The organism is Pseudomonas ogarae, from assembly GCF_014268695.2.
In the GTDB taxonomy this organism is placed as follows: Bacteria; Pseudomonadota; Gammaproteobacteria; order Pseudomonadales; family Pseudomonadaceae; genus Aquipseudomonas; species Aquipseudomonas kilonensis.
Map to the genome: position 1 here is coordinate 4,383,235 of NZ_CP077086.1, position 115,343 is coordinate 4,498,577.

The 115,343-nt window shown below is 59.8% G+C and carries 102 protein-coding genes, 1 tRNA gene and 3 pseudogenes (1 of these 106 running past the window's edge); 50 read left to right on the forward strand and 56 right to left on the reverse strand.

Annotated features, from left to right (window positions below; genetic code table 11):
- The first annotated feature begins 87 nt into the window (after positions 1-87).
- The 4 genes from HU749_RS19090 to HU749_RS19105 all read left to right on the forward strand — a co-directional run bounded on the left by HU749_RS19090 (position 88) and on the right by HU749_RS19105 (position 2,483).
- Positions 88-360: a CopG family ribbon-helix-helix protein gene (locus tag HU749_RS19090; RefSeq protein WP_014337668.1), complete on the forward strand. Its 273-nt coding sequence runs from the start codon at positions 88-90 to the stop codon at positions 358-360.
- Positions 360-635 (forward strand): type II toxin-antitoxin system RelE/ParE family toxin, encoded by a 276-nt coding sequence (locus tag HU749_RS19095; RefSeq protein WP_014337667.1) that lies wholly within the window; start codon positions 360-362, stop codon positions 633-635. The genes HU749_RS19090 and HU749_RS19095 overlap by 1 nt, the downstream gene beginning before the upstream one ends.
- 63 nt (positions 636-698) lie before the next feature.
- The gene (locus HU749_RS19100; protein ID WP_186649780.1) at positions 699-1,808 is read left to right on the forward strand and encodes an NAD(P)/FAD-dependent oxidoreductase; all 1,110 of its coding nucleotides are present in this window, start codon (positions 699-701) and stop codon (positions 1,806-1,808) included.
- 198 nt (positions 1,809-2,006) lie between these two features.
- Entirely contained in the window at positions 2,007-2,483 is a 477-nt protein-coding gene (locus HU749_RS19105; RefSeq protein WP_003203396.1) for a PA2171 family ribosome-binding persister protein, read from the forward strand.
- Between the two features lie 55 nt (positions 2,484-2,538).
- Here HU749_RS19105 and HU749_RS19110 read toward each other — a convergent pair whose 3' ends face one another.
- The 7 genes from HU749_RS19110 to HU749_RS19140 all read right to left on the reverse strand — a co-directional run bounded on the left by HU749_RS19110 (position 2,539) and on the right by HU749_RS19140 (position 9,333).
- Positions 2,539-3,417, reverse strand: coding sequence for a LysR family transcriptional regulator (locus HU749_RS19110; protein ID WP_079302265.1), 879 nt, complete (start codon positions 3,415-3,417; stop codon positions 2,539-2,541).
- 241 nt (positions 3,418-3,658) lie between these two features.
- Positions 3,659-4,288: an isochorismate family cysteine hydrolase YcaC gene (gene ycaC / locus HU749_RS19115; RefSeq protein WP_014337664.1), complete on the reverse strand. Its 630-nt coding sequence runs from the start codon at positions 4,286-4,288 to the stop codon at positions 3,659-3,661.
- A 147-nt stretch (positions 4,289-4,435) separates the two neighbouring features.
- The gene (locus tag HU749_RS19120) at positions 4,436-6,274 is read right to left on the reverse strand and encodes an amidohydrolase (RefSeq protein ID WP_046064946.1); all 1,839 of its coding nucleotides are present in this window, start codon (positions 6,272-6,274) and stop codon (positions 4,436-4,438) included.
- 118 nt (positions 6,275-6,392) lie between these two features.
- Positions 6,393-7,031 (reverse strand): antibiotic biosynthesis monooxygenase, encoded by a 639-nt coding sequence (locus tag HU749_RS19125; protein WP_186649779.1) that lies wholly within the window; start codon positions 7,029-7,031, stop codon positions 6,393-6,395.
- On the reverse strand, positions 7,024-7,437 hold the full coding sequence (locus HU749_RS19130; protein ID WP_003203404.1) for a DoxX family protein: 414 nt from the start codon (positions 7,435-7,437) through the stop codon (positions 7,024-7,026). The genes HU749_RS19125 and HU749_RS19130 overlap by 8 nt, the downstream gene beginning before the upstream one ends.
- Positions 7,434-8,381 (reverse strand): LysR substrate-binding domain-containing protein, encoded by a 948-nt coding sequence (locus HU749_RS19135; protein WP_014337660.1) that lies wholly within the window; start codon positions 8,379-8,381, stop codon positions 7,434-7,436. Before HU749_RS19135 ends, HU749_RS19130 begins: the two co-directional genes overlap by 4 nt.
- A gap of 130 nt (positions 8,382-8,511) precedes the next feature.
- Entirely contained in the window at positions 8,512-9,333 is an 822-nt protein-coding gene (locus tag HU749_RS19140; RefSeq protein ID WP_003203408.1) for an alpha/beta fold hydrolase, read from the reverse strand.
- A gap of 357 nt (positions 9,334-9,690) precedes the next feature.
- On the opposite strand from HU749_RS19140, the gene HU749_RS19145 reads away from it, so the two are divergent.
- Positions 9,691-12,480: an ATP-binding protein gene (locus HU749_RS19145; protein ID WP_186649777.1), complete on the forward strand. Its 2,790-nt coding sequence runs from the start codon at positions 9,691-9,693 to the stop codon at positions 12,478-12,480.
- On the opposite strand, the gene HU749_RS19150 is transcribed toward HU749_RS19145, so the two are convergent.
- Positions 12,442-13,932 carry an ATP-binding protein gene (locus HU749_RS19150; RefSeq protein WP_095962326.1) on the reverse strand — a complete coding sequence of 497 codons (1,491 nt, stop codon included), beginning with the start codon at positions 13,930-13,932 and terminating at the stop codon, positions 12,442-12,444. The genes HU749_RS19145 and HU749_RS19150 overlap by 39 nt on opposite strands.
- Positions 13,933-14,114: 182 nt before the next feature.
- Positions 14,115-15,065, reverse strand: coding sequence for a GlxA family transcriptional regulator (locus tag HU749_RS19155; RefSeq protein WP_186649775.1), 951 nt, complete (start codon positions 15,063-15,065; stop codon positions 14,115-14,117).
- Positions 15,066-15,385: 320 nt separating this feature from the next.
- Here HU749_RS19155 and HU749_RS19160 point away from each other — a divergent pair, with 320 nt between their 5' ends.
- Entirely contained in the window at positions 15,386-16,108 is a 723-nt protein-coding gene (locus tag HU749_RS19160) for a pirin family protein (RefSeq protein ID WP_186649773.1), read from the forward strand.
- A 464-nt stretch (positions 16,109-16,572) separates the two neighbouring features.
- Positions 16,573-16,974 carry a hypothetical protein gene (locus HU749_RS19165; protein ID WP_079302272.1) on the forward strand — a complete coding sequence of 134 codons (402 nt, stop codon included), beginning with the start codon at positions 16,573-16,575 and terminating at the stop codon, positions 16,972-16,974.
- Positions 16,975-17,450: 476 nt separating this feature from the next.
- Here HU749_RS19165 and HU749_RS19170 read toward each other — a convergent pair whose 3' ends face one another.
- Entirely contained in the window at positions 17,451-18,494 is a 1,044-nt protein-coding gene (locus HU749_RS19170; protein ID WP_079302273.1) for a GlxA family transcriptional regulator, read from the reverse strand.
- A gap of 293 nt (positions 18,495-18,787) precedes the next feature.
- Here HU749_RS19170 and HU749_RS29685 point away from each other — a divergent pair.
- Both HU749_RS29685 and HU749_RS29690 read left to right on the forward strand, forming a co-directional pair.
- Positions 18,788-19,870: pseudogene (locus HU749_RS29685) on the forward strand (HAMP domain-containing protein); the annotation flags it as partial.
- Positions 19,871-19,963: 93 nt separating this feature from the next.
- On the forward strand, positions 19,964-20,731 hold the full coding sequence (locus HU749_RS29690; protein WP_371914652.1) for a methyl-accepting chemotaxis protein: 768 nt from the start codon (positions 19,964-19,966) through the stop codon (positions 20,729-20,731).
- A gap of 125 nt (positions 20,732-20,856) precedes the next feature.
- Here HU749_RS29690 and HU749_RS19180 read toward each other — a convergent pair whose 3' ends face one another.
- From HU749_RS19180 to HU749_RS19200, 5 genes are all read right to left on the reverse strand, one after another.
- Positions 20,857-21,744, reverse strand: a complete 888-nt coding sequence (locus HU749_RS19180) for a DMT family transporter (RefSeq protein ID WP_079302275.1) — start codon at positions 21,742-21,744, stop codon at positions 20,857-20,859.
- 42 nt (positions 21,745-21,786) lie between these two features.
- Positions 21,787-23,112 (reverse strand): NAD(P)/FAD-dependent oxidoreductase, encoded by a 1,326-nt coding sequence (locus tag HU749_RS19185; RefSeq protein WP_079302276.1) that lies wholly within the window; start codon positions 23,110-23,112, stop codon positions 21,787-21,789.
- Positions 23,113-23,132: 20 nt separating this feature from the next.
- Entirely contained in the window at positions 23,133-24,026 is an 894-nt protein-coding gene (locus tag HU749_RS19190) for a dihydrodipicolinate synthase family protein (protein ID WP_079302277.1), read from the reverse strand.
- Positions 24,027-24,030: 4 nt separating this feature from the next.
- Entirely contained in the window at positions 24,031-25,527 is a 1,497-nt protein-coding gene (locus HU749_RS19195; RefSeq protein WP_079302278.1) for an aldehyde dehydrogenase, read from the reverse strand.
- Positions 25,528-25,868: 341 nt separating this feature from the next.
- Positions 25,869-26,858 carry a LysR family transcriptional regulator gene (locus HU749_RS19200; RefSeq protein WP_079302279.1) on the reverse strand — a complete coding sequence of 330 codons (990 nt, stop codon included), beginning with the start codon at positions 26,856-26,858 and terminating at the stop codon, positions 25,869-25,871.
- Positions 26,859-27,086: 228 nt separating this feature from the next.
- Here HU749_RS19200 and HU749_RS19205 point away from each other — a divergent pair, with 228 nt between their 5' ends.
- From HU749_RS19205 to gbdR, 9 genes and pseudogenes are all read left to right on the forward strand, one after another.
- Positions 27,087-28,316, forward strand: coding sequence for an aromatic ring-hydroxylating oxygenase subunit alpha (locus HU749_RS19205; RefSeq protein ID WP_079302408.1), 1,230 nt, complete (start codon positions 27,087-27,089; stop codon positions 28,314-28,316).
- A 280-nt stretch (positions 28,317-28,596) separates the two neighbouring features.
- On the forward strand, positions 28,597-29,769 hold the full coding sequence (locus tag HU749_RS19210; protein WP_079302280.1) for a quaternary amine ABC transporter ATP-binding protein: 1,173 nt from the start codon (positions 28,597-28,599) through the stop codon (positions 29,767-29,769).
- A 30-nt stretch (positions 29,770-29,799) separates the two neighbouring features.
- On the forward strand, positions 29,800-30,753 hold the full coding sequence (gene proW, locus HU749_RS19215) for a glycine betaine/L-proline ABC transporter permease ProW (protein ID WP_079302281.1): 954 nt from the start codon (positions 29,800-29,802) through the stop codon (positions 30,751-30,753).
- Positions 30,754-30,806: 53 nt separating this feature from the next.
- Complete coding sequence (gene proX, locus HU749_RS19220; RefSeq protein ID WP_079302282.1) at positions 30,807-31,832, forward strand: glycine betaine/L-proline ABC transporter substrate-binding protein ProX; 1,026 nt, start codon at positions 30,807-30,809, stop codon at positions 31,830-31,832.
- A 56-nt stretch (positions 31,833-31,888) separates the two neighbouring features.
- Positions 31,889-33,433, forward strand: a complete 1,545-nt coding sequence (gene dddP / locus HU749_RS19225; protein ID WP_225919103.1) for a dimethylsulfonioproprionate lyase DddP — start codon at positions 31,889-31,891, stop codon at positions 33,431-33,433.
- The gene (locus HU749_RS19230) at positions 33,430-34,386 is read left to right on the forward strand and encodes a GlxA family transcriptional regulator (protein ID WP_079302284.1); all 957 of its coding nucleotides are present in this window, start codon (positions 33,430-33,432) and stop codon (positions 34,384-34,386) included. Before dddP ends, HU749_RS19230 begins: the two co-directional genes overlap by 4 nt.
- A 223-nt stretch (positions 34,387-34,609) precedes the next feature.
- Positions 34,610-35,500: a 4-hydroxy-tetrahydrodipicolinate synthase gene (gene dapA, locus HU749_RS19235; RefSeq protein WP_079302285.1), complete on the forward strand. Its 891-nt coding sequence runs from the start codon at positions 34,610-34,612 to the stop codon at positions 35,498-35,500.
- Positions 35,501-35,523: 23 nt separating this feature from the next.
- Complete coding sequence (locus tag HU749_RS19240; RefSeq protein WP_079302286.1) at positions 35,524-36,852, forward strand: NAD(P)/FAD-dependent oxidoreductase; 1,329 nt, start codon at positions 35,524-35,526, stop codon at positions 36,850-36,852.
- Positions 36,833-37,861 (forward strand): annotated as a pseudogene (gbdR, locus tag HU749_RS19245) (choline metabolism transcriptional regulator GbdR); the annotation flags it as partial. The gene HU749_RS19240 and the pseudogene gbdR, both read left to right, overlap by 20 nt.
- Positions 37,862-37,938: 77 nt before the next feature.
- On the opposite strand, the gene HU749_RS19250 reads toward gbdR, so the two are convergent.
- The 7 genes from HU749_RS19250 to HU749_RS19280 form a co-directional block, all read right to left on the reverse strand.
- Positions 37,939-38,928, reverse strand: a complete 990-nt coding sequence (locus HU749_RS19250) for an isopenicillin N synthase family dioxygenase (protein WP_079302288.1) — start codon at positions 38,926-38,928, stop codon at positions 37,939-37,941.
- Between the two features lie 287 nt (positions 38,929-39,215).
- A complete protein-coding gene (locus HU749_RS19255; protein WP_079302289.1) occupies positions 39,216-39,464 on the reverse strand; it encodes a ribbon-helix-helix protein, CopG family in 249 nt (82 codons plus the stop codon).
- 51 nt (positions 39,465-39,515) lie between these two features.
- Positions 39,516-40,151, reverse strand: coding sequence for a dimethylsulfonioproprionate lyase family protein (locus tag HU749_RS19260; RefSeq protein WP_186649771.1), 636 nt, complete (start codon positions 40,149-40,151; stop codon positions 39,516-39,518).
- Positions 40,152-40,176: 25 nt separating this feature from the next.
- Positions 40,177-41,205 (reverse strand): Ldh family oxidoreductase, encoded by a 1,029-nt coding sequence (locus HU749_RS19265; RefSeq protein ID WP_186649769.1) that lies wholly within the window; start codon positions 41,203-41,205, stop codon positions 40,177-40,179.
- A gap of 58 nt (positions 41,206-41,263) precedes the next feature.
- Entirely contained in the window at positions 41,264-42,163 is a 900-nt protein-coding gene (locus tag HU749_RS19270; RefSeq protein ID WP_057450052.1) for a glycine betaine ABC transporter substrate-binding protein, read from the reverse strand.
- A gap of 200 nt (positions 42,164-42,363) precedes the next feature.
- Positions 42,364-43,299 (reverse strand): electron transfer flavoprotein subunit alpha/FixB family protein, encoded by a 936-nt coding sequence (locus HU749_RS19275; protein WP_079302292.1) that lies wholly within the window; start codon positions 43,297-43,299, stop codon positions 42,364-42,366.
- Positions 43,299-44,048, reverse strand: coding sequence for an electron transfer flavoprotein subunit beta/FixA family protein (locus tag HU749_RS19280; protein ID WP_079302293.1), 750 nt, complete (start codon positions 44,046-44,048; stop codon positions 43,299-43,301). The genes HU749_RS19275 and HU749_RS19280 overlap by 1 nt, the downstream gene beginning before the upstream one ends.
- A 211-nt stretch (positions 44,049-44,259) precedes the next feature.
- Here HU749_RS19280 and HU749_RS19285 point away from each other — a divergent pair, with 211 nt between their 5' ends.
- The 3 genes from HU749_RS19285 to HU749_RS19295 are packed head-to-tail and all read left to right on the forward strand — an operon-like array spanning position 44,260 to position 47,907.
- Positions 44,260-46,296, forward strand: coding sequence for an NADH:flavin oxidoreductase (locus tag HU749_RS19285; RefSeq protein WP_079302294.1), 2,037 nt, complete (start codon positions 44,260-44,262; stop codon positions 46,294-46,296).
- A 59-nt stretch (positions 46,297-46,355) separates the two neighbouring features.
- The gene (locus HU749_RS19290; RefSeq protein WP_079302295.1) at positions 46,356-47,480 is read left to right on the forward strand and encodes an S-(hydroxymethyl)glutathione dehydrogenase/class III alcohol dehydrogenase; all 1,125 of its coding nucleotides are present in this window, start codon (positions 46,356-46,358) and stop codon (positions 47,478-47,480) included.
- Between the two features lie 43 nt (positions 47,481-47,523).
- Entirely contained in the window at positions 47,524-47,907 is a 384-nt protein-coding gene (locus tag HU749_RS19295) for a VOC family protein (RefSeq protein WP_046064929.1), read from the forward strand.
- Between the two features lie 255 nt (positions 47,908-48,162).
- On the opposite strand, the gene HU749_RS19300 is transcribed toward HU749_RS19295, so the two are convergent.
- Both HU749_RS19300 and HU749_RS19305 read right to left on the reverse strand, forming a co-directional pair.
- Positions 48,163-48,948: a pyrroline-5-carboxylate reductase family protein gene (locus HU749_RS19300; protein WP_186649766.1), complete on the reverse strand. Its 786-nt coding sequence runs from the start codon at positions 48,946-48,948 to the stop codon at positions 48,163-48,165.
- Positions 48,938-49,642 (reverse strand): TetR/AcrR family transcriptional regulator, encoded by a 705-nt coding sequence (locus HU749_RS19305; RefSeq protein WP_046064927.1) that lies wholly within the window; start codon positions 49,640-49,642, stop codon positions 48,938-48,940. Before HU749_RS19305 ends, HU749_RS19300 begins: the two co-directional genes overlap by 11 nt.
- A 456-nt stretch (positions 49,643-50,098) precedes the next feature.
- On the opposite strand from HU749_RS19305, the gene choW reads away from it, so the two are divergent.
- From choW to HU749_RS19335, 6 genes are all read left to right on the forward strand, one after another.
- Positions 50,099-50,947 (forward strand): choline ABC transporter permease subunit, encoded by an 849-nt coding sequence (gene choW, locus HU749_RS19310; RefSeq protein WP_079302297.1) that lies wholly within the window; start codon positions 50,099-50,101, stop codon positions 50,945-50,947.
- Positions 50,944-52,167 carry a choline ABC transporter ATP-binding protein gene (gene choV / locus HU749_RS19315; RefSeq protein ID WP_046064925.1) on the forward strand — a complete coding sequence of 408 codons (1,224 nt, stop codon included), beginning with the start codon at positions 50,944-50,946 and terminating at the stop codon, positions 52,165-52,167. Before choW ends, choV begins: the two co-directional genes overlap by 4 nt.
- Before the next feature lie 30 nt (positions 52,168-52,197).
- The gene (locus tag HU749_RS19320; RefSeq protein ID WP_046064924.1) at positions 52,198-53,136 is read left to right on the forward strand and encodes a LysR substrate-binding domain-containing protein; all 939 of its coding nucleotides are present in this window, start codon (positions 52,198-52,200) and stop codon (positions 53,134-53,136) included.
- Positions 53,137-53,275: 139 nt separating this feature from the next.
- A complete protein-coding gene (locus tag HU749_RS19325) occupies positions 53,276-54,532 on the forward strand; it encodes an aromatic ring-hydroxylating oxygenase subunit alpha (protein WP_095962322.1) in 1,257 nt (418 codons plus the stop codon).
- A 9-nt stretch (positions 54,533-54,541) separates the two neighbouring features.
- Positions 54,542-55,678 (forward strand): FAD-binding oxidoreductase, encoded by a 1,137-nt coding sequence (locus tag HU749_RS19330; protein WP_079302299.1) that lies wholly within the window; start codon positions 54,542-54,544, stop codon positions 55,676-55,678.
- 87 nt (positions 55,679-55,765) lie between these two features.
- Positions 55,766-56,680: a LysR substrate-binding domain-containing protein gene (locus HU749_RS19335; RefSeq protein ID WP_079302300.1), complete on the forward strand. Its 915-nt coding sequence runs from the start codon at positions 55,766-55,768 to the stop codon at positions 56,678-56,680.
- Between the two features lie 13 nt (positions 56,681-56,693).
- Here HU749_RS19335 and HU749_RS19340 read toward each other — a convergent pair whose 3' ends face one another.
- Positions 56,694-57,134, reverse strand: a complete 441-nt coding sequence (locus HU749_RS19340; protein ID WP_041475851.1) for a hotdog fold domain-containing protein — start codon at positions 57,132-57,134, stop codon at positions 56,694-56,696.
- 163 nt (positions 57,135-57,297) lie between these two features.
- Here HU749_RS19340 and HU749_RS19345 point away from each other — a divergent pair, with 163 nt between their 5' ends.
- From HU749_RS19345 to HU749_RS19390, 10 genes are all read left to right on the forward strand, one after another.
- Positions 57,298-57,918 carry a TetR/AcrR family transcriptional regulator gene (locus HU749_RS19345; RefSeq protein ID WP_046064919.1) on the forward strand — a complete coding sequence of 207 codons (621 nt, stop codon included), beginning with the start codon at positions 57,298-57,300 and terminating at the stop codon, positions 57,916-57,918.
- A gap of 144 nt (positions 57,919-58,062) precedes the next feature.
- Positions 58,063-59,055 carry a SphA family protein gene (locus tag HU749_RS19350; protein ID WP_186649764.1) on the forward strand — a complete coding sequence of 331 codons (993 nt, stop codon included), beginning with the start codon at positions 58,063-58,065 and terminating at the stop codon, positions 59,053-59,055.
- 55 nt (positions 59,056-59,110) lie between these two features.
- Positions 59,111-60,292, forward strand: a complete 1,182-nt coding sequence (locus HU749_RS19355; RefSeq protein ID WP_186649762.1) for an MFS transporter — start codon at positions 59,111-59,113, stop codon at positions 60,290-60,292.
- A gap of 35 nt (positions 60,293-60,327) precedes the next feature.
- Positions 60,328-61,776: a carotenoid oxygenase family protein gene (locus HU749_RS19360; RefSeq protein WP_186649760.1), complete on the forward strand. Its 1,449-nt coding sequence runs from the start codon at positions 60,328-60,330 to the stop codon at positions 61,774-61,776.
- A gap of 305 nt (positions 61,777-62,081) precedes the next feature.
- Entirely contained in the window at positions 62,082-62,933 is an 852-nt protein-coding gene (locus HU749_RS19365) for a fumarylacetoacetate hydrolase family protein (protein WP_079302304.1), read from the forward strand.
- A gap of 2 nt (positions 62,934-62,935) precedes the next feature.
- Positions 62,936-63,757, forward strand: coding sequence for an IclR family transcriptional regulator (locus tag HU749_RS19370; RefSeq protein WP_186649758.1), 822 nt, complete (start codon positions 62,936-62,938; stop codon positions 63,755-63,757).
- Positions 63,758-63,778: 21 nt separating this feature from the next.
- On the forward strand, positions 63,779-65,425 hold the full coding sequence (locus tag HU749_RS19375) for a bifunctional 3-(3-hydroxy-phenyl)propionate/3-hydroxycinnamic acid hydroxylase (protein WP_186649756.1): 1,647 nt from the start codon (positions 63,779-63,781) through the stop codon (positions 65,423-65,425).
- Positions 65,426-65,447: 22 nt separating this feature from the next.
- Positions 65,448-66,296: a VOC family protein gene (locus HU749_RS19380; protein WP_013693747.1), complete on the forward strand. Its 849-nt coding sequence runs from the start codon at positions 65,448-65,450 to the stop codon at positions 66,294-66,296.
- 73 nt (positions 66,297-66,369) lie between these two features.
- Positions 66,370-67,848, forward strand: a complete 1,479-nt coding sequence (locus HU749_RS19385; protein ID WP_186649754.1) for an aldehyde dehydrogenase family protein — start codon at positions 66,370-66,372, stop codon at positions 67,846-67,848.
- Between the two features lie 88 nt (positions 67,849-67,936).
- Complete coding sequence (locus HU749_RS19390; protein WP_079302308.1) at positions 67,937-68,935, forward strand: helix-turn-helix domain-containing protein; 999 nt, start codon at positions 67,937-67,939, stop codon at positions 68,933-68,935.
- A 186-nt stretch (positions 68,936-69,121) separates the two neighbouring features.
- Here HU749_RS19390 and HU749_RS19395 read toward each other — a convergent pair whose 3' ends face one another.
- The 3 genes from HU749_RS19395 to HU749_RS19405 are packed head-to-tail and all read right to left on the reverse strand — an operon-like array spanning position 69,122 to position 74,858.
- On the reverse strand, positions 69,122-70,519 hold the full coding sequence (locus HU749_RS19395) for an efflux transporter outer membrane subunit (protein ID WP_186649752.1): 1,398 nt from the start codon (positions 70,517-70,519) through the stop codon (positions 69,122-69,124).
- On the reverse strand, positions 70,516-73,662 hold the full coding sequence (locus HU749_RS19400; protein ID WP_186649749.1) for an efflux RND transporter permease subunit: 3,147 nt from the start codon (positions 73,660-73,662) through the stop codon (positions 70,516-70,518). The genes HU749_RS19395 and HU749_RS19400 overlap by 4 nt, the downstream gene beginning before the upstream one ends.
- A 2-nt stretch (positions 73,663-73,664) precedes the next feature.
- Entirely contained in the window at positions 73,665-74,858 is a 1,194-nt protein-coding gene (locus HU749_RS19405) for an efflux RND transporter periplasmic adaptor subunit (protein WP_186649746.1), read from the reverse strand.
- 112 nt (positions 74,859-74,970) lie between these two features.
- Between HU749_RS19405 and baeS the strand changes: the two genes are divergently transcribed.
- From baeS to HU749_RS19420, 3 genes are all read left to right on the forward strand, one after another.
- Complete coding sequence (gene baeS / locus HU749_RS19410) at positions 74,971-76,389, forward strand: sensor histidine kinase efflux regulator BaeS (RefSeq protein ID WP_046064908.1); 1,419 nt, start codon at positions 74,971-74,973, stop codon at positions 76,387-76,389.
- Between the two features lie 2 nt (positions 76,390-76,391).
- Complete coding sequence (locus HU749_RS19415; RefSeq protein ID WP_046064907.1) at positions 76,392-77,075, forward strand: response regulator; 684 nt, start codon at positions 76,392-76,394, stop codon at positions 77,073-77,075.
- A gap of 168 nt (positions 77,076-77,243) precedes the next feature.
- A complete protein-coding gene (locus HU749_RS19420) occupies positions 77,244-77,408 on the forward strand; it encodes a hypothetical protein (RefSeq protein ID WP_153387482.1) in 165 nt (54 codons plus the stop codon).
- A gap of 454 nt (positions 77,409-77,862) precedes the next feature.
- Here the strand turns inward: HU749_RS19420 and HU749_RS19425 are convergent, their stop codons facing one another.
- The 3 genes from HU749_RS19425 to HU749_RS19435 all read right to left on the reverse strand — a co-directional run bounded on the left by HU749_RS19425 (position 77,863) and on the right by HU749_RS19435 (position 80,362).
- Positions 77,863-78,312, reverse strand: a complete 450-nt coding sequence (locus HU749_RS19425) for a hypothetical protein (RefSeq protein WP_046064905.1) — start codon at positions 78,310-78,312, stop codon at positions 77,863-77,865.
- Positions 78,313-78,419: 107 nt separating this feature from the next.
- Positions 78,420-79,682, reverse strand: coding sequence for a HAMP domain-containing sensor histidine kinase (locus HU749_RS19430; protein WP_186652565.1), 1,263 nt, complete (start codon positions 79,680-79,682; stop codon positions 78,420-78,422).
- The gene (locus HU749_RS19435; RefSeq protein ID WP_014337608.1) at positions 79,679-80,362 is read right to left on the reverse strand and encodes a response regulator transcription factor; all 684 of its coding nucleotides are present in this window, start codon (positions 80,360-80,362) and stop codon (positions 79,679-79,681) included. Before HU749_RS19435 ends, HU749_RS19430 begins: the two co-directional genes overlap by 4 nt.
- Positions 80,363-80,587: 225 nt before the next feature.
- Between HU749_RS19435 and bamA the strand changes: the two genes are divergently transcribed.
- The 3 genes from bamA (at position 80,588) to HU749_RS29760 (ending at position 83,524) form a co-directional block, all read left to right on the forward strand.
- Positions 80,588-82,954 carry an outer membrane protein assembly factor BamA gene (gene bamA / locus HU749_RS19440; protein ID WP_217870548.1) on the forward strand — a complete coding sequence of 789 codons (2,367 nt, stop codon included), beginning with the start codon at positions 80,588-80,590 and terminating at the stop codon, positions 82,952-82,954.
- Positions 82,955-83,092: 138 nt separating this feature from the next.
- Positions 83,093-83,356, forward strand: coding sequence for a hypothetical protein (locus HU749_RS19445; RefSeq protein ID WP_003203536.1), 264 nt, complete (start codon positions 83,093-83,095; stop codon positions 83,354-83,356).
- A gap of 81 nt (positions 83,357-83,437) precedes the next feature.
- Positions 83,438-83,524, forward strand: a complete 87-nt coding sequence (locus HU749_RS29760) for a small membrane protein YohP (RefSeq protein WP_442087941.1) — start codon at positions 83,438-83,440, stop codon at positions 83,522-83,524.
- Positions 83,525-83,626: 102 nt separating this feature from the next.
- On the opposite strand, the gene HU749_RS19450 is transcribed toward HU749_RS29760, so the two are convergent.
- Together HU749_RS19450 and HU749_RS19455 are read right to left on the reverse strand one after the other, a co-directional pair.
- Positions 83,627-83,944 (reverse strand): type II toxin-antitoxin system RelE/ParE family toxin, encoded by a 318-nt coding sequence (locus HU749_RS19450; protein WP_024617906.1) that lies wholly within the window; start codon positions 83,942-83,944, stop codon positions 83,627-83,629.
- A 2-nt stretch (positions 83,945-83,946) separates the two neighbouring features.
- Positions 83,947-84,177, reverse strand: coding sequence for a type II toxin-antitoxin system ParD family antitoxin (locus tag HU749_RS19455; RefSeq protein ID WP_024617907.1), 231 nt, complete (start codon positions 84,175-84,177; stop codon positions 83,947-83,949).
- Between the two features lie 125 nt (positions 84,178-84,302).
- Here HU749_RS19455 and HU749_RS19460 point away from each other — a divergent pair, with 125 nt between their 5' ends.
- Positions 84,303-86,324: a DKNYY domain-containing protein gene (locus HU749_RS19460; protein ID WP_186651475.1), complete on the forward strand. Its 2,022-nt coding sequence runs from the start codon at positions 84,303-84,305 to the stop codon at positions 86,322-86,324.
- On the opposite strand, the gene HU749_RS19465 is transcribed toward HU749_RS19460, so the two are convergent.
- Entirely contained in the window at positions 86,321-87,361 is a 1,041-nt protein-coding gene (locus HU749_RS19465) for a zinc-dependent alcohol dehydrogenase family protein (protein WP_186651477.1), read from the reverse strand. The two genes, HU749_RS19460 and HU749_RS19465, sit on opposite strands and share 4 nt — an antisense overlap.
- A gap of 417 nt (positions 87,362-87,778) precedes the next feature.
- On the opposite strand from HU749_RS19465, the gene HU749_RS19470 reads away from it, so the two are divergent.
- From HU749_RS19470 to HU749_RS19480, 3 genes are all read left to right on the forward strand, one after another.
- Entirely contained in the window at positions 87,779-89,218 is a 1,440-nt protein-coding gene (locus HU749_RS19470; protein ID WP_186651546.1) for a lactate dehydrogenase, read from the forward strand.
- A 205-nt stretch (positions 89,219-89,423) separates the two neighbouring features.
- A complete protein-coding gene (locus HU749_RS19475) occupies positions 89,424-90,866 on the forward strand; it encodes a permease (protein ID WP_186651479.1) in 1,443 nt (480 codons plus the stop codon).
- 22 nt (positions 90,867-90,888) lie between these two features.
- Entirely contained in the window at positions 90,889-91,155 is a 267-nt protein-coding gene (locus HU749_RS19480; RefSeq protein WP_186651481.1) for a thioredoxin family protein, read from the forward strand.
- 34 nt (positions 91,156-91,189) lie between these two features.
- Here HU749_RS19480 and arsJ read toward each other — a convergent pair whose 3' ends face one another.
- From arsJ to HU749_RS19515, 7 genes are all read right to left on the reverse strand, one after another.
- Complete coding sequence (gene arsJ, locus HU749_RS19485) at positions 91,190-92,410, reverse strand: organoarsenical effux MFS transporter ArsJ (protein WP_186651482.1); 1,221 nt, start codon at positions 92,408-92,410, stop codon at positions 91,190-91,192.
- A gap of 9 nt (positions 92,411-92,419) precedes the next feature.
- Positions 92,420-93,424: an ArsJ-associated glyceraldehyde-3-phosphate dehydrogenase gene (locus HU749_RS19490; protein ID WP_046064634.1), complete on the reverse strand. Its 1,005-nt coding sequence runs from the start codon at positions 93,422-93,424 to the stop codon at positions 92,420-92,422.
- A gap of 74 nt (positions 93,425-93,498) precedes the next feature.
- Positions 93,499-94,215: an arsenical resistance protein ArsH gene (arsH, locus tag HU749_RS19495; RefSeq protein ID WP_046064633.1), complete on the reverse strand. Its 717-nt coding sequence runs from the start codon at positions 94,213-94,215 to the stop codon at positions 93,499-93,501.
- 47 nt (positions 94,216-94,262) lie between these two features.
- Positions 94,263-94,634, reverse strand: a complete 372-nt coding sequence (locus tag HU749_RS19500) for a metalloregulator ArsR/SmtB family transcription factor (protein WP_079304539.1) — start codon at positions 94,632-94,634, stop codon at positions 94,263-94,265.
- A gap of 132 nt (positions 94,635-94,766) precedes the next feature.
- Entirely contained in the window at positions 94,767-95,825 is a 1,059-nt protein-coding gene (locus HU749_RS19505) for a flavin-containing monooxygenase (protein WP_186651484.1), read from the reverse strand.
- Positions 95,826-95,862: 37 nt separating this feature from the next.
- Entirely contained in the window at positions 95,863-96,210 is a 348-nt protein-coding gene (locus HU749_RS19510; protein ID WP_046064631.1) for an ArsR/SmtB family transcription factor, read from the reverse strand.
- Between the two features lie 91 nt (positions 96,211-96,301).
- A complete protein-coding gene (locus HU749_RS19515) occupies positions 96,302-96,745 on the reverse strand; it encodes a tautomerase family protein (protein ID WP_186651486.1) in 444 nt (147 codons plus the stop codon).
- A 95-nt stretch (positions 96,746-96,840) separates the two neighbouring features.
- Between HU749_RS19515 and HU749_RS19520 the strand changes: the two genes are divergently transcribed.
- A complete protein-coding gene (locus tag HU749_RS19520; RefSeq protein ID WP_186651488.1) occupies positions 96,841-97,803 on the forward strand; it encodes a GlxA family transcriptional regulator in 963 nt (320 codons plus the stop codon).
- A gap of 153 nt (positions 97,804-97,956) precedes the next feature.
- Here the strand turns inward: HU749_RS19520 and HU749_RS19525 are convergent, their stop codons facing one another.
- From HU749_RS19525 to urtA, 9 genes are all read right to left on the reverse strand, one after another.
- Entirely contained in the window at positions 97,957-99,000 is a 1,044-nt protein-coding gene (locus HU749_RS19525; RefSeq protein WP_186651490.1) for an AAA family ATPase, read from the reverse strand.
- Positions 99,001-99,003: 3 nt separating this feature from the next.
- Complete coding sequence (locus HU749_RS19530) at positions 99,004-100,047, reverse strand: aliphatic amidase (RefSeq protein WP_186651492.1); 1,044 nt, start codon at positions 100,045-100,047, stop codon at positions 99,004-99,006.
- A 14-nt stretch (positions 100,048-100,061) separates the two neighbouring features.
- A complete protein-coding gene (locus tag HU749_RS19535) occupies positions 100,062-100,409 on the reverse strand; it encodes an FmdB family zinc ribbon protein (protein WP_079304547.1) in 348 nt (115 codons plus the stop codon).
- Between the two features lie 36 nt (positions 100,410-100,445).
- Complete coding sequence (gene fmdA / locus HU749_RS19540; RefSeq protein WP_003203578.1) at positions 100,446-101,675, reverse strand: formamidase; 1,230 nt, start codon at positions 101,673-101,675, stop codon at positions 100,446-100,448.
- Between the two features lie 153 nt (positions 101,676-101,828).
- The gene (gene urtE, locus HU749_RS19545; protein ID WP_013693772.1) at positions 101,829-102,518 is read right to left on the reverse strand and encodes an urea ABC transporter ATP-binding subunit UrtE; all 690 of its coding nucleotides are present in this window, start codon (positions 102,516-102,518) and stop codon (positions 101,829-101,831) included.
- A 10-nt stretch (positions 102,519-102,528) separates the two neighbouring features.
- Entirely contained in the window at positions 102,529-103,287 is a 759-nt protein-coding gene (gene urtD, locus HU749_RS19550; protein WP_003203582.1) for an urea ABC transporter ATP-binding protein UrtD, read from the reverse strand.
- Positions 103,284-104,471 (reverse strand): urea ABC transporter permease subunit UrtC, encoded by a 1,188-nt coding sequence (gene urtC, locus HU749_RS19555; protein ID WP_046064625.1) that lies wholly within the window; start codon positions 104,469-104,471, stop codon positions 103,284-103,286. Before urtC ends, urtD begins: the two co-directional genes overlap by 4 nt.
- 10 nt (positions 104,472-104,481) lie before the next feature.
- Entirely contained in the window at positions 104,482-105,399 is a 918-nt protein-coding gene (urtB, locus tag HU749_RS19560) for an urea ABC transporter permease subunit UrtB (protein WP_079304551.1), read from the reverse strand.
- 116 nt (positions 105,400-105,515) lie between these two features.
- Positions 105,516-106,760: an urea ABC transporter substrate-binding protein gene (urtA, locus tag HU749_RS19565; RefSeq protein ID WP_003203587.1), complete on the reverse strand. Its 1,245-nt coding sequence runs from the start codon at positions 106,758-106,760 to the stop codon at positions 105,516-105,518.
- A gap of 320 nt (positions 106,761-107,080) precedes the next feature.
- Between urtA and HU749_RS19570 the strand changes: the two genes are divergently transcribed.
- Together HU749_RS19570 and HU749_RS19575 are read left to right on the forward strand one after the other, a co-directional pair.
- Complete coding sequence (locus HU749_RS19570) at positions 107,081-110,476, forward strand: ATP-binding protein (protein WP_186651494.1); 3,396 nt, start codon at positions 107,081-107,083, stop codon at positions 110,474-110,476.
- Positions 110,451-111,143 carry a response regulator gene (locus tag HU749_RS19575; RefSeq protein WP_013693775.1) on the forward strand — a complete coding sequence of 231 codons (693 nt, stop codon included), beginning with the start codon at positions 110,451-110,453 and terminating at the stop codon, positions 111,141-111,143. Before HU749_RS19570 ends, HU749_RS19575 begins: the two co-directional genes overlap by 26 nt.
- Before the next feature lie 29 nt (positions 111,144-111,172).
- On the opposite strand, the pseudogene HU749_RS19580 reads toward HU749_RS19575, so the two are convergent.
- The 6 genes and pseudogenes from HU749_RS19580 to pheS all read right to left on the reverse strand — a co-directional run.
- Positions 111,173-111,292, reverse strand: a pseudogene (locus tag HU749_RS19580) (IS5/IS1182 family transposase); the annotation flags it as partial.
- A gap of 91 nt (positions 111,293-111,383) precedes the next feature.
- Positions 111,384-111,460 (reverse strand) — tRNA-Pro (locus tag HU749_RS19585).
- Between the two features lie 90 nt (positions 111,461-111,550).
- Positions 111,551-111,907 carry a MerR family transcriptional regulator gene (locus HU749_RS19590; protein WP_003179985.1) on the reverse strand — a complete coding sequence of 119 codons (357 nt, stop codon included), beginning with the start codon at positions 111,905-111,907 and terminating at the stop codon, positions 111,551-111,553.
- Positions 111,888-112,190, reverse strand: a complete 303-nt coding sequence (ihfA, locus tag HU749_RS19595) for an integration host factor subunit alpha (protein ID WP_002553164.1) — start codon at positions 112,188-112,190, stop codon at positions 111,888-111,890. The genes HU749_RS19590 and ihfA overlap by 20 nt, the downstream gene beginning before the upstream one ends.
- Positions 112,191-112,193: 3 nt before the next feature.
- Positions 112,194-114,572: a phenylalanine--tRNA ligase subunit beta gene (pheT, locus tag HU749_RS19600; RefSeq protein WP_186651496.1), complete on the reverse strand. Its 2,379-nt coding sequence runs from the start codon at positions 114,570-114,572 to the stop codon at positions 112,194-112,196.
- A 36-nt stretch (positions 114,573-114,608) separates the two neighbouring features.
- Positions 114,609-115,343: the 3' portion of a phenylalanine--tRNA ligase subunit alpha gene (pheS, locus tag HU749_RS19605; RefSeq protein ID WP_046064612.1), read on the reverse strand. It continues 282 nt past the right edge of the window; the window shows 735 of its 1,017 coding nt (coding positions 283-1,017); its start codon lies beyond the right edge, outside the window; the stop codon is at positions 114,609-114,611.

The window sequence follows — 115,343 nt, forward strand, 5'->3', positions numbered from 1 at the left end:
ATTCACTATTATTCACCGATAGCAAGTAGCCCCGGAAGCGGTTGCTCAGACTGGCTTTTACTGCCAATTGCCTAAGAGAAATCCACCATGACAACCACCGCGAAAACCCGGTCGGTCACAGCTCACGTCCCGGTGCACCTGGCCGAAAAAGTCGACCTGATGGCCGAGCGCCTCGAGCGTTCCAGGAACTGGATCGTCAAACAAGCGCTATCTGCCTGGATCGAGCAGGAGGAGGAGCGAAGCCGCCTGACCCATGAGGCCTTGGCCGATGTTGACGCCGGCCGAGTGATTGACCACCAGGCTGTCCAGGCTTGGGCCGATAGTCTCAGCACCGACGCCCCGTTACCAGTACCGCGCTGATGGAGTTGAAGTGGACCAGCAAGGCGCTTTCCGACATTGCTCGACTTTATGAATTTCTGGCGGCGGTGAATCAACCCGCGGCCGCGCGAACAGTGCAACAACTCACGGCCGCGCCGACCTCTCTATTGGCCAACCCGCGCATTGGTGAACGCCTGGAAGAGTTCGAACCTCGAGACGTGCGCAGAATCCAAGTGGGGCGCTACGAAATGCGCTATGAAATAGCCGGTTCCACCCTGTACCTGCTACGCCTGTGGCACACACGTGAGGATCGATGACTTGGGCTCGAAGGGAATGACTGCCGTCACGCAGAATCTTTTTTCATTCGACGACCGGCAGGGATGAGCGTCGATATCGAATGCGTGGTGGCCGGCGCAGGCGTCGTTGGTCTTGCCGTGGCACGGGAAATGGCCCGGGCCGGGCATGAAGTGCTGCTGATCGAAGCCGCCGAAGCCATCGGCATGGGCATCAGCTCGCGCAATTCCGAAGTCATCCATGCGGGCATCTATTATCCGCCGGGCAGTCTCAAGGCGCAGCTGTGCGTAGAAGGCCGGCAACGGCTATACACCTATTGTGAAAGCCACGGCGTCGCCACCCGCCGGCTCGGCAAGTTGATCGTTGCCACGGATCAGGCGCAGGTGGGCGGACTCGAAGCATTGCTTGAGCGGGGCTCGATGAACGGCGTGGACGACCTGCGCCTGCTCGACCAAGAACAGGCGCAGGCATTGGAACCGGCCCTGTCCTGTGTCGCCGCGCTGTATTCGCCTTCCACCGGTATCGTCGATTCCCACGCTCTGATGCTGGCCTTGCTGGGTGACGCCGAAGCGGCCGGGGCGAACATTGCTTTCCACACGCCTTTGCTGGGTGCTCGCGTCATCACTGGAGGGTTCATGCTGGAATTGGGCGGCACGGCGCAAATGACCTTGTCCTGTCGCGTGCTGATCAACGCCGCCGGCCTCCAGGCCCCCGCCCTCGCCCGCCGCATCGAAGGCCTGGACATGCAATCGGTGCCCGAGGATTTTTTGTGCAAGGGCAACTACTTCAGCCTCGCCGGGCGGGCACCGTTCCGGCACTTGGTCTATCCCGCCCCGGAAGCCGCCGGCCTGGGCATTCACATGACGCTCGACTTAGCGGGCCAGGCGCGTTTCGGCCCGGACACCGAATGGGTCGAAGTGCAAGATTACCGAGTGGATCCGGCCCGAGCCGAAGCGTTTTACCCGGCGATCCGAAATTACTGGCCGGGGCTGCCGGACCAGAGCCTACAACCGGCCTACAGCGGCATCCGCCCGAAGATCTCCGCGCCCGGCGAACCGGCCCGCGACTTTGTCATCAGCAGCGAGGCCGAGCACCGGGTGCCAGGGTTGATCAACCTACTCGGGATCGAATCGCCCGGGCTGACATCCTGCCTGGCAATCGCCAGCCGGGTCCGACAACAGATCGAAAATGCCTAGCCTCCAGCGCAAAGTGCAACGCGTTTTGCCCCCCGCTCATGCAGCTTGCACGACACCGGAAATTCTTTGCGTTTCAACTTATTGTTTATAAAGGGTTTTAAATCGATCTTCGGCTGGCACAGCTGATGCAATTCAGCTCTTACGCGGCGTCGGCGTCTCCAAGCCTGCCCGCTTCCGTGTATTGCCGAGGAGCTACCTATGAATGCCATCGATCTGTTGAAAGCCGACCACGAACGCGTCAAAGCCATCCTGACTCAACTGAGCGAGTCGACCGAACGCGCCGTGAAAAAACGCACCGACCTGTTGGCGAAACTGGAAATGGAAATTTCCATCCACACCCGCCTGGAAGAGGAAATTCTTTATCCGGCTTTCAAGCAGGCCGGTGGCAAGGACGAGGCCGAAATGTATTACGAGGCCAAGGAAGAACACCGTACCGTCGACTCGCTTGTGCTGCCGGACCTGAAAGCCACCGATCCAACCCAGCCGGAATTCGCCGGTCGGGTGAAAGTGGTCAAGGAACTGCTTGAGCACCACATCGAGGAAGAAGAAAAGGAAATGTTCCCCCACGCGAAAAAACTGTTGGGCAAGGCAAAACTGGACGCCTTGGGTGCAGACATGGAAACCATGAAAGCGCAGTACAAAAAAGAACTGAGCAGCGCCAATCTAGCCGCCTGATCAAAGCGCCGTAGATGCTTCAGCCGTCATGTGACGGCTGAATGCGTTGCGGCGCTTATTGCATTTGTTCGCGCAAGAATTCCACCAACGCCTGCACCGGGCGTGCACTTTGCCGATGCTGGGGATACACCGCCGATAGCGCCAACGGCTCGGTCTCGAAGCCTTCCAGGACCTTGATCAGCCGTCCATCCTTCAAGGCATCGCCGAGGATGAAAGCGGGCAGATAGGTGATGCCCATGCCGGCGATGGCCGCGTCCCTGAGCAAATCCCCGTTATTGGCGCGCATGCGTCCCGTGACCTCCAGGGTCAACGGTTTGCCAGTCCCCGCAAAACGCCACTGCACCTGACGGCTGTGCCCGTAGGGCAAGCAGTCGTGATTGCGCAGGTCTTCAGGCCGCGCGGGTGTGCCTTTTTGCGCCAGGTAGGCGGGGCTGGCGCAGTACACCCGCTCGATGGTCGCGATGCGCCGGGCAATCAGCGTCGAATCCTCCAGCACGCCGATGCGCAGTGCCAGGTCATAGCCCTCCCCCAGCAGATCCACCGAGCGGTCGCTCAGGTCCACCTCGACACTGACACCCGGATAACGTTGCAGAAACAGCGGCAACAGGCTGCCCAGGTGCGCCACGGCGAAGGACAGCGGTGCGCTGAGGCGAAGGGTGCCGCGGGGCTCGCTGGTCTGGCCGCTGATGCCCTGCTCCACCTGCTCGACTTCATTGAGCAGGCGCAGCGCCGCTTCGTAATAGCGCTGACCCAGGGGCGTGACGTCCAGCCGCCGGGTCGAGCGATTGAGCAGGCGCACACCCAGGCGCTGTTCCAGTTCCATCAGCTTGCGGCTGACGAACTGCTTGGACAGCCCCAGTTTGTCCGCCGCAGCGGTGAAACTGCCCGATTCCATGACCTGGGCAAAGATGCGCATTTCTTCGAAGGGGTTCATTGTCATTCCTGGGGTGGACAGTCCATGGGGATTGCCTGGGCATTGTGGTCTTGGTGAATCAGATTGCCTAGCTGTGGGGATGTGCCATCGTCATCGCGAGCAAGCTTTGCTCCCACATTGGATCTGTGGGAAAACCTGTGGGAGCAAAGCTTGCTCGCGATAGCGGTGGCACAACTTGCGAGGCGCCAATGCCCGACACAAAAACGCCCGCACAAGGCGGGCGTCGTTCAGCATGGACCGCTTACTTGGCCGTCAGCGCCGAGTAGCTGTTCATCAGGTTGCGGTAGTTCGGAATGCGCTGGGACAGCAGGTTGCCCAGGCCTTCGATGTCGTTGCGCCAGTCGCGGTGCAGCTCACAGGCCACCGAGAACCAGTTCATCATCTGCGCGCCAGCAGCGGTCATGCGTACCCAGGCGGCTTGTTGTACGGTTTCGTTGAACGTACCCGAGGCGTCGGTCACCACGAACACGTCAAAACCTTCAGCCAACGCCGACAGGGTCGGGAACGCCACGCAGACATCGGTGACGACGCCAGCGATGATCAGTTGCTTGCGGCCGGTGGCCTTGATCGCCTTGACGAAATCTTCGTTGTCCCAGGCATTGATCTGGCCTGGACGGGGGATGTACGGCGCGTCCGGGAACATTTCCTTGAGCTCCGGCACGATCGGGCCGTTAGGGCCTTGTTCGAAGCTGGTGGTCAGGATGGTCGGCAGTTCGAAGAACTTCGCCAGGTCGGCCAAGGCCAGCACGTTGTTCTTGAACTCGTTGGGCGAGAAGTCCTGGACCAGGGAAATCAGGCCGGTCTGGTGATCGACCAGCAGGACGACCGCGTCGTCTTTGTTCAGACGGTTGTAGGCGGGAACGTTGCTCATGGGATGACTCCTTTGGGATGGATGTATTGCAGAACAATGTGGGAGCGAGCCTGCTCGCGATGACGGTGTGTCAGCTTGCGGCGATGTCGGATGTGCCGACGCCTTCGCGAGCAGGCTCGCTCCCACAGGGGAGAATCGGTGCGTTAGTCAAAAGGCAAAGCAGGAACAGCCAAACGCGCCCCAGAAGCCTTGGAAATCGCTGACCGGGACGTTCGACAATCGCGCCCGTTCATGGCTGTGGGAATGCACCGTGCACGGACCGCTGCACTGGTGGACCTGGGCCTGCAACGGTGACGTCGGGCGCCAGTGGCCCGGGACCTTGACCACCGGCGACCAGTCGGGCAGCACCGGGACGCTGGCCGGCCCGAGTTTTTCGAAGTCGCCGGCGGCATACACCACCTTGCCGTCGACCACGGTCAGCACCGACTCGATCCACTTGATGGCTTCTTCCTCGACGCTGAAGAAGTCCGCGCTCAGGGCCGCCAGGTCAGCCAGTTGGCCAACCTTGATCTGGCCTTTCTTGCCCTGCTCCGACGAGAACCAGGCACTGCCGTGGGTGAACAGTTCCAAAGCGGTCAGCCGCGGCAGGCCCTCTTCATGCAACGAAAGGCCGCCGACCGTGCGCCCGCTGACCATCCAGTACAAGGAGGTCCAGGGGTTGTAGCTGGAGACGCGGGTGGCGTCGGTGCCAGCGCCCACCGGCACGCCTTCGGCCAGCATGCGCTTGATCGGCGGCGTGGCTTCGGCGGCCTTGGCGCCGTAGCGGTCGACGAAGTATTCACCCTGGAAGGCCATGCGATCCTGGATCGCAATCCCGCCGCCCAACGCACGTACGCGCTCGATGTTCTTCGGCGTGATGGTCTCGGCATGGTCGAAAAACCAGGGCAGGCCGTTGAACGGAATGTCGCGGTTCACCTTTTCGAACACATCGAGCATGCGGCTGATGGATTCGTCGTAGGTGGCATGCAGGCGGAACGGCCAGCGCTGCTCCACCAGGTGCCGGACCACCGGCTCCAGGTCCTGCTCCATGCCCGGCGGCAGATCCGGACGCGGCTCGAGGAAGTCCTCGAAATCCGCCGCCGAGAACACCAGCATTTCCCCGGCGCCGTTGTGCCGCAGGAAGTCGTCGCCCTGGTGCAGCTTGACGCTGCCGGTCCAGTTCTTGAAGTCGGTGAGTTCTTCCTTGGGCTTCTGAGTGAACAGGTTGTAGGCGATGCGCACCGTCAACTGCTGCTCGCGGGCCAGCTGTTCGATGACCTCGTAGTCGTCCGGGTAGTTCTGGTAGCCACCGCCGGCGTCGATGGCACTGGTCAGGCCCAGTCGATTGAGTTCCCGCATGAACTGGCGGGTGGAGTTGACCTGGTATTCCAGCGGCAACTTCGGCCCTTTCGCCAGCGTCGAGTAAAGGATCATCGCGTTGGGTCGCGCCACCAGCATGCCGGTGGGCTCACCCTTGCTGTCACGCACGATCTCGCCACCCGGCGGGTTCGGCGTATCACGGGTGTAGCCGGCCACCCGCAGCGCGGCACGGTTGAGCAAGGCACGGTCATACAGGTGCAACACGAACACTGGCGTATCGGGAGCGGCCTGATTGAGCTCTTCCAGGGTCGGCATGCGTTTTTCGGCGAACTGGAATTCGTTCCAGCCACCCACCACGCGCACCCATTGCGGTGTTGGCGTGCGGTCGGCCTGGTCCTTGAGCATGCGCAAGGCATCGGCCAGGGACGGCACGCCTTCCCAGCGCAGTTCCAGGTTGTAGTTCAGGCCGCCGCGGATCAGGTGCAAGTGCGAGTCGTTGAGCCCGGGAATGACGGTGCGGCCCTTGAGGTCGATGACCTGGGTGCCGCTGCCGCGCAGGGCCATGGCTTCGGCGTCGGTGCCGACCGCGACGAAGCGCCCCTGGCTGATGGCGACCGCACTGGCGCGGGGCTTTTCACGGTCGACGGTATGGAACTGGCCATTGAACAGAATCAGATCGGCGTTCATCGGATTTCCTTCTGGATGAGTAGAGGCAAGGGACAGCCGCGGCCAGAAAGCCGCCGCAGCACTGAGCAAGGACCCGGCGGCGAGCAATTGGCGGCGCAGCGGATCGGTTGGGTCGTCCTTATTGGCCATGGTCGGGCTCCAGGTGCACGTGAGCGTTCGAGGCCTCAAGCCACGGTGCGAACAGACGGGTCGCCAGCGGCATGCACACGTACACCACCGAAAGCACGATGGTCAGGGTGATCAGGAACGTGGCCACCACGTAGTTGGAAAGAAAACTGTTGAGTTGCAGCAACGGCCCCCAGATCAGCGGCACCAGCAAGGTGTGCGGCAGGATCACCAGCAGCGTCACCACGGCCTGCTTCCAACGCGGCGGCGGTGTGGCCGCATCGGCCAGCGGGGTGAACCAGAATTCCTTGTGCGACCCGACTTCAGTCTGGTCACCGTCGGCCAGTAACGGCATGGCCTCCTCTACCAGCTCGCGGCGCTCTGCCGAATCCAACCAGCGTTGCATGACCTCGGTGGAGCAGAAGCGCAGCACGCAGGTGAACAACGCCAGTCCGCCCTGCTTGCCCCGCACTACATCCACCCCAAGGTGGCCTGGCCATTGGGCGGCCACGCGCACCGTGCGACGCAACCAGGCCTCGTAGGCAGCCTCCTGGCCAGCCTTGATCCGATGCTTGACCACCAGGGTCACGATTTCATCGAAGCCGGGCCTGGCCGGGCTCGCGGCGGATTCAACGGTTTGCGATTCAGACATGACGAAGCACTCCAACAAAACGCGTATTGATTGCCAGGCGTCCGGGCCCGGCGATAAACACGCTGGTAAATACGATCAGCAGCAGCCAGCCGAACTGGCCTTCTTCCAGGCTCCATTGCGGGTGCACCACCAGCAGCGCCACCGCCAGGAGAAACAGGATTGGCAGGCACGCCAGGCGCACCAGCACACCGGCCATGATCAGCAGCGGACACAGCACCTCGGCGAAAATCGCCAGGATCAGGGTCGGTGCTGCGCCCAAGTGAAACGGGTCTTCGATGCGGGTCAGCTCAACGCTGTAGTGCAACAGCTTTGGCAGCCCATGGACCCACAGCAAAAACAACCCGCCGCTCAGGCGCAGGAACAACAAGCCCAGATCCTGCAGCGGGCGCTCATCAGTCATGTTCATCGGTGGGCTCCGTCCGCGGTGAGCGAGGCCGCCGCTGGCAGCGGTTGGGACATGTGACTGGCAATGCGCGAGCGCAGCCAGCGCTCGGCCGGGTCGTTGTCATGCACGCCGCTCCAGACCATCGACAGCTCGGCGGCATTGATCTCGAACGGCGGGTCCTCGGCGCGCAGCGCGCAGCCTTCCACCAGCGCGCAGGCGGCATAGTCGGGCACAGTGGCGATCAGTTCGGTACCGGCCAGCAAGGCCCGCAGCCCGCTGAACTGCGGCACCGCCAGCACCACTTTGCGGGTCCGGCCAATACGGGCCAGGTCCAGGTCGATGTTGCCGCTCAGGTCACCCGAGAACGAGACCATGGCGTGGGGCCGCGAACAGTATTCATCCAGGGTCAAGGGCCCCGGGCGCTTGTCGCCACGCAAGACTTTGCAAGGAATGTCCCGCAGTTTTTTGCGCTTGGCATTGGCCGGCAGATCGGTGGTGTAGCTGACACCGACGCTGATTTCACCGCTGGCCAGCAGCGACGACATCAGCAGGAAGTTGGCCCGGCGCACCACCACGATGATCCCCGGCGCTTCTTCGCGCAGTTGGCTCAACAACGGTGGAAACAGGCCGAATTCGGCATCGTCGGACAGACCGATGCGAAACACGTCGCAACTGGTGGACGGATCGAACGCCTTGGCCCGGCTGACCGCGCCAGAGATGGTGTCCATGGCCGGTTGCAGCTCTTGCAGGATCGCCAGGGCCCGCGGCGTCGGCTCCATGCCGCGACCGTGGCGGATCAGCAACGGATCATCGAACAGATCCCGCAGTCGCCCCAGCGCCGCGCTCACCGCCGGCTGGCCCATGAACAGCTTTTCGGCGACGCGGGTCAGGTTTTTTTCGAACATCAGCGCCTCGAAGATCACCAGCAGGTTCATGTCGAGACGGCGTAGATCGTTGCGGTTCATTGGAGTGAGGTCCTGTTTTAACAGTGGGAGCGAGCCTGCTCGCGAAAGCGGTGGGCCAGCAGGCACTTATGTCGAATGAGCCACCGCCTTCGCGAGCAGGCTCGCTCCCACAGGTCTTAGCGTGCTTGCGTCAACCCTGGATGAACGCCAGCAAGTCCGCGTTCAGGCGGTCCTTGTGGGTGTCGGTCAGGCCGTGGGGCGCGCCGGGGTAGATCAGCAGCTGCGAGTTCTTGAGCAACTTGGCGGCGGCGATGCCCGCCGTTTCGATGGGGACCACCTGGTCGTCATCGCCATGGACCACCAGGGTTGGCACGTCGATGTTGCGCAGGTCTTCGGAAAGATCGGTCTCCGAGAACGCCTTGATGCAGTCGTAGGTGTTCTTGTGGCCGGCGAGCATGCCCTGCATCCAGAACCAGTCGATCATGCCTTGGGAGACTTTGGCGCCCGGACGGTTGGCCCCGAAAAACGCGCTGGCCACATCTTTGTATAGCTGAGAACGGTCGGCCAGGGACGCCTGGCGGAAACCGTCGAACACTTCCACAGGCAGACCGCCGGGGTTGGCCGGGGTCTTGAGCATCAGCGGCGTCACCGCCGAAATCAGGCCGAGCTTGGCGACACGGGCAGCACCATGGCGGCCGATGTAGCGTGCCACTTCGCCACCGCCGGTGGAGAAGCCGAGCAACACCGCGTCCTTCAAGTCCAGCCGCTCGATCAGCTCGGCCAGGTCATCGGCGTAGGTGTCCATGTCGTTGCCGTCCCAGGGCTGGCTGGAGCGCCCGTGCCCACGGCGGTCATGGGCGATCACCCGGTAGCCATTGGACGCCAGGAACATCATCTGCGCCTCCCAACTGTCCGAGTTCAACGGCCAGCCGTGGCTGAAGACCACCGGTTGACCACTGCCCCAGTCCTTGTAGTAGATCTCGGTGCCATCGCGGGTGATAAAGGTGCTCATGACATGACTCCTTGAGGTGGGTGGATCGCTTTATGGTCTGGTCAGAGGAGGCATCAGCGTGAGTTAAACGTTGTTAATTTTTGCGGAACGGTGGTGTTAAAAACCTGCTTTTGTGGCGAGGGAGCTTGCTCCCGCTGGGCTGCGCAGTAGCCCCAGAACTGTCACCTCGGAGTGTCAGATTGATTGGGGGGTGGGGCCTTTGGGGCCGCTTCGCGGCCCAGCGGGAGCAAGCTCCCTCGCCACAGGTTCGGCGTCTGGAAGGCCGGGAGTAGAGCCTGCGCCGTTGCGCTTGAAGCCAAACCTGAGGAATATGCTCGGGTAAAGCCCAGGCACCAGGACCAGAACATTGAGAGCAACATGAGCCAATTCCTCAGCCTGCCCGTCGAACAGACGGTGCATTTCGGCCCTTACCGGGTCCATCCTCGCCAGCGCCTGGTGCTCGAGGGTGGGCAACCGTTGCGCCTGGGACGGCGGGCCGTGGAGATTCTGCTGGTGTTGCTCGAGCACGCCGGCGAGGTGGTGAGCAAGCAGCAACTGATCGCTAGGGTCTGGCCCAGGAGCGTGGTGGAAGACACCAACCTGCGCGTGCACGTCGCGGCACTGCGCAAGGCCCTCGGGGATGGCCAGGCCGGGCAGCGCTACATCGTCACCGTGGCGCAGCGCGGCTACAGTTTTGTCGCGCCGCTGTCATTCGAGCCGTTCGACCAATGGGCACACATCCCTCATCCATCTTTGACGCGCAACCTGCCGCTGCAGCGCACGCGCCTGATCGGACGCCAGGCCCTGGTGGAAAACCTGGTGACCCAGCTACCGCGAAAACGCTTCATTACCCTGGTCGGCACCGGCGGCATCGGCAAGACCACCGTTGCCCTGCGGGTCGCTGAACGGCTGATCGACCACTACCGTGACGGCACCCATCTGCTGGACCTGGCGTCGCTCAACGATGCGGCCATGATCGCCCCCAACCTCTGCGCATTGCTCGACGTGCCACTGCAGGACGGCGATCCGCTGGACGCCATCGCCCGGCAGCTCAGGGAGCGGCATCTGCTGCTGGTGATCGACAACTGCGAGCACCTGATCGACGCCATCGCCCAGCTCAGCGAAACCCTGCTACGCGGCGCCCCTCACCTGCACATCCTGGCCACCAGCCGCGAAGGCCTGCGCGCCGAAGGCGAACACGTGCAGCGCCTGGACGCCCTGGCGTTCCCGCCTCGGGAGATGCCCATCGAGGGCTATCCCGCCCTGGAATACCCGGCGTTGCAACTGTTTGCCGAACGGGCGATGGCCAGCCGTGACGACTTCGAACTGACCGACCGCGAGGTGCCGTTGGTGATCGATATCTGCCAGCGGCTGGATGGCATTCCCCTGGCCATCGAACTGGCCGCTGGACAACTCGGCCGCTTCACCCTGGAGGAACTTCACCGGCAACTGCAAGACAACGTCGCCCTGCTTCACAACGACACCGACGCCGCACCGCGCCAGCAAACCCTGCGCGCCACGCTGGACTGGAGCTTCGCGTTGCTCACGGCCTGCGAGCAGACCTGCCTGCGGCGACTGGCGGTGTTCATGGGCAGTTTCAACCTGGCCTCGGCCGCCGCAGTGATCGTCGGCCAGCATGTCGCGCCCGAGCAGGTGCTGGTGTCGGTCAGCCAGTTGGTCGCAAAATCGTTGCTCAATGTAGAGATCGGCGATGAAGAGGTACGCTATCGCCTGCTGGACACCACCCGCCGCTATGCCTTGGAGCAACTGGCCGAGGCCGGGGAACTGGCGGCCAGTCAGGAACGCCACGCCGAGCGCTGCCTGGCGCTCATGGGGCAAGCGGAAAGCGATTGGGAAAACACCCCCACCCGACTGTGGATCGCCCGCTACGCCGACTATCGCGACGACATCCGCGCGGCGCTCGACCGAGGCTTGGGCCCACTGGGTTCACACGCCGTAGCGATTCGCCTGACCGCCCGTACCCTGCCCCTCTGGCAGGAGCTGTCGCTGCTCAAGGAACACGGCCTCTACGTCAACAAAGCGCTGCAATTGTTGCGGGCCAACCCCGCGCCATGCCCTCGCTTGACCCTGGCTCTGGAACTGGCCCACGCCAGTTTCAACTACCACACCGAGGGCGGCACACCGGCCACTGTTCGCGCCTTCGCCACGGCCCGGCAACTGGCCCGGCAATGCCAGGACCTGGCCGGCGAGCTGCGGGCCGTGTCCGGGCAAATGACCGTCGACCTCAGTTGCGGTGACTACCAACAGGCCCTTGCACACAGCCGGGATTTCGACCGATTGGGCTTGCAGGGCGACCCGACCCTGTCCTTGAGCACCCAACGCCTGCGGGTGCTGGCGTTGCACTTCACCGGCGATCAGGGGGCGGCGCGGCGCGAAGCCGAACAGGTGATCCAGCGCCTGGCCCAGAGCGGTCACCTCAGCCGCTTCAGCCACGGCTTCGGCGTGCAATACGATCAGAGCGTGGCCGCGCTGACGGTTCTGGCGCGCATCCTCTGGCTGCAAGGCTTTGCCGAGAAAGCGCGGCGCACCGCCAACCTGGCGCTGCAGATCGCCGTGCAGATCAACCACGGCATTTCGATCTGCTACACCTTGGCGCTGGCCGGTTGCGTGATCGCCCACTACAACGGCGATCATCCGACCGCCCGAGAAAGGCTCGACCTGCTGAAGCAGCAAGCCAAGAAACATTCGGTGATGCTGTTCCATGACTGGGCTTGCCATTACGACTACGCATTCGACGGCCAGCCCCTGGCAACGCGCCCGACAAACGGCTTGATCCAGGACATCGCCGTCACCCTGCGCAGCGACGTCGTCAGCCCGGCGCAAATCGAACGGGCCCGCAGTGGCGCCGCGGGCTGGTGTTCAGCGGAGATCCTGCGGGCCAATGCCGAGACCTTGCTGGCCCGGAACGAACCGTCTCTTGAAGAAGCCGCCGAAGCGCAACTGCTGGCCGCCCTGGGCATCGCCCGTCGTCACCAGGCCCTGGCCTGGGAACTGCGCAGCGCCACGTCCCTGGCCCGTTTGTGGCAGCGCCAAGGGCAAGCGCATGCCGCGCAGGCACTGCTCGGCCCCGTCTATCGACGCTTCACCGAAGGTTTCGAGACCCCTGACCTATTGGAAGCCGGCGCGCTGCTCCAGGCGTTGACTTGACGGTTGGGACCGTGAACGCCGGACTCCCCAAGCACCTTGCAGCACGTAACGCCGATGAAACACAGGCCACTGACCACTGCACCGCAGTTTGTCCATAGCATAGGTGCGAGTGGTGTGGAGCAGGTAGAAGCGAACCCCTTCGGCACGCGGCTCGACCATCAGCAGCGACACGCTCGCCAGCCGCGACAGCAGCGGGGGCAATTGTCCGACACTCAGTTCAGCGCAACTGATCACGGCCAGCGCCGCCTTGAGCGTAAACGGCCCCTCGAACACCGCCAGACGCTGGAATGCGGTTTGTTCGTCAGCGCTCAACCGCTCGAAACTCGAGTCCAGCACCGCCTCCAGGCTGCGATGCCGGGCCACCGCCGTACGCCGCCCGTGGCTCAAGAGTGATAAACCGTGATCCAGTTGTTCCAGGACTCCAGCCACTCCCAAGGCATCAACCTGGGCCGCCGCCAGTTCCAACGCCAGCGGCAATCCGTCCAGGCGCTGGCAGATCTGTGCAAGGGTCGACCAGTCGCGACCACCCGGCCTGAAGCCCTGCTGCCGGGCGCCAACCCGCTCGATCAGCAACTGCACCGCCGGGCATGCCTCGATCTGGTGCTCGGGTTCCAGGGGTGACGCCACGGCCAGGCCCGGCAGTGACACAATCCTTTCGTCCTGCAAGTCCAAGGGTTCGCGACTGCTGAGCAGCAGCGACACCCCGGGCGCCACCGCAGCCAGTGTCCGGACCAGTTCCCGACAGGCATCGAGCATGTGCTCGCAGCCGTCGAGCACCAGCAACATCCGACAGGGTTCGAGGACGCGACCCAAAGCACCCTGCTCCACGCCCAGCACACCGGCCACTTGCGCCACCACTTGTGAAGGGTCGCTGACGGCCGCCAGGTCAACGAACCAGGCACCATCCTCAAAGTGCTCGAGCAGCAGCTCCGCCACCCGCACCACCACGGTGGTCTTGCCGACCCCGCCGGGGCCGGTCACTGTGGTCAGCGACTGACGGGGCACTTGCGCCAGTAGCCGCCCCAGGACTTGGTCGCGACCCACCACCGGGCTCAAGCGTGCAGGCAGGTTATGCCGCTCGGCTTGGGGGCAAAAAGGCGGCTCAATACTCTCTTGCACCGCCAGGGGCACCGCAAGGCAATAGCCTTGCCGAGGATGATTGAGGATATAGCGAGCGCCATCGCGCCCGTCACCAAAGGCCCGCCGCAGCGCCGCGATGTGCACCCGCAGGTTGATGGCCTCCACGACGCTGTCCGGCCAGACGTGGGCGATGAGTGTTTGCTTGCTGACGTAGTGGCCGGCGTGCTCCACCAGCACCTGCAGGACATCCAGGGCACGGCCGCCCAGCGCGAGGGGCTGGCCGTCACGGGTGACCAGCCGCTGCTGCCGGTAGAAGGCAAACGGACCGAAGCCCACCGCCGGCTCGCTATCGGGTTTGACGAAACTGTTCATGGGCGATCCAGCGCCGGATAACCGGTGCGGGCGTCAGCGTGCGGATCACCGAACACGTCTGCCCTGGCTCCTGCGCATCCTTTCCAAAGGGTTCGCCGTATCTTGGCAGGCACAGGCCTCAGGACAATGCTGGCACAGGGAGCGCCACGGACATCACGGTGCCCTGGACGGACACCGATGGCTCAACTGAACTGCTGGCGATACTGCACCGGGGTCAGGCCGAGCTTTTCACTGAACAAAAATCGCATGTGCCGCACACTGCCGAAGCCACTGCGAAACGCCACGGTCTTGAGCGGCAGGTCGGTGGTTTCCAGCAACTGACGCGCCCGGTCGATGCGCGCGCCTTGCAGGAACTCCATGGGCGTCATTTTCACTTCACGGGCGAAGACCCGGGCGAAATGCCGCGAACTCATGGCGGCCAACGCGGCCATGCGCTCGATGGTGAAGGGTTCTTCCAGATGTTCCATCACATGATTCTGCACCCGGGTAATGGCCGATTCCTGCGTCGACACCGCCGCCACCGAGGGGCTGAACTGCGCCTGTCCGCCCTGGCGTTTCATCACCACCAACAACACCTTGGCCACGTCTAACGCGACTTTGCGGCCGTGGTCCTGAGCGACGATGGACAGCGCCAGGTCGATCCCGGCGGTGACACCGCCGGAGGTGATCAGGCGCCGGTCCTGCAGGAAGATCTTGTCGGTTTCCACCAGGGCCTTGGGGAAACGTTGGATCAGGCGTTCGGTGTAATGCCAGTGGGTGGTGACGCGATAACCGTCGAGCAAGCCCGCCTCACCGAGCACAAACACCCCGGTGCAGATGGACCCGTAGCGCGTGGCCCGTTGCGCCGCCGCCCGCAGCCAGGTGTGCAACCCCGGATGCTGGTCGTCATAGGCCCCCGGCCCGCCCGGCACCAGCAACACGTCATAGGCCGCCCAGGCCTGGTCGATATGGATATCGGCCTGCACCATCACGCCGTTGGACGCCCGCAACGCCCCGCGCTCGGTTCCCAGGGTCAGCAATTGATAACGCTGATCCGCTGCGAGGTAACGATTGGCGATGGAAAACACCTCCAGAGGCCCGGCCATGTCGAGCAGCAAAAAATCCGGGAACAGCACCATTGCAACGGTTTTCATCGGGAAAGACGCCAAAAAATCCAGAACTTGTAGATGTCCCATGTGGGAGCGAGCCTGCTCGCGATAGCGGACAATCAGTCAACACAAGTGCAAGCTGGACCGACGCTATCGCGAGCAGGCTCGCTCCCACAGGTTTATAGCCTCAAAGCCTCAGCATTATGTCGAAGCGAAGCATCTGCCGGTAGGGTTCTCTATTGTCTACCTAAAGCGGACAGTATTTCGCTTTTCACCTGCTTATTGAACATATGGATAACCATTAACCTTCTTCTGAACCCGGCGAGCGGCCCAGCCGTCGCCCACAGACATCAGGAGAATTGATCATGCTGACCCTTCGCAAAGCTTCGGACCGCGGCATTGCCCGCCACGGCTGGCTGACCTCGTTCCACACCTTCTCGTTCGCCAGCTACCGGGACCTCAACGAACAGGGCTTCTCCGACCTGCTGGTCATCAACGATGACCGGGTCGCCGCCGCCAAGGGTTTCGGCCAGCATCCCCACCGGGACATGGAGATCTTTTCCTATGTGCTCGAAGGGGCGCTGGAACACAAGGACACCCTGGGCACAGGCTCGGTCATTCGCCCCGGTGACGTGCAGTTGATGAGCGCCGGCAGCGGCGTGGCCCACAGCGAGTTCAACCATAGCGCGGACGAGTCGGTGCACTTCCTGCAGATCTGGATCGTGCCCAACGTCAGCGGCGCCACGCCACGCTACCAACAGGAGCATTTCAGCAGCGAGCAGAAACGCGGTCGCCTGCAATTGATCATCTCCCCCGACGGTGCCGACGGCTCGCTCCAGGTGCGCCAGGACGCCCGGGTCTACGCTGGGCTGTTCGATGGCGAGCAAAGCGCCACCCTGACCCTGGCCCCGGATCGCTATGCCTACGTGCACGTGGCCCGAGGCGCTGTCGAGCTCAACGGCGTGCCGTTACAGGAAGGTGATGGCGTGCGAGTGCGCCAGGAGCAGGTCCTGACCTTGAGTAACGGCCAGGATGCCGAGGTGCTGGTGTTCGATCTACGGCCGCAGGAGCTGCCGCAGATGCCCTGACAGCAGTGCCTGTGACCTCCAATGAAACTGTGGGAGCGGGGCTTGCTCGCGAAAGCGGTGTATCAGTCGACGACGATGTTGGATATGCCGGCCCTTTCGCGAGCAAGCCCGCTCCCACAAGTTCTCATTCGTTTTCCCGCGCAGAAGTATTTGCCTATTCGGCGCTGTTCAATACCAGCGGTGGGTGTTCAGGTGAAAAAAATCTAAAAAACCCCGGCAATCCGGCGAATTCAAGCTTCACTCTGTGAGGCGCAGCCCAGCGGTGTCGAGGAAAACGTTTACCCGCCTCGCGCCTGTTGCGCATGAACCCTGATCCTCTATAAAGTTCCGCTGGCATTCAGGCTTTCTGACGAGCAGCTCCCAAGCCGTACCGTTGGATTGTTGACTCAATGTTACAAGCCGAGCAAAATGATTTCACTTTGCCACTCCACCCCTTAGCTTCAGCTTATTTCATGGAAGAAAGCATGAAAACGGTTATATCGATCGCCGTACTTTTCGTCGCGTGCAGTGCCACAGCGGACGTTCAGAAAATCAAATATAACTACGACGATTCAGATGCCGAATATTCCATCGTCTCGTTTGCTGAAAATGGCCCTGCCATTCATGCCACTGTACGAAGAGCGGGGGCCTATTTCACTAGCTATACAAAATTGGAGCTCGACTGCGCCAACCGCAATGTCCGTCACATGGGCATGTACAACAACGTTGAGACCCTGGAAAACGTTCAGTTTGACGAAATGCAGGAACGAATCGTCGAGGGCACGATGGCCGATGAAGTAGGGAAAGTGCTCTGCAACGGCTCCACCTTGACCGCCTCGCAGTCCGATGAACTGCCTGCCGAAGTACAACCAGACGACAAGAGCTGATCCCGACATCGCTAGCCTGCGGCGTCGTCTTTCGCCCCCGTGCGAAAGCACTACAGAGCAAAACGTTCTGACATGGATGTCTTCGTATTTGATGGCGAGGCCTTGCAACCACTCGCCAGCAAATACTGCAAGACCCTTTATTTCTGCGCAGACGGAAAAAAGGCAACCTGACCCGATAACCTGAAGCGCCTGCCTACTTTTGGCGGGTGGGGAAGATTTATGCACGCAAAAAAGATATTCGAGTTGCTGATGTCGCTGTTGGCCTACGCTGTTGTCTCACTGCTTTGGTTCGCGTATGCCGTTCCAGACATGATCGAGCAAGATTCAGACCTCCTATTGATCATGGCTGCGACCGGGTCGATCATTTGGATGTGTGCCACAGGTTGTATCGTTCTGTACATGATCCAAAAGGTCCGAGCGACCTGATCGAGAGATCGAGCCGCTCGCCGCACGGAAAAACGCGTAACCTTCAGGCCTCACCGCAGCGCTTGTTTTCGCTCAAGCTTGGAACGATAACTGCCCGGTGGAACGCCGAAAAAATCCCGGAAACGCCGCTGGAAGTGCGGGGAGCTGACGAAGCCTGTCGCCACGGCGATTTCGGTCACGGATCGATTGGTTTGCTGGATGAGCTGGCGGGCACGCGTCAAGCGCAGCTCCAGGTAATAGCGGGTGGGGGTCGCACCGAGAAAACTGCAGAACCGCCGCTCCAACTGCCGCTTGGAAATCTTCACGCACGCCGCCAGCTCATCGATGGTCAAGGGTTCTTCTACGTTTTGCCACATCAGCTCCAACGCCAGCTTGAGACTTTCCGGAAGCGTCGGGTCCGTCTCGACGAAGACCGGCGGCAAGTCCGTCGCATCATCGCCGGACTCATCACAGCGAAGAATTTCCTCGATAGCGCCTACCAGCGCTGCCCCGCCCGTCTGGCGAATCAACTGGAGCATCATGCGCAGCGAACTGTTGGCACCCGCGCAACTGACCCGTTCCCGATCAACCACATAGGCCCGGCTGGACACTTTCACATGGGGAAACACCTCCGCCATCATGGCGCGGCTTTCCGGGTGGACAGCGCATTCGAAACCATCCAGCAGGTTGGCATCGGCCACAAAGAAGGCACCGTTCCACAACCCGCCCAGGATCGCCCCGCACGCCGCGTTGGCGCGTAGCTTGCGCCGCAGCAAGGGGTGGCCTTGCAACTTCACGCGAAAGCCCCCGGCGACAATCAGCACGTCCTGGTTTTCCGGCATCTGCGCCAGTTCGATGTCGGTCGAGATGACAATGCCCAGGTCGCTCGTGACTTGCCCACCTGAAACCCCCACCGTCAGCACTTCATAGAGGGGCATGTCGCTCATCAGGTTGGCGGTCACCAGCGCGTCCACCGCACCGGTGAAGGACATCATCGAAAAATTATCCATCAGTACAAACGCGACGCGGATCGGCGCCTGGCTGGCGGGCGCTGATCCGAGCGGTCGATAAGCCATGTTCTTGTTTTTGAGTACGCTCTCGAATGCGCTTGGCATAGGGCCTCGTTAATACATCAAAGACGATGATGATTGGCTGCACGTGGGTGCCTTGAGCCGCAGGGCGAAGGCGCAGAGCAAACCACGCTATCTTCCAGACTAGTCAAGCCGGCTGCAATCGCGCCTGCGCCGTCTACCGGTCGGTCCGCGCCATAATGGAAAGCCTCAAGTGCCTACGACTTTGGTCGATACACTGTCAGTAGGCATGGGCGCTTTTCCCTTCCAGAGACTCGCAACGCCAACCACTGCTGTTTCCGCCGCTCCAACACTTAAAATATTCCGCGGGAGAAGTCATGAATATCAAACAGAAGCTGACATGGGCGTTCGCGGCCATCGCCTGCCTCCCGGTTATCCTGGTGGCGGTGCTTGTCGTGCTGAACCTGCGCGACGCCGCAAAAACCAACTTCCTGGACAGCAGCGGCCGTGAAATCCGCCAGATCGACAACGGCATGAAGCAGTTTTTCGATGGCATCAGCCAGAACGTCGAATTCTTCGCCAAGGACCCCCGGGTCATCGCGGCCAAAGGGCTGAAAAGCTACGCCGGTGCCGACGCCGCACAACTGCCCTTCCCCGAGATCAACCAGCAGCTTCTGGATATCTTCGAGAGATTCGCCAAGAGCCACCCCACCACCGCCTACCTTTCCGTGGGCATGGAGGACGGCGGCTACGCCAGTTGGCCGGACGATCCCAAAATGGCCAACTACGACCCGCGCGTACGTCCATGGTACAAGGCCGCGATGGCCGCACCGGGCACCAACGTACGCACGGACGCCTATTATTGGGCGCCGGACGACGTATCGCTGATTGGCACCGTACACACCGTCGCCGACGCCAGTGGCAAACCCATCGGCGTGGTCGGCCTGGACGTGTCGCTCAAGCAGCTCACCGAACTGGTCAAGAACATCAAGCTGGGTGAAAGCGGCTACCTGATGCTGGTCGAAGCCAACGGCAACGTCCTGGTGGACGCTGCCGATGCCAAGCACAACTTCAAGCCGCTGGCCGACCTTGGGCCCAACTATGCCGAGCTGGCCAAAAGCAGCGATGGCGTGACCCAGATCGAAATCGACGGTGTGCCCTACATGGCCAACGTGGTCAGCTCCAAAGGGTTGGGCTGGCGCTTCATCGGCCTGATCAAACGCGATGAAGTGATGGCCGAGGCTTCGAGCCTGACTTGGCTAATCGCCGCCATTGCTGCCGTACTGGCTGTGGTGTTCGCTTTGGTGGGCGCCAGTTTCGCCAGCGTCATCGTGCGGCCGATTCGCGGTGTTGCCAATGGCCTGCAGGAAATCGCCGAAGGTGAAGGCGACCTCACCCGCAAGCTCTCGGTGCAAGGCAAGGACGAAACGGCCACCCTGGCGGGCTGGTTCAACCAGTTCCTGGGCATGATCGCGCAACTGATGCAGCGCATCGGCAGCGCCTCTTCCGACCTGCAAACTGCCGCAGCCGATACCAGCCACGTGGCCCAGAACATGAACGACGCTGCCGGGCGCCAGCGCCAGGCCGTGGAACTGGTGAGCACCGCGTTCAACGAAATGGTCGCCACCGCCAACGAAGTGGCCCGCTCTTGCAGCCAGGCCGCCTCCAGTGCGGACGAAGGCTATCGCGATGTACACGATGGGCAGCATCACATCGGCGAAGCCACCGGCAGCGTGATGAAACTGAGCGACGACCTGCAAAAGTCGACCCAGACCATGCAGGCGCTGGAACAGGACAGCAAGAACATCAACACCATCCTCGACACCATTCGCTCGATCGCCGAGCAGACCAACCTGTTGGCCCTCAACGCCGCCATCGAAGCCGCGCGGGCTGGCGATCAAGGTCGCGGGTTTGCCGTAGTGGCTGACGAAGTCCGGGCGCTGGCACGGCGTACAGCTGATTCCACCGGCGAGATCGACAGCCTGCTGGGTAACCTTGCTCGGCGCACCCAGGAAGTCACCCAGCAGATGCAAAGCAGCCTGCAGGTGTCGCAAACCAGCGTGGAACGCATCCAACAGGCCCGCGACAGCTTCGACAAGATCCGCAACTCGGTGGACTCGATTCGCGACCAGAATACGCAGATCGCCACGGCGGCAGAGGAACAGCACCAGGTGGCCGAAGACATCAACCGGCACATCGCGCAGATCCATGCCGATGCCCAGTTGGTCGAGGAATTCGCCCACTCGGCACAGACCGGCTCGGGGCGTCTGACGGATATTTCCGGTCAGCTCAAGGGCTTGGTGGGGCGCTTCAAGTTCTAAACCGGGCTTACGTCCACTGAAGATCAAATGTGGGAGCGAGCTTGCTCGCGAATGCGTTGTCACAGCCAATGAATATGCTGGATGTGCCGGCCTCTTCGCGAGCAAGCTCGCTCCCACAGGGAACACTACCCTTTCGCTTTGATCGCATACATCCCACCGGCAATCACCAGGCACGCACCCACCACCGTCCAGGTGTCTGGCAGCTCGCCGAATACCAACAGGCCAATCAGCGTGGCAAACACCAGCAGCGTGTAGTTGAACGGCTGGAGTGTGGCCGCAGTTGCATACTTCAGCGCCTGGAGAAATAACAGCTGGGCTACCACGCCTGTCGTGGAAAGCACCGCAATCAGGCCCCATTGCATAGGGCTCGGCGCCACCCATCCGGGAAGGCCCAACAAAGTGATGGTGATCGCGCCGAAGAACCCCATGTAAAGCATGTTCGTGGCGAACGAATCATGTTGGCTGATCCGACGAGTCAGCACGCTGAAGACAGCGAACCCCAAGGCAGACAAAAGCGGGATCAGTGCTACAAGCTCGAAAACACCGGTGCCAGGCCGAAGGATAACCAGCGTCCCCGTGAAGCCTATGGCCGCGGCAACCCATCGACGAACACCGATGAACTCCCCCAGAAATACCCCAGCCAACGCCAGGGTCATCAACGGGAACACCGCATACAGGGCATGCATTTCAGCCAACCCCAGATAGCGCAACCCCAATCCAAACAAGACAATTTCGCCCACCCCAATCAGGGAACGGATGACCTGCTGGTAAGGGTGGCGGCTTCGACAGGCCGTGCGCAGGCTTCCCTGATAGACGCTATAGCCGACAGCAAAAGCCAGGAATACCCAATAGCGCACCATCACCAACTGCGCGATTGGGAGGTCTTTGACCAGCACCTTGGTGATCCCATCCTGACTTGCGAACACCAGCATTGAGAGAAGGCACAAGAGAATGCCGAACTGGGGCCTGGGAACATTGTAAGCACGTACCGCGGTGTCCAATTGATCGCTCATGACTCATTCCATTTCGATGGGAGTTGCTGCTTCGTGACAACATCATTCACGCCCGGCACGCCATTCGCGTAATCGTAAGTCAGCTTTGGCGCCGATGCTCAGGAATGGTTGCGGGGGAAGATTTTTGGGCGAGTCATAATTCGAGAACACTTCAACCAGAGGCGATTTCAGCCCCACTACTGCCTCAGCGGCTGCAATCCCGGCAGCCGTGGATTTCGATGCGCCCAAGCCATTGCAAGCACAAGCAGCAAACAGCCCGGGTTCGATCTCTCCAAAAATCGGTACGCTGTTCCAGGTCAGCGCCATCGGACCACCCCATCGATACTGCATCTTCACGCCGGTAAGGTTGGGGAAGCGATCAGCAAACTTGCCATCGTGTACGCGTCCCGCACTTCGCACGTGCCCCTCATTGATTTCCAGCCCGGCGTGATAGGAATAACGCGAACGGATCAGGATGCGATCACCATCAGCGCCACTTACCCGGCGTACGGTCGTGCCCATGGGCAGCGCCGGCGTGGCCGCCCAGTCTCGTTTCCCGCTCAAGCGTCGAGGGTCAAAAGGCTCCGACATCGACGCATAGGTGAAGACATGCAGCAGTTGCCCAGGAAACAGGCCAAAGCTCTGTGCATGACCGTTGTTGGCCAAAATGATGCGTTTGGCCGTTACGGTGCCCTTGGATGTTTTAACTGACCAGCCTCCTGGCTGCTTGTCGAAAGACCGGACCGCAGAGTTCTCATACAGCGTTACCGGATTGCGCAGACTGTCTGCAACCGCTCGTATGTAGGCCGCTGGCTGCACCATCACCGTACCGGGCATGTAGAGCCCGGAGGTATAGAGTTGGCTGCCAGTCACCTCATGAATGCCTTTGGCATCCAGGATTTCATGGGACTCATTGAGCCCTTGCAGTTGTCGGGCATAAGCCTTGATGTGAGCATCGCCTTTCTGGCTGATAGCCACACTGTAGCGACCGCATGGGTCAATGATGTCGCGCCCCCAGCCGTACTCCTGCGCCATGTCCGTGGCCAAGCCGATCGCCGTGCGGTAGAGCGTGATGTCCCGTCGAGCCCGGTCGGTTGACGAGCCACCGAAATCTTCCGAGCTGACTTCATGGGGCAAATCAATGATGAAGCCTGAATTGCGCCCGGTGGCCCCCTCTGCGACAACACCGGCTTCCAGTATTGCAACCCGCAGTGTCGGATCGAGCTGGGATAACCGTCGTGCGGCAGAGAGGCCGGCAAAGCCCGCGCCGATGATCGCCACATCGGCGGTCATCGCCCCCTCCAGCGGTGCGGTTGGCACACGCGCTGCAAGCATGGCGACCCAAGCGGAAACACTGCTGTTTTTTGGAAACTTGTTGGCCACGTACATGACTGTCGCTCCCAATGTCGTCAGGCGAGATCTGACTCGAGAGCAATCAGCGGCTCAAGGACTGCCTTGAGCACGTCGATTTTATCGGCGGACAAACGCGCCAGTGGCCGACGCGGATTCCCCGCCCCATAACCGCTGATCTCAGCGCCGGCATAGACCGACTGCACATAGTCACCCTGCCAGATCAGCGACATCACCGGCTCGATCGACCGCCAGATCTCCCGGGCACGTGTCCAGTCCTGTTTCATCGCGGCGTCCACCACGGCAACGCACGATCGCGGCGCCATGTTCGCCCCGCCCCAGATCAGGCCCGCCGCACCGGCAAAGAGCGCGTAGGGCACCAGCGGGTCGGCGCCATTCATCGTAGGCAGCCCAGTGCGAACCAGCGAGGCTTGAGCGGCAAGGTCGCCACTGCTGTCCTTGATCGACACGAAGTTCGGAATCTCGCTCAACTGGCGAAACAGCGACGGGGTCACTTCTACGCCCACGGCCTGAGGCACGTTGTAGCCAATGATCGGCAGCCCGGCTTCGGACACCGTGGAGTAGAAGTCAACGATGCCCTGGTCGTCGGTTGGGCCTTCGAAAAACGGTGGGAGCACCATGACGCCATCGGCTCCACATTCGGCAGCATGGCGGGTCCGCTCCACCACCTCGTCGACCAATAACGCAGAGGTCTGCACGATGATGCGAGCACGCCCATTGATGACTTTGGCGCCGAAGGCAACCAATTGCCTGGATTCTTCCTTGCTCAGGTACACATGCATGCCGGTCCCGGAACTCAGGACAAAACCCTGCACGCCGGCAGCCAGGTAGCGCTCAAGCAATGTCTCGAAACGCGGATAGTCGATCTTGCCTTGGGCATCGAAAGGCGTAGTAACGGCCAGGTTGATGCCGGAAAAAGCGAATGCGGACATTGAATCAAGCCCCTTCTTCATCGCTGGAGAGATCCAGCCAAATGGTTTTCAACTGGGTGTACTGATCGTGGGCATGCAGCGAGTTGTCGCGGCCACCAAAACCTGATTGCTTGTAACCGCCAAAGGGTGTGGTGATGTCACCTTCTCCAAACGAGTTGACGGTCACTGTCCCGGCCTTGAGGGCGCGGGCGACACGCATGGCTCGCTTGCCGTTGTCCGTGAACACCGAGGCGGCGAGTCCGTAGTCCGTGTCGTTGGCCACTGCCACCGCTTCTTGGAGGCTGCTGACGGTGATTACCGTGAGGATTGGGCCGAAGATTTCTTCGCGCGCAGGTCTCGCGTCATTGCTTGAGGCCTCGATGATGGTCGGGTGTACATACCGTCCGTGGCTGGTCTGCCCGCCGAAGAGCACCGGCTCACCCTGGCCCAGGTAGGAGCTGACTTTGCTGAAATGCTCGGTGGACACCAACGGGCCAACGCGGTTGGCCGGATCGAGTGGATCACCCACATGCCAGTCGTTGGCGAAGTGCTTGATGCGCTCGACCAGGGCATGCTTGATGTCCTCATGCACGATCAATCGGGAGATGGCGGAGCAGTTCTCCCCCATGTTCCAGAACGCACCATTCACGATATGCGAGGCAACACTGTCCAGATCACTGACATCGTCCAGGACGATGCAAGGGTTCTTTCCACCCATCTCCAGCACCACTTCCTTGAGATTGGTCTCGGCGGAGTATTTCAGGAAGCGACGCCCGGTATCTGTCGAGCCCGTGAAAGAGATGACGTCGATATCAGGGTGACGGCCAATGGGCTCACCGACCTCAGCCCCGCCGCCGGTCACGACGTTGAATACCCCGGCGGGGATGCCGGCTTCCAAGGCCAACTGAGCAACGCGCAGGGTCGTCAACGACGTTTCTTCCGCCGGCTTGACCACCAAGGAGCAACCGGCGGCCAGCGACGGGCCGATTTTCCAGGCCAGCATCAACAGCGGGAAGTTCCAAGGCAAGACCAGGCCAACCACGCCGATCGCCTCACGCACCACCAACGCGAGATGACCGTCGCAAGCTGGTGATACCTGGTCATAGATCTTGTCGATGGCTTCGGCGTGCCAGCGCAGGCAGTTAATGGTTTCCGGCACATCGACGGTCTGGCAGTCGAAAATGGTCTTGCCGCTGTCCAGGCTTTCCATCACCGCGAGCTCCAGCGCGTTTTCTTCGATCAACGCAGCCAGGCGCAGGATCGCCTGCTTACGCGCACTGGGATGAAGCTTTGACCAACGACCATCATTGAACGCGGCCCGCGCGGCGGTGACGGCCACGTCCACATCGGCTGACGAACAAGCGGCCACATCGGCGAGGTGCTCGCCATTGGCGGGATTGACTGTACTAAACGTTGCGCCGGAAAGTGCCGAGCGTATTTCACCATCGATCACAGCCTTACTTGGCAAGGTCAGTTGCCGAGCAATCGACTGGTATTCTTCTGTTGTTTTCAACTGAGTCATTATGGTCTTCCCCGCATTCTTTTTTTTGAACGATAGATACCGACAACGTGACCACTAAAACGGTTACCGGATCGGCACTGATGGGCAACTCGTTACTCATTCGAATGCTGCTGATATTCGACGCCGAATAACCAACGCCAGCGGAAACTGAATTTCCGGACAGGCGAATACGACACGAACCGCGCCGATATCAACCAGCACTCGTATTTGTTCGTTCAGGAAAGAGTGGTCATTCCTTCACCTTGAGACACGCGTTAGTTCTTGGCTCTCAAGGTGAAAGAATAAAGACAGGCGGGAACAGCACACAGCGACTTTTATGTGGAGCAACTGATGATCTGCGGTTATGCAAGGGCTACGTCCGGCGCTTCTACCCCCTCCGTATCAAACTGTGCCAAGAGCCAGTCGCGCAGCTTGCAGCAGCTTGGATCGCGCGCTTTGTCTTCATTGAAATTCAAATAGTGAAGGGTTTCCTTGTGCACCAGCTTTTCCTCGACCGGGCGCACCAGCAGCCCCTTCTCAATCAGCGGCGCTACCAGATGATGCCAGCCCAACGCGACCCCCTGACTGCCCAGCACGAGCTGGATCAAGAGGCTGTAGTCGTTGGCGTTGAAAAAGTGAGATGCCGTGCTGGATCGCGCCTTGAGGTCGATATCGTAGTGAGCGAGCCATCCATACCAGTCCAAATGCTCGGCCACTTGCGAGCGCCCGAAGGGGCTGAGGTTCAGTAACGCGCTGTCGCGAAGACCATGGATGGATTGCAGCTCCGGATGCTGCTCCAGATAGAGCGGTGTGCACACGGGGTAGATGACGTCGCACATCAGAGGCTCGCTGTGATAGCCGTCGTGACTCTTCATCATCTTGCAGATGATGATATCCGGATGCACCCCCGTATCCATGGACAGGAAGTTCTGGGTCACCACCAGGTTGAGATCAATCTCAGGGTAGGCTTCGAAAAAAGCCGGCAGTCGCGGCCCGAGCCAAAAGTTGGTAAAGGCCGGCGAACAGCACAGCGTGACCACATGCTTGGAGACAGCGTTATTGCGCATACGCTCAGCGGCCTGAGCGATGCTGCTGAATGACAACTGCACCACATCATAGAAGTTGGAGCCGGCGTTGGTCAGCTTGACGGCACGCCCTGCCCGATCGAAAAGCTCGGTCCCGAGATGCTCTTCCAAATCCCGGATATGGCGACTGATGGCGGCCTGCGTCACGCAGAGCGCTTCAGCGGCCCGGGTAAAATTCTGATACCTGGCCGCGGCCAGGAAGGCCTTGACCGCGCGCAGCGAGGGCATCTTGATCAGCGCCTGATCGGGTTCGGTCTGCTTAACCATGACAGTAGATCATCATTACCCCATAAAAAATGTCGATTCTTCAGGCCTATGGCCTCGTCCTAGACTGTTTGCAAGCAGTAGCGACCGCAATCCGGCGCATCCATGCCGTAAGGCTAGCTCAATTGGACACAGCGTTGAAACAAGTTCGCAGCGTTGCCAAGTCAGCGATTTATCTGGGCGACCAGAAACGCTGCACCAAGCCCCGATAATAAGGAGTGCATGAAAGAGATGCCTAAGTACACCGATGTATTAGACCTGATCAAGCAGCGTAAACCGCAGCATGGTCTTCCTGGCGCCGCTTATTCTGATGCCGATTTGTATCGCCAGGATCTGGAGCAGATTTGGCATCGGGAGTGGATTTTTGCGGGGCACACGTTTGAATTGGAGAAGCCAGGCCAGTACCTGACCTTGCAGATCGGTGATTACCCGGTAGTCATAGTACGAGGAAAAGACGGTGACGTCCGCGCGTTCCACAACGCTTGTCGCCATCGTGGCTCGAAAGTCTGCACCGAGGAAAAAGGCAAGGTGGCGAAACTGGTCTGCCCCTACCACAAGTGGACGTTCGAACTCGATGGCAAGCTTCTCTACGCCGGCAACATGGGCCCGGACTTCAACGCGGCCGACCATGGGCTTATACCGGCGCATTGTGAAGTGGTGCACAGCTACATTTATGTCTGCGTCGCCAAAGTGGCACCGGATTTCGAGAAATTCCGCAGCGCTGTTTCGCCGTTCATTGGCCCTCACCATCTGGAAGACTGCAAAGTTGCCTTCGAAGCTCACCTGGTCGAGAAAGGTAACTGGAAACTCGTCTTCGAGAATAATCGCGAGTGCTATCACTGTGACGGGACCCACCCTGAACTGCTGAAGTCGTTTGTAGAAAACGTATCTGTCCAGGGCATCGGCGGTGACGAAGATCCCGAGCTTGCCGCCCATTGGGGCACCTGCGAGGCAGCAGGTTTGGCCAGCCGGATCAACATGGACCCTGCGGGCCAATATCGAATGACCCGGATTCCCCTCAGTGATGGTGCCAGCAGCTACACGATGGACGGCAAGCCTGCCGTCACCGGACGCCTGGATCGCAGTGGCGTCGACAATATCGGAGCGCTGCTGTACTTCAACTATCCATCGACCTGGAATCACTTTCTTGGCGACCACGCACTGAGCTTCCGAGTGCTACCTCGAGGTCCGGGCGAGACCGTCGTGACCACCCGCTGGTTGGTGCACAAGGATGCACAGGAAGGGGTGGACTACGATATCGAGCGCCTGACCAAGGTCTGGATGGCGACCAATGACCAGGACCGACGCCTGGTAGAAGGAGCCCAGATCGGCGTCATGTCACCCGCTTATCAACCGGGCCCGTACTCACCGCTGGTAGAGAATGGCGTAAACCAGTTCGTCGACTGGTACTGCGAGGCCATGACCCGGCGCCTGACGGAAGCGGCTTCAAGCGTTCTATAAGCAGCGCAAACCGAGACGGACCGGACATAAACCGTCCATTTGATTTAAAAGTTTCCATACATAAATAAGAACATGGCATTGGACGCCTCATAAAGGTGGCTAATGCCATAACGGGTGCGCATGAGCCAGGGATGACTCAACAGTTCAAGGCAGAACTATGGCGCACCGTAATGACTCACGTTCGGTATTCGAACGGACTGCCAATATGCGCTTGCCCTCCAGCTGTAATAGCGACTGAGACAAGTTAAATATTTGGTCATAAAGATAAGAAGAGGGTCGTATGAGCCATGACGATGAAATTCTTTCGGTAAAAAACATTTTTAAGGTCTTTGGTTCTAATCCAGACATCGCCATGAAAATGCTGCGCAATGGCGCCGACAAGAACGAGATTTTTGATAAAACCGGCCATGTGGTTGGTGTATTTGATGCAAGTTTCTCGGTCAAGCGAGGCGAAATTTTCGTGATCATGGGGCTGTCAGGTTCTGGCAAATCGACCATGGTGCGCCTGTTCAATCGCTTGATCGAACCCACCTCGGGAAGCATTCACCTCAACGGCCGCGAAATTACCGGGCTTTCGGATAAAGCCTTGCTCGATGTGCGGCGCAAGGAAATGGGGATGGTGTTTCAGTCCTTTGCCCTGATGCCCCACATGAGTGTGCTGGAGAACACCGCTTTTGGCCTGGAAATCGCCGGCGAACCGGAGAAGGAACGCCATCTGCGCGCTCGGGAAGCCTTGAGCCAGGTTGGCCTGGCGGGCCATGAGCACAGCTACCCGCATCAATTGTCTGGCGGTATGCAGCAACGTGTGGGACTGGCCAGGGCATTGGCCAACGACCCGACGATCCTGCTGATGGACGAGGCATTTTCGGCCCTCGACCCACTGATCCGCAGCGAGATGCAGGGCGAGCTGATCCGCCTGCAGGCTGAACAACAGCGCACCATCATCTTCATCTCCCACGACATCGAAGAAGCCATTCGCATCGGCCATCGCATCGCGATCATGGAGGGTGGCCGGGTCGTACAGATCGGTACTCCGCAGGAACTGATCAACCAGCCGGCGACGGACTATGTGCGCAACTTCTTCAAGGGGTTCGACAGTTCGAGAGTGCTGACTGCCGGAGATGTGGCTCAACTGGATCCGCAAATGATCTGCCGGGTGAACGGGAAGGCACCCAGTTTCAAAGCAGGCACACCCTATGGCTACCTGATCGACGAGCAAGATCAATTGCTGGGTGTCGTTGATACCGATGGCAACGGCAGCGTAGCGCAGGACGTGGCGGGTCAACGCTACAGCCTGCATGAACAACGCCCCGTCTACCTCGATACACCACTGCATGACGTGCTGGATATCGCCGCGACGCTTCCTTATCCAGTACCGGTGCTTGACCGCGCAGGCGCCCTCAAGGGGACGCTTTCCAAGAGTCAGCTACTTCAAACCCTGAGTCGCCATTAAGCGTCGGTGAAAACAAAAGAGGTAGCCACCATGTCAGATTTCAGCTTTTTAGACCCTTTCCAGTCGGCGATCATCCCCTTGGGTGAATGGGTGCAGAACGCGCTCAACTATCTCGTCCACAATTTCCGGGACGTGTTCAGGGCGGTCCGCTGGCCGATCGACCAAGTCCTCAACGGCGTCGAGTACGTCCTGCAAAGTATCCCCCCGACTATCGGGATCCTGCTGTCGTCGCTGTTGGGTTGGCAACTGGCAGGCAAGCGCATGGCGCTGCTGTGCCTGGTGACCTTGACCTTGCTCGGTTCGATCGGGGTGTGGTCCGAATCCATGACCACACTGGCTCTCGTCCTGACCTCAGTGTTCTTCTGTGCGTTGTTCGGGGTGCCCCTGGGAATTATCAGCGCTCGGAACGATCACCTGGAACGGGCCATAAGACCCGTGCTGGATGCCATGCAGACACTGCCGGCCTTCGTCTATCTGGTACCGGTGGTGATGTTATTCGGCATCGGTAACGTCCCTGGCGTTCTGGTGACCATCGTCTTTGCCCTTCCGCCACTGGTGCGCCTGACCAATTTAGGTATTCGCCAAGTACCCGAAGACAAGATCGAGGCGGCCCGCGCTTTCGGCTGCACGCCCCGGCAGATGCTCATGCGCGTGCAACTGCCATTGGCAATGTCGACCATCATGGCGGGCCTCAACCAAACCCTGATGCTCTCCCTGTCGATGGTGGTCATCGCTTCGATGATCTCTGTCGGTGGACTGGGCCAGATGGTCCTGCGTGGTATCGGTCGCTTGGACATGGGCTTGGCCACCGTAGGGGGAGTCGGGCTGGTGTTGCTCGCAATCTTCCTCGATCGCCTCACACAGGCCATGGGGGAACGCATCAAAGCCGACCCAAGTTTACGCTGGTACCACACCGGTCCGGTCGGGCTTGTCATGCGCCTCTTTGGCTCACGCCAGCCTCCAGCGCAGCGCAAGACTGCTTGAAACTTCGATTACAACTGCCGCACTTCAATAAAAAACAGCGAAAGGTATGTGAAATGTGCGAATTGAAAGTCTCCCGCAACATCCGGCGGTGCATCTCGGCTGTCGCCCTGACCGTCTTGTCATTCCATGCCATAGCCTCGGCGGATAAGCCAGGCGATGGTATATCGGTAACGCCGATCTTTCCTTCCATCGCTGAAGAGCGCTTTCGTGGTGAGATCGCCATGGAGGGGCTGCGTGAGCTGGGGTACAAGGTCAAGGAGCCGAAGGAAACCGAGTACTCCGTCATGATGGTGGCCTTGGGCAGCGGCGACGCGGATTTCACTGTGCACTTGTGGGATAAGCTCCACGACACCTTCTACCAAAAGGCGGGTGGTGACGAGGACATGGTCAAGGCAGGCGACATCATGCCTGGAGTATTGCAGGGCTATCTGATCGATAAAAAGACGGCTGACGCCTACAACATCAAATACCTGACTGACCTCAAGAAGCCAGAGATCGTGAAGCTGTTCGACGTCGACGGCGATGGTAAAGCGGACCTGACCGGCTGCAACCCCGGCTGGGGCTGTGAGCTCACCATTGACCATCACCTCAAGGCCTATGGTCTTGAGAAAACGGTCAACCACAATCGCGGCTCCTACTTCGCGCTGATGGCGGACACCATCACCCGCTACAAACAGGGCCAGCCGATCCTCTATTACACCTGGGTACCTCAGTGGATCGCCGGCGTGTTGGTCGAAGGTAAAGACGTGGTGTGGCTCGAAGTGCCGTACACCGACCTGCCAGGCGGAAACAACAAAGTCGACACCTCCTACAAAGGCAAGAATCTCGGTTTCGCCGTAGACAAGGTAGAGGCGGTACTCAACAGGGACTTCGCCAACAAGAATCCCGCAGCCCTGAAGTTTCTTTCGCAAATGCAGATCAGTACTGACGACGAAAGTGCGCAGAACCTGAGAATGCAAAAGGGTGAGAACAAGCCAGCGGATATCACCCGGCATGCCAAGGAGTGGGTTGCTGCTCACCGTCAGCAATTCGACGCCTGGCTCCAAGCTTCCCGGGCTGCGGCCCAAGCCAGCAAGTAACGGCCCTCCCCCTTCGCCAGGCGCACTTGTGGCCTGGCCACCTAGCCTGGCCTTGAATGACTGACGTGCTGTGTCCGATGGTTATCCAGCCGTCGGTACAGTTGTCCTCAAGGCTGGGTGAAGTGGCGATGTATACCGGTACGTTGATTGCGGTATTCATGCTGGTTTTTTCTTTGCGCCGCTGCTCGACTATCACTCATCCGAGCAGCCCCTTCTGTAATGAAATCAGGATGGGATTCATGACGACTTCACCTTTTTCAATTCCGGCCGGCGCTCGCCGTATCGACCCAGCCAGGCAACGCGCCGTTGCGCTGAAAGCCGACGGCTCCGTCGACGACAACAATCGTGTCGAGATAGGACCTACACCACTGGCTTTCGCGGAGTGGGCCCAATTGGGCCTGGAAGCGCCTCATCTACCGACCCTGCGCCAATATCGACTGCAGCGGATAGTCGACCAACTGGTAGCCCGTGACCTGGGCGGCATCCTGCTGTTTGACCCGCTGAATATCCGCTACGCCACCGACACCACGAACATGCAATTGTGGACAACCCATAATCCCGCGCGAGCATGCTTCGTCGCTGCCAGCGGCCACGTCGTATTGTGGGATTTCCATGGCTGTGATCACCTCTCCGCCCACTTGCCGTTGGTTACCGAGTTACGCAGCGGCGCGTCTTTCTTCTTTTTCGAGACCGGTGAGCACACCGAGCGCCATGCCCGGCATTTCGCAAGCCAAATCGACGAGCTGCTGCGTCAACACGCCGGAACCAATCGACGCCTGGCGGTAGACCGGATTGAAGTCGCAGGGTTGCGGGCACTGGATGCACTTGCGGTGGAGATTTGCAGCGGCCAGGAAGTGACCGAGTTTGCGCGGATGATCAAAGGCCCCGATGAAATCAAGGCGATGCGCTGCGCAGTGGCTTCATGCGAAGCCTCCATCGCCGAAATGCATCAGGCCCTACGAGCAGGAGCGACGGAAAACGATATCTGGGCCGCCCTGCACTCCGGCAACATCCGCCGGGGCGGAGAGTGGATCGAAACACGAATACTCAGCTCCGGCCCACGCACCAATCCGTGGTTCCAGGAGTCCGGCCCACGGGTATTGAACGATGGCGACTTATTGTCGTTCGACACGGACCTGATCGGCACCTACGGCATGTGCGTGGACATGTCCCGCAGTTGGATCTGTGGGGGACTCGAGCCAACAGCCGAACAGAAGCGTCTCTATCGAATTGCCCATGACCACATCATCCACAACACCGAGTTGATAAAGCCAGGCGTACGCTTTACCGAGCTGACCGCCAAGGCGCACCGCCTGCCCGAGTCCTGCCGGGCTCAACGATACGGCGTGCTTTACCACGGTGTCGGCCTGTGTGACGAGTACCCAAGCATTCGCTATCCGGAAGACTTGGAATCCTACGGATACGAAGGTGAGCTACAGCCAGGCATGGCCCTTTGTGTCGAGGCGTATGTGGGTGAAGTGGGTGGGCAGGATGGAATCAAATTGGAGAACCAACTACTGGTCACGCAAACCGGTTATGAGCTGCTCACCCACTACCCTTTCGACGACAGTTTCCTGCTGGATACGAAGCCCACGCCATGAGTCAATCGATTGAGGCCCGCAAAGCATCGAGCGTAGGGTTTCTCCTGCTCGATAACTTCTCCCTGACATGCTTCGCGCAATGCCTGGACGTGCTGATGACTGCAAACCTCATCCAGCCCGGGTCGATAAAAGTCCATACATTCAGTCGCAACGATTGCGAGGTCATCAGCGACCTGGCAATACCCATCAGACCTGATACGCCCCTGACCGATATCAGGATCGCGGCCCTGGATCTGATGGTTGTCTGCGGCGGGCTACGCACGCCCAGAGTCGTCCCTGAAGGGCTGATAAAGCTTCTGAACAAACTCGCCAGCATGCCCATTGTGCTCGGTGGGTTGTGGAATGGTGCCTGGTACCTGGGCAAAGCAGGACTGCTGGATGGCTACCGATGCGCCATCCATGCAGAGCAACGAATAGCCTTATCGGAGTTTTCACCTAACACGACCGTAACCTTGGACACAGGGGTATTTGATCGTGATCGACTCACGGCGTCCAACCCCGCTGGCGCCTTTCAAATCATGATGAAATGGCTTTACGCAGCCCTCGACCCTAAAGTCGCAGACGCTGTGTTTGATCTATTGGATTATCACCAGTCTCGGCTCCGGACCTCGGCCAAGGTTCAAGGTCGTAACGTGACTGCGCCGCTGCAAGAAATAATCAAGCTGATGGAGTGCAATCTAGAAGAGCCGTTAGGCCTGGATCTGCTCGCAGAATGCGTTCGACTTTCCAAGCGTCAGATCCAACGCCTGTTTCGAGAACAAATCAACACGTCCCCGCAACGCTACTACCTGGAGCTACGACTTAAAGAAGCGCGTCGCCTGATACAAAATTCCAAACTGTCAGTCACTGATGTCGCCATTGCCTGCGGTTTCGTCTCGTCCCCTCATTTCAGCAAATGCTATAGCACCTTCTTCGACTGTCCCCCCTCGAAGGAAAATCGCTACGAAATATAGCGTTTGCTGACAGATTGCACGGCTGCGGCCCAGGCTGCCTTCCTGCTCTTTGACAATGAGTGGTGTTGATTCACGAGCCCAGCAGCGATCCCTATTGGCTCGGCGTCAACTTATAACGCAGGGTCATGTATTGACGTGAATAAATGTTACTTTTGCGCCAGCGTTGGCCCCCGTAATCTGCATACAAACCAAAACCGCAACTATTTTAATAACAGGGCACTGTATGAACTTTGATGGCGTGTGGACTCCCGTTGTAACTCCCTTTAATACGTCGGGTTCCGTGGACTTCAGGTCGCTGGAAAACATCATTGACTCACTTATCGCACAAGGCGTGCATGGCCTGATCGTCGGTGGTACGACGGGCGAATACTATGCCTTGTCCCACGATGAACGGCTGGCGCTTTTCGATTTCATCGCCGACTACGCCAAATCGCGTATTCCGTTGATGGCGGGTATCAACGCCACCACCACCCAGGAAAGCCTCACGCTGGGCCTTCATGCAAAAAAAGTGGGCTTCAATGCCATTCTTCTTGCCGCGCCCTACTACTGCCAACCGACACAACAAGAACTGCTGGTCCATGCCTTGAGCGTCGATGACGCGCTCGACATGCCCATCATGCTCTACAACTTTCCGGCCCGAACCGGGACAGAAATGTCGTGGGCGTTCATCAACGGGCTCAAGGGGCGTCCCAACTTCCAGGCCATCAAGGAAAGCACCGGCTCGATTGAACGCATGCACGGCCTGCTCAACGAACACACCGATCAGTTGCAAGTGAGCTGCGGCATGGATGACCAGGTGCTGGAGTTTTTCACTTGGGGCGCCCGTAGCTGGGTCGCCGGCGCGTCCAACTTCCTTGCGCCAGAACATGTCGCGCTGTACCAGGCGTGTGTCGTGGAAAAGGACATGATCAAAGGTCGTGAACTGGCTACCCGTTTGCTGCCGATGCTCAACCTGCTCGAACAAGGCGGCAAGTTCTGCCAGTACATCAAGCACGGCTGCGAATTGGCCGGCCAGCCGGTGGGTGTGACCCGCCTGCCTTTGCAACCGCTCAGCGATGCAGAGAAAAGCGCATTCAAGATTGTTTATGAACAGCTGACGGCTCATCGCGCCTGACACATACGGCGGAGGCGTTTGCCATGCAGCTTCAGTGTAATTTCCTACCTCAAAACGATGGTCAACCCGGTTGGTACGAAACGCTGCCACCCCCCGCGCCCAGCAACCCGCTCAAAGGCGCCGTCAGGGCCGACTGGGCGGTGCTCGGCGCAGGCCTGGCGGGCTTGGCTGCCGCCCGGAGACTGGCCGAACTTCTACCCGAGGCGTCGATTGCGTTGATCGACGCCAAGCGGGTCGGTTTCGGTGCGGCCGGACGCAACTCCGGCTTCATGGTGGACTTGCCCCATGATCTGACGTCCCACAGCTACACCTCCGACCGGACCGCCGACCAGCGAATCATTCGGTTGAGCCGTGGCGGCATCGATTTCATGCGCCAGATCGTCCAGCGCGAAGGCATCGAGTGTGATTGGCGCGAGCAGGGCAAGTTGCATGGCGCCGTCAACCCACAAGGCATCGCCGCTCTTGAGTCCTTTGCCAAAGGGCTGAGCGGATTGGGGGAACCCTACACGATGCTCGATGCCGCACGGATGAAAGCGATCACCGGTACCGACTTCTACAAATCGGGGCTGCATGCCCCCGGTTGCGTACTCGTTCAACCCGCCGCGTTATGCAGGGGCCTGGCGCAATCGTTGCCGGCGAACGTCACGTTGTATGAAGACAGCCCTGTATTGAACATTGAGCTTGGCAAACCTCATGCGCTGACTACCGCCCAAGGCGTGCTTTCGGCGCCACGCATGGTCATGGCCAACAATGCCTACGCGGCACCGTTCGGCCAGCTTGGACTCAAGGGTCGGTTGCTGCCCGTCTACACCTACGCCAGCCTGACCCGAGAGCTGACCGCCGAGGAACAGGCCCGCCTGGGCGGCGAGCAAAGCTGGGGGCTCATTCCCGCCGACCCGCTGGGCACCACCGTGCGCAGGCTCGCCAATGGCCGGATTTGCATCCGCAACTCCTTCACTTACAACCCTCGCCTGGCAGCGAGTCCCCGTACGCTTGAGCGTGTACGCCACGCTCACCGCCATTCCTTCGAGGCACGTTTTCCAATGTTGCCGGGCGTGCAGTTCGAATACACCTGGGGCGGCGCACTGTGCATTTCGCGCAACTCCGGATCGGTCTTCGGCGAGATCGCCCCGGACGTGTTCAGCGCCGTGTGCTGCAACGGCTTGGGCCTGACCCGCAGCACCGTGGCAGGCAAACTGATCGCCGAATACGCCGTGGGAATGGACAGTGAGCTGCTGGACATCATGCTCGATCAACCCGACCCCTGCTGGAATCCACCGGAACCTTTCCTGGGCCTGGGGCTGCGCTCTTCCATTGCCTGGAAAGAGTGGCATGCAGGTGCGGAACTCTGATTGTTTGAACGCTTGGATATGCCCCCAAGAGGAGCACAATACCGTGTCTACTTCGCAGGGCCCTGCCCCACGATCCATCGGATTCCTTTTGTTGGATGATTTCACGTTCATCTCGCTGGCATCGGCCATAGAACCCTTGCGAATGGCCAATCAGCTCTCCGGCAGAGAGTTGTATCGATGGCTCACCCTGGGCAAGGACGCAAAACCTGTGCGTGCCAGTGCCGGCTTGCAAATAACGCCCGACGCGAAAATGGAAGACGCCTCGACGTTAAGTACCGTGATCGTGTGCGGTGGGATGGGTATTCAGAACAGCGTAAGCCCTGAACAGGTGCTTTGGTTGCAACACCAGGCCCACCTGGGCGTCCGACTGGGTGCCATCTGCACAGGAAGCTGGGCCTTGGCCAAGGCCGGGCTGCTGGAGGGACACAGGTGCAGTGTTCATTGGCAATGCCTGGCGGCGATGCGCGAAGCCTTTCCTGGAGCAGAGACCACTTCACACCTGTTCTCTATCGATAGAAATCACTTGACCTCTGCCGGCGGCACGGCGCCGATGGACATGATGTTGCACTTGATCAGGAGCGAACACGGTCGTGAATTGGCAGCCGCAATCTCCGATATGTTCATGTACGAACGCATGCGAGATGATCAGGATCACCAACGGATACCGCTCAAGCACACACTTGGCGAAAATCAACCCAGGCTACAAGCGGCCATCCTGTTGATGGAGGCCAATCTGGATGCGCCCCTCGAGCTCAATGCGCTGGCCTTCAAGGTCGGCGTTTCACGTCGCCAGCTGGAGAGACTGTTTCATAAGTATTTGAACCTTTCTCCGGCGCGCTATTACCTCAAGCTGCGTTTAGTCCGGGCACAACAGTTGTTGAAGCAGACCTCATCGCCCGTCCTGAAAATAGGCACGTTGTGCGGCTTTGGTTCAGCTGCACAGTTCACCAGAAGCTATCGTGGGTATTTTGGTGTGGCACCTCGGGATGAACGTACTTCGTCGAATACCTATGGGTAACCCCAACACCTCCCGGGACAATCACCGTCTCTAGGCAGACGGTGAGCGGGTTCCACCCATGGTTGGCGTTAGACGGCCTCGACAGCCTGCAGGTGGGCGTAGCTGGCGACAAAGCGACTGTATTTGTGTTGGCCACAGGTGTAGGGCGTGTATTTGGCCGGGTTGCTGACGCTAATGCAGGTCGCCACGGTCTCGACAGCCGCGTCGAAGTCCAGGTCGATGAAGAATGGAATGGAATACCGTTCGACACCGCTGGTATTGATGACGCGGTGCATCGTCGACGTGTAGCGATCATTCGTCAGGGTTTGCACCAGGTCACCGATGTTGACAATGAACGTATCTTCCACCGGTGGAGCGCTTACCCATTCCCCCGCGCGATTGCGTACTTGCAAGCCGCCGACCTTGTCCTGGAAAAGGATCGTCAGAAAACCATAGTCCGTATGCGCTCCGATCCCGATTTCCTTTTGTGAAATTTCGCCACTCTGCGAGGGGTAGTGCAACAAGCGCTGGATGGTGATCGGTTTGCGTTGCAGTTTTTCAAAGTAGTCCGCTGGCAGATCAAGGCTCAGGGCAATGGCGCTGATGAGCTGACGCGCCAAGTCAAGCATTGCACTATGGTAGGCGTCGCAGACATCCGAAAATTTCGGAAGCTCGGTCGGCATCAAGTTCGCCCCGAAGAAAGGCGACACTTCGTCGTAGTGGGCGCCGTAGTCGAAGCATTCCTTGAAATCGCGGGTATTTTCCGGATCGACGTTTTCCGCGTACATGGGAATGTAGCCGCGAAGCGTGGGACCTGAATTGACCACGTTCAGCTTATTCTTTTTATCAAAAGGCATGGCGAAGAAGCCTTTCGTCTGGGCATACATCGCGTCGATCAAGGCGCGAGATACTCCATGATTCTTGATATAGAAAAAACCAACTTTCTCGCAAGTTTCGCCAATCTGGCGCGAGACTTTTTGCGGGTCGCTCCCATCGAGTAACGGTGCGATGTCAATAAAGGGAATTTCTTCGAATGCGGTCTGCTTGCTTACAAGCCTGGTATCGGTCATCTGAACCATCGGTCGATCCTCAACGAAAGTGCCGTGTTTTAATTATCCTGAAGCGAGTTGTAGCTTTTGGGATCAAGCGTGTTCATCTTGATCTCGTATGCTGAAGTTATTGTTCAGGACTGAACAGGCACTAACAAACCATTTTTCATTCGACACTCATGAGAAAAAATCAATCATGAGAACAAGACCACGCCTATATCTTTCGATGCTATATGTCTGGCAGTTCACGGTTTGGTTAAGTCAGGTTTCGTCAGTCATCGTTCGACTTGGCAGACCCAGGGTATGCATTTCTGTCATCAAGTCATTTCATCGGTACTGCAATCTTTGCGAAGTCGTCGTGCGATGCTGTGGCGCCGCGTATCTTTTTCCAGAAATTCGACCGCTATAAGCTCTTCGATGCCAGCCCCGGCCTCCACTTTTTCAATAAAATTAAGAATGGCTTTCCTCATGAACCAATGGGAGGTTCGATCCAACTTAGCCGACGCAGACTTCAGCCTGGCCCGCGTTTCTTCGTCCAACTTGATGCCCTGCGTGGTAACCGCCATATCTCATCCTCTCAATCGCTACCCGGGTTCATTTACTCTTATAACGAGGCACTAATGCATCAAGCCCCACAATGCCAGAAGTGGAACGTCCGTCGACTTCATTGCATGGACACACGATGGCGGGTTGAAAACCAAACCTCCTGACCCGGGACTCCACCACCCCACGTCCGCCCGATACCAGTCCCCCGGCGAAAGAACGAGATAGAACTCGGCAGGCGGGTGTTGGTGATAGGGATAACGGGTCTCGGGCATCATCAGCGCCAACCCCAAGGTCAAGGTGGAACATTCAAATAGCGCCCCAGGGCCGGCGATCATCCCGTGGCGATGCCGCTCCACGAAAGCGCTGTCCTGGTCGGCCCGGGCCTGGCGGTTTATCCAGGGAAGATGGGGCAAGAGCGTGCCCAGCGCAGCCAGTATCGATATCAGGTCATCATCGGTCCTGGGCGCAGCGTCAAGCGCCTCGGATAGATGGCGTTCCAAATAACCTGGTAGCGCATTTGAAGCCTGCGCATTCTTCCTGATATGCCATTGGGCCGTACTTAGAGACGCGGCATGTGCTGGCGCCTCATCGCAACCGCAGCCCGACAGGACACCCTGAACCGAACGCCTGAGCGACTCCCCGCTACGGATAATGTCCTGATCCCACGATGGATCTTCAGTGCTGTTTATCATCGCTTTCGATCCCATTTCCCGAGCAACATATCGAACTGGCTTACAGACGGCTCAGCTGTTCCAACAGGTCAACGGGAACACTGATCCCATCATTCTGTGCGGTGAGTGTTGAGTGTTGCCGTTCCCATCCCGGCCTGTGGACGCCCATCTGCGTCAGGCGGGTCAGTTGGCTGGAAAGTCGCTGTTCAAACCCGCTTGAAAAGAATGCCGGCGCCAGGAGCAGGATCAACAGGCCACAGCCAGGCGTCTGGGTTCCTTGATTGAAAGCCGGCGCATCCAACGACCAGTTGGCACCTGTGAGCCCCGCCGCCAGGACCTCGACCATGAGCATCAGATTGGCCCCACGATGACCACCAAAAGGCAGCAGCGCACCGCTCAACGCCGCCAAGGCATTACGTGTGCCGTTGCCCTTTTGGTCCACCGCCCAACCATCAGGGATGTCGCTGCCCGTCGAAGCGGCGTGGGCGATATTCACGAATGCCGCGGCACTGCACGCCTGGTCGAACATCAGCGGGATGCCGTCGGCTGAGGGCGCAGCAAATGAAAGCGGATTGGTCGAGTAGGTCTTGCTCTTGGCACCAGGAACGGCAACCAGCGCCGGCCCGTTTGCGACCGCCAACGCAATCAGCCCGGCCTGGGCAAACCGCAACGTGTAGTCACCCAGCTCGCCACTGGTGAAACTGTTGCACTGGCTCAGCGTGGCCATGCCATTGGCGTGCGCGGCATGGCACAACGAATCGAAGCATCGATCTACGCCAAGCTGGGCAATTCCGCCTCGGGCATCGGACTTGAGGATAATCGCGCCAGCGCGAGAGATGCGTGGTTCGGCACGTGGATTGATTCGTCCGGAAGAAAAGCCCGGCAAGTAATCGGCGAGGTGCCGAAACCCCACGGCCTGGTTACCGCGCGCTTGCGCCGCTACGGTGGCGTGGGCCAATGAGTTGGCAACCGCGGGTGAGCAGCCCTTCGATTCACAGAGATGCTTCACCCAGTCGACCGCCTCATCCAGGGTAAAGCGACGATAGGCTGTGGTTTTCAAGGGTATCGCCTGAATGTTCGTTCGATGCATCCGATGCCCTTCACGCAGGACATCGGACTGCAACTCAACTATTGAATAGCAGCAGCCATTACTGGGACGGTGTCGCGGAGGCGGTCTGGCTGCCGAACATCGCCTCGAAGCGAGGCTTGTTGGCGGCGTAGTACTCTGCAACGACCTTGTCTGCCGAACTGTCACGAGCGGTCGACATCAACTTCTCAAGGTCAGCCTTGGGGATCTTGAAGTTGGCGAAGAAGCGGGCGACATCGGGGTGTTCGGCACTGAAGCCTTTGCGGGCAACCGCGTGAATTTGTTCGGCACCACCGAAAATCTGCTTCGGATCATCCAGGTAGCGCAGCGGCCACTTGGCGAACATCCAGTGCGGACTCCAGGCGTTGATCAACGACCATTTGTCACGCTTGAGGTTGCGATCCAGCTCGCTCAACATCCCGGACTCTGAAGAGGCGACCATTTTATAACCATCAAGCTTATATTCCTTGATGGCCTTTTCCGTCAGTTTGTACTGACCATTGCCCACTTCCGACGTCAGGATCTTGCCGCCCAGTTTTTCCCGTACTTCAGGCTTGTTGAGGTCTTCGACACTGGCGATCTCACTGGTAGGAATGGACGTTGGCACCGCCATGCCGATCCGACCTTCATACAGCACGCCGAGGTCTTCGAGCTTGTCCTGGTATTTGTCGTAGAACGCCTTGTGAGTGCTCGGCAGCCAGACCATCGGAATCAAGTCGATATTGCCGTTGGCCAGGGCCTGGAACTGAATGCCAATATCGGCGAGTACCAATTTGACCGGTTGCTTCAAGTGGTCGCGCAATGCCGTATCTGCCAGCTTTACAGCGATTTCCGTATCCGACCAATTCACCCATCCAATACGGATAGGCGTGGGTTCCTCGGCGTGAGCCGTCAGGCTACCGGCGGCCATCGCCAGGCCTGCAAGCCAGCCGATACAAGTTTTACTGGATAACGTAATCATGGTGCATCTCCGCGTACTGTATTAATAGTTATTGGCAGGGCAGCAGAAGAATTAACTCCCCTCATAAAAGCAGAGTGCCATTACACCCTCAAGGGATTTTAAGTTATGCATGGATAAGTTTTAGTTATACGAAAACCCTTCATGTATTCAGGTCGTTCGGCCCTCCTCCGCCATTTGGCGGAGCTTATAAATGTCAGTACTCACAATGCTTTTTCGAGCGCCGGCAAGGCCTCGAACAAATCCGCCACCAACATGTAATCCGCCACCTGGGCAATCGGCGCCTCGGCGTCCTGGTTGATCGCAACAATGACCTTTGAGCCGCTCATGCCCGCCAAATGTTGAATGGCGCCGCTGATACCCGCTGCGATGTAAAGCTCTGGCGCGACGATTTTCCCCGTCTGCCCGACCTGCAAATCATTGGGGGCAAACCCCGAATCCACCGCGGCACGCGAGGCCCCTACGGCACCACCGAGCTTGTCGGCCACACGCTCGATCAAGGCGAAATGTTCCTTGGATTGCATACCGCGGCCACCGGAAACAACGACGCGGGCGCTCGACAGGTCGGGTCTTTCGCTGGCCGTCAGTTGTTCGCTCACGAAACGCACGTTGCTTGCGCTTTGCCCGCCCTCCACCGCCGCCACTTCGCAACGATGTTCATGGGACAAGGCCTGGGCGAACGCCGAGGCACGAACGGTAAGCAACTTGATCGGGTCAAGGGACTGCACCGTGGCGATGGCATTGCCGGCATAAATGGGGCGCTGGAAGGTGTCCGCCGAGACAATCTGGGTGACGTCGGACAGCATGCCCACATCCAGGCTGGCCGCGACCCGTGGCAACACATTGCGGCCCATGCTGCTGGCGTCGGCAACGACGTGCGTATACCCCTCGGCCACCAGTGAAGTGATCAGCGGTTGGGCATTTTCAGCCAGGGCGTTTTCGAACATCGCACCCTGTGCGAGCAGCACCCGGTCCAGGCCCTGGGCCAGTGCTGCCTGTTGCGCCACTGCCGACGCGTCCGTCCCGCCCATCACCAGCAAATCCGTCTCGGCACCCAGCGCCATGGCGGCGGTCACGGCACTCCACGTACCCGCCGTCAACTGACCTGCACTGTGCTCGGCGATCACCAATGTGCGCATCAAATCACCCCCGCAACGTTTTTCAATTTATCCACCAGCTCGGCCACCGAACCGACGTTGATGCCCGCTTTGCGCACCACCGGCGGGACGACCCCTAACAATCGAGCGTGTTCCTTCACGCTCGCGCCCAAGGTGTCAGCAGCAATGATTTCCAGCGGTTTTTTCTTGGCTTTCATGATGTTCGGCAACGAGGCGTAGCGCGGTTGATTCAGGCGCAAGTCGCAGGTCACCACGGCCGGCATGGCGAGGGCGAGCACCTGGCTGCCCCCGTCCACCTCACGCTCGACCACCCATTGCCCGTCGACATGATTGACCGCTGAGGCGTAAGTGGCCTGACCGCTGCCGATCAACTGCGCGACCATTTGCCCGACCTGGTTGTTTTCCTGGTCGATTGCCTGTTTGCCGAACAGGATCAGTTGCGGCTTTTCCTGATCGATCACTTTGCTCAAATACTTGGCGACGTTGAGCGGCTCGAGTAGCGCACTCGTCTCGACCAGCAGCGCCCGGTCCGCACCGAGTGCCAATGCCGTGCGCAGTTGTTCCTGGGCGGCCGAAGTGCCCACCGAGACCACCACCACTTCGGATACCTGCCCCTTCTCCTTGAGGCGAATCGCCTCCTCCACCGCGATTTCGCAGAAAGGGTTCAAGGCCATTTTCACGCCATTGAGTTCAACGTCTGAACCGTCAGCCTTCACCCGGACTTTCACATTCGGGTCGATGGCGCGTTTTACCGCAACGAGCACTTTCATAGTTCTTTGCATAGCCCCCTTGCACTCTGGATCGATGCGGGATGACCGACCGGATACGCCGGATCACCCCTGTTTCGACTGGATGGTAATCCTGGTTTTTCCGCCACGCAAGAAAAATGTACACCTGTGTCTCAATCGTTGACACACATGAACATTCGACATACCGTTATGTCAAACCAAGCCTGATGTTCTGTTCCCGGAGCGCAACACCATGTCCAGCGATCCTCTGCTGCAGCCCTATAAGATCAAACACCTGACCCTCAAAAACCGGATCATGACTACCTCCCATGAGCCCGCTTATCCTGTCGACGGCATGCCGAAGGATCTGTACCGCGCCTACCACGTTGAACGCGCCAAGGCCGGTGTGGCGCTGACCATGACGGCGGGCTCCGCCGCCGTTTCCCGGGACAGCCCGCCGGTGTTCAACAACGTGCTGGCGTACAAGGACGAAGTGGTCAAATGGATGAAGGACCTGACTGACGAATGCCACGAACACGGCGCGGCGGTGATGATCCAGCTGACCCACCTGGGACGGCGCACACGCTGGGACAAGGCCGACTGGCTCCCAGTCGTATCGCCTTCCCATCGTCGCGAAGCGTCCCACCGGGCCTTCCCGAAAAAGATGGAAGAATGGGACATCGACCGGATCATCAAGGATTACGTGGACGCCGCCGAACGCATGAAGGCCGCCGGTCTCGATGGGTTGGAACTGCAGGCCTACGGGCACCTCATGGATCAGTTCTGGTCGCCACTGACCAACGATCTCGATGGCCCCTACGGTGGTTCGCTGGAAAACCGGATGCGCTTCACTTTTGATGTGTTACGCGGCATTCGCCAGCGTTGTGGCGAGGATTTCCTGCTCGGGGTGCGCTACACCGGTGACGAAGACCTGCCCGGCGGCTTCGGTGCCAGCGATGGCCTGCAGATCTCCCACATGCTCAAGGACAGTGGGCTGGTGGACTTCCTCAACGTCGTTCGCGGACATATCGACACCGATGCCGGTCTCACCGACGTGATTCCGATCCAGGGCATGCGCAACTCGCCGCACCTGGATTTTGCCGGCGAGATTCGTTCAGCCACCGGTTTCCCGACGTTCCATGCGGCCAAGATCCCGGACGTCGCCACGGCGCGACACGCCATCGCCTCCGGCAAGGTGGACATGATCGGCATGACCCGGGCGCACATGACCGACCCGCACATCGTGCGCAAGATCATCGAAAAGCGCGAAGAGGAAATCCGTCCCTGCGTCGGCGCCAACTATTGCCTGGACCGCATCTATCAGGGCGGCGCGGCGTATTGCATCCACAACGCCGCCACTGGCCGCGAAACCACCATGCCCCACGAAATCCCCAAGGCGTCGGTCAAGCGCAAGGTGGTGGTGATCGGCACCGGCCCGGCGGGCCTGGAGGCGGCACGGGTGGCCGGGGAGCGTGGCCACGACGTCACGGTGTTCGAAGTGGCGGATCAGCCCGGTGGACAGATCCGCTTGACCGCGCAGAGCGAGCGTCGCCGCGAGATGATCAGCATCATCGACTGGCGCATGGCGCAATGCGAACGACTGGGCGTGAAGTTCCAGTTCAACACCTGGGCCGAAGCCGAGACCGTTATGGCCGAGTCGCCGGACGTGGTGATCGTCGCCACCGGCGGCTTGCCCCATACCGAGGTACTCAAGCAGGGCAATGAACTGGTGGTGTCGACCTGGGACATCATTTCCGGCGACGTCAAGCCCGGCCAGAACGTGCTGATCTTCGACGATGCCGGCGACCACGCGGCGTTGCAGGCGGCCGAGGTCATCGCCAACAGCGGTGCGAAACTGGAAATCGTCACGCCGGACCGGTCGTTTGCGCCGGAGGTGATGGCGATGAACCTGGTGCCTTACATGCGCAGCCTGCAAGACCTGAACGTTACCTTCACGGTCACCTATCGGGTCGACTCCGTGGAGAAGCGCGACGGTCAGTTGGTGGCCAACTTCGGCAGCGATTACGGCCAGGTGCACAAGCAGCGCGTGGTCGATCAGGTGGTGGTCAACCACGGCACCCTGCCCCTGGACGATTTGTACTTCGAACTGCGCCCGCATTCGAGCAATAACGGCGCGGTGGAACAGCACGACCTGATCGCCGGGAAAACCCAGAATATCGTGACCAACCCGCAGGGTCGTTTCCAGCTGTTCCGGATCGGCGACGCGGTGTCGGCGCGTAATACCCACGCGGCCATCTACGATGCGCTGCGGCTGGTCAAGGACATCTGAAGTCATGCCCCTGATCCTGGATCAGGGGCCATTTTTCCTATTCGACACGAGGCTCTTCCATGTCAGCACAGACCTTGAAATCAAGGGCTGCGGTCGCATTCGCGCCCAATGAACCGTTGCGGTTGGTCACCATCGATGTAGCGCCGCCCAAGGCCGGTGAAGTCCGGGTTCGCATCATCGCCACTGGCGTTTGCCATACCGACGCTTTCACCCTTTCGGGCAGCGATCCCGAAGGCATTTTCCCCACGGTGCTGGGGCATGAGGGCGGCGGTGTCGTCGAGTCCGTCGGCGAAGGCGTGACGTCGCTGCAAGTCGGCGACCACGTGATCCCGCTCTACACCGCTGAATGTCGGCAGTGCAAATTCTGCCTCTCGGGCAAGACCAACCTCTGCCAGGCCGTCAGGGCCACCCAGGGCAAAGGCTTGATGCCCGATGGCACCTCGCGTTTTTCCTATGAAGGCCAACCGCTGTTCCATTACATGGGCTGCTCGACTTTTTCCGAATACACGGTGCTGCCGGAAATTTCCCTGGCGAAGATTTCAAAAGACGCGCCGCTGGATCAGGTTTGCCTGCTCGGCTGCGGGGTGACCACGGGGATTGGCGCGGTACTCAATACGGCAAAAGTCGAAGCGGGTGCCAGCGTGGCGATCTTCGGGTTGGGCGGTATCGGCCTGGCCGCGATCATCGGCGCAAAAATGGCCAATGCCGGACGCATCCTGGCCATCGATATCAACCCAGCCAAGCGCGACGTTGCCCTGTCATTGGGCGCAACGGACTTCATCAACCCCAAGGACGATGACCGCCCCATCCAGGACGTGATCGTCGAACTCACCGACGGTGGCGTGGATTACTCCTTCGAATGCGTCGGCAATGTGCAACTGATGCGCGCGGCGCTGGAGTGCTGCCACAAGGGTTGGGGCGAGTCGATCATCATCGGTGTGGCCGGTGCCGGCCAGGAAATCAGCACCCGCCCGTTCCAGCTCGTCACTGGTCGCGTATGGCGCGGCAGTGCCTTCGGCGGCGTGAAGGGCCGCACCGAACTGCCCAGTTATGTAGAGAAGGCCAGCCGGGGGGAAATCCCGCTGGAAACCTTCATCACCCACAACATGCCCCTGGACAAGATCAACGACGCCTTCGAGTTGATGCACACAGGGCAAAGCATTCGCACCGTCATTCATTTCTGAGTGTCGGTCGATCGTCCAACTACCCCATAGAAAGGAAACCAAGATGTCTGTTTTTACCCATGTCACCGTCGGCACCAACAACCTGGCAAAAGCACGTGCGTTCTATGACGCCACCTTGAAGGAAATCGGCCTCAAGCGTGTTGCCGATCTCAGCGATGCCGGTTCCATCTGGGGCGTCGATAAGCCTTCGTTCTTTGTACTCAACCCGGCCAATGGCAGTCCGGCGACCATTGGTAACGGTGTTACGGTGAGCTTCGAGGCACCGAACCGTGCTGCGGTTCTGGCGTTCCATACGGCTGCGTTGGCGAACGGTGGCGTATGTGAAGGCCTGCCTGGGCCGCGCGGTTGGGCGGACAACGCCTATGCGGCTTATGCTCGGGATCTGGATGGGAACAAGCTGGCGGTGTATTGCTTCAAGGCTGAATAGGATTTGAGGTTGGCTTGAGGAAAACGGCGCCTTTCGTTTTTTGGAGGAGTGCCGTTTTTTATCTGGGGGTGGGGTTGCTCGCGAAAGCGGTGTCACAGTCAATGAATATGCTGGATGTGCTGGCCTCTTCGCGAGCAAGCCCGCTCCCACAAAGGGTTTGTGTTGGGCATGGATGTCGTGTCCGCTGAAGATCAAATGTGGGAGCGAGCCTGCTCGCGATGCGGTGGTGGCAGTTACCCGACCCCGATCGTTTTATCAGGTTTGAAGCCCCTCGCGGGCCACCGCGGCACCTGCCTGCAACGCCCTTCCAATCTGCTCTTCGAAATGCCCCTGGGTCATCGCCTGCAAAGCGGCGGCTGTTACGCCCCGGTAGGCCACCAAGGCGTCGATCATCTGCTGGGCATCACGGCTCGCCAGTAGTTGGCTGCTGTTGACCACGACATTTTTCGCGGCAAGCTGCGCGATATCACCAGGTATACCGGCCAGCATCGCCTGATTGGCCAGCGCCGTCATCAACAAGGCCGGAAAGGCCGGGCCGGTGCCTGAGAGTGCAGAGAGGTAATCGATGAAGTCCTCTGCCTGGACTTCAGCAGCGGTGCCCACACATTCAAACAAGCGCTGCACCAGGGTTCTCGTCGTCGCCTCTACCCCGCCCGAACAATACCAGGGCGTAAAGGACTGCTCGATTTCCACCGCCGCATTGGGCATCGCCCGTACGACTGCCGACGACATGGTCTGTGTAGCAATTGCCTGTGCCGTGATGCCGGCCATCAAGGAGATCACGGTTTTGCCCGTCGCATTGATGTTCAAGCTGCTGAACTGCTCGGGGCGAACCGCGATGATCACGACGTCGCTGCGATCGACCAGGTCCTGGTTGTCCGTAACCAGGCTGGCACCTTGTTGGACCAGCGGGTGGTTTCCCGAACGATTGGAAATGATCAGGTTTCCCGACCGCACCAGTCCCTTCGCCAAGACCGCCTTGGCAATCGCGCCGCCCAGCCAGCCGGTTCCGCCAATGATCCCCACAGTCTCATTGATCATCGCTGTTGCCTTCGAACGTGTCCGTCAAGGGGACAAAGACACCAGGTTCTTTTTCGGCATAGCCGAACTTCCCATAGAAACGATCCAGCTCACGCTGCTTGGGGACTTTTCCGGTGAAGATGCTCACGTAATGAGGAATGCGCTGGAAGCGCACGGTAATCAGCTCACTCGTATTCATGGTGATATAGCCGATCTGCGTCAGATAAATCGTTCGGGCCCGGGTATCAGCTCCCTGGCTGTCATAACCAAAGCGCTTGAACATGTTCGCCAGGGCGTTCATTCGCTGCTCGTCTACCGCAGCGACCTCTTGGGCCACTTCAGCGGACTGCAGCGCCCAGCTGCGCACGGCAAACTCGAACTGCGAGTCGAACAATTGCGGGTTGAGCCAGCACTCGAACACATTCAGGATCGCCTCGGAGATGCTTTCGGCATAGCTTTCACATTGCCGGATCAAGCCCCCCGTATTCGTCTCTCGCCAACGCGACAGCAACGCCGCCAGCAGTTGCTCGCGATCCTCGAAGAACCAGTAGAAGCTGGTGCGTGACAAGCCCAGGCGCTTGGCCAGCGGCATGACCCGAACCGCATCGATGCCCGATTCCTTCAGGGCCTCGTAGGCCGCTTCCAGCCAACCCTCCGGCGAGCCCCGCCAGCCTGCGTCCTGAGCCTTGCCGCGTGCCTTCCCTACCTGGGGCATTTTTTCTTACCTTCTTTAAAATAATGCGTAACGCGAATGTACTCGGATGACCGTCGAATGTACACCTGAGTACATTTGATTGACTTTTTCGCCCGAGAAGTGGTGAATAATTAATGATAAAAACTCATGAGACACTGACATAAAATGGTTTGTCAGCAAAAAGCACCTGGATAACTATCTCCCACAGGCAACGGACTCCAAACCAAAACAACAACGAGCCGCCAACATGAATCTTGCAGTGCACACCTCTGAAAGACCTTCGACACCCGGCCAAAGAATGCAGGGGCGACTGGCTTTGATACACGCGTCTTCCGTTACTCATCCCCTGCCCAAACTTCGATAACTGCTCACGCGACGCCTCGCGCAGTCGTTTTGTGTTGCCTGGAACCTGGCACACGGAGCTGCGCCCGGGCGGTTGCTGGCGTGCTGTTTCTTTCCATCAGCCGGATTAGTGATATGTGGATTACACAAGAGAAACTTCCACTGGGCGAATACATCGCCCGGTATGTCGAATGGTTGACTCAACATGGCGCAGGTATTTTCGACGCCATATCGTTGTCCTTGTCTGGCGTCATTACCGCATTGACCAGCGCGCTCCTTTGGTTCAACCCCTTGGTGTTGATCGCTGTATTTGTCCTGCTTGCCTATTACATCCAACGCAAGGTGAGCCTCACCCTCTTCGTGGCCCTCTCGTTCCTGCTGATATTCAATCTCGGCTACTGGCAGGAGACCATGGAGACCCTCGCCCAAGTGACCTTCGCCACACTCGTCTGCGTGGTCATCGGCGTACCGCTGGGCATCGTCGCGGCACATCGCCCCTGGTTCTATGCAGGCTTGCGACCAGTCCTCGACCTGATGCAGACCGTGCCCACCTTCGTCTATCTGATTCCTACCCTGACGCTCTTCGGCCTGGGTGTGGTCCCAGGCCTGATATCCACCGTGGTATTCGCCATCGCCGCCCCTATTCGCCTGACCTACCTGGGCATCTGTGACGTGCCCGAAGAGTTGATGGATGCCGGCAAGGCCTTTGGCTGTTCGCGCCGCCAGTTGTTGGCGCGCATCGAATTGCCCCACGCCATGCCCAGCATCGCCGCCGGCATCACCCAGTGCATCATGCTGTCGCTTTCCATGGTGGTGATCGCCGCCCTCGTCGGTGCCGACGGGCTTGGCAAGCCGGTGGTCAATGCGCTGAACACCGCCGATATCGCGATGGGTTTTGAAGCGGGCCTGGCGATCGTGCTGCTGGCGATCACGCTCGACCGCATCTGCAAGCAACGTGAAACCCTGAAAAGAGGTGACGCATGAGCATCATCCGTTTTGAAGACGTTGACGTCATTTTCTCTACCCGTCCGAAACCCGCCCTGGATCTACTCGACCACGGTTTTTCCCGTCCGGAGATTCTTCAGAAAACCGGTTTGATCGTCGGCGTGGAAAAAGCCAACCTGGAGATCAACAAAGGCGAGATCTGCGTACTGATGGGCCTGTCCGGCTCCGGTAAATCCAGCCTGCTGCGCTGCATCAACGGCCTGAACACCGTCAGCCGCGGCAAGCTGTTCGTCGAACACGAAGGCCGGCAGATCGACATCGCCTCCTGCCCCCCCGCTGAACTGAAGATGATGCGCACCCAGCGCATCGCCATGGTGTTCCAGAAGTTCGCCCTGATGCCTTGGCTGACGGTGCGCGAGAACATCAGCTTCGGTCTGGAAATGCAGGGCCGTCCTGAGAAAGAACGGCGCAAGCTGGTGGATGAAAAACTCGAACTGGTGGGCCTGACTCAATGGCGTAACAAGAAGCCCGACGAGTTGTCCGGCGGCATGCAGCAACGGGTCGGCCTGGCCCGCGCCCTGGCGATGGACGCCGACATCCTGCTGATGGACGAACCCTTCTCCGCCCTCGACCCGCTGATCCGCCAGGGTCTGCAAGATGAGTTGCTCGATCTGCAGCGCAAATTGCACAAGACCATCGTCTTCGTCAGCCATGACCTGGACGAAGCCCTGAAGCTGGGCACGCGCATCGCCATCATGAAAGACGGCAAGATCATCCAGTACAGCAAGCCCGAAGAGATCGTGCTGAACCCGGCCGACGACTACGTGCGTAACTTCGTCGCCCACACCAACCCGTTGAATGTGCTGTGTGCGAAAAGCTTGATGACCCCGCTGGACCAGTGCGTTTTTGCCCGCGACGAATACTGCCTGGATACAGCTCAGAACCTGTGGATGGTGGTGAACCCGCAGCGTCATTTGGCCAGCGCTCGAAAAGGCGCCACAACCGCACATGTCCAATCATGGAATCCGATCGAGAAAATCGAGACCTTGGCTCGACAGCCCACTTGCGTGCCGTCGACGACCACCATGCGCGACGCCCTGCAGATTCGCTACGAAACGGGCCATCCACTGATCGTGCAGGACGAGGCCGGTACAGTCCTGGGCATATTGGGCGACGGTGAACTGTATCGGGCACTGCTGGGGCACAACCTGTCACAGCCCGCACCTTCTGAACCTGCAAGAGAATCTTCGGTGGCTTGATTCACCAGGCAACGACGTCGGAACACACCTATGCAACCCAGCGATATCGATAAAAAGGTCAAGGGCTATCGGCGGTTGATACCGTCGATGACGGCGTTGCTGGAATTCGAAGCCGTGGCGCGGCTGGCCAGTTTCACCCTGGCCGCCCAAGAACTGGGCGTGACCCAGGCGGCCGTCAGCAAGCAAATCCGGTTGTTGGAAGATACGCTGGGGACCAAGCTGTTCCATCGACTTCATCGGGCGATCAAGTTGACTCACGAAGGCTATGTCCTGCATCTGGTCGTCGCCGAGTCCATTCATCGCATGGCCAGTGTCTTCGACAAAATTGCCGAAGGCATTGGCGAACAGGAGATCACCATCGCCTGCACGGAGGCGTTTTCTCACTTGAGAATACTCCCCAGATTGATCGCTCTGCGCACCCTGCAACCGAAGTTGAAATTGCGCCTGATGACGCAGCAGGTCTCGCCAAGTTCTTATCGGGATGACGTCGACCTGGCCATCCGTTTCGGTAATGGAAAATGGGAGGATGGCAGTTCGGTTTTCCTGTTCGATGAAGAAGTGTTTCCCGTTTGCTCGCCGGCCTGGCTCGCCGCCAACCCGGCACCTTCAGCCATTACCGATTTTCTGGACACGGCGCTGATTGACTCCGATTCCACCCTTGAAGGCTGGATGACCTGGAACCGTTGGTGCCGGGAACTGGGCGATATGCGCCCCAAGCTCAATTATTCATTTCGCTGCAGTTCCTACAACGATGCGATCCAGGCGGCCATTCAAGGCCACGGCATTGCACTGGGATGGAGTCGGCTGATCGCGCACCGCCTCAACAGTGGCGAACTGATCAGAATCACGCCCTACGTGGTCAAGCCAAAAGACGCTTATTACCTGGTAATTCCAAGCGGTCGAAAACTTGAGCCCATGACCCAGGCACTGGTCGATTGGTTGCGCGATGACATCCATATAACTAATTGATAATTAACGATTTAAACTCAATATTCACGCATAACGCAAAGTTATGCGAGCGTGAAAATAAAGCGCGTTGACGGTCTTATTGCACCTTTCCAAACTGTACTTGCCGCCTGATCAACTTTGAGTTTGAGCGAGACCCATAATGACTATTAATGCCGTGAAGACCCATCGTGAACTCCTGGCCGACCGTACGCCCGGCCATGGCATGCCAGGCGGTTTGTTTGGTCGCCAGGATATTTTTGAAACCGACGTCGATGTCTTCTTCACCAAACATTGGATTCTGGTGGGTGTCACCAGCGACGTCCCCGAACCCGGCGATGTTTCCACCCTTGATATCGGCAAGTCATCCATCCTCCTGGTGCGCGACGATGACGAGCATGTGCAGGCGTTTCGCAATGTCTGCCGTCACCGCGGGGCTCGTTTGAAACAGGCCGGCAAGTCGACGGTGGGCATGCTGGTCTGCCCTTACCACCAGTGGAGCTACGACCTGGACGGCAGCCTGAAACATGCGGCACACATGGGCAAGGACTTCGACCCTAAATGCAAAAGCCTGATCCCTGTTCACACCCGGGTCATCGGCACCCATGTCTTCGTCTGCCTGGGCGACGAACCACCAGAAGACATCCTGTACCTTGACCAGGTCATGACGCCGCGTTTCGCCCAATACGATATTGCCCACTCAAAGATCGCCTACGAATCGGAAATCATCGAGAACGGCAATTGGAAACTGGTGATCGAGAATAACCGCGAGTGTTATCACTGCGCCGCCACCCACCCGGAATTGACCGCGTCTTTCCTGCCCGAAGATTTCGGTTTCTGCACCGATGGGCTGGGCGAGGATTCACTTCAGGCATTGGCCGAATATCACCGCCGCAATGCCGACACCAAGGCCAACTGGGAGCGCGAAGGCTATATCTGCGATGCCGTCGAACACCTGGGTGAAGACGCCGTGACCCAATTCCGCTCGCAGCGACTGGCCATTGCCGGCAATGGCGAATCCCAGACCCTGGACACTCGCGTGGCGTGCACCAGGCTGTTTGGCGACCTCACCCGTCGCGACTTGGGCGACGTGCATCTTTGGACGCACAACTCCTGGACCCATGTCATGAGCGATCACGCCGTGGTCTCCTACATCATCCCGCTGGCGCCCGATAAAACCCTGGTGCGCACCAAATGGCTGGTTCACGCCGATGCCGTCGAAGGCGTTGACTACCAGGTGGATAAGCTGACCGAAGTCTGGGCGGCGACCAACCTGCAGGACGCCAACCTCGTCGGCATCACCCACAGCGGCACCCAGGATCCGGCCTACACGCCCGGGCCGTTCTCGGCCTTTACCGAAACCTATGTCGACCAGTTCTCTCGCTGGTACGCGGCGCGTCTGGCCGCCCACGGCGTGTGAGGAATGCACATGACGACTTACGAAAACCTGATGCGCCCTGCCAGCCCCCATGCAGTCCAACGGTTTACCGACCCGACAACCTGGAGCACGTTCGGCTCGCAGTGGCACAGCGGTGAACAAAAAACCCTGCAGTGCTGCGCCGTGCGCCAGGAAACCCATGACGTAAAAACCTTCATTTTTCGTTGTGAGGACTTCAGCGCATTGAGTTTCGAACCCGGTCAATTCATCACGATCTCACCGGTCATTGGCGGGCAGACCCTCTTCCGTTGCTACACCCTGTCGTCCTCCCCGACCCGGCCCTTTGCGTTTTCCATTACCGTCAAGCGCGTACCTGGGGGAGCAGTGTCGAACTGGCTGCATGACAACCTCAAGCCGGGAGACAACCTCAAGGCTTCCGGCCCCGCGGGCAGCTTTACACCGGTCGGCCATCCTGCGACCAAGTTGTTGTACCTGTCGGCCGGCTCGGGTGTGACGCCCTTGATGTCGATGACCCGGGCCGCCTGCGACATGGCCGGCAATCTCGACATCGTTTTCGTGCACAGCGCGCGTACCCCCACAGATATCATCTTCCACGCAGAATTGACGCGCATGCAGGCCGCCATGCCGGGACTGCGGGTCATCAGTGTGTGCGAAGGTCTCGGCGACACCGCTCAATGGCAGCAACCGATAGGCCGGCTCGATTTGCCGTTGCTGAGCCAGCAAGTGCCGGACTACAAGGAACGGGAAATCTTTACCTGTGGTCCCCAGGGCTACATGGAAGCGGTCAAGTCGCTGCTCAGGGAAGCGGCGTTCGATTTCGCCCACTATCATCAGGAAAGCTTCGACATCACCGCGCTGAACGAGGAACCGTTGCTCGAGCAAACCCCTTCCCTCGATCAGCAGGAGGTGTTCACGGTAACCTTGTCGCGCTCGGGGAAGACGTTCAGCATGCCGGGCAATCAGACCGTGCTGAGCGCCGCAAAAAAGGCCGGGGCAATCGTGCCCTCCTCCTGCAGCCAGGGCGTTTGCGGCACCTGCAAGACCGCCCTGCTACAGGGTACGGTCGAGATGAATCACAACGGCGGTATCCGGCAACGGGAAATCGACAAAGGCCTGCGTTTGCTGTGCTGCAGCAAGCCCACTTCTGACCTGGTCCTGGATCTTTAGCCTTGCATCGCGAATAAGGTAGTCACTGCACACTGGCTTCTGCACAATCTCCGTGCGCTTACCCTAATAAGACAGTGGCCCAGCCTGATGAAACTGCAACCCTTGCCGCCCCTCAACAGCCTGGTGGCATTCGAGGCCGCCGCCCGCCACTTGAGCTTCACCGTGGCGGCACGCGAACTGAACGTCACCCAAGGCGCCATCAGCCGCCAGATACGCTTGCTCGAAGATTATTTGGGCACGGCGCTGTTCACCCGCACGACGCGGGAAATCAACCTCACTGTCTCGGGCAGCCAGTATTACGAGAGCATCCGCGATACGTTGCAGCAAATCGCCCAGGCCACCGCGGGAATGCGCCATTGGCAAGGCGCGCAGCAGGTCACTGTCGTCACCAGTACGGCGATGGCGTCATTGTGGCTGCTGCCGCTTGTATCGGAGTTCCAGCGCCAGAATGAAGAGATTGACCTGCGCATTATCGCGACGGATCAAGTCAGCGACTTTTCCCGGCTGGACTGTGACCTGGCGCTGTATTACTGCAGCACGCCACCAAAAAACATGAAAGTCACGCCGTTGTTCAACGAAGAGATTTTCCCGGTATGCAGCCCTGCCTATCTGACGCAGCATCCAGGGATCGAGACGCTGGAGCAACTGGGTGGATGCACCTGGTTATGGCTTGAAGACCAGCACCGCGACTGGATTGGCTGGAAGGAATGGTTCCAACGCCTTGGCTACCAGGCGCCAGAACCTCGGCGGCGCATCAACATCAACAGCTACTCCATGTTGATCCAGTCGGCGCTGGCGGGCCAAGGGATCGCCCTGGCCTGGTCGGGCCTGCTCAGCAATCACTTGCAAACCGGCAACCTGGTGCGGCCGACACAAGCCATCCTGCGTACCGACGCGCAGTTCTGCCTGCTGGAACCTCAAGGTCGGGCCCAGAACAGACAAAGCGTCAACCGCTTCCGCCAGTGGCTGATGGCGCATCTGGCGGAGACGGGCGACGCTTGATGGGCCAGGCGATCTAGCCGACTTTCACATTCATGGTGATGCGCGCCGTGAAGACCTTCACCCCAGCCTCGTCGAAGATCTCGACCGGGACAATCTTGTCGCCCGAAGTCTGCCAGTCGATGTCACTACCGTCGGCAATCGCATGGATGGAGGTCTTGGCCTTGGCCAAGTACTCGACGGTCATGCCTTTGGGAATCCAGCGCGCGCCGCTGGGGATGGACACCTCGGTCATCATGCCGCCCGCCAGTTCTGCCGCGTTGCACAACGCGATCGCGTGAACGGACGCCAGGTGATTGGTGATCTCCTTGCGAAACGGCACCTTCACTTCACCGCGACCGGGGGTCAACACAGAAATTTCCGGGTTGATGGTGCCGAAATACGGTGCCATCTGGCAGGCCATATTGCTGAAAGCGGACGGGCCAACGCTTTGGTACATGCTGAGAGTCTGGCTCATGGGGGATCTCTGGTCAGGTGGATTGAAGTCACGAACAGAACATCATTCCATTACAGAATATTGCTCTGTTACAGAACAATATTCTGTAAATGTCCACCCTGTCAATCGCTCGTGCCTAGCCGTCGTTTCAATTACCATGGCCCCTTTTTGCCTGGGCCGAAAAATGGAACCTGTCGATCTCCTCGAGCGTTGCTACCCAGGGCGCCGTGCCGAGTCCAAGCGGCACATCCTGCGATGTGCCCTGGCGTTGTTTAATCAACAGGGCATAGAAGCGACCACCATCGACATCATCCGGGCCGAAAGCCAGATGAGCGTGGGGGCCATCTATCACCATTTCGATAACAAGGAAGGCTTGGTCGCGGCGTTGTACATGACCGCCCTGGATGACCAGGCACGGCTCAGGGAGAGCTACCTCGGCGCTGTCACGTCAACCAGGGAATGGGTCCACGCCTTGGTGTTCAGCTATGTGGATTGGGTGGTCAGCCAGCCCGATTGGGCGCGATTCCAGTACCAGGCTCGCTTTGCGGTCGCACGCAGCAGCTTCAATGAGCGGCTCGCCGAAGCGAATTCCGCCAGGAACGCCGCGCTCAAGCAATGGTTCAGCGACCCTGCCCACCAGCAGGATTTGCAGGACCTGCCTTTTGAGCTGATCCCGTCATTGATCATCGGTTCGGCGGAGAGCTATTGCCGCGCCTGGCTCTCGGCCCGAGTCAAACGCAGCCCTGAGCTCTACCGGCAGCAACTGGCCGAGGCCGCCTGGCGCGCCGTTGGCGCTGGCGGCTGAGCAGTTCGCTCGCGTTTCTCCCGGTTCATGGCGCTCCCAGTCAACTCTGGCCGTTGCGCTCAAGCATCACCCACCACCGGGACTTAAAGTCGAAGTGCCAGGGGACATTCCCCCGCTCACAATTCCAAGAATAGAGCCACTTCAATGAGCCTGACCAAATCCCTGCCAGCGTGCCTGGCACTCAGCTTCGCGTCATTTGCCGCCCATGCAGCCGACGGCCCTCCTCCACCGTCCGTAAGCCAACCCAGCGGTATCAACCTGGGCGGCACCAGCTTTTACGACGGATTTGCGGGGCCGCCCGGGCTGACTCACCAGACCTACCTGAAATTCAGCACCGCCAGCAGCATCAGGACCAACGGCGGCAAGAAAAACGGCGCCTTCGATGACCCGAAGATCAACGTCATCACGATGATCAATCAACTGAGCTACTACTCCCCCGACACCTTCGCGGGAGGGGCACACCTGGGTTGGAGCCTGCTGGTCCCTGTCGTAACCCTGGACGGCGACTTCGGTGACAACGGTGCCAAGCTCAAGGACAACGCTACCGGCCTGGGCGATGTCACGGTCGGGCCACAGGTCCAGTTCGATCCAATCGTCGACGCCAGCGGCCGGCCGGTTTTCGTCCAGCGCATGGCCTTCGACACCATCCTGCCAACGGGCAAGTACGACAAAGACAAAGACCTGAACCCCGCCTCCAACCACTTCTCCCTGAACCCCTACTGGGCTGCGACCTGGATGCCAGCACCCCGTTGGGAAGTGAGCTGGAGACTGAACTATCTGTACAACTTCAAGAACGACGATCCGGCGAGCAGTTCGCAGCAGTTCTTTGAAGGGCAAGCGGTGCGCGACACCCAGTCAGGACAGTCGGCTTGGGCCAACTTCACCGCCTCGTACGAAGTGTTCCCGAAGGTCTCGGTGGGCATCAACGGCTACTACTTCCGGCAGATTTCCGATGACAAGGTCAACGGCAACACCCTGACCGACTCCCGGGAAAAGGTGCTGGGCTTTGGCCCGGGCCTGTTCTGGAAAATCACCGAAGACAAAGCCTTCTGGCTCAACACCTATAAAGAAACCGGTGTCGAGAATCGCTCCCGAGCGGATTACCAGGTGCAGGTTCGCTACGTTCACAAGTTCTGATTGACGTGTAGGCCGGCTCACGCATGAGCGGGCTCTTTACCTGAGGTGATGCTTCATGAACGCACTCGACTCCATCGACAGCAAAAAATCACTGGGGGCCATCTGCCTGATGATGGTCATTTCCCTGGGGACGCTACAGATCCAGCCGATCCTGGGCGGTGCCTTGATCGACCAGCTCGGCCTGCCGCTCAATGCAATCGGCGCGATCTTCGCCGCGGAACTCATGGCGATGGCCATCGCTTGCGGGGTCTGCGCCCTGTTCATGGCGAGCGTCGACCGGCGCCGCTTCGCCCTGGTGGCCTTGTTGATCCTGGCATTGGGTAACCTGGTCAGCACACAACTGCACAGCCAGGCCGGACTGGTCATTTCCAGGATGATCTGCGGCGCCAGCGGCGGCGCGGTCATGGCGGTGGTCTATGCCACCGCAGCGCTGCGCACGTCCAAGGATGCGACCTTCGCCATCATCAACATCGGCAACCTGCTGTGGGGCATGCTGCTGGTGACCTCCATGCCGCTGGTCCTTCAAGTATTTGGCGTGAATGGCGCGTTTTCCCTGTTGGCGATCACCAGCGTGCTCGCGGCGCTGGGTTGCTGGAGAGTGCCCAAGCGCTACCCGGACGCCCATCGCGCGGCCAATGGCTCGATCCAGCCATTCGGTCTCACCGCCATGCTGTTGATCCTGCTATTTGCCCTGCTGTTTTTCGGCCACTCCGCCCTGTGGGTGTACCAGGAACGCATCGGCAACAGCATCGGTCTGGAGCCCCAGCAGATTGGCGGCATCCTCGGCGGCAGCATCCTTGCCGGTGCCCTTGGCGCCGGGCTGGCCGGGTTGATCGGACGGCGCCTGGGCCTGCTGTTTCCGCAACTGTTGAGCTTCGGCACGGCATTGCTGGCGACCTTGATCATGGTCTATGGCACCAGCCCCGTTGCCTTTATCACCACGGCCTGCCTGATCCATATGGTCTGGTTTTTCAGCCTGCCCTACCTGCTTTCCATGGCGGCGGAACTGGACCCTTCCGGCCGACTGGCAGGCCTGGGTAACGCTGCGATTTTCATCGGCCAGGGACTCGGCCCGTTTGGCGCCGCACTGGTCGTGGGCGAGGGACACTTGCGCGCGGTCGGATGGCTGGCCGCCTCAGCCTATCTGCTAGCCTTGGTGATCTCGTGCCTGGTCGTTGCACGCTTTCGCCGCGGCGTGAAGCCTTCCGGGCCGGCGATGTCCCCGCAATCGGCCTGAACATGAACGAACCCGCACATTGACGAGATTGCCCGATGAGTATTCCATTCCCTCAAACCCCTGAATTTTCCGGCGTTCTCTACACGCCCAGCCGCGTGGAAGCAGAGGTGTTCGATCTTGAGATCGAAGGCATCCTGCCCGCTTCGATCTGTGGGACTTTTTATCAGGTGGCGCCAGACCCGCAGTACCCCCCCATGCTGGGTAACGACATTTTTTTCAACGGCGACGGCGTGGTCAGCCGCTTCAACTTTGCCAATGGCAAAGTCTCGATGCGACGCCGCTACGTGAAGACCGATCGCCTGCTGGCCCAGCGCCGTGAAGGGCGTTCGCTCAACGGCGTCTATCGAAACGTCTACACCAATGACCCCCTCGCGGCGAAAAACAACACCACCGCCAACACCACCGTTATCCCGCACAACGGCGTCCTGTTGGCGCTCAAGGAAGATGCCCTGCCTTGGGCGCTGGATCTTGAAACCCTGGAGACCCTCGGCGAATGGACCTTTGATGGGCAGATCAAAGCCGCGACGTTCACCGCCCACCCCAAGCTCGATCCGGTGACAGGCAACCTGCTGGCCTGCAGCTATGAGGCCAAAGGCGACGGCACGCCCGACCAGGCCTATTTCGAAATCTCGCCCGACGGAAAGCTGCTGCACGAGATCTGGTTCCAGGCCCCTTATGCGGCGATGGTGCATGATTTCGCGGTGACCGAACGGTACGTGGTGTTCCCGTTGATTCCGTTGACGGTGGACGTCGAGCGCATGAAAAACGGCGGGCCGCATTTCCAGTGGCAACCCGACCTGCCCCAGCTGTTCGCCATCGTGCCGCGCAACGGGTGTGGGCAAGATGTGCGTTGGTTCAAGGGGCCCAAGGACGGTTTCCAGGGGCATACGCTCAATGCGTTCGATGAGGACGGCAAGGTGTATGTGGACATGCCGGTCACCGGCGGGAACATCTTCTACTTCTTCCCCCAGGCCGACGGCTACGTACCACCGCCTGAAACCCTGGCCGCCAGCCTGATGCGCTGGACCTTCGACCTCAATGGCGCGCAGGAGGACGTTCAACCGCAGCCACTGACGGAATATCCCTGCGAGTTTCCACGGTGTGATGATCGCTACATCGGTCGAAAGTACCAGCATGGTTTCCTGCTCGCCTTTGATCCTGAGCGTCCTTACAACCCGGCGAATGGGCCGATACCCTTCCAGTTTTTCAACCTGCTGGCGCACCTGGACCTGCAGACAGGCCGCACCGACGCCTGGTTTCCCGGCGACAGCGGCTGCTTCCAGGAGCCCATCTTCATACCGCGCTCTGCTGATGCCGAGGAAGCCGATGGCTATGTAGTTGCCCTGCTCAACCTCATTGCCGAAGGGCGCAGTGAACTGGTCGTGCTGGACACCCGTGACATGGCCAGCGGTCCCATTGCCCGGATCAGGATCCCCTTCCGGATGCGCATGTCGCTGCATGGCTGCTGGGCACCGAGCGATTGATTGGCATCGGGCCCTGATGCCCGTCAATTAAGCACAGTCCCTGTGGGAGCGAGCTTGCTCGCGATGGCGGCGGTTCAGTTACATGAGTATTGAACTGGCTGGCCTCATCGCGAGCAAGCTCGCTCCCACAGGTTTAGAGCCCTTTCCGCACCTCCCCTTGCTCCCCAGGTCCGCCAAAGGGACAGCCTCGGCAAAAAATACATAAATTCCATATTTTAGGATTTTTGTATAAATCCTACTTTACAGGATTTTATAGCAAGACTAGATTAACCCTCATTGCACCCTCCCTCTTCCCAGGAGCCTCCATGAAACTCGCAAGCTTTATTGTCCAAGGCCGTAGCAGCTACGGTGTGGTCGAAGGTGATCAAATCATCGACCTGGAATCGCTCAAGCCAACCCTTGGCAGCGATCTCAAACAGGCCATCGGCCACAACCGCCTGAACGAAATGAGCGCTGCGCGTCTGGCAAGCCTGCCGCGTATCCCCTTGGCTGAGGTGACGTTCCTGCCGGTGATTCCGAACCCGGGCAAAGTGCTGTGCATCGGCATCAACTACGCCACCCACGTGCGCGAAACCGGTCGGGAAATGCCGACCTATCCGATGATCTTCACCCGCTTCGCCGACAGCCAGACCGCCCACCTGCAACCCATCGTTCGCCCAACGGCGTCCCACAAGCTTGATTTCGAGGGCGAGCTGGCGGTGGTGATCGGTAAAGCGGCCCGCCACGTCAAACACGCCGACGCGCTGGACTACGTCGCCGGTTATGCCTGCTACAACGACGGCAGTGTCCGCGACTGGCAGAAGCACACCATTCAGTTCGTCCCCGGCAAGAACTTCCCGAACACCGGCGGTTTCGGCCCCTGGCTGGTGACCGGCGACGAGATCGGCGACCCGCAGGACCTGGAGTTGACCACCCGCCTGAATGGCGAAGTGATGCAGCACACCCGCACCAGCGACATGATTTTCGATGTGCGCCAGCTGATCGAGTACTGCTCCACCTTCACCGAACTGGCCCCCGGTGACGTGATTGTCACCGGCACCACTGGCGGCGTCGGCGCGTTCCGCGAGCCACCGGTGTGGATGAAACCAGGCGACGAAGTTGAGATCGAGATCGCTCGAATCGGCACCCTGCGCAACAGCATCGTGGACGAGCAATAAGCATGGAAAACCTACACACCCCTGACGCCCTGCCCGAGCAGGATGGCGACAGCAAAGGCTCGAGCCTGGAGCGCATGCTGCGGGTACTCGACCTGTTCACCGAACAGAGCCCGATCTGGGCGGTGGACGACATGGGCGGCGCCTTGGGTTTTACCCGTTCGACGGTCTACCGCTACGTGCGCGAATTGGCCGAGGCCAACCTGTTGTTCCAAGTCGAAGCCGGGCGTTATGCCCTGGGCGCGCGAATCATTACCTGGGACCGCCAGCTGCGCCTGAGCGACCCCCTCGTACGCGCCGCACAATCGCTTGAGCCCAGCTTCCCGCAGTGGAGCGAACATCAGGTGTGGCTGATCTGCCGGCTGTTCAAGGACCAGGTCGTGTGCATTCACCAACACGGGGACCTGTTCAGTGAGGTCAGCTACTCCCGTGGCTCGCCCAGGCCTTTGTTCCTGGGGGCGACGTCCAAGGCGATCCTCGCCAACATGACCTCGCGCCAACACAACCAACTGTTTCTCGACCACCCCGAGGAAGTGCGCGCCAGTCAACTTGGCCAGACGTGGGAGACGTTTCGTCGCTCGCTGCAGCAACTGCGTCGCCAAGGCTATGTGGCCAGCGCAGGTGAAGTCGACGCGGGCGTCTATGGCCTGGCCGCGCCGATCTTCGACGGCGATGGCAAGGTCGTCGGCAGCATCAGTTGCGTGCGCCCGGAGCGAGAACGCGACAGTGCCCAGGAAGAGACACAAGGGCAGCAGATCCTTGCCCTGGCGCAGGATCTGTCGCAACGCATGGCTGCGCTCGCCAACCGTGCCAAGCCACTGGGCTGAGCCATCCGCAAGGGAATAACAATGACAACCCTCAAACGCATCAACACCCAGGTCCTGGTCATCGGTGCCGGTCCTACCGGGCTGACCCTGGCCAACCTGCTCGGCCAAGCCGATGTAGACACGCTGATCATCGATCGCAAGCCGGGCACCGTGACCGAACCACGGGCGGTTTCAATCGATGACGAATCCTTGCGCACCATGCAGGCCATCGGGCTCGATGCCGCCGTGCTGCGTGATGTCGTGCCCGGCTACGGCGTGCATTACTTCACCCGGCCCGGCGGTCGCTGCTTTGGCAAGGTCGAGCCGACCGGCAAACTGTATGGCTTCCCCAAGCGCAACGCCTTTCGCCAACCACTGTTTGAAAACACCCTCAGGCTAGGCCTCGAACGTTTTGCCAGCCTGACGGCGCGGTTCAGCCACGAATTGGTGGAGTTCACCCAGGCCCCACACGGCGTGTGCGCGCTGGTGCGTGACGCCGAAGGGCAACTGATGGAGGTCCACGCGGCTTACCTGGTGGCCTGCGACGGCGGCCGTAGCCCAGTGCGCAAGCAGCTCGGGATCGAGATGGTCGGTTCGAGCTTCTCCTCGCGCTGGCTGGTGGTCGATACCGACCAGGACGACGACCCCTTCTGGCAGACCCGCGTGTATTGCGACGCCCGGCGTCCGGTAGTGGAAGTGCCCGGCCCCCACCGTACGCGCCGATTCGAGTTCCTGCTCAAGCCCGATGAAACGGACGAACAGGTGCTCGACGAAACCTGCCTGCAAGCATTGCTGCGCCCGTTCAAGGGAGACGCGCCGGTTTCCATCGTGCGCAAGACGGTCTACACCTTCCACGCCCGGGTCGCCGAGCGGTGGCAGGTGCAGCGGGTGTTTCTCGCCGGCGACGCCGCGCACCTGACCCCGCCCTATGCCGGGCAAGGCATGAACAGCGGCGTTCGCGATGCCCATAACCTGGGCTGGAAGCTGGTCGGCGTACTGAAGGGAAAAATGGCGGAAAGCGCACTGCTGTCCTACGAAAGCGAGCGTCGTGATCATGCGTGGGCATTGATCAAGTTGGCCTTGAACCTCGGCGTGGTCATGGCACCGGCCACCGTCCTGCGCGCTCGCCTGATCAGTGGCGCATTCGCCTTGATCGGCCTGTTGCCGCCGTTGCGCGATTATTTCCTGCAAATGCGCTTCAAGCCCAAACCCCGCTTCACCCGGGGCCTGGTGCTGACCGAGGGGCAAGCAGGCACGTTGTCCTGTGGACAGATGTTCCCGCAACCGATGCTCACTGACGCCCACGGCCAGGAACGCCTGCTCGATGACGCCATCGGCGCCGGTTTCGCCTTGATTCAATACGGTGACCCGACCCGCCAGCGTATCGATGAACTCAAGCATGGCCTCTGGAGCCACCTTGAAGCCAGACGCATCCTGATCCTGCCCGCGTCTGTCCAGGCCATGCCATCGATCCCGGGCTGCACGGTGCTCCAGGACCGTGAAGGCCAGCTCAAATCCCTGTTGGGCGACTCGCACCCGTTCCTGCTGCTGCGCCCGGATCGCTATATCGCCGCGATTTTCGACAAGGCTACCGAAACCCGGGCCGCCGAATCGTTGCAGTCGCTGTTCGGCATCGCCGTGACCCACAGCAGCGCAATCGAGCCGAGCATCGCGCCCGTCTTTCGTTAAACCTTCACGCACAGAGGTGGTTATGCAAACACTCCAGACTTCCACACCTGCACGCCTGTGCTACCTGCACCTGGCGAGCAAGGACGCGCAACGGCAAATCGATTTCTATCGACGGATGCTGGACATGGACAGCCAGGCGCAAGCCGATGGCAGCTGGATGCTCAGCGGCCCGCAACGCGCCATGCTCGTGTCTCCCGCCGACCACAGCGGCCTGCTCGCGGCGGCGTTCGACCTGGGCAGTCAGCCTCGACTGCAAGCACTGCGGGTTCGCCTGCTCGGCAACGGCTGCGTCATCGAAGAGGTCGACTCGCCGCTGCTCGAAACGGGGGCTTTCCTGATTCGTGATCCCCAGGGCCGGCAAACGATATTTGGCGTCGCTCACCCCGCTCTCCAAGCCTCTGGCCAAGGCATGCCCGGCCGCTTGCAGCACGTGGTGTTCCAGACCACGGAGCTGGAAGCCATGATCGATTTCTACGTCAACACGGTGGGTTTCACTGTTTCGGACAATGTCGTGGATGAGCAGACCGGCCAACTGATGACGTGCTTCCTGCGCTCGGACGACGAGCACCACACCTTGGCATTTTTCCGAGGTTCGAAAAACGAGTGGGACCACCACTGTTACGAAACCAACGAATGGAATGACATCCGCGACTGGGGTGATCGCTTCGCCAAGGAGCGCATCACCATTTTCTTCGGACCCGGCCGACATGGGCCGGGCAACAACCTGTTCTTCATGGTGGTCGATGCCGATCGCAATCGCCTGGAGTTCTCGGCCGAGCTGGAAGTCACCGATGCCAGCCGCCAGCCCGGTGTCTGGGCACAGGAGGAATACACACTCAATTCCTGGGGCCGCGCCTGGATCAGGAGCTGAGCAGTTTTCCCATCGGCGTTTGCACCCTTAATTTCTAAACGAGGCGACCACCTGCCTCCAAAGGTAAAAGACCATGACGACTCAACCGCTCGCGCCCTACGCCATCAACGGCAACCAATACATCAACGGCACCTGGCGTGCAGGGCGCTCCGCACGCCGCCTGGACGACCGCAACCCCTTCAACGGCGAACAGCTGCTGGAGATGCCCCTGGCCTCGATTGCCGATCTCGACGACGCCTATCAGGCAGCGCAGCAGGCGCAGGCAGCGTGGGCACAACTGCACCCCACCCAGCGCGGCGCACAACTTGAAAAACTCGCCCAGGTCATCCAGAACCGCCGTGAAGAAATCATCGACTGGCTGATCCACGAGTCCGGCAGCACCCGGATCAAGGCGAGCATGGAATGGCAATTCACGCTGAACCTGGTGCGCGAATGCACGACGATGCCGATGCAGGTCGAAGGTCGGATCCTGACCAGCTACAAGCCCGGCGAACAGAGCTTTGTCTTCCGTGAACCCTTAGGTGTAGTGGGGGTGATCAGCCCATGGAATTTCCCGCTGTACCTGAGCATGCGCTCGGTGGTGCCGGCACTCGCCCTGGGCAACACGATCGTGCTCAAGCCTGCCAGCGACACAGCGGTGACCGGCGGCCTGCTGATTGCCCACCTGTTCGAAGAGGCCGGCTTCCCCGAGGGTTCGCTCAACGTCGTGGTCGGCGCAGGCTCGGAAATCGGCGATGCCTTCGTCGAGCACCCGGTGCCGAGCCTGATTTCCTTCACCGGTTCGACGGATGTGGGACGCAATGTCGGCCGTATTGCCACTGGTGGCAAACACATCAAGCGCGTGGCCCTGGAACTGGGCGGCAACGCGCCGCTGGTGGTGCTGGATGACGCCGACATTGAAGTTGCGGCGCACGCTGCGGTGGTCGGGCGCTTCCTGCACCAGGGCCAGATCTGCATGAGCGTCAACCGGGTGATCGTAGACCGCTCGTTGTATGCCGATTTCGCGTCGCTGGTGGTGGAGCGCGTGCGCAACCTCAGGACGGGTGATCCGACCAAGGCCGACACGGTGATCGGGCCAGTGGTCAATCAGAGCCAGCTCGATGGCCTGCTGCGTAAGCTCGACGGCGCCCGGAGTGCTGGCCTCAAGCAGCTTTGCGGCGGCCCGGCATCCGGGCTGGTGCTGCCTGCCCATGTGTTCGGTGAAGTGGGAGCCGATCAGGAACTGGCCCGCGATGAAACGTTCGGCCCCCTGCTGCCGCTGCTGGTCGCAGAAAACGAAACCCATGCATTGGCGTTGGCGAACGCCAGCGAGTATGGCCTGTCCAGCGCCGTGTTCACCCGGGACATGGCCCGTGGCTTGAACTTCGCCCGTGGCATTGTGGCGGGCATGACTCATATCAACGACATCACCGTCGATGACCAACCCAATGCCCCGTTCGGTGGTGAAAAGAACTCCGGCCTCGGTCGCTTCAACGGTCACTATGCCCTGGATGAGTTTACCCGTGCCCATTGGGTCACCTGGCAGCCCGGAGGCCATCACTACCCGTTCTGAGTCTTTGGCCCCCTTGATCAGACCCGGATCGGGCAAATCAACCCCTTTGCCCGATCCGTCAGAAAACAATAATAAACAGAGGCGAAAAATGAACCATTTAGCCTGCGTGTCCACCGATCAGGTTGTTCGCTCCGACCGCCTGATGAAATGGAAAGAGTTCATGAGCGATCACCTGGGGCGTACGCCGGACTATATAAAACGGCTGGAGTCGACGTTCATTGACCCATTGCATGACAGCAACTTCCAGGGTCGGCTGGAGTACGGGGACCTGGGCCAGTTACGTTTCTGTCGAATGACCGCCAGCGCCCATCGATATTCGCGCCACCTGAGCAAAGCGATCGACGCCCTCGACACGCCGCGCATGTTGATCATGCAGGTGGCTGGTGTCAGTCACTTCGAGCAGGGCCAGCAAAGCAGCGTGCTGGCCCCTGACGAAATGCTCCTGGTCGACTGCGGCAAACCTTTCAACGTGACCAGCACGCAAGGTTGCGAACATTTCATCCTGCTGTTCCAGGGGGCATCCGGGCAGCTCGCGCAAACCTGCGACATGCACCTGAACGGTCGCAATGGACTGGGGCGGATGCTCATGCACCTGATCAGCGATGCCTACAATCAATATCCCTTGCTGAACAACCATTCGGCCGGGCTGATCGGTGACAGCATCACCGGGCTGCTGGATAACGCGCTGAAGAACAAACAGGAAGAAAAGCAACTCGAACACGACTTCCGCTTCTTCAAGCAGAACCGCCTCAAGGCTTACATCGAGCGCCACCTGGCCGACCGCGACCTGACCATCGAACGCATCGCCAACGCCGAACAGTGCTCGGTCCGCAGCCTGCACCGCGCCTTCCAGGACGAACTGGGGTGCAGTGTCAGCGAATACATCTGGCAGCGGCGCCTGTCACGTTGCGCCGAAGACCTGCGCAACCGGGAACATGCCCACCGCTCGCTCACCGAGATCGCCTACGCCTGGGGCTATGGCAGCAGTTCCCACTTCAGCCGGCATTTCAAATCGACGTTCGGCATGTCGCCGCGGCTATTTCGTGACACCGCGAGCGACAGCCGAGAGAAATCGACGGCGGCTTGAGCCTGGTTCCAATTCATCTGGGTTCACCATATCCCCTGTGGGAGCTGAGTGTTCATGGATTCGGCGCTCACCACAAATCTTCTGTGGGAGCAAAGCTTGCTCGCGATGGCGGTGGGTCAGTCTGCCGTGATGTTGGATGTGCTGACGCTATCGCGAGCAAGCTTTGCTCCCACAGGGGCGGGTTACTTAATTCCAGCCGCCGCCCATCACCTTGTACAACGTCACGCGGTTGCTCTGCTCGGTCAGGCGCAGGGTGATCAGGTCCTGTTGCGCGCTGTACAGGGAACGCTGGGCGTCGAGGGCTTCGAGATAGCTTTGCGAACCGCCACGGTATAACGCGTCGGAGAGTTCGAAGCTCTTGCGGCTGGCGTCGGTCAACGCCTGTTGGGCCTCGATACGGCGATCCAGCGTGCTGCGCTCGGCCAGGGCATCGGCCACTTCCTTGAAGGCGCTCTGCAGTGTTTGCTGGTAGGTCTGCACCTGGATCTCGCGCTCGGTCTTGGCCGAGTCCAGCGTCGCGCGGTTACTGCCGGCATCGAAGATCGGCAGGCTGATACTCGGGGCAAACGTCCAGGCGCCGCTGCCGGACTTGAACAGGCCGGACAAGGCCGAGCTTGAGGAACCGGCATTGGCCGTCAGGCTGATGCTGGGAAAGAACGCCGCACGGGCGGCGCCGATGTCGATATTGGCCGACTTGAGCGTGTGCTCGGCGGCCAGCACATCGGGGCGTCGTTGCAACAGGCTGGAAGGCAGCTCTGCCGGCACCTGCACCAGCGCCGCGGCTGATTCCAGGTACGCGCCCGGCAACAACTCTTCGGGAATGTCGCTGCCCACCAGCAGGCGCAAGGCGTTGCGATCCTGCAGGAAATGGCTTTCATACGCCGCCGCATCGACCCGCGCCGACTCCACGGTGGTTTGCGCCTGGGCCACGGACAGACCGGAGGAGCCGCCCAGGGCGTGGCTGCGTTGGGTCAGTTCGTAGGTCGCCTGCTGGCTGCGCAAGGTCTCCTGGGCCAGGTGCAGGCGCTCGTTGTCGGCCGCCAGGGTCAGCCAGGCGGTGGCCACTTCGGCCACCAGGCTGATCTGCGTGCTGCGTCGGGTTTCGGTCAGGGACAGATAGTCTTCCAGGGCTTCGTCCTGAAGGTTCTGTACCCGTCCAAACAGATCCACTTCATAACTGCTCAAACCCAGTTGCGCACTGTAGTCATGGGTGGTGGCCACCGAGCCCGTGTTGGACAACGAACCGGGCGTGCGACTGTGAGTGCCACTGACACTGGCATCGATCGAAGGCAAGGACTCGGCGCGCTGGATGCGGTATTGCGCCTGGGCCTTTTCAACGTTCAGGACCGCCAGGCGCAGGTCGCGGTTGTTGCTCAGCGCCAGGGACTGCAAGCGCGCCAGGCGGCTGTCGGTGAAAAAGTTTTGCCACTCGATGTCGGCACTCACCTCGCCCTTGGGCGTGCTGGCGACCGGCAGCCATTGCTCGGAGACTGGCGCCTCAGGGCGTTCATACTGCGGCGCCAGATTCATGCAGCCACCGAGCAGCGTGAGGATGGCCAGCAATGGCCAGCGGAACTTGATCATGCGTCACCTGACTGGGCGGATGGAACAGAGGTCGAAGCCGTGGAAACGCGGCCGAAACGCCGGCGAATCTGCACGAAAAACAAAGGAACGAAGAAGATCCCCAGCACCGTGGCGGACAACATGCCACCCAGCACACCGGTACCAATGGCCTGGCGTCCGGCGGAACCGGCACCGCTACTCAGGGCCAGGGGCAATACGCCGAACATGAAGGCCAGGGATGTCATGAGAATCGGCCGCAAGCGTTGGCGCACGGCGATCAGCGTCGCCTCGCGCAAGCTGTTGCCCTGCTCTTGCAGGTGCTTGGCGAACTCGACGATCAGAATGGCGTTCTTGGCGGCCAATCCCACGGTGGTCAACAGCCCGACCTGAAAGTACACGTCATTGCTCAAGCCACTGACACGCGTGGCCAGCACCGCGCCCACCACCCCCAGCGGCACCACCAGCATCACCGAGAAAGGCACCGACCAACTTTCATAGAGCGCAGCGAGGCAGAGGAACACGAACAGCACCGAAATCCCGTACAGCAACGGCGCCTGCGAACCGGAAAGACGCAACTGATAGGATTGCCCGGTCCACTCGTAGCCGATGCCTTCCGGCAATTGCTTGACCAGCGCTTCCACCGCATCCATGGCGTCCCCGGAGCTGACGCCGGGCGCCGGATCGCCAACCACCTCCAGCGAGGCGTTGCCGTTGTAGCGTTCCAGCAACGGCGAGCCGTAGCTCCAGGAACTGCTGGCGAACGAGGAAAACGGCACCATCTCATCGTTGCTGTTGCGCACGAACCAGTGCTCCAGGTCAGCCGCCTGCATCCGCGCCATAGCCTCGCCCTGGACGTAGACCTTCTTCACGCGCCCCTGGTTGAGGAAGTCATTGACGTAAGTGCCGCCCAACGCCGTGGACAGCGTGGTGTTGATGTCACTGGTGCTCAGGCTCAAGGCCCCGGCCTTGCGATCATCGATGCTGACCTTGAGCTGCGGTGCGTCGTTCAGGCCATTGCTGCGTACCCCGAGCAAGCGAGGATCCTGGTTGGCCAGCTCGATGAGTTTTTCCCGCGCCGCCACCAGCGTGTCATGCCCCAGGCCAGCAAGGTCCTTGAGTTGCAGGTCGAAGCCGGACGTCTGTCCCAGGCCGCGCACGGCCGGCGGTTGCATGACGAACACATTGGCATCGCCGATGCTCGACAGCGCCATGGTCGCGCGCTGGGCGAAGGACGCCGCATCCTGCCCCGCCCCCGTGCGCTCGCTCCAGTCCTTGAGGCGGATAAATGCACGGGCGCTGTTCTGGCTGTTGCCGTTCATGCCCAAGCCGGAAATGCTGATCAGCGCTTCGACTTCCGGCTGTTCCAGCAGGTAGCTTTCGAACTGCTTGACCACCGCTTGCGTGCGGCTGTCCGTGGCCCCGACGGGCAACTGCACCTGGGCCATGAGAATGCCCTGATCTTCGTCAGGCAGGAACGAAGTCGGCAAGCTGAAATAACCGGCGGCCATCACCAGCACCAGCAGCCCATACACCAGCCAGCCGACGCGCCCGCGCTGTAAAATGCCCCCCACCTGGCGTTTATAGGCCTCGGCAGCACGCTCGAACGTGCGGTTGAACCAGCCGAAAAATCCGCGTTGAGCGCCATGGCCCTGACCATCGGACGGCTTGAGCAGGGTCGCGCACAAGGCCGGCGTCAGCGTCATGGCGACGAGTACCGAGAGCACCATGGCCGAGACGATGGTGACCGAAAACTGCCGGTAGATAACGCCTGTGGAGCCGCCAAAAAAAGCCATGGGAATGAACACCGCACTGAGCACCAGGGCGATGCCGACCAGGGCGCTGGTGATTTCATCCATCGACTGGCGCGTGGCGTCCAGGGCCGACAGCCCCTGCTCGCCCATCACCCGCTCGACGTTCTCCACCACCACAATCGCGTCGTCCACCAACAGGCCGATGGCCAGGACCATGGCGAACATGGTCAGGGTGTTGATCGAATAACCGAACAGCGCCAGCACACCGAATGTCCCCAGCAGCACCACCGGCACCGTGATCGCGGGGATCAACGTGGCCCGCAGGTTCTGCAGGAAAAGGAACATGATCAGCACCACCAGGACAATCGCCTCGCCCAGTGACTTGACCACTTCTTCGATGGACAGGCTGACAAAGGGCGTGGTGTCGTAGGCAATCACGTTCTTGAGTTGCATCTCCGCTGGATAGAACGGCTCCAGCTCCTTGAGCTTGGCCTTCACCGCCTCACCGACGTTCAGGGCGTTGGCCCCGGCGGCGAGCTGGACGCCCATGGCGGCAGCTGGTTTGCCGTTGAGGGCAGAACTGACGTCGTAGCTTTCACTGCCCAATTCAACCCGCGCCACATCCCCAAGCAGCACCACCGCTCCGTCGCTGGTGGACTTGACCACCACATTGCGAAACTCCTCGACGGTCTGCAGCTTGCTGCGGGCGCTGATGGTGGCGTTCAACTGCTGACCTTTCACCGCCGGCATGGCGCCGAGTTGACCGGCAGAAACCTCGGTGTTCTGCGCCTCCAGGGCCGTGCTGACATCCGAAGGCATCAGCGCGTATTTTTCCAGCAGGGCCGGGTCCAGCCAGATGCGCATGGCATAGCCGGAGCCCAATGTCTGCACATCGCCGACACCGTCGATGCGGCTGATGGAATCGAGCAAGGTGCTGGAAATGTAATCGCCGATCTGGGTGCCGGTGACGCTCGGATTGTCGGAGGCCAGGGCGGCAATCATCAGGAAGTCCGAGCCGCCCTTGGTCACGGTCAGGCCCTCGCTTTGCACCGACTGCGGCAGCCTCGACTCGGCCTGTTGCAACTTGTTCTGCACCTGCATCTGGGCCACGTCCGGGTTGGTGCCGGCGGTGAAGGTCAGGCTGATGCTGGCGCTGCCATCAGAGCTGCTGGAGGCCGACATGTAGGTCAGGTTATCCAGGCCCTTCATCTGCTGTTCGATGACCTGGGTCACCGAGTCTTCCACGGTCTTGGCCGAGGCGCCGGTGTAGGTTGCGGAAATACGCACCGTCGGCGGCGCGATGTCCGGGTACTGTTCCAGGGGCAACTGGCTGATGGACAAGGCGCCAGCGAGCATGATGACGATGGCGATGACCCAGGCGAAAATCGGTCGGTCGATAAAGAAGCGCGCCATGTTCAACCCTCCTGCGCAATGGCAACAGGCGTCGCTTTCTGCGTACGGCTGCGGGTACCGGTATTCTGTGCCACGACGGTTTCACCGACCCGGACCTTCTGCCCGCCCTCGACAATCACCTGGTCTCCCGCGTTCAGCCCCGCGGTGACCCACCACTGGTTATCCACGGCGCGGTCGATGGTCAGCATGCGCTGCTCGACCTTGCCATTGACCACCACCAGCGCCGAAGTCGCACCACTGGCACTGCGGGTCACCGCCTTCTGTGGAATCAGGATGGCCTTGTCATCCCGCGCCTGCTCCAGCACCGCTCGCACGTACATGCCCGGCAGCAACAGTCGGTCCGGGTTGGCGATTTGCGCCCGCAGGGTCACCGTGCCCGTGCTCTCATTGACGCTGACCCCACTGAACTTCAAGCGACCTTCATGGGTATAGGTGCTGCCGTCATCGAGCTTGAGGCTGATCCGCGCTTCACCTTCGCCATTGCTCTGCAGCACACCGCTGGCCAGGTCGCGCTTGAGCCGCAACAGTTCGGTGGTCGACTGGGTGACGTCTACATACATCGGGTCCAACTGCTGCACGGTGGTCAGTGCGCTGTCCTGGTTGGCCACCACCAGCGCGCCGGGCGTGACCGTCGAGGTTTCGATGCGCCCACTGACGGGGGAACTGATGCGGGTATACGCCAGGTTGATGCGTGCGGTGTCGACATCGGCCTGGGCCACTTGCACCTCCGCTTCGGCGGTCAGCAGGCTGGCCTGGGCATCCTCGTTGTCCTGCTGGCTGATAGCATCGATCTTTACCAACTGGGCGTCACGCTTGGCCGTGGCCTGGGCCGACTTCAAGGTGGCGCGTGCCTTGGCGAGATTCGCCTGGGCCTCAGCCAATGCGGCCTTGTAAGAGGAAGCATCCAGTTGATACAGCGCCTGTCCGGCCTTGACCTCGGCCCCTTCGACAAACAGGCGCTGCTGGACGATACCGCCGACCTGCGGGCGTATCTCGGCGACCATGAACGCCTGGGTGCGTCCGGCCAGCTCAGTGGTCAGCGCCTGGCTTTGCGGCTGCACGGTGATCACCGAGACCTTGGGCGGTTCGGGTGTGGGTGCCGATTCGCCGGAGCAACCGCCCAACATGAACAAAACGATCAAGCACACCAGGAAGGCGGCGGTCACCAGGGATTTGGCGAATAATTTGGTCGACATAAATGCCTCTGCAAGACGGATGGTTCAAGCCAGGCGCCATACTGCGAGGCAAATGTGCAGGAAAATTGAAGATTGCCCGCCGCCCTTGAATCTTCATCGCTCCAGGGCCTAAATGGTCAGGCCATTCATCGAACTGCCCGAGCCCATGAAACTGAGCATCTCCACCAAGCTGTTTATTGCCGTCATGGCCAGCGTCCTGTTTGTCATCCTGAGCATGGGGGCGGCCAACGGCTGGAGCTTTGGCAACGGCTTTCTCGACTACCTCAACGAACAGGCACTGTTGCGCATGAAGCCGGTGCTCCCCCGCCTGGCCAACGCCTACCAGCGCGAAGGTGACTGGGAATTCCTGCGCAACCAGCCGGATCGCTGGTTCGAACTGCTGCGCCCGGAGCCGGCGGAAAACACCACCCACCCAGGACGGCCCCCCATGCCGATGTCCGACCTGACCGGGGCGGTGTTTCGCATTGCCCTGCTCGACCAACAAAAACAATTGGTCATGGGCTATTCGGCCATTGGCGACGACGCCCTGATGCGCCCGATCGAGGTCGCCGGCAAAACTGTCGGCTGGCTGGCGGTGACGCCGTTCCAGAACGTGACTGAAGCTGGCGGTGAACGCTTTCGTCAGTATTTGGTGCGCACCAGCCTGGCCGTGGGCGTGCTCTCGTTGCTGTTGGCGATGCTGATTGCCTGGTGGATCGCCCGTACCCTGCTTGACCCGGTCAAGCGGGTGGCCGCCGCCACGCACCGCTTGGCCGCCGGGGAATACAGCAACCGCGTGTCGGTGGCCTCCAATGACGAAGTCGGTCAGTTGGCCCGAGACTTCAACCAGCTGGCGTATACCCTGGAACGCAACGAAAAAATGCGCCGGGAATTCATGGCCGATGTGTCCCACGAACTGCGCACCCCGTTGTCGGTGTTGCGCGGCGAGCTGGAAGCCATCGAAGACGGCGTACGCACCCTCGACCCGTCCTCGATGAAATCGCTGCAAGGCGAAGTCAGCATGCTCAGCAAACTGGTGGATGATCTCTACGAACTGTCCCTGGCCGATGTCGGCGCGCTGACCTACCGCAAGAGCGAATGCGATCTCAACGACTTGCTGGACGGTTGCGTGGCGATGTTCCAGGAGCGTTGCAATGCCCGGCATCTGCGTTTGGAGCTGGAGCTGCCGACAACGCCGCTACGGTTGGAGGCCGACCCCAAACGCTTGCAGCAGCTATTCAGCAACCTGTTGGAAAATGCCGTGCGTTATACCGACGAGGGTGGCGTGCTGCGCATTCGTGCCGCCAGCGAGGACGACGTCGTGCGCATCGATTTTCTCGACTCCGGCCCCGGGGTCGATGCGGATCAATTGCCGCGACTGTTCGAGCGTTTTTACCGCGGCGAAACCTCACGCAATCGCGCCAGTGGCGGCGCCGGCCTGGGACTGGCCATCTGTCACAGCATCGCCCTGGCCCATGGCGGCAGCCTCAGCGCCGATCACTCGCCTTTGGGCGGCCTTTGGCTGACCCTGCGCCTGCCACGGAACACCTGAACATGGCCACTGACAGCCCAATCCTTATTGTCGAAGACGAACCCAAACTGGCCGCATTGATGCGCGACTACCTGATCGCCGCTGGCTACGCGACCCAATGCCTGGACAATGGCCTTCAAGTGGTGCCGGCGGTACGGGCCAGCGAGCCGCGGTTGATCCTGCTCGACCTGATGCTGCCGGGGCGCGACGGCCTGCAAGTGTGCCAGGAGTTGCGCAGCTTCAGCGCCGTGCCGATCATCATGATCACTGCCCGCGTGGAGGAAGTCGATCGCCTGCTCGGGCTGGACCTGGGGGCCGACGACTACATTTGCAAACCCTTCAGCCCGCGTGAAGTGGTGGCCAGGGTCAAGGCGATCCTGCGGCGTAGCCCGCAACTGCTCGTCACCGCGCCAGCACGCCTGCTGATTGACGAAGACCGTTACCAGGCGTCACTCGATGGCGTCGCCCTGGACCTGACGCCCTTGGAACTGCGCCTGCTCAGTACATTGGCGCAGTCCCCGGGGCGGGTGTTTTCCCGGGATCAATTGCTCGACCGGATCTATTCCGATCATCGGGTGGTTACCGATCGTACGGTTGACAGCCATATCCGTAATCTGCGGCGCAAGCTTGAGCAGGCTTGCCCGGCGGAGAATCCTATCGAGTCGTTGTATGGGGTGGGTTATCGGTTTCAGCTTGCTGACGTTTGAAGCGGTGCGTCTTGGGGGGCGTCTTGGTGAACGGGAGGATGGGTACATATCCGTTTTTTGCGGTAACGGCTGCTTAGGGTTCCGCCCTGACGGCGGCTCACTTTTGAAGAGCGCAAAAGTAAGCAAAACGCTCCTGCCCCACCACTCGGCACCTCGCTTAGGCTCGGTGTGCCCTCTCTCCGGCATTGCTCCGTGGGCCGCCGCGAAGGGCCATCCATGGCCCAGCGCGGCTACCTCGGCATCCATGCCGAGGTGCCCACTGCGCAATGCCTGCGTTCGGCCAGCGTGGTTAACGGGGCGCCCGAGATCAACGTCCACCGCGAGGCGGCCTAACAGCCGACCTGTTTTTGGTGGGACCGCGTTTCTCCTGTGGGAGCGAGCCTGCTCGCGATAGCGGTGGTTCAGCTAAATAAATGTTGGCATATGTCCCGCTCTTGCTCTTGCTCTTGCTCTTGCTCTTGCTCTTGCTCTTGCTCTTGCTTTGGACTTTGATCTCGACGCCCCGTTAAACCACGCTGGCCGAACGCAGGCATTGTGGAGTGGGCATCCCGGCATGGATGCCGGGATAGCCGCGCTGGGCCATGGATGGCCCTTCGCGGCGGCCCACGGAGCAATGCCGGAGTGAGGGCATGCCGAGCCTAGGCGAGGCACCAAGTGGTGGGGCAAAAGCGTTTTGCTTACTTTTGCGCTTTTCAAAAGTGAGCCGCTGTAAAAGCGGAACCATAAGCGGCCGTTACCGCAGCAACGGATATACACCCTAAAAACTACGCCCCCGGATAAGTCGAGCCTATTGATCCGCTGAGTAGATAATGGTTTGCGCACTGCCCCCCGCAGCAGGCCGACGGGTGAAGTAGGTGTCGCCTTCGTCTGTCTGGATCTCGTAGTCGGCCTTGCTGGCGACCCGGCTCGATGCATCGCTGTGCTTGATGATTTTCAGCACCCGCTGGAACTTCACGCCTTGCGTGCCGTTCTGGGCGGGGCCGGTGAGTACATTGACCTTCTGGAACCAGCCTTCCTGCTTTTTGTTCGACACCAGGGTGCCGCTCAGTGCTTCAAAACGCTCAAGACGGGTAAACCCCCAGAGTGTCTGTTCCTCGACCACTTTGCCCGGGGTGGCGGAACCGGTGAAGACAAACAGGTTAAGGCTCGGATTGTCTTCGCAGAAGAAGTCATAAGGCACCAGACCATCGACCATTCTCTTGCCGGGAACGAAACCCTTCTTATGAACCAGAAACATGAGCACCTCCACGCTGAAACACCAGCAAACGCTGAGTAAGTTTGAGCGCAAAGTCTACTGAGGCGGGGCGTACAGGGCCGTCAAGCCAATGTAATATCGTGTAAAGATCACACCCTACGAGGCAAGCTGATTTCCACAGTCAACCCACCGGACGGCTCGTTGCGCGCCAGGATGGAGCCACCGTGTATTTCCACGGCCCTTGAGGCAATGGCCAGGCCCAGGCCGAAGCCGGCACTGGCTTCGTTCAAGCCACGTTCGAATGGGTTGAAAATGCTCTGTAGCCGCGAATGTTCAACACCCGGGCCCTGATCGCTGATCTGCACTGTCAGGCCATCTGCGGCGCCATTGACCTCGGCCACGACCATCACCGCGGTGTCTGGCCGGGTATGGCGCACGGCGTTTCGGATAACGTTCTCGAAACACCGATACAGCAGCTCACCGCTGGCATGGCTGATAAAAGCCGGAGACGCCTGCAGGCTGACACGACAACCTTTCATGCCCGCCTCGAATTGCGCGTCCTCGACGATCACCGACAGCAACTCGACGATATCGATGGGCTCGCGCTCGATACTCTCTGGTCGCCCCTGCAGGCGTGCCAGGGTCAACAGCGCCTCGATCAGCGTATCCATGCGCACCGACTCACGGTCGATGCGTTCCACCATTTCCAGGCGGGCCGGTTCCTGGCGCAACAGCCCAATGGCCGCTTGCATGCGCGTTAGCGGTGAGCGCAATTCGTGGGAGATGTCGTGCAACAGGTCTTGCTGGGCTTGCACCAACAGTTTCAGTTGGTTGGCCATTCGGTCGCAGTCCTCGGCCAGGTCGACGATTTCATCGCGCCGCCCACCCATCATCGGTTTTACCCGGGTTTCGAAACGTCCCTGAGCAACCTCGCTCATGGCCCGCCGAAGATTGGCCAGCGGCCATGCCAGGTAATACGCCGTATAGCCACTGAACAGCGCACTCATCAGCGTGCCGATGATCAACGGCGTCGAGCGCGCCGGCCCGTCGCCACCTTCCCTGCCGGGCGGATGCGTAGACCTCAGCCATAGCGTCATACCGTCCTTGCTGATGATCGCGCGCTCGTAGGCCGGCTGTGGAACCGGCGCCCCCGCTATCAGCTGACCGGCCTTGTCATACACACCAATGGCCTGATCCCCAGGGTGCTCCCACACCGCCAGCAACTGCTGGCCCGCCTCGACACCAAACTGGCGCAGCAGTTGCTCCTCGCTGGCAAGGATCGTTTCCAGATGCGGATCCCCGGGCTTGAAACTGCCCAGCACCAGGACGCCCAACCCCACCAGAAACGTCAAGCTGGTGGCGAGCCAGAACGCCAGGAACAGTTTCCAGAACAGCCGGCTGGGCTTCATCATTCGGCGATCAACAGGTAACCGAGACCCCGCACGCTCTGGATCCAGGCCTTGGCATCGGGGCGCGGTCCCAGCTTGTGGCGAATGCTGCTGATGTGCACATCGATGCGCCGGTCATAGCGAGTCAAGGGACAACCCAGGGCATTGAGTGAGAGGTTCTGTTTACTCACCACTTGCCCGGCACAGCGGGCCAGCTCCTCGAGCAAACTGAACTCGGTGCTGGTCACCCCCAGCTCGCGCCCCTGCCAGAGCGCCTGGCGCTTGCCAGGCCACAGGACCAGCGGTCCGGTCCTGATCACTTCGCCGGTTGACCGATCCACCGGCTGCACCCGGCGCATGATCGCCCGCAAACGCGCCACCAGCTCCCCCGGTGAGCTGGGCTTGGGCACATAGTCATCGGCGCCCAGCTCCAGGCCGGTGATCTTGTCGATGTTGTCGCCACGAGCTGTCAGCAACACCACCGGCACCTGGCTCACGGCCCGAATGCGCCTGAGCACCTCGATACCCGACAGTCGCGGCAGCATCACGTCCAGCACCACGATGCTGTAGCGACCGGACAGCGCTTGCACCTCGCCCTCCTCCCCCGTGTGCACGGCAGTCGCCTCAAAGCCTTCGCGCTCCAGGTATTGGCTGAGCATTCCCGTCAGTTCCTGGTCATCGTCGACTAGCAATACAGAGATCATGGGGCGCTCTTGAGTAGGTGTCGGGCCATTATCGCCCGTGTGCCGCGTACCGTCATCGCCGCGGGCCAACCTTTACCTAACTTGACATTGGGTTAACCGCACCAAACGCAGCGAACTTTTATGCTTGCTCGCCACCAGCCCGCTCGCTCCCGCGGTGACTCGTCTTGCGGTGAGATATCCGCGTCCACCTACACCACCTGTCGATGTGTCCTGGATAAGATCTTGATGAATTTTTCGCGCCTGCTCTGCTCGGCTGCACTGCTGCTCAATGTCACACTTGCCCACGCCCAAGGTTTCAAGATTTCCGATATTCGCATCAACGGCCTCCAGCGCGTTTCCGCAGGCAGTGTCTTCGGTGCCTTGCCATTGAACGTCGGCGATAACGCGGATGAGCGGCGCCTGGTGGAGTCCACGCGTGCGCTGTTCAAGACCGGCTTTTTCCAGGACATCCAACTGGGACACGACGGTGATGTCCTGGTCATCACCGTCGTCGAGCGCCCCTCCATCGCCAGTATCGAGATCGAAGGCAACAAGGCGATCTCCACTGAAGACCTGATGAAGGGCCTCAAGCAGTCCGGCCTGGCCGAAGGCGAGATCTTCCAGCGCGCCACCCTCGAAGGTGTACGTAACGAGCTGCAACGCCAGTACGTTGCCCAGGGTCGCTACTCGGCCACCGTTGACACCGAAGTGGTGCCGCAGCCGCGCAACCGCGTCGGCCTGAAGGTCAACATCAACGAAGGCACCGTGGCGGCGATCCAGCACATCAACGTGGTGGGCAACACGGTTTTCCCTGATGAAGACCTGATCGACCTGTTCGAGCTCAAGACCACCAACTGGCTGTCGTTCTTCAAGAACGACGACAAGTACGCCCGTGAAAAACTCTCAGGTGACCTGGAGCGCCTGCGTTCCTACTACCTGGACCGTGGCTACATCAACATGGACATCGCTTCGACCCAGGTGTCCATCACCCCGGACAAGAAGCACGTCTACATCACCGTCAACGTCAACGAAGGCGACAAGTACACCGTTCGTGACGTCAAGCTCAGCGGCGACCTGAAAGTGCCTGAAGACCAGGTCAAGTCGCTGCTGCTGGTGCAGAAGGGCCAGGTGTTCTCGCGCAAGCTGATGACCACCACGTCCGAGCTGATCACCCGTCGCCTGGGTAACGAGGGTTACACCTTCGCCAACGTCAACGGCGTGCCACAGCCGCACGATGAAGACCACACCGTCGACATCACCTTCGCCGTGGACCCGGGCAAGCGTGCCTACGTCAACCGCATCAACTTCCGTGGCAACACCAAGTCCGAAGACGAAGTGCTGCGCCGTGAAATGCGCCAGATGGAAGGTGGCTGGGCGTCGACCTACCTGATCGACCAGTCCAAGACCCGCCTGGAGCGCCTGGGCTTCTTCAAGGAAGTCAACGTCGAGACCCCGGCCGTGCCGGGCGTCGATGACCAGGTCGATGTGAACTACAGCGTCGAAGAGCAGGCTTCCGGCTCGATCAGCGCCAGCGTTGGCTTCTCGCAAAGCGCCGGCCTGATCCTTGGCGGCTCGATCACCCAGAACAACTTTCTCGGCACCGGCAACTACGCCAGCCTGGGCCTGACCCGCTCGTCCTACCAAAGCAAGTACAACATCGGCTTTACCGACCCCTACTTCACGCCAGACGGCGTGAGCCTGGGTTACAACGCGTTCTACAACGCCACCGACTACAACGAATATTACGATGACGATAACTCGTACTATTCCATCAATAGCTACGGCGCCGGCACCTCCCTCGGCTACCCGATCAATGAAACCTCACGGTTGAATTTCGGCGTGACGGTACAACATGACAGCATCGAACCAGGAACCTACAGCGCCGATGAGATCTACGATTTCATCGAGCGTGAAGGCAAGGACTTCACCAACTTCAAGGCCAATCTCGGCTGGTCCGAATCGACCTTGAACAAGGGCGTGCTGGCCACCCGTGGGCATTCGCAAAGCCTGAACCTGATGGCGACGGTGCCCGGCAGCGACCTGAGCTTCTACAAGATCGACTACACCGGGCAGGCCTTCGTACCGGTCAGCGACGCCACCTCGCTGCGCTTGCACACCAAACTCGGCTACGGCAACAGCTACGGCTCCACAGACGGCCTGCCGTTCTATGAAAACTACACCGCCGGTGGCGAAGGCTCGGTTCGCGGCTTTGAAAGCGGCACCCTCGGCCCGCGCAACACACCGGCCACCGGCACCTATGCCAGCGCCGGCCAAGCGTACTACTCCGACCGGGACACCGAGTCACTGGGCGGCAACATACTCATCACCGGCGGCGTGGAATACCTGTTCCCACTGCCCTTCATCAAAGACAACAAATCACTGCGCACCTCGGTGTTCTGGGACGTGGGCAGCGTCTATTCCGACAAGTGCTACCTGAGCACCACCCAGGGATGCGATGGGGTCGATCTCAGCCAGATGGCCAGTTCGGTGGGAGTCGGGGTGACCTGGTATAGCCCGCTGGGTCCGTTGAGCGCCAACGTGGCCTTTCCGGTGCGAACGCCGGATAACGCGGATACGCAGGTGTTTCAGTTTTCCTTGGGGCAGACGTTTTAAGCGGGTGGGGCCAGTCATAAGCAGGGGTTGCTCCGCAACAAACGCAGCTCACCAATAAATCTCAAAAACGGAGGATAACGGCCGATACCCAGGATAAGACCTCGCGACTGGGGCGCAGGACAGAACAGTAGGCCAGCCATGACAGAGATTTATTTGCTGATAGCGCACGGCACGGACCAGGGCGAAGCTTACGTCCTGGGCTGGTTCGACGACCGGAGCAAAGCCCGGGAAGTGGCCGAGCAGAAAGAATGGGAGGCGTACCGCGCCAGCCTGAAGGAGAAACATCCATGGTCGAGCCACAAACCGCTGGCACCGGACCAGACGGACTATCGTCGCTACTGGATCAAGACCATTTCAAAATTCGAGCATGTGCCAGTGCCAAGGTCCTTTGCGGTCCATTGATCACAACGCATGAATATTCAACGAAACGCGCGTTATCGGTAGCGGTCTAGACGATTAAGCCCATCCGATGAGAGCGTTTTTATGTTGAAATTCCTTGGCGGCACCGTAGGTATCATCTTCCTGATTGGCCTGATCGTGGTGATTGCGCTGTTCAAGTTCATTTTTTGAGCCTGGCGGCGGCCAGTGGCTTGGCGTTCCATTTTTCTGGCGTGAAAAAGCCCAATCTTTACAGATTGGGCTACGTTATTGTGGCCAACCGGTTCGCTTGAGTCATGACGACATCCATTCAGGGATGTCCCGCATGCCATGCAAAACTCGCCATACATCAATGTGTTCATCGCGTTCAACGTAGAACACCAGATAGGGATAACGTTTCAGCGGCCAGCAGAGCAATCCGGGTATATCCAGCTCATGGGCGTACCGGGTCATACCCGATGCCGGATGGCGGCTGATGTGCGTATAGGCGTTTTCCAGGGCGTCGATGAAACTAAGTGCCGCCTGCTCGGCCTGCTGATCTAGGTAATAGTTGACGGCGTCCTCTACATCCTGGCTGGCCAGAGCTCGCGGAATGACGGGTTTCGCCTTCATCCTCACCCCTTGCGCACCTTGGCCCGTAGAGATTCGAAGTAGTCGCCATTCACAGGAGCAGTGGGAGCCGACTCAGCCCCGGCCAGTACCAGGCCGCGCAGATGCTGCCGATCCTGATCCTTGCGAATCAGCTCCCGCACATATTCGCTGCTGGTGCTGTAGCCTCGCAGGCTAACCTGATCATCTATAAAAGATTTGAGAGCGTCCGGCAGGGAGATGTTCATGGTACTCATGGCTTTGCCTGTTTTTTGACAAAATTTGCCAAAGTATACACTCTTGAGCCTGCCTCGCCAGGGATCGAGCTCGCTGCAAAACTTGTAGTCCTTGGCCAACCATCAGACGTTCAAGACGCAATAACATGACTGACATAGAGACGGCTATTGCTGACTGGGAGCCGCTGCAACTTGAATGGCATCAAGGTTTCGCCTTCGTCGACGGTGTGCTGCTGGGCGACGGGCAAGTGCCTGATGTGTACATCATGCTCAACCCCGAAGGTGCATACCCCGGCGCGATAGCACAATCTGCCAGCGCTGGGCGTTATCCGCCCTCGCCCTTGCTGGCCGATCAGCCGGTTTGGCGACATCGACGCAACCCTTGGGTCTTGCGCGACACGCTGCGCGATTACTACCTGCTTCCGTCCTACCGGGAGCGCCATGGCTACCACGCGCTGCAGGCCCTGCCGTTTCGCTTCGACCACGGCCTGGAAAGCCTCGGCCACCAGTACTGGCGCGACGCAACCGGCGCCTATTGGTTCGGCGACTACGCGATCAGCCGAATCCCCGACGCACGACCCGACAGCCTGGCCCTGTTGCCAGCGTCGCCAGCCTCGGTGACTTCAGCGTCTGCCCTGTTCAGCGACGGGGTGAATATCTTTTTGCAGGGGCAATTTATCGCCAGCGCCACGGCGCGGGTGCGGTATTGCAACCACCCGTCCTATCGAGTGATCGCCGGTCAGGTCTACAAGGGCTTCAAGCCCCTGCACCAGAAGGACGGCACGCCGCTGCCGATCGCAAACCCGGACGACTTCCAGATGCTCGCCCATCGCTGGGGCACCGATGGGCAGTCGATCATCGTGCAAGCGCAGCAAGGTTCGAGCATTTCCTATGAATACTTCTATCGCATCGACAATGCCGACCTGACAACCTTCACCGTGCTTAACGAACGCTACGCCAAAGACCGACACCGCGCCTATTACCTGACCGGCAAGAGCATTCGCTACGTTGGCGATTTCCACCTGCTCAAATGCTGGCAACCAGTGTTTGATGAGTGCGGCCGCGTGGTCAGCGCCAGCGAACGCGAGCATGACTATTTTGCCGTGGACGACACGTTCGTCTACGCCGCCGGAATCCGCTTGCGTGAAGCCCATGGCCCGAGTTTTCGCCACTTGGGGTTCGACTATTACCGCGATCACCAGCACGTCTACAGGCGCCAGAAACGCCTTGATGTCGACATAGAAAGCTTCGTAGTGACCCAGCTCTATCGCAATGACCAGGATTACTCGCCCGTGCTGGTCGGTGACAAGCACGGCCCGCTGGGCTCTGGCGGCATCATCGATGCGGCCATGCAACAGGCCTGGGCGCCTTATTTCGAAGCCCATCCGCAGATGAAGGACTATTGGTGGCACCGTCTACAGGCCCTGCCTGAAGAATCGCAAACACCTGCAGAAACACTGCCCTTACGTGCCATCGGCCAGGGTTTCGAACTGGGTCGCCAGGTGTACTTCCATGGGCGCCTTATCAACGGGCTGGACGCGGCGAGTTTCAAATTGCTGGACACGCACCTGTGCGGCGATGCCCAGGGCTTGTATCTGATCCCGTTTCATAACGCCGAAACCGAGGTACCGGAACGGTTTTCCCAGGCGCCCGCGGAGCATTTCCGTTCACTGGGTGCGCCCTACCTGACTGACGGTAAGACCGTGTTCTGTCACCGGATTTTTTACCAGCTCCCGGAACCGATTCACAAGGCGCAAGCGGCCACGTTCGAGTCCTGCGGTCATGGTTGGGCCAAGGATCGCGATGCGGTGTATTACTACGGCGAGGCGAAAAAGCGACTACATCCCTCGGATACCCGCATTCTCGGCACCTATGCCATCAGCCCTAGCCTGATTCTCTCGGAAGGCAAGCCGCTGGAGGTGGCGTTCGATCCTGAAGAGATTCGCGTGCCCCATCCCGATTTCCTGCAACTGGGCACGCGCAAGTTGTTCTGCCGCCGACGACCGGTGAGCGCCAAGCGAATCGACCTGGCTACCCTCCAATTCCTGGACGACCGCTACGCCCGTGACCAACATCGAATCTATCACTACGACGGTTATGCAACCTTGACCGAGGTCGACGAAGCGCATTATCGCGAATCCCTCGGCCAGCCGGCGGCGAACGCCTAGAACTGCGTCACGACCGTAACCCCTGCCGTGTCAAACCGATCCATGTTCATGAGCGCATCAATGGATTGTTCGAGGCTGATGGTCTTGCCGACCAGTTTTTCAGGCGCCAGCTTGCCGGACGTGATCATCTCCATCATCGCGCCGTAACGGTGAGCCTGCATGCCATGGCTGCCACAGATCTCCAGCTCGTAGGCAATGACCTTGCTCATGGGGATTGCCGGCGTGCTCTGGTCCGCCAGCATCAACCCGACCTGGACGTGCTTGCCGCGCCGTCTCAGATTATTGATGGAGTTGAAGCAGGTCGTAGGATGGCCCAGGGCATCCAGCGAAACGTGAGCGCCGCCCTTCGTAATCTCGAGTACCGCCTCGGTGACATCCGCCACCCGACTTGCGTTGACCGTCGCGACGGCACCCAGTGACTGGGCAAGCTTGAGCTTATCGTCGGAAATATCGATGGCGATAACGTTCGCCCCGATAGCGTTGGCGATCATCACCGCGGACAACCCCACACCGCCACAGCCATGAACCGCGACCCACTGGCCCGCCGTAACCTTGCCTTGATCGACAACCGCACGGAACGAGGTGACGAAACGACAGCCCAGGCTCGCCGCCGTGGCGAAATCCATGTTTTCAGGCAGCGCGACCAGGTTCAAATCCGCCTTGTGAATCCCCACATACTCGGCGAAAGAACCCCAATGGGTGAAGCCCGGTTGAAACTGGCTGTGGCACACCTGCTGGTTGCCGCTATTGCATTCCGGGCATGCCCCGCAGCCACCGACAAACGGAACGGTAATGCGATCGCCCACCTTCCATCTTGTGACATCTTTACCGACCTCAGCCACGATCCCTGCCAATTCGTGACCGGGCACATGGGGCAGCTGAATATCAGGATCATGACCTTTCCAGCCATGCCAGTCGCTTCGGCAGACGCCCGTGCCAAGGACCTGAACCACCACACCGTGACGCTCGGGGGTCGGGTCTTCGACCGTCATCAAACGAGGGCGTTGGGAAAAGGCTTCGTAAACTACGGCTTTCATGAGGATCCCTCTACTTTGAAAAAGCGCTGTACATGAATCCGAGCAAGTCGCTTGGGCTCAATCCACTATCGGGTAGTCTGTTCACCCAGCACTGATCCGCACCATGCCTGACGCCCTCCTGAAAAACCAAATCTTTTCAGAGGGGGCGAAGCCGTTCCAGCATTCGATAACGGGCCAATGCGTCATGGCTCTCTGCCACTTATTTCAATGTCCACGCTTTCAATCGGGCGGTGTATTCACTACATTGAGCATAACCCTGCTCTGTCGACACGGACTGTCATGACTACCCTATCCCCGATCAGCTCCGCCCTTCCCATCCAGACTCGCTCTGCCGTCGCGGCATCGCCTGCAACAGTGATAGAGAGTGCTGATGCCCTTCCGGCTCGACCATCGGCAACTGTCAGCCTGGGCAACCCCGTGGCCGATGTCGAATCACAGACCTATTCCCGACTCGGGCAACTGCCCGGCCAGGAGATTGTTCGTGTCTGGGAAAAGACCAGTCAGGATGCCGTCACTCGCGTCATGGGGACCAACCCCAGATCGCTGTCGATAGCCAACCGTTTCCACGGCCTGGGCGCAGCCTTGGTGGAGCAGTTCGCCAAGAGTGGTTCGAGCATTTCCCAGTCAGTGCTCCATACCACCACGGACAGGGCTCACAACGCCGCCGAGATAAAATCCGAACAGGCGCTGCTGCACAATAAAGCCGACAACCTGATCACCCTCAGCATCAAGACCGCCAGTGGCAAGACGGTTACCTTCAGCCTGACCAGCCAGGACGATGGACTTGGCGTTCAGGCTACGGTGGACGGGGGCCCGCTGAGCGAGGACGAACTCAAGGCGATTGGTGTGCTTGGCAGTGCCTTCCAGGCCGCTGTCGACGGGTTGACCGCCGAGCCTCCCAAGCTCGACCTGGGCAAGCTGACGCAGTTCGACTCCAGCGTATTGGCATCCATTGACCTGAACGCCAAGCTCAAGGGCGTGGACGGTGAGGACCTGATCCTTGCCTACCGCGCCGACAGCCAGAGCCGCACTACGCAAATGAGTGGTCCGGATGGCGAATTGAACCTGAGCGTGGACCTGAAGAACAGCGCAATCCTGGGCGATGCCAAGCAACAGGCCAACGCACTGAACAGCTACCTCGCCCAGTTTGAACGAGTGCAGGAGCGTGGCAGCGCCAAGGCTGCCCTGATGGAGATGTTCAAGGACGCCTTCAGCGCCATGAACAGCCACTATCCACAGGGCGCTACCCCGTCACAGCCACTGACCCGTAACGCGACGGACAAAGGCCTGTTGACTGGGCTGGCAGACTTCGAGGCGTCCATCAAACAAACCAACAACGCGTCCAACCCGATGCGCCCGTCCGAAGTCGATAGCTTTGCTTATAACCTGTCGCAAAAAACTGTCGTTGCAGGTTCCATAATGAGCAATCGCAGCGTCGATCAAGTCCAGCAATCGAGTTTATCGGCCAGTTATCACAAGAGCCTGAAGGGCGGGAAGGCACCTGCGATAGGCAAAACGACCGACTCGCAGAACTATCTCTACGTACAAGTGCATGACGAGGCCCGCAGTTCGGCCAGCCTCGCCTACAAGGACGGCCGACTGAGCAAAGCCTCCGTCACGCAAAGCGCCAGCCAGGACACACGGACACAGAAGTACGTCATGGGCAAAATGATTGAAGAGACGGTGGTGCCGAAACAAGCTTCAGCCAGCCGCAGTCACTTGGTATTGCTGGAATACGCCGCCAAGCAAAGCAAGAAGTCCCCGGATGCGCAGGATCAATCCCTATTGAAGGAAGCGCTCGATACCCTGCACAACTCGGTGCTGCTGCAGGAAAACCCTTCGGCACTGGTGCGTTGAAAGCAAAAGACAGTCGACTCGGCCTGCAGGATGACAGTGGATACTGACGGTTTTCCTGGCGATGATTTGCTTTGCGCCGGGCCGCGCAGTGGTCTAGCGAATGACGTAAAGTTTTTCAGCATGCAACTGATCTACGTCAAGCCCGCTCAGCGCACAACAAATACCTTGGAACCTGGCTTTTAATGGTCATGTTCCAGGGTTTTCCATGGACCTTTTGCTTAAGTTAATCAATGGTGGAGCTGGCAGTCTGGCGTCCTACTTGGCGGCCCACGTCCTGCTTTGTCTGTTGCCAGCGTTTTTCATTGCCGGGGCCATGGCAGCACTTATTCCTAAAGCCAGCATCACTCACTGGCTGGGACGGCATGCACCTGTCTATGTTTCCTACCCTGCGGCGGCATTGGCCGGGTCGCTGATTGCCGTCTGCTCATGCACCATTGTTCCTTTGTTCGCGGGCGTTTACCGCAAAGGCGCGGGTATCGGCCCGGCGATCACATTTCTGTTTTTTGCCCCGGCAGGAAATATCATGGCCCTCGCCTATACCGGCAATATTCTGGGAGCAGAGTTTGCAATTGCCCGTTTGACTCTCTGCCTGATCTTCGGCATCGGTATTGGCTTGATAATGGCGACTCTATTCTGGAAAGACGACCTGACCCACGATGCACAGGCAGATGCCCTGTTCGCAGAGAAGGCCAGCATTTCCGGGCCTGCCCTGGGCATCCTCCTATCTCTGGTGGCCCTGCTGATCGCGGGCACCTTGAGACTGTGGCCCCTGACCGCAGACCTGATCAGTATCAAGGTCCCGCTTGTCTGGGCCCAGGAGTGGCAGGACACCCTGTTTGACTGGGTTCCCTATGACGCCAGCAAAGGGGAAGAAGGCGTGAGCTTGCAAGGGTCTGTACTCATCGCCCTACTCCTGATGATTGCCGCCACGGCCAAGCGTGGTCTGGATAACATCACCGAAGGTGCCAACAGCTGGACATGGGTTGCACTGGGCCTGACCGCCAGTACTTTGCTGATCGCCTCGATGCGCCTGACGCCAGAACCTGGCATGTTGGTGTTCATCTTCACGGGTCGAGTATTCGGTGTCGCACTGGCCTTATTGTCTGTTTGGTACTTTGCCCGAAAACTGCCAGCCGAAGACTGGCAAGGCTGGCTGTGGGAAGCCTGGCGCTTCGTCAAGCAGATATTTATTGTGCTGGTGGTGGGGGTGTTCATCGTCGGCATGGTTCGCCAGGTTATTCAACCCGAGTGGATTGAAAGCCTTGCAGGCAGCAATTCCGTGCTCGCCAATGCCATAGCGGTAGGGTTCGGCGTGTTCATGTACTTCCCCACCTTGGTAGAAGTGCCCGTCGCCCGCATGTTCCTCGATCTTGGTATGCATCCTGGCCCGCTCCTGGCCTATCTGATGGCAGATCCTGAACTTAGCTTGCAGAGCATGCTCATGGTGGTGGCTGTGATTGGTCGCAAGAAGACCGCCGCCTACGTTGGGTTAGTCGCGTCGTTCAGCATCGTGGCAGGCCTGCTCTATGGTGCCTGGGTCGATGGCACCGGCTGGCGCACCCTTGCTGCAGGGGTGGCGGTCGCACTGGCCATAACCGCTGCAATCTGCCAGTTGATCCGTTCTCAGCGTCAACAGACAGCAAGCTGACTTTCACACCCAGGAGCTTCCAATGCTGAACATCAAAATCCTCGGTTCAGGATGCGCCAACTGCAAGAAACTGGAGGCCGCAGCCCGTCAAGCTGCGCAGAATCTTAATATCCAGGCCGAATTCGAAAAGATCACCGACGTGGGCAAGATGATGACTTATGACATCCTCTCCACGCCGGCTCTGGTGATCAACGAGAAGGTTGTCAGCAGCGGGAAGATTCCGACGGTTGCGGATATTCAGGGCTGGATTTCGACGGCGGGCCCTGCCAATTCCTCCACATGCACGTAGCCCGATGAGGTTCATGCCGTCCTGCCTGGCGGCTTCATATCGCCTCGGCATGCCTGGGTAAAGCGATGGAAATCAAGGCAGCCAGCAACACGAATGCGCTTGATATCCAAAGGCATGCGCCCAATCCAAACACCTGGTAAATCCAGCCAGAGAGCACGGTGCCGATCAGGCGCCCCATGGCGTTCGACATGTAATAAAACCCCACATCCAGCGACACGCCGTCTTCCTTGGCGTAGGACACGATCAGGTAGCTGTGCAGCGACGAATTCACGGCGAACAAAGCACCAAAAACCATCAGTCCACCCAACAGCACCATTTGTTGCGACAGCCCGGTGTCCAGACCGAGCGCAATGGCCGCGGGCAGACCCGCCAGTGCAAGTGCCCACAGAAACGCCGCACGACCATCCGGCACGTGACCTCGTTTCTTTCCAGTGATGTTGGGCGCGAAGGACTGGACGATGCCGTAGCCAATCACCCAGGCCGCCAGGAAGCCACCAACCTTCCAGAAATCCCAGCCGAACACGCTGCTCAGGTACACCGGCAAGGCCACCACGAACCAGACATCGCGGGCGCCGAACAGGAACATCCGCGCCGCCGAAAGGATGTTGATCGCCCGGCTCTTGGACAGAATGTCACGAAACTTGGGCTTGGCCTTGGCCTTGCCCAGGTCCTTCTTCAACAGGATCAAGCTACTGATCCAAATCAGCGCCAGGCCACCCGCCATGGCCAGCAACGCGCCTTTGAAACCGACCCCTGCCAGCAAAGCTCCGCCAAGAAAGAAGCCGACACCCTTGAGCGCGTTCTTTGAGCCAGTGAGGATCGCCACCCATTTGTAGAGTTTGCCCTGTTGCCCATCGGGGACCAGAAGTTTGATGGAGCTTTTGGCGCTCATCTTGTTCAGGTCCTTGGCGACCCCGGACAACGCCTGAGCCCCCATCACCCAAGGAATGGTCAGCCAAGCTACCGGCACTGTCAGCATCAACAGCGCCGCCACCTGGAGGCCCAGCCCGATGTTCATGGTTCGGTTCAGGCCCAGCCGGGCGCCGAGGTAACCACCCACCAGGTTGGTGATCACGCCAAAGAGTTCGTAGAACAGAAACAACGCCGCGATTTGCAGCGGGCTGTAGCCCAACGCGTGAAAGTGCAGCACCACCAACATGCGCAAAGCGCCGTCGGTGAGGGTGAAGGCCCAGTAGTTACCCGTCACGAGCAGGTACTGCCGCACTGACGGCGCAAGGGCTGACAACGCTTTCATGGCCGCTCCTCAGACTGCCAGACCGACCATTTTGGCCAGTTCGACCGTGCGGTTGGCATAGCCCCACTCGTTGTCATACCAGGCGTAAAGTTTGACCTGGGTGCCGTTGATGACCATGGTCGACAGCGCATCGATGATCGATGAACGCGGGTCGGTACGGTAGTCGATGGACACCAGCGGTCGCTCCTCGAAACCGAGGATGTCTTTGAGCTCATTCTCGGCAGCGTCCTTGAGCAACTGATTGACCTCTTCGACGGTGGTGGCCCGTTCGACTTCAAAGACACAATCAGTCAGCGACGCATTGGCCAGCGGCACACGTACGGCGTGACCATTGAGGCGCCCACGCAGCTCCGGGAAGATTTCGGCAATGGCGGTGGCCGAGCCAGTACTGGTTGGAATCAGGCTCATGCCGCTGGCACGCGCACGACGCAGATCCTTGTGTGGCTGATCGAGAATGCTCTGGGTATTGGTCAGGTCGTGAATGGTGGTGATCGAACCGTGGCGAATGCCCAGCTTTTCATGGATGACTTTCACGACTGGGGCCAGGCAATTAGTGGTGCACGAGGCAGCGGTGACGATACGGTGCTGCGCCGGGTCGAACAGGTGCTGGTTGACGCCCATGACGACGTTCAACGCGCCTTTTTCCTTCACTGGAGCACACACCACCACACGCTTGACCCCCTGGTCCAGGTAAGCCTGCAGCACCGCGACGGTTTTCATCTTGCCGCTGGCTTCGATCACCAGATCGCAACCCGACCAATCTGTGTCGGCAATCGCCTTGTTGGCCGTGACCTTGATCCGTTTATTGTCAATGACGACGCTGTCGCCTTCGGCGCGGGCTTCGTTGTTCCAACGGCCATGCACCGAATCGAAGTTGATCAGGTGAGCATGAGTGGCCGCGTCACCCGCTGGATCGTTGATCTGCACGAATTCGAACTCAGGCCAACTCCAGGCAGCCCGCAGAGCGAGGCGACCGATACGACCAAAACCATTGATGCCAACTTTGATAGTCATGTTGTTGTGCTCTGTATCTGTTGTGAGTGGGCGTTCGACTGGGTGTCGAACGGGCCGATGTATGCGATATGGGCTCAGATAGAACGCTGATTGACACGTTTCATGAGTTCTTGCGCCGATTCCTTGCGCTCGGAATAACGATCAACCAGATAGTCCTGACGGTCGCGAAGCAGCAGCGTGAACTTCACCAACTCCTCCATCACATCCACGACACGGTCGTAGAACGGCGAAGGTTTCATCCGACCGTTATCGTCGAACTCCATGTAGGCCTTCGGCACGGAAGACTGGTTGGGAATGGTGAACATGCGCATCCAACGTCCCAGTACCCGCAGTTGGTTGACCACGTTGAACGACTGCGAGCCGCCGCACACCTGCATGACGGCAAGGGTCTTGCCCTGGGTCGGACGTACCGCGCCCATTGCAAGTGGCACCCAATCAATCTGCGCTTTGAACACTGCGCTCATGTTTCCGTGGCGCTCCGGAGAGCACCAGACCTGTCCCTCGGACCACAACACCAAGTCGCGCAGTTCTTTCACACGCGGATGATCGTCGGGCGCGTCATCGGGCAGTGGCAAACCTGACGGATTGAAAATCCGCGTCTCGGCGCCGAGGTGCTCCAGCAACCGAGCAGCCTCCTCCACCAGCAGACGACTGAAGGAACGCTCACGGGTGGATCCGTACAGCAGCAAAATGCGCGGCTTGTGGATGGAGGTCACTTCGATACCGAGTTTGTCCGCCGAGGGGAGATCAACCAGCTCAGTATCGAGCTGGGGAATAGGGTCATCAAACATCGTCTTTGTCCTGCGCAATTATTCCGAAGGCGTCGTCGAAGGCGTAATCAGGCGGTCTGGCTTTCGCAGCAAACGGCTGCACGCTCAGGGCGATCACCCATTCCATCAAGGCGTTTGGCATCAGGGCTTAACCAGTGCTTGTTGCTTTCCAGCGTAGTGGTCAGCACTTGATGAACCCAATCGGGGAGATTCGGGTGCAGTCGGTAATACACCCATTGGCCTTGCCGACGGTCCGACAACAGCCCGCAAGTACGCAACTGCGCCAGGTGCCTGGAGACCTTTGGCTGACTCTGGTTCAACGCGCAGGTCAGCTCGCAAACACAAAGCTCTCCTTCACGATTGATGAGCAGCATGGTGCGCACGCGGGTGTCATCAGCCAGGCATTTGAAAACAGTGGTCGGTGTCAGGTGGTCAGCCATATCGATTCTCAGCGAACAGGACACGGGCTTTGCTGGTCATTGTGAAGCCTCGACTCATATACGGTTTTTCGAATATATGGTTTTTCGAATAAGAGATAAACCCCTCCCATCGGAAAACTCGAAAGTTGCCTGCTAAACAGGCACATCGCGAACAAATCGCATCAAGCGGGGCATGATGTAGGCCGCATCCTGGCCGACGCCCCTGAGCGTCGCTGAAGCAAAATTCCGTTGTTTCGGCAGACCGACAAAATACAGCCCAGGCAGATGCTTCGCCTGCCCGTTGCGATGAGCCCAATATTGATTGCCGGGGCATTCCAACCCGCTCAAAAATTTCAGGTTCGGGCAAAATCCTGTAGCAAACACCAAACTATCAACCTCAGTGTGCTGCCCATCAGCCCAGATCACGCCGGTTGGTGTTATCGCCTCGAACATCGGCTTACGCTCGAAAAGCCGTTGCTTGAGGGCTCGACGATAGATCCCGTCATCGAGTACCGGCGTACTTTGATCACTCAACCAACGGGTCTTTTCCAACCCTGACCACTTCAGCCACCGATGAAAATCCAGGCCGAGGATCTTTTGCGGAAAAAACCGAATGGGCTCCCTGCTGGCCAGCACGACGTTGCCCACATGAGCCAGTTCATAAGCGATTTGAACAGCCGAGTTTGCAGCACCGACCACAACCACTCGCTGCCCACCAAAGCCATCGGCATTTCGATATTCCGCGCTGTGCAAACTGCGCCCGAGAAAGCCCTGAAGGCCTTGAATATCTGGAATGAAAGGCTGATTGAATCCTCCCGTGCAGACGATCAGCGCCTTGGAGCAAAAGTTTTCCCCATCGTCGGTCTGAAGCCGAAACAGCCCGTGCTCTCTGCGTACATGCTGTACGCGGGCGTACTGACGAACTGGCAATTTGAATGCCTTTGCATAGTCTTCCAGATAGCGCACGACCTCATCACGAAGCGGGTAATGATCAGGTTCTGCCGGGAAGCGCATGCCTGGCAATGACGAGTAAGCCGCTGGAGAAAAAAGCTTCAGACTGTCGTAGTAGTTGCGCCAATTCCCTCCCGCAGATCGCTCAGCATCCAGAATCAGGAACCTGAGGTTGTGCTGCTGCAAGTGCCAACCGCACGCTAATCCTGCCTGGCCAGCGCCAATCACGATGACATCCAGGACTTCATTCGTTACATTCATATATGCACACTCATGCACACTACAAGACAAAAAAATATCAGGACGCACCTGGGCAACAGAACGGTGTCAGGCTTTTCATATGCTCAAGAATGGCTTCAAGGCGTGCCACCACTGCCGGACCGTCCACCTCGTAGAACATCTGCCTGCTGACCTTGGTGCCGCGGACGATACCTGCCTCCAACAGCACTTGCAGATGTCGGGAAACCACTGAACGTTCCTGGGGCAATCCTTGGGCAATCTCGCCGATATCGGCGCGCCCCAGTTGCATCACGCGCTTGAGCACAGCGACACGCGAAGGCTCGCAAAGCGCCTTGAAGAAAGCGCCATCGAGCGACTCGATGGCAGCGTCAATTGCGCGGGTTCGGTGAAGGATTCGATCAGTCATGCAACCGACTATATGTGCATGCTTATGCACGCGTCAATACACTGCAATGACACGCCTCCCCAGGCCGTGCGCTTTCTGGAAGGCCTATAGCCTAGGGAGCGAGATGTCCGTACCCGGCCGCACGGGTGAAGTCGGCCAAATGCCAAATATCACCGTTCGCCCCCCAAGTGCCATCAACCACATCCTGGATCTGTATTGAGGTCAGCAACTGACGCTGATCCTCCACTGTCAGGCTCGACTGTATTGCGCAATGCAATTCACGCACGTAGCGCTGGCGCATCGGTGCATCAAGAACTCCGGCAGGCACCTGGACGATGACAATGCATGGAACGAACCTGGCATGAGGAGCAACGCCTGCGCACAGCCATTCATCGGCCTGAATTTCCTCAATGAGCACCCAGCACAATGCACGCTGTTGAGGGGCATCGCCCATGTGTTCATTAACCATTGCCACGTCGCTCACGCTTCGAAGCAGCTGTTGGCGCTGTGGCTGATTGAAAGCTCCCGTAGGCACCTTGATCAAGATGTTTGGCATGGCGAAACCTCACTGTTAACTGGAAGCGCCATTGGGCCAGCTATCTCTCCACGCCATAAGTGACCGATTCGTCTTGTTTCGGGCATAATCGGACAATGTACGATTTCACTGTTCTAGTCTTTCCCGAGTCGTTCGCCTCAAGCGTCGCGGCCACCCTGGACATCCTCGGCACCGCCGCGACACTTGCGCAGCGGCAAGGCCTTGCCGTGCCACGCTGGCGAGTTTGCGGGCCGCAGCCAGGGCTGATTACCCTAGGGCAAGGCATGCAACTGTTGGTCGACGAACTGACGACAGACGCCGAGGACAACTCCTGCTGGGTCATTCCGGGCCTTGGCATCAGCGACTTCGACGCGCTACTGCTGCGTCTGGGGGAAGACTGGGTACTTCAGACACTGCCAGCGCTGAGGGCACATGTGAATGAAGGCAAGGAGATTGCCGCCTCGTGCTCGGCGGTCTTTCTCCTGCATGCCGCAGGATTACTGGACGGTCGAAAGGTAACGACCTCCTGGTGGCTCGCCCCTTGGCTGTCGAGCATTGCGCCTGACTGCATCGTCGACCCCAATGTCATGGTGCTTTGCGACCCACCCTTGACGACCGCTGGCGCAGCCTTCGCGCAAACTGACCTGATGCTGCACCTGCTGCGCAGACGCCTGTCGCCGACGCTCGCCGACTATGTGGGCAAGGCTCTTCTACTCGACGGCCGACAGTTGCAATCCCCATTCATCAACCCTGCGATCATGGCCCGGGGCAATACACTGGTCGCCAACCTCACCGCCTACATAGAAGCCTGCATGCCACATCCTCCCAGCGTTCCGAGCCTTGCGGCGTACGTCGGCATGTCTGAGCGAACGCTGTCCCGGCACCTTCGAAAAGCAACCGGCCTTTCAACCCAATATTTGATCCAGCGCGTGCAACTGAACAGGGCCCGCGTGCTACTGGAAACCAGCAGATACTCCGTTGAATCCATCGCCGAGCAGGTGGGATACCAGGATGCCACGGCCCTACGGCGACTTATGCGCCGCCTGTTGAACGCATCCCCAAAACAACTGCGCCAGTAAGATCCAGTTTTAACTCTCAAAAGCGAAAACCGCAGACATGAAAAAGCCCGACGCTGTAAAAGCCAACACGCTGGGTGATGCGCATCGTCACCCAGCGTAGTGCGACAGCGATTCCCGAGGCTATAGCATCAGACCGCAATCCGGTGTCGTCTCTTACGACAATGGAACAACCGTGAGCCTGTTTGATTCGACCGTCGCAGTCATCTGCATTGCCTGCGGATACGCCAGCAAACACTCAGCGATGGCAGGCTCCAGCTCAACCCGCACTCGCCTTGTCAGGGCCCGAGCACCGAAGCGTGGGTCATGCTTTCGGCACAGCCAGGCGCTTGCCGCAACGTCCAGGACCAGCGTACGGCGATGCTGACCGAGACGTTGGTTGAGTTTGTTCAGTTCGATCTGCAACAACGCTTCCAGCCATTGGGTTTCGATACGTTGGAAAACCAGGATGCGATCAATACGGTTTAGAAATTCCGGTTCGAACCAGGCGTGCAACGCTAGCTCCAACATAGCCTGCTCACCTTGTGGGGCGATGCCGAGCCAGCGCCGCCAACCGCGTGAAAAACGTTCCCTGTAGGTGCTCGCTTGCCGGGCGCCAATGTTGCTGGTCATGAAGATCAGGCTATTGCGAAAATCCAGCGTTCGGCTACCGCCCGCCAAGGTCAGTTGGCCATTCTCAAGAATACCCAACAAGCTGCGCACCACTTCCTTGCTGGCCTTTTCCAATTCATCGAACAGCACGATGCCTGGGCGACTGTAGGTACCTTGAATCAATTCGCTATTGAACAGACTGACGCCCTCTTTACTCCCCACATAACCAGGTGGCGCTCCGGTGAGCGCCGCCGAGTAATGCTCCTGGGCCAAGGTGTGCATGTCGATGCGACAAAAAGCATCGGCGCGACCGTGTATGGCCAGTGCCAGCAGACGGACGATTTCGGTCTTGCCGACACCGGTCGGCCCCATGAACAGGTTCACCGACAACGGCCTCTCACGTTCACCAATATCGACCTTAACCACGTTCAGCAACGCCTCGACCGCGCTCATGGCATGTTCTTGGCCGACAATGCGACTGCGCAACAACGCCATGACTTGGGCGGGATTGAAGACGAAGCGTGAGGTCAACGGATCTGCTGCCGGTGATGCGCTGGTCAGGCTGGGCTGTGGGTGGTTTGGGTCGATGCGATCATTCACGAAAGGCATGGTTTAGCCTGCGTGTTTTTCTTTACCGTCGTGGGGAATCTCTCCCACCGGGCAATGAGCCACGCCGACGGTGCTACGGGTCAGTTTTTCGACGTTTTCCCGGGCTTTCTGTGCATCCAGTACCCAGGTGCGGTAAAAGTCGAACGGGCAGTCAGCCACGCCCTTGTCGCCGTCCCCGGAGTTATAGACTCCGGTGTAACCGCGATGCAGCAGCTTGAACAAATGATTCTGTGATTGGTCGTTCGCTCGCGCATCGCGGATTTGCGAAACGGATAATTGTGCGTACTGAATGCCCATTTCCTCTTCACCGCATTCGCCCAGGGTGCGACCGTCGAAGCCAATAATCGCCGAGTGACCAAAGTAGGAATAAACCCCATCGAAGCCGGCAGCGTTGGCCACTGCCACATAACAATTATTGGCCCAGGCCATGCTCTTGGACATCATCACCTGCTGCTCTTTGGCCGGGTACATATAACCCTGGCAACGGACGATCAACTCAGCCCCTTTCATTGCGCAGTCACGCCAGATCTCCGGGTAGTTGCCGTCATCACAAATGATCAAGCTGATCTGCAGTCCCTTGGGACCCTCGCAGACATAGGTCCGATCGCCCGGATACCAGCCTTCAATGGGGCACCAGGGAATGCACTTGCGGTACTTCTGGACGATTTCGCCCTGGTTATTGATCAACACCAACGTGTTGTACGGGGCTTTGTGGGGATGTTCCTCATGCCGCTCACCGGTCAGTGAAAACACCCCCCACGTGTCTGCCGCACGGCACGCGACGGAAAAGATCGCAGTCTCTTCGCCTGGAATAATGGCGGCAGTCGCCATCATCTCATCGTGGTCGTACATGATGCCCATGGTGCTGTATTCAGGAAACACCACCAGGTCCATGCCGGGGAGACCGCGTTTCATACCGGTGATGATGTCGGCAATCTTGCGGGCGTTTTCAATGACCTCGGCTTTTGTATGCAGCCGCGGCATTTTGTAATTGACGACCGCGACACCCACGGTGTCCGGGCTGCTGGAAATATCACCATGACGCATGAAATTTACCTCTGTTAATGGCTGATCATCCAAGGTCTGGAGCCGGTTTTACTCTTGAGCCCCTGTGGATTTTCTTTGGTCGGGGCCAGCGGTTTGTTCGGTGCGCAACAACTGCACCCACTGGGGTGACGACGGTTCTGCTGGTACTCGCCAAGCGTCTGCGGCGCGTGGGCACTTCGCTCGTTGGTCGCCATGGCCTGGCGTTGGCTGCTCGACAACGTCGTCAGTGCCGGCGCAGACAACAGCAACCGCCCTCCTGGGCCCGCGCAAGACGGGCACTGGCACGACTCGTGCCGTTGGGCCATGGGCCGCAACATTGTGAAAGAGCCACAGGTTTGGCATTCGTACTCATAGGTCGGCATGGCGCTCTCCGGACATTGATCGGGCTCGGGCGTGTCTCACAGGTCCGGGGCGATCGGCAGATCGATACTGCCATCGAGGTGTTTGATGGGGCCGTTGGCGTTGGGGTTGATGTCGAACTCGAAGATTTCGGTGGGTAACCAGAGGGTCGCGCAGGCGTTGGGGATGTCGACCACGCCGCTGATATGCCCTTGCACCGGTGCGGAGCCCAACAGTGCATAGCCTTGGGCGGGCGAATAACCAAACTTGGTCAAGTAGTTGATCGCATTCAGGCAGGCCTGGCGATACGCGATATTCACGTCCAGATAGTGCTGTTTGCCGGCTTCATCCACCGAGATACCTTCAAAGATCAGGTAGTTCTGGTAGGTCGGGATGATCGGGCTGGGTTTGAACACCGGGTTCTTGATCCCGTACTTGGCCATGCCGCCCTTGATCAGCTCGACTTTCATATGGACCCAGCCGGCCATCTCGATAGCACCGCAAAAGGTGATCTCGCCGTCGCCTTGACTGAAGTGCAGATCCCCCACCGACAACCCGGCGCCTTTGACGTAGACCGGGAAGAAAATCTTCGAGCCCCGGGACAGGTCCTTGATATCGCAGTTACCGCCATGTTCACGCGGCGGCACGGTGCGTGCGCCCGTGGCTGCGGCATCATCCCGCGCCTGGCCCTTGAGCTTGCCCATGTGTGCAGTGGCGGCCAGCGGGGCGTTGGCCAGGGGCGGCACGCGGGTCGGGTGGGTGTCGATCAACTCCTGCTCACGGCGGTTCCAGTCGCCGAGCATTACCGGGTCGGGCAGGCAACCGATCAATCCGGGGTGGATCAGGCCGGCAAAATTGACCCCGGGAATGTGCCGCGAGCTGGTGAACATGCCCTTGAAATCCCAGATGGCTTTCTGTGCGCTGGGAAAGTGGTCCGTGAGGAATCCGCCACCGTTCTGCCGCGAGAAGAAACCGTTGAACCCCCACATGGATTCGGCCTTGGCGCCGATGTCCAGCAGGTCGACCACCAGCAGATCCCCCGGCTCGGCGCCATGCACGCCCACCGGACCGGACAGGTAGTGCACGGTGGACAGGTCGACGTCACGCACATCAGAGGCGTCGTCGTTGTTCTTGATCGCGCCGGCGGTCCAGTCGTAAGTCTCGAGAATAAAGTCATCCCCCGGCTTGACCCAGCAGGCCATGGGAATGTCCGGATGCCAGCGGTTGTGGATCTGTTCGTTCTCGGTGGCGGGCTGGTTGAGGTCGACTTTGATCAAGGTATCGGTCATGGCGAAGCTCCTGAACATTAGGGATGTACCGCGTTGGAACCAGTCTCGAATGGCGGCACGAATCGGCCAATACGTTGGATGACGTACCCCTTTGAGCGGGCTTGCCAGCTGCTACAAAAGGGGCCGATAAACCATCGCGCCGCCCGGCCGCGCCTACACGGAGAGGTAGCGACTGATGGTGGCTTCGTCGACCTTGTCCCGGGTCTCCTCAATCACGAAGCGACCCTTCTCGATCACCAGGAAGCGGTCGGCGATTTCCAGGGTGAATGACAGCACCTGCTCGGAGACCACAATGGTCAGGTCGCGCAGGTGGCGGATCTCTTTCAACGTGCGGGCGATGTCCTTGATGATCGACGGCTGGATGCCCTCGGTGGGTTCATCGAGCAACAACACCTTGGGATTGGTCGCCAGCGCCCGGGCAATGGCCAGTTGCTGCTGTTGCCCGCCCGAAAGGTTGCCCCCCTTGCGCGAGCGCATGTCGTGGAGTACCGGAAACAACGCATAAAGGTCTTCGGGCACCTGGCCCCGGGCCGATGCCGGCAGGCCGGTCTGAATGTTTTCCAACACCGTCATGCTGGGGAAAATCATCCGTCCCTGAGGCACATAGGCGATGCCGTGCTCCACCCGCTCGTGGGTTTCCAGGTTCGAGACTTCCTGGCCATCGACGCTGACCTGCCCCCGCCACTGCGGAAGGATGCCCATCAAGCTCTTGAACAGCGTGGTCTTGCCCATACCGTTGCGCCCCATCACGGCGACGATTTCGCGTTTGGCCACGGCCAGGTCGAGGTCGTGAAGGATCTGGCTCTGGCCGTAACCACAGGACAGCTTGTCTACGTTGAACATGCCTGCTTCCTCAATGGCCTAAATAGACTTCGATGACTTTCGGGTTGTTCTGCACCGACTCCATGCTGCCCTCGGCCAGGACCTTGCCCTGATGCAGCACCGTGACCTTATGGGCGATGCTCTTGACGAATTCCATGTCGTGTTCGATCACCAGCACCGAGCGTCCCTGGCTGATGCGCTTGAGCAATTCCGCAGTCTGTACGCGCTCGTTGACGCTCATCCCGGCGACCGGTTCATCGAGCATCAACAGGTCAGGGTTCTGCATCAGCAGCATGCCGATCTCCAGCCACTGCTTCTGGCCGTGGGACAGCAGGTCGGCCTGCTGCTGCAGCAGTTCGCCGAGAAAGATCTCCCGCGCCACCTCTTCAACCCGGGCAATCACTGCAGCACTGCGTTTGAAAAACAACGCGCCAAACACCTTGCGCCCCGCCGGGTAGGACATCTCCAGGTTCTCGAACACCGTGAGGTTTTCGTAGATCGACGGGTTCTGGAATTTGCGCCCGACGCCGGCACGGACGATGTTGTACTCGCGCATCTTGGTCAGTTCCTTTCCATCGAACTGGATGCTGCCGCTGGTGGCGCGAGTCTTGCCGCAGATCAGGTCGAGCACCGTGGTCTTGCCTGCGCCGTTGGGCCCGATCACCACCCGCACTTCATTGCGGTCGATGTACAGGTTGAGGTTGTCCACGGCCTTGAAACCGTCGAAAGACACCGTCAGCCCCTCGATAACCAGCACCGGCTTGTTCATTTGAAAACCCACGGCGGTCATGGCTGCGTCTCCAGCGAAGGACGTTCAGGAGCCGGAGTCGGCGGCGCAGTGCGCGGCGTCTCCGGCAGGGGCGCGGCAACGGCGGCTTGCTGCGGGGTACGGCGTAATAAACGGCCAAGGGTCTGGCGGCCATGGCTGTCCCAGAGTCCGGCCAAGCCATTGGGAAAGTACATGACCACGGCAATGAACAGCCCGCCCATCAGGTACAGCCATAGCTCGGGGAAGGACTCGGAGAAATAGGTCTTGCCGTAGTTCACCAGCAAGGCCCCATACACCGCGCCGAGCAGCGACATGCGCCCGCCGACAGCGGCAAAGATCACCATCTCGATGGACGGCACGATGCCGACGAACGAAGGCGACATGAAGCCCACCTGCAAGGCGAACATGGCGCCGCCAATGGCCGAGAAGGCAGCGGCGATGCAGAACACGAAAATCTTGAAACTGGCCACGTCATAACCGGAGAAGCGCACCCGCTCCTCTTTGTCGCGCATCGCCATCAGCAGCCGCCCGAGCTTGGACGCGAGGACGAAGCGGCCGATGAAAATGCAGCCGAACAGCAAAGCCGCGTTAATGAAGTACAAAAGCAACTTGGCGCTGTCGCTGCGCAGGTCCCAGCCGAGCAGCGTCTTGAGATCGGTGATGCCGTTGACCCCGCCGGTCAGGCCCTGCTGGCCGACGATCAGCACCGTGAGGATCAGCGCGATGGCCTGGCTGACGATGGAGAAATAAACATCCCCCACCCGCCGCTTGAACAGCGCCATGCCAATGATGAAGGCCAGCACTACCGGCACCAGGATCACCGCCAACAGGGTGAAGCTGAAACTGTGGAACGGTACCCAGAGCCAGGGCAGTTCGGTGATCTGGTTCCAATCCATGAAATCCGGAATGCCCGGCGTCGACTGGATTTTGGTGCTCTGCGGGTCGGAGGCTTCGAGCTTGAGAAACATCGCCATGCAGTAGCCGCCGACGCCGAAAAACACCCCCTGCCCGAGGCTGAGAATGCCGCCATAGCCCCAACACAACACCAGGCCAACAGCGACGAAGGCATAGGTCAGGTACTTGCCCACCATGTTCAGGCGAAAAGCATCCAGGGTCAGCGGGAAGACCACGAAAATCAGCAGCGCCAACAGGGCAACGCCCAACAGGTTCCGCTTGCCCGCCAGCATCTTGTCTAAAAGCTTCATCGGCTTGCCTCTACTTGCGCACTTTGATGGAGAACAACCCTTGAGGGCGCAACATCAGGATCAGGATCACCCCGGACAGGGTCAGTACCTTGGCCATCGAACCACTGAGGAAAAACTCCGAGATCGATTGGGTCTGGGCAATGACGAACGCCGACGCAATAGTGCCGAACAGGCTTTGTGCGCCGCCGAAGACCACCACCAGGAAGGTGTCGACGATGTACTGCGAGCCCGCGGTGGGCCCGGTGGAGCCAATGGTGGTAAAGGCCGCGCCGGCCACCCCCGCGACACCACAACCGAGGGCAAAGGTCATGCGGTCGACCTTGCGCGTATTGATGCCCACGGCACGGCTCATCAACCGGTTCTGTACCGTAGCCCGTACTTGCAGGCCCCAGCGTGAGCGGTAGAGCAAGAGAAAAATGGCCCCGGTGAGCAGCAGGGTCAGGGCCATCATGAACAGACCGTTGCGCGGGATCTCGATGGACTCGGTGAGGTTGAACGAGCCCATCAGCCATTCCGGCGGCGTGGCGCTGACTTCACGGGCGCCGAACACCGAACGGAAGGTCTGTTGCATCACCAGGGATAGCCCCCACGTCGCCAGCAGCGTGTCCAGCGGACGTTTGTAGAGCCGACTGATCATCGCCCACTCCACCAGCCAGCCAATGGCCCCGGCCACCAGAAACGACAGGGCGATTGCGATGAAAAAGTAATAGGGTTGAAACCACGGGGTGAAATGGCTGGTCAGGCTCGAACAGACATAGGTGGTGTAGGCGCCGATCGTGAGGAACTCGCCGTGGGCCATGTTGATGACCCCCATCTGGCCGAAAATGATCGCCAGCCCCAATGCCATCAACAGCAGCACGCAGAACACGGACAAGCCGTTGAACCCCTGCATCGCCGCGATGGCACCAAATTCCGATAGCCATTCCATGATGATGGACTCCTGCTTGGAGGGAGGATGTGGAAAACCGTTGGGGCCCCATCACCAGCCAGCCATCTCCTACACAACACCCGTAGGAGCTGGCTGGCCAGGGATGACGCCAGCCCTTACTGGTAGCCTTTGGGGAAAGGATTCGGTTCGATCAGATCAGACTCGTAAACCACCTTGAACTGACCATCGGGCTGTACTTCACCGATGCGGGTCTTGCTCCACAGGTGATGGTTTTCATGCACTTTGACGTAGCCTTCAGGCGCGGTTTTCAGCTCGATGCCCGGCGAGGCTGCAACCACTTTGTCGACATCGAAGCTGCCGGCTTTTTCCACCGCAGCCTTCCACAACCATGGGCCCAGATACGCGGCCTGGGTCACGTCGCCGATCACCGAATCCTTGCCGTACTTGGCCTTGAAGGCGTCGACGAAGGCTTTGTTGTTGGGGTTGTCCAGGCTCTGGAAGTACTTCATCGAGGCATAGAAGCCGGCCATGTTCTCGCCGCCGATGCCCAGCAATTCATCTTCGGTGACTGAGAGAGTGAGCAAAGTCTGCTTGGCCGAATTGACGCCCGCCGCATTGAGTTGTTTGTAGAAGGCCACGTTGGAGCCACCCACCACTGCGGCGAACACCACGTCGGGCTTCTTCAGCTTGACCTTGTTGATCAGCGAACCGAACTGGGTGTTGCCCAAGGGGTAGTAGTCTTCGCCGACCACGGTACCGTGCAGCACGTTTTCAATGTGCTTGCGGGCGATCTTCATCGAAGTGCGTGGCCAGATGTAATCCGAACCCACCAGGTAGAAGGTCTTGGCGCCCTTGGTCTTGGCGATCCAGTCGAGGCTGGCGAGGATTTGCTGGGTGGCTTCCTGGCCGGTGTAGATCACGTTCTTCGACTGCTCCAGCCCCTCATAGAAAGTCGGGTAGTACAGCAGGCCGTTCTCTTTCTCGAAAATCGGTAGCACGGCCTTGCGCGAGGCCGAGGTCCAGCAGCCGAACACCGTGGCCACCTTGTCGTTGACCAGAAGCTTCTTGGCCTTCTCGGCGAAGGTCGGCCAGTCGGAGGCGCCGTCTTCCTGAATCACCTTGATCTGCCGCCCCAGGATGCCGCCTGAAGCGTTGATCTGCTCGATGGCCAAGCGTTCGGCCTGGATCGAACCGGTCTCGGAAATCGCCATGGTGCCGGTGGCCGAGTGCAACTGGCCGACCGTGACTTCAGTGGCGGTCACCGCCAGGCCGGTGCTGTTGGCCTCGTCCGCCCATACACCCTGGCTGAACACACTGGCAGCCAGTAACGACAGGGCCGCCGCCCCTAGCGCCAAGCGGCGCGGCAACAAGCCTTTAGTCCGGATCAATGGTGGTTGCATGCTGCTACTCCTCTGCGGTGACGCTGGTGGTACGCCCTATGGCGGCCAGCAACGGTGGTGGTATCAGCATGGAGGGGCGTATCGACGACGGGTATACGCAGCCTGACGTAAGCGCATACGTCATTTGACGTAGGGAAAAATGCACCAAGGCGGCGCAGGCTATTGCTCCAGGTCCCGACCGACCGGCACTGCGCACACGCGCGCGCAGGCACCAGCTGGCGCGGCAAGACGGCGTGGTGCAGGGCATGAAAATTGCTCGGCTATCCGCCACGGGCACACCCGCCAGGCAAGGAGCGCCTTGACCCCAGGAGTCTTTCACCGTGCTTCCACCTGGCACCCAGCGCATCGCCAAGATCCGTCGCGACTACAACAGCTGGGTCGCCGACGAAACCATGGAAGACTACGCCCTGCGTTACACACCAAAGTCCTTTCGCAAGTGGTCGGAACTGCGCATCGCCAACACCGCCCTGGGCGCGGTGTCGTTCCTGGCCCTGGAGGCGATTGGCGGGGTGCTGGCCCTGAGCTACGGCTTCACCAACACCTTCTGGGCGATCCTCGCCGTGAGCCTGATCATCTTCCTCACCGGCCTGCCCGTCAGCTACTACGCCGCCCGCTACGGCGTCGATATGGACCTGTTGACCCGCGGTGCCGGCTTCGGCTACATCGGCTCGACCATCACCTCGCTGATCTACGCCAGCTTCACCTTTCTGTTCTTCGCCCTGGAAGCTGCGATCATGGCCCTGGCCTTGGAGCTGTACTTCCATATCCCATTGGCCTTTGCCTATGTGATCTGCTCTGTGCTGGTGATCCCCCTGGTGGCCTATGGGGTGACCCTGATCAGCCGCCTGCAACTCTGGACCCAACCGTTGTGGCTGGTGCTGCTGGTGCTGCCCTACCTGTTTGTGCTGCTGAAAAACCCCGAGGCCTTCAGCGACTGGACCAGCTTTCAGGGCCGTGATACCGGCGGCGGCGATTTCAATCTGCTGGCGTTTTGCGCGGCCTGTACCGTGGCCCTGTCCCTGGTGACGCAGATCGGCGAACAGGTCGACTACCTGCGCTTCCTGCCGGAAAAAACCGCGGCCAACCGCAAGCGCTGGTGGGCCGCCCTACTCTGCGCCGGCCCCGGCTGGATCCTGCCCGGCGCCCTGAAAATGTTCGCTGGCGCCTTCCTGGCGTTTCTCGCCCTGCAACACGAGATCCCCATCGAGCGCGCTACGGAACCGACCCAGATGTACCTGGTGGCCTTCGGTTATGTGTTCGCCTCGCCGGAATGGGCCCTGGCGGCCATGGTGCTGTTCGTCTTCGTCTCGCAGATGAAGATCAACCTGACCAACGCCTACGCCGGTTCCCTGGCTTGGTCGAACTTTTTCGCCCGGGTCACCCACAGTCACCCCGGCCGCGTCGTTTGGCTGGTGTTCAATGTGGCGATTGCCCTGATGCTGATGGAGCTGGGGGTATTCGACGTCATCGACCAGGTGCTCGGTCTCTACGCCAACATCGCCATCGCCTGGATCGGCTCGGTGGTCGCCGACCTGGTGATCAACAAACCCTTGGGGTTGTCACCGAAACACATCGAGTTCAAGCGCGCTCACCTCTACGACATCAACCCGGTGGGCGTCGGCTCCATGCTGATTGCCTCGCTGCTGTCGGTCCTCGCCCACTTCGGCCTATTTGGTGCGCTGGCCCAGGCCGCCCCGCCCTTCGTCGCCCTCGGCACCTCGCTGGTCATGACCCCGCTGCTGGCCTGGGCCACCCGCAGCCGCTATTACATCGCCCGCACCAGCGATCCGCTACTGCTGCAACCGGTGGCACCGAGCACGCAGATCACCTGCGGCCTGTGCAGCAACCCGTTCGAAACCGCCGACATGGCTTTCTGTCCGGCCTACAGCACACCCATCTGCTCACTTTGCTGTTCGCTGGACGCGCGTTGCGGCGATCGCTGCAAACCCCACGGGCGTCTGTCGGCGCAGTTCGAAGCGCTGTTGCATTGGTTGCTGCCCAATGCAACGGTGCCACGCCTGCACACCCGGCTGGTGCATTACTTGGGCCTGCTGCTCGCACTGATCCTGATGCTCAGCGGCGCTCTGGCGCTGATCTATGGCCAGGCGTCCCAGGGGCTGCCCCACTCGCCGCAAGCCCAGGCGACGCTGTACCAGGCATTTTTCAAGGCCTTCCTGACGCTCTCGGTACTGGCGGCCATCCTCGCCTGGTGGGTGGTTCTGACGCGGGAAAGCCGCCACGTGGCCCAGGAAGAGTCGGACCGTCAGACCCAACTGCTGATGCAGGAAATCGAAGCCCACCGCTTGACCGACCAGGCCCTGCAAGATGCCAAGGAAGCTTCCGAGGCGGCCAACGCGGCCAAGAGTCGCTACGTCACCGGACTGTCCCACGAACTGCGTACGCCGTTGAACAGCATCCTCGGTTTTACCCAGATCCTGCAGCGCGACGCGGCCATGCCGGAGCAGCATCAGGATGCCCTGGCGACCATCCTGCGCAGCGGCTCGCACCTGCTGTCGCTGATCGACGGCCTGCTCGATGTGGCCAAGATCGAGGCCGGCAAACTGCGCCTGGAAGCGACGGAAATCCCCTTCCCGGAACTGATCCACGATCTGGAACTGATGTTCACCCCACAAGCCCGGGACAAAGGGTTGCGCTTTCGCCTGGAGCTGATCGGCAAGATGCCGGCGGTGGTGCGAGGCGACGAAAAGCGCGTCCGGCAGATCCTCATCAACCTGTTGGGCAATGCGGTCAACTTCACAGACAGCGGCGAGGTCTGCCTGCGGGTCAGTTACATGCGCGAGACGGCAACCTTCGACATCATCGACACGGGTATCGGCATCGACCCCGAGCACATCGAGCGAATCTTCCAGCCTTTCGAACGCGGTGATCTGATGCGCCAGGACAAGGGCGTTGGCCTGGGCCTGACCATTACCCGCATGCTCACCTCGCTGATGGGCGGCGAGTTGCAGGTCAAGAGTCAGCAGGACAAGGGCACCTGTTTCCAGGTGCGCCTGTTTCTCTCGCAAGTACGGGTGCCGCAGGCGGTGATCCATGTCGAACACGACATCATCGGCTACCAGGGGCCGCGGCGTCTGGTGCTGGTAGTGGACGACCATGTGGACCATCGCAAGGTCCTCAGCGGCATGCTCACGCCCCTGGGCTTTGAAGTGGTCCAGGCCAGCAACGGCCAGGAAGCGATTCGCCAGGTCGCCCTGCTGGGGCCGGACCTGATCCTCATGGACCTGTCGATGCCGACGATGGATGGCTGGGAAACCAGTCGGCTGATCCGCCGCAATGCGTTGTCCACGGCACCGATCATCGTGATATCGGCCAATGCCTTTAACGACGAGCGCGAGCGCAGCCTGGCCAGTGCCTGCAACGACTACCTTGCCAAGCCGGTACACACCCCGGAGCTGCTCGAACGGATCCAGAAGCAGCTCGACCTGCACTGGCTGCGCCGCGAAAAACCAGCCCCTGCGACATTCCCCGAACCGGGGATATTGCCCTCACCGCCTGACCTCATCGCCCTCGGCGAACTCAGCGCCATCGGCTACGTACGCGGTCTGCACGAAAAACTCGACGCCATCCAGGCCGAGACGCCAGCCACCGCCCCTTTCATCAGTTCGCTACGCAAGCTGCTGAAAAACTTTCGCCTGGACGAAATCAACCGCGCCCTCAAGGAGGCAGAAGATGAATGCACTGACCACAGTCGCTGAACCCGGTGTCGTGCTGATTGTGGACGACACCCCGGACAACCTCGCCATGCTCTCCGACGCCCTCAACGATGCCGGCTACATGGTGCTGGTGGCCCTCGACGGGCTCAGCGCCCTGAACCGCATCGAACGTCGGCGGCCGGACCTGATCCTGCTGGATGCGATGATGCCGGGCCTGGACGGCTTCGAGACCTGCCGGCGGATCAAAGAGCACCCGGCCAACGCCGATATTCCGGTGCTGTTCATGACCGCGTTGACGGAAAGCAGGCATGTGGTCCAGGGCTTTGAAGTGGGTGGCAGCGACTACGTGACCAAGCCGATCCAGACCGACGAAGTGCTGGCCCGGGTCGCCGCGCACCTGCGCACCTCGCGCATCCTGCTCTCGGCCCGAGCGGCGTCACAGCCAGCCGCGCCGAGCCTGGACGACGAGCCGGCGCACAGGGTGCTGTCGGCACGCTTTCAGCTCACCGGTCGGGAAGTCGAGGTTCTGCGCTGGGTGGCCTGCGGCAAGACCAACCGCGATATCGGCACCATTCTCGATCTGAGCCCACGCACCGTGAACAAACATCTGGAACATGTGTATGTGAAGTTAGGTGTAGAAACGCGCACAGCAGCGACCTCCGTGGCGTTGTCGGCCATGACCGATTCTCGCAACAGTGCTTCAAGGTAAGCCGCGATAGCCAGATGTAGTGTTGGATCTATTACCGGCCGCATCCGGCAATGGTCACAGTAGCGCCGCTGGGCTTCAGCATCGAAGCCCTTGTCAGCAAAAAGCCAGCGACAGCGTTTGCGAGGACGATCGCGCAATTGGGGGATATAAGGTTGCACGACTTGAAACACACGTCACGCAAAAGTCACGCACATGAAAAAGGCCAATGCTGTGAACATTGGCCTGAGTCATTGAAAAATATGGTCGGGACGGAGTGATTCGAACACTCGACCCCTAGCACCCCATGCTAGTGCGCTACCGGACTGCGCTACGCCCCGACTAGGCGTGAATCTTGTTCCGCTTCTCAGCGGAACGCTCAGGAATATATCGCAAGCTTTTGAAAACTGGAAGTATTTAAAAGCAGAAATTTATTTCTTGAGCACCACCAGTACATCTTCGAGCTCGGCGATCATCTGGCGGATCATCTGTTTGTACTGGGTTGTATCGTCTTTGGCCTCATCACCGGAGAGGCGCAGACGCGCTCCGCCGATGGTGAACCCCTGATCGTACAGCAACGCGCGGATCTGCCGGATCATCAGCACGTCTTGGCGCTGATAATACCGACGGTTTCCGCGGCGCTTGACCGGGTTGAGTTGAGGAAACTCCTGCTCCCAATAGCGCAGCACATGTGGTTTTACCGCACACAGCTCGCTGACTTCACCAATGGTGAAGTAGCGTTTGCCCGGGATGACGGGTAGTTCGTCGTTATGACTTGGTTCCAGCATAAGCCTCAACTCGGGCCTTCAACTTCTGCCCTGGACGAAAGGTGACCACACGGCGAGCCGTGATCGGGATTTCTTCTCCCGTTTTCGGATTGCGGCCAGGCCGCTGGCGTTTGTCCCGCAGGTCGAAATTGCCGAAACCGGACAATTTGACCTGTTCGTTGTCTTCCAGAGCGTGCCTGATTTCTTCGAAAAACAGTTCGACCAATTCTTTGGCCTCCCGTTTATTCAGGCCCAGCTCCTCATACAGACGTTCCGCCATCTCAGCTTTCGTCAGAGCCCCCATACGTCACTTCCTTAACGTGGCGTTCAACCTGTTTTCGAGCGAGGTGAGGATATTCTGCGTTGCGGTATTCACCTCATCGTCATTAAGAGTGCGCGATGGATGCTGCCAGGTCAAGCCAACTGCAAGGCTTTTTCTATGCGGATCAATGCCTTTACCCTGATACACGTCAAATAGCCTGAGGTCCGTCAGCCATTCGCCTGCATTTTCACGAATTACGTCCAGTACAGCACTGGAAGCAACCTCACGGTCGGCCAGCAACGCAAGGTCACGACGCACTTCAGGAAAGCGCGATAACTCCTGGAATTTCGGCATTTTCCCCAGTGCCACTTCGGCCAGAACCAGCTCGAAAACGAAGACTGGACGATCAAGGCCCAGGGTTTTCGACAATTCCGGGTGAATGGCACCGACATAGCCGACTTCACGCCCGTCCCGCTCGATGCGTGCGGTCTGCCCCGGGTGCAGCGCCGGGTGCTTGCCCGGGACGAAAGTGAATGCGTCTAGCGCGCCGGCGAAGCCCAGCACCGCTTCCACATCAGCCTTGACGTCGAAGAAGTCGACGACATCGCGACCTTGCGCCCAGCCTTCCGGCAGGCGACTACCGCAGACGACACCGGCCAGCATCGGCTCTTGTTTCAAGCCTTCCAGCTGACCGACAAAACGCAGGCCGCTTTCGAACAGCCGCACGCGATCCTGCTGGCGGTTCAGGTTGTGCTGGAGCGACTTGACCAGGCCTGGCCACAGGGACGAGCGCATGGCAGCCATGTCGTTGGAAATCGGGTTGGCCAGCAACAGCGGCTCGACACCCGGATTGAACAGCTCGAACTGACGTGGATCGATGAAGCTGTAGGTGATCGCTTCCTGATACCCACGGGCCACCAGCAGGCGGCGCAGTTCCGGCAGGTCGCTGCGGGCTTCAGCCTTGGCCTGTGGGGCCAGGCGTGCTTGCGGGTAGCGAACCGGCAGGCGGTTGTAGCCGTACAAGCGGGCCAGTTCTTCGATCAGGTCGACTTCCAGGCTGATATCGAAGCGATGGCTTGGCACTTCGACGCGCCACTGCCCTGCCCCATCGGCGCTGATGTTCAGGCCCAAGGCGCTGAGCAGGCGTTCGACTTCGGCCGGGTCCATTTCCATGCCCAGCATCTGGGTGATGCGCTGGGCACGCAGGGTGACCGGCGCAATCTTGGGCAGGTGCTGTTCGCTGACGGTCTCGATGATCGGGCCGGCTTCGCCACCGGTGATGTCCAGCAGCAGGCCTGTGGCGCGCTCCATGGCTTCACGGGCCAGTTGCCAGTCCACGCCACGCTCGTAACGGTGCGAGGCGTCGGTGTGCAGGCCATAGGAGCGGGCCTTGCCAGCGACGGCGATCTGGTCGAAGAACGCGCTCTCCAGGAATACATCGCGGGTCGTGGCGGATACGCCACTGTGCTCGCCGCCCATCACGCCGGCAATCGCCAGGGCGCGAGCGTGGTCGGCAATCACCAGGGTGTCGCTGCGCAGGGTCACTTCCTGGCCGTCGAGCAGTACCAGCTTCTCACCCTCTTCGGCCATGCGTACGCGAATGCCACCGTTGATTTCGGCGAGATCGAACGCATGCAGCGGCTGACCCAGCTCCAGCATCACATAGTTGGTGATGTCGACAGCGGCGTCGATGCTGCGCACGTCGGCGCGACGCAGGCGCTCGACCATCCACAGCGGCGTCGGCTTGGACAGGTCGACGTTACGGATCACACGGCCCAGGTAACGCGGGCACGCGGCCGGCGCGAGGACTTCAATCGAACGCACTTCGTCGTGCACGGCCGGCACGCTCGCAACCACAGGACGCGTCACGGGAGCGGCATACAGCGCGCCGACTTCACGGGCCAGGCCGGCCAGGGACAGGCAATCGCCACGGTTCGGCGTCAGGTCGACCTCGATGCTCGCATCGTCCAGGCCCAGGTATTCACGGATGTCCTGGCCAACCGGCGCATCCGCCGGGAGTTCCATCAGGCCATCGTTGCCTTCGCCAATCTGCAGCTCGGCCTGGGAGCACAACATGCCGTTGGACTCGACGCCGCGCAGCTTGGCTTTCTTGATCTTGAAGTCGCCCGGCAGTTCGGCACCGATCATGGCGAACGGGATCTTCAGGCCCGGGCGCACGTTGGGCGCGCCGCAGACCACCTGGAAGGTTTCCGCGCCATTGCTGACCTGGCAAACCCGCAGCTTGTCAGCGTCTGGGTGCTGCTCGGTGCCCAGCACCTCACCCACGACCACACCGCTGAAATCACCGGCGGCCGGCGTGACGCTATCGACCTCAAGGCCGGCCATCGACAGGCGAGCAACCAGCTCGTCCCGACTTACCTGCGGGCTTACCCAGCCGCGCAGCCATTGTTCACTGAATTTCATCCTGCTCTCCTATTAGATTCGTTACGGGTCTGCGGCTTAGCGAAATTGCGCAAGGAACCGCAAGTCGTTGTCGAAGAACAGGCGCAAGTCATTCACACCGTAACGCAGCATGGCCAGGCGCTCGACGCCCATGCCGAAAGCAAAGCCGGAGAACTCTTCCGGGTCGATCCCGGACATACGCAGCACGTTCGGGTGAACCATGCCGCAACCCATGACTTCCAGCCAGCCAGTCTGCTTGCAGACGCGGCAGCCTTTACCGCTGCACATCACGCATTCCATGTCGACTTCAGCCGATGGCTCGGTGAACGGGAAGTACGAAGGGCGGAAACGCACGGCCAGTTCTTTTTCGAAGAACACCCGCAGGAACTCTTCGATCGTTCCTTTCAGGTCAGCGAAATTGATGTCGCGATCAACCAGCAGGCCTTCGACCTGGTGGAACATCGGCGAGTGGGTGATATCGGAGTCGCTGCGGTACACACGGCCTGGGCAGACGATGCGGATCGGCGGCTGTTGCGATTCCATGGTGCGGACCTGTACCGGCGAGGTATGGGTGCGCAACAACATGTTCGCGTTGAAATAGAAGGTGTCGTGCATCGACCGGGCCGGGTGATGGCCTGGGATGTTGAGCGCTTCGAAGTTGTGGTAGTCGTCTTCGACCTCAGGGCCTTCGGCAATGCCGTAGCCGATGTGGGTGAAGAACTGCTCGATGCGTTCCAGGGTCCGGGTCACCGGATGCAGGCCACCGGAGGTCTGGCCACGGCCAGGCAGGGT

Bases quoted from the DNA above. Each gene is read 5' to 3' on its own strand.
- HU749_RS19090 (WP_014337668.1), top strand. From the start codon at position 88: ATGACAACCACCGCGAAAACCCGGTCGGTCACAGCTCACGTCCCGGTG.
- HU749_RS19095 (WP_014337667.1), top strand. From the start codon at position 360: ATGGAGTTGAAGTGGACCAGCAAGGCGCTTTCCGACATTGCTCGACTT.
- HU749_RS19100 (WP_186649780.1), top strand. From the start codon at position 699: ATGAGCGTCGATATCGAATGCGTGGTGGCCGGCGCAGGCGTCGTTGGT.
- HU749_RS19105 (WP_003203396.1), top strand. From the start codon at position 2,007: ATGAATGCCATCGATCTGTTGAAAGCCGACCACGAACGCGTCAAAGCC.
- HU749_RS19110 (WP_079302265.1), bottom strand. From the start codon at position 3,417: ATGAACCCCTTCGAAGAAATGCGCATCTTTGCCCAGGTCATGGAATCG.
- ycaC (WP_014337664.1), bottom strand. From the start codon at position 4,288: ATGAGCAACGTTCCCGCCTACAACCGTCTGAACAAAGACGACGCGGTC.
- HU749_RS19120 (WP_046064946.1), bottom strand. From the start codon at position 6,274: ATGAACGCCGATCTGATTCTGTTCAATGGCCAGTTCCATACCGTCGAC.
- HU749_RS19125 (WP_186649779.1), bottom strand. From the start codon at position 7,031: ATGTCTGAATCGCAAACCGTTGAATCCGCCGCGAGCCCGGCCAGGCCC.
- HU749_RS19130 (WP_003203404.1), bottom strand. From the start codon at position 7,437: ATGAACATGACTGATGAGCGCCCGCTGCAGGATCTGGGCTTGTTGTTC.
- HU749_RS19135 (WP_014337660.1), bottom strand. From the start codon at position 8,381: ATGAACCGCAACGATCTACGCCGTCTCGACATGAACCTGCTGGTGATC.
- HU749_RS19140 (WP_003203408.1), bottom strand. From the start codon at position 9,333: ATGAGCACCTTTATCACCCGCGATGGCACCGAGATCTACTACAAGGAC.
- HU749_RS19145 (WP_186649777.1), top strand. From the start codon at position 9,691: ATGAGCCAATTCCTCAGCCTGCCCGTCGAACAGACGGTGCATTTCGGC.
- HU749_RS19150 (WP_095962326.1), bottom strand. From the start codon at position 13,932: ATGAACAGTTTCGTCAAACCCGATAGCGAGCCGGCGGTGGGCTTCGGT.
- HU749_RS19155 (WP_186649775.1), bottom strand. From the start codon at position 15,065: ATGAAAACCGTTGCAATGGTGCTGTTCCCGGATTTTTTGCTGCTCGAC.
- HU749_RS19160 (WP_186649773.1), top strand. From the start codon at position 15,386: ATGCTGACCCTTCGCAAAGCTTCGGACCGCGGCATTGCCCGCCACGGC.
- HU749_RS19165 (WP_079302272.1), top strand. From the start codon at position 16,573: ATGAAAACGGTTATATCGATCGCCGTACTTTTCGTCGCGTGCAGTGCC.
- HU749_RS19170 (WP_079302273.1), bottom strand. From the start codon at position 18,494: ATGCCAAGCGCATTCGAGAGCGTACTCAAAAACAAGAACATGGCTTAT.
- HU749_RS29690 (WP_371914652.1), top strand. From the start codon at position 19,964: ATGAACGACGCTGCCGGGCGCCAGCGCCAGGCCGTGGAACTGGTGAGC.
- HU749_RS19180 (WP_079302275.1), bottom strand. From the start codon at position 21,744: ATGAGCGATCAATTGGACACCGCGGTACGTGCTTACAATGTTCCCAGG.
- HU749_RS19185 (WP_079302276.1), bottom strand. From the start codon at position 23,112: ATGTACGTGGCCAACAAGTTTCCAAAAAACAGCAGTGTTTCCGCTTGG.
- HU749_RS19190 (WP_079302277.1), bottom strand. From the start codon at position 24,026: ATGTCCGCATTCGCTTTTTCCGGCATCAACCTGGCCGTTACTACGCCT.
- HU749_RS19195 (WP_079302278.1), bottom strand. From the start codon at position 25,527: ATGACTCAGTTGAAAACAACAGAAGAATACCAGTCGATTGCTCGGCAA.
- HU749_RS19200 (WP_079302279.1), bottom strand. From the start codon at position 26,858: ATGGTTAAGCAGACCGAACCCGATCAGGCGCTGATCAAGATGCCCTCG.
- HU749_RS19205 (WP_079302408.1), top strand. From the start codon at position 27,087: ATGCCTAAGTACACCGATGTATTAGACCTGATCAAGCAGCGTAAACCG.
- HU749_RS19210 (WP_079302280.1), top strand. From the start codon at position 28,597: ATGAGCCATGACGATGAAATTCTTTCGGTAAAAAACATTTTTAAGGTC.
- proW (WP_079302281.1), top strand. From the start codon at position 29,800: ATGTCAGATTTCAGCTTTTTAGACCCTTTCCAGTCGGCGATCATCCCC.
- proX (WP_079302282.1), top strand. From the start codon at position 30,807: ATGTGCGAATTGAAAGTCTCCCGCAACATCCGGCGGTGCATCTCGGCT.
- dddP (WP_225919103.1), top strand. From the start codon at position 31,889: ATGACTGACGTGCTGTGTCCGATGGTTATCCAGCCGTCGGTACAGTTG.
- HU749_RS19230 (WP_079302284.1), top strand. From the start codon at position 33,430: ATGAGTCAATCGATTGAGGCCCGCAAAGCATCGAGCGTAGGGTTTCTC.
- dapA (WP_079302285.1), top strand. From the start codon at position 34,610: ATGAACTTTGATGGCGTGTGGACTCCCGTTGTAACTCCCTTTAATACG.
- HU749_RS19240 (WP_079302286.1), top strand. From the start codon at position 35,524: ATGCAGCTTCAGTGTAATTTCCTACCTCAAAACGATGGTCAACCCGGT.
- HU749_RS19250 (WP_079302288.1), bottom strand. From the start codon at position 38,928: ATGGTTCAGATGACCGATACCAGGCTTGTAAGCAAGCAGACCGCATTC.
- HU749_RS19255 (WP_079302289.1), bottom strand. From the start codon at position 39,464: ATGGCGGTTACCACGCAGGGCATCAAGTTGGACGAAGAAACGCGGGCC.
- HU749_RS19260 (WP_186649771.1), bottom strand. From the start codon at position 40,151: ATGGGATCGAAAGCGATGATAAACAGCACTGAAGATCCATCGTGGGAT.
- HU749_RS19265 (WP_186649769.1), bottom strand. From the start codon at position 41,205: ATGCATCGAACGAACATTCAGGCGATACCCTTGAAAACCACAGCCTAT.
- HU749_RS19270 (WP_057450052.1), bottom strand. From the start codon at position 42,163: ATGATTACGTTATCCAGTAAAACTTGTATCGGCTGGCTTGCAGGCCTG.
- HU749_RS19275 (WP_079302292.1), bottom strand. From the start codon at position 43,299: ATGCGCACATTGGTGATCGCCGAGCACAGTGCAGGTCAGTTGACGGCG.
- HU749_RS19280 (WP_079302293.1), bottom strand. From the start codon at position 44,048: ATGAAAGTGCTCGTTGCGGTAAAACGCGCCATCGACCCGAATGTGAAA.
- HU749_RS19285 (WP_079302294.1), top strand. From the start codon at position 44,260: ATGTCCAGCGATCCTCTGCTGCAGCCCTATAAGATCAAACACCTGACC.
- HU749_RS19290 (WP_079302295.1), top strand. From the start codon at position 46,356: ATGTCAGCACAGACCTTGAAATCAAGGGCTGCGGTCGCATTCGCGCCC.
- HU749_RS19295 (WP_046064929.1), top strand. From the start codon at position 47,524: ATGTCTGTTTTTACCCATGTCACCGTCGGCACCAACAACCTGGCAAAA.
- HU749_RS19300 (WP_186649766.1), bottom strand. From the start codon at position 48,948: ATGATCAATGAGACTGTGGGGATCATTGGCGGAACCGGCTGGCTGGGC.
- HU749_RS19305 (WP_046064927.1), bottom strand. From the start codon at position 49,642: ATGCCCCAGGTAGGGAAGGCACGCGGCAAGGCTCAGGACGCAGGCTGG.
- choW (WP_079302297.1), top strand. From the start codon at position 50,099: ATGTGGATTACACAAGAGAAACTTCCACTGGGCGAATACATCGCCCGG.
- choV (WP_046064925.1), top strand. From the start codon at position 50,944: ATGAGCATCATCCGTTTTGAAGACGTTGACGTCATTTTCTCTACCCGT.
- HU749_RS19320 (WP_046064924.1), top strand. From the start codon at position 52,198: ATGCAACCCAGCGATATCGATAAAAAGGTCAAGGGCTATCGGCGGTTG.
- HU749_RS19325 (WP_095962322.1), top strand. From the start codon at position 53,276: ATGACTATTAATGCCGTGAAGACCCATCGTGAACTCCTGGCCGACCGT.
- HU749_RS19330 (WP_079302299.1), top strand. From the start codon at position 54,542: ATGACGACTTACGAAAACCTGATGCGCCCTGCCAGCCCCCATGCAGTC.
- HU749_RS19335 (WP_079302300.1), top strand. From the start codon at position 55,766: ATGAAACTGCAACCCTTGCCGCCCCTCAACAGCCTGGTGGCATTCGAG.
- HU749_RS19340 (WP_041475851.1), bottom strand. From the start codon at position 57,134: ATGAGCCAGACTCTCAGCATGTACCAAAGCGTTGGCCCGTCCGCTTTC.
- HU749_RS19345 (WP_046064919.1), top strand. From the start codon at position 57,298: ATGGAACCTGTCGATCTCCTCGAGCGTTGCTACCCAGGGCGCCGTGCC.
- HU749_RS19350 (WP_186649764.1), top strand. From the start codon at position 58,063: ATGAGCCTGACCAAATCCCTGCCAGCGTGCCTGGCACTCAGCTTCGCG.
- HU749_RS19355 (WP_186649762.1), top strand. From the start codon at position 59,111: ATGAACGCACTCGACTCCATCGACAGCAAAAAATCACTGGGGGCCATC.
- HU749_RS19360 (WP_186649760.1), top strand. From the start codon at position 60,328: ATGAGTATTCCATTCCCTCAAACCCCTGAATTTTCCGGCGTTCTCTAC.
- HU749_RS19365 (WP_079302304.1), top strand. From the start codon at position 62,082: ATGAAACTCGCAAGCTTTATTGTCCAAGGCCGTAGCAGCTACGGTGTG.
- HU749_RS19370 (WP_186649758.1), top strand. From the start codon at position 62,936: ATGGAAAACCTACACACCCCTGACGCCCTGCCCGAGCAGGATGGCGAC.
- HU749_RS19375 (WP_186649756.1), top strand. From the start codon at position 63,779: ATGACAACCCTCAAACGCATCAACACCCAGGTCCTGGTCATCGGTGCC.
- HU749_RS19380 (WP_013693747.1), top strand. From the start codon at position 65,448: ATGCAAACACTCCAGACTTCCACACCTGCACGCCTGTGCTACCTGCAC.
- HU749_RS19385 (WP_186649754.1), top strand. From the start codon at position 66,370: ATGACGACTCAACCGCTCGCGCCCTACGCCATCAACGGCAACCAATAC.
- HU749_RS19390 (WP_079302308.1), top strand. From the start codon at position 67,937: ATGAACCATTTAGCCTGCGTGTCCACCGATCAGGTTGTTCGCTCCGAC.
- HU749_RS19395 (WP_186649752.1), bottom strand. From the start codon at position 70,519: ATGATCAAGTTCCGCTGGCCATTGCTGGCCATCCTCACGCTGCTCGGT.
- HU749_RS19400 (WP_186649749.1), bottom strand. From the start codon at position 73,662: ATGGCGCGCTTCTTTATCGACCGACCGATTTTCGCCTGGGTCATCGCC.
- HU749_RS19405 (WP_186649746.1), bottom strand. From the start codon at position 74,858: ATGTCGACCAAATTATTCGCCAAATCCCTGGTGACCGCCGCCTTCCTG.
- baeS (WP_046064908.1), top strand. From the start codon at position 74,971: ATGGTCAGGCCATTCATCGAACTGCCCGAGCCCATGAAACTGAGCATC.
- HU749_RS19415 (WP_046064907.1), top strand. From the start codon at position 76,392: ATGGCCACTGACAGCCCAATCCTTATTGTCGAAGACGAACCCAAACTG.
- HU749_RS19425 (WP_046064905.1), bottom strand. From the start codon at position 78,312: ATGTTTCTGGTTCATAAGAAGGGTTTCGTTCCCGGCAAGAGAATGGTC.
- HU749_RS19430 (WP_186652565.1), bottom strand. From the start codon at position 79,682: ATGATGAAGCCCAGCCGGCTGTTCTGGAAACTGTTCCTGGCGTTCTGG.
- HU749_RS19435 (WP_014337608.1), bottom strand. From the start codon at position 80,362: ATGATCTCTGTATTGCTAGTCGACGATGACCAGGAACTGACGGGAATG.
- bamA (WP_217870548.1), top strand. From the start codon at position 80,588: ATGAATTTTTCGCGCCTGCTCTGCTCGGCTGCACTGCTGCTCAATGTC.
- HU749_RS19445 (WP_003203536.1), top strand. From the start codon at position 83,093: ATGACAGAGATTTATTTGCTGATAGCGCACGGCACGGACCAGGGCGAA.
- HU749_RS29760 (WP_442087941.1), top strand. From the start codon at position 83,438: ATGTTGAAATTCCTTGGCGGCACCGTAGGTATCATCTTCCTGATTGGC.
- HU749_RS19450 (WP_024617906.1), bottom strand. From the start codon at position 83,944: ATGAAGGCGAAACCCGTCATTCCGCGAGCTCTGGCCAGCCAGGATGTA.
- HU749_RS19455 (WP_024617907.1), bottom strand. From the start codon at position 84,177: ATGAGTACCATGAACATCTCCCTGCCGGACGCTCTCAAATCTTTTATA.
- HU749_RS19460 (WP_186651475.1), top strand. From the start codon at position 84,303: ATGACTGACATAGAGACGGCTATTGCTGACTGGGAGCCGCTGCAACTT.
- HU749_RS19465 (WP_186651477.1), bottom strand. From the start codon at position 87,361: ATGAAAGCCGTAGTTTACGAAGCCTTTTCCCAACGCCCTCGTTTGATG.
- HU749_RS19475 (WP_186651479.1), top strand. From the start codon at position 89,424: ATGGACCTTTTGCTTAAGTTAATCAATGGTGGAGCTGGCAGTCTGGCG.
- HU749_RS19480 (WP_186651481.1), top strand. From the start codon at position 90,889: ATGCTGAACATCAAAATCCTCGGTTCAGGATGCGCCAACTGCAAGAAA.
- arsJ (WP_186651482.1), bottom strand. From the start codon at position 92,410: ATGAAAGCGTTGTCAGCCCTTGCGCCGTCAGTGCGGCAGTACCTGCTC.
- HU749_RS19490 (WP_046064634.1), bottom strand. From the start codon at position 93,424: ATGACTATCAAAGTTGGCATCAATGGTTTTGGTCGTATCGGTCGCCTC.
- arsH (WP_046064633.1), bottom strand. From the start codon at position 94,215: ATGTTTGATGACCCTATTCCCCAGCTCGATACTGAGCTGGTTGATCTC.
- HU749_RS19500 (WP_079304539.1), bottom strand. From the start codon at position 94,634: ATGGCTGACCACCTGACACCGACCACTGTTTTCAAATGCCTGGCTGAT.
- HU749_RS19505 (WP_186651484.1), bottom strand. From the start codon at position 95,825: ATGAATGTAACGAATGAAGTCCTGGATGTCATCGTGATTGGCGCTGGC.
- HU749_RS19510 (WP_046064631.1), bottom strand. From the start codon at position 96,210: ATGACTGATCGAATCCTTCACCGAACCCGCGCAATTGACGCTGCCATC.
- HU749_RS19515 (WP_186651486.1), bottom strand. From the start codon at position 96,745: ATGCCAAACATCTTGATCAAGGTGCCTACGGGAGCTTTCAATCAGCCA.
- HU749_RS19520 (WP_186651488.1), top strand. From the start codon at position 96,841: ATGTACGATTTCACTGTTCTAGTCTTTCCCGAGTCGTTCGCCTCAAGC.
- HU749_RS19525 (WP_186651490.1), bottom strand. From the start codon at position 99,000: ATGCCTTTCGTGAATGATCGCATCGACCCAAACCACCCACAGCCCAGC.
- HU749_RS19530 (WP_186651492.1), bottom strand. From the start codon at position 100,047: ATGCGTCATGGTGATATTTCCAGCAGCCCGGACACCGTGGGTGTCGCG.
- HU749_RS19535 (WP_079304547.1), bottom strand. From the start codon at position 100,409: ATGCCGACCTATGAGTACGAATGCCAAACCTGTGGCTCTTTCACAATG.
- fmdA (WP_003203578.1), bottom strand. From the start codon at position 101,675: ATGACCGATACCTTGATCAAAGTCGACCTCAACCAGCCCGCCACCGAG.
- urtE (WP_013693772.1), bottom strand. From the start codon at position 102,518: ATGTTCAACGTAGACAAGCTGTCCTGTGGTTACGGCCAGAGCCAGATC.
- urtD (WP_003203582.1), bottom strand. From the start codon at position 103,287: ATGACCGCCGTGGGTTTTCAAATGAACAAGCCGGTGCTGGTTATCGAG.
- urtC (WP_046064625.1), bottom strand. From the start codon at position 104,471: ATGAAGCTTTTAGACAAGATGCTGGCGGGCAAGCGGAACCTGTTGGGC.
- urtB (WP_079304551.1), bottom strand. From the start codon at position 105,399: ATGGAATGGCTATCGGAATTTGGTGCCATCGCGGCGATGCAGGGGTTC.
- urtA (WP_003203587.1), bottom strand. From the start codon at position 106,760: ATGCAACCACCATTGATCCGGACTAAAGGCTTGTTGCCGCGCCGCTTG.
- HU749_RS19575 (WP_013693775.1), top strand. From the start codon at position 110,451: ATGAATGCACTGACCACAGTCGCTGAACCCGGTGTCGTGCTGATTGTG.
- HU749_RS19590 (WP_003179985.1), bottom strand. From the start codon at position 111,907: ATGCTGGAACCAAGTCATAACGACGAACTACCCGTCATCCCGGGCAAA.
- ihfA (WP_002553164.1), bottom strand. From the start codon at position 112,190: ATGGGGGCTCTGACGAAAGCTGAGATGGCGGAACGTCTGTATGAGGAG.
- pheT (WP_186651496.1), bottom strand. From the start codon at position 114,572: ATGAAATTCAGTGAACAATGGCTGCGCGGCTGGGTAAGCCCGCAGGTA.